This window comes from Jonquetella sp. BV3C21 (genome assembly GCF_000468895.1).
GTDB lineage: Bacteria > Synergistota > Synergistia > Synergistales > Dethiosulfovibrionaceae > Jonquetella > Jonquetella anthropi.
Map to the genome: position 1 here is coordinate 54,840 of NZ_AWWC01000006.1, position 115,343 is coordinate 170,182.

The window sequence follows — 115,343 nt, forward strand, 5'->3', positions numbered from 1 at the left end:
GGTTCTGTCGAAAGCGTTAAGGCGTTCAGCTCCACGCTGGGGCGGCGCATCGAAGCCGAAGACACAATCAGCGTCATCCTCAAGTTTCGCAGCGGCGCCATTGGCAACATCAACGTGTCCGTTTTGACGTACCCGAAAAACTATGAAGGTTCCATCACTGTCATGGGCGAAAAGGGCACCGTCAGAATTAGCGGTGTCGCCATGAACAAAATCGAGACGTGGAACTTTGCTGATCCCCACGGGATGGACAGTCGGATCTCTGAGGCGAGTTATGACCCCAAGAGCGTGTACGGTGGCGGCCATGCTGTGCTGTACAAAGAGCTTCCTAAAATCCTCGATGGCGACCGGACCAGCCGGGCGTACGTCACGGCCAGAGAAGGGCGCAAGACCGTCCAAATCCTCGTGAAAGCGTATCAGGACGCGAGAAAACTGTAGCGTTGTTCAAGGTGATAAGATCTAAATCTCCAATTGACAGCGGAGATGTGAAATAAACAACGGAAGAGATTGAAAGACTCAGCGGGCCAGAAGGAGCGGAAAGCTCTTTCTGGCCCGCTGAGTCTTAACGCATATGGTTCTTTAAAATAGTCGGATAACTCGTATGCAAATGCCTAGTGGCACTGCAATAACGCGCTGATTTTACAGCTTGCCTATATATGTTTGACGGCCGGGGCTGTTGGGGGGCGCAGTCTACTATTTAATTTAAAACATGGAACGGTGCTTCATGGTAGAAACGGAGCACGATTATTTCGCAACGACCTCGCGAAGGGGCAAAATGTATTCATTGCGTATCGGTTGAAGGAAGTTGTAAAGCATGCTAGGTCGGGGTGTCGTCCATCCGTGAAAAATCACCCCGCTGCGGCAGTTGCCGCAGCGGGGGACATCTCCACGAGTGCGGAGGTCAGCATTCGCTTAGAACACAAATAGGGGCCATCTTCACGAAGATGTAGTTATTTTAAGTATAGCCTCAAAAAAGGGAAAAGTCACTTTTGCTAAAAGCAGCCTATCTGTAATATTGACAAAAATATTCAGACGATGATAATATGGCTCATCTGAAATTTTCAGAGGAATTTAGTCCGGCAGAACGTGGGATCGAGAAGTTGGAGGGGTGCAGGATGAGCGAACGACGCGAATCGTTAGGAAGCCGTTTAGGATTCATTTTCCTTTCGGCTGGCTGTGCCATTGGGCTGGGAAACGTGTGGCGGTTCCCGTATGTCACCGGAAAGTACGGCGGCGCCGCGTTCGTGTTCTTCTATCTTCTAGCTTTGGCGTTTCTCGCGCTGCCGATTATGGTCATGGAGTTCTCGGTCGGCCGGGCATCCCGTCAAAGTGTCGTGGGATCCTTTCAAGTTCTCCAGCCGAAAGGAACCCATTGGGGCGTCTTTGGATATTTTGGCCTAGCGGGCAATTACATTCTGATGATGTTCTACACCGTCGTGACCGGTTGGATGCTGGCTTACAGTTGGTTCTCACTCTCCGGAGTTCTCGCAGGCCTCGGAACGGAGGCTTCCGCTGTCGGTGCTTATTTTGACGGGCTGTTGGCCAGTCCGGGAGCGCTGGCGTTCTGGATGGTTCTGACAGTGCTGATAGGCTCTCTTATCTGCATGATTGGCCTTCAGGCCGGGGTGGAGCGGGTAACTAAGCTGATGATGGCGGGTCTCTTAATCGTCATGCTGGCGTTGGCCGTCAGGTCGGTGACTCTTCCCGGAGCGGAGAAGGGCATAGCGTTTTATCTGAAACCTGACTTCTCCAACGTGATGAAGCAAGGTCTGTGGAGCACGATTTATTCGGCGGTTGGGCAGGCGTTCTTCACGCTCAGTCTCGGGATTGGCAGTATGGCTATCTTCGGCAGCTACATTTCTCGGGATCGGTCGCTGACCGGCGAGTCGGTGATTATCACGGGACTTGATACGCTGGTTGCTCTTGTGTCTGGGCTGATTATTTTCCCGGCGTGCTTCGCCTACGGCATTCAGCCAAATGCAGGACCGGGATTGATCTTTGTCACTTTGCCGGCCATGTTTAATCACATGCCGCAGGGGCAGGTCTGGAGCACTGCCTTTTTCCTCTTCATGTCGTTTGCCGCCATGACGACGGTGGTTGCCGTGTTTGAACATTTGATTGCCAGCTCGATGGAGCTGCTGGGCTGGTCTCGGCAGAAGGCGTCGGTGGCGAACTTCTTCATCGTGTCGATCCTCGCTTTGCCGTGCGTTTTGGGCTTTAACGTATGGTCCAACGTCGCACCGCTGGGCAAGGGAACCATCATCCTCGACTTGGAAGACTTTTTGGTGAGTAATAACCTGCTGCCGCTGGGGGCGCTGGTTTATTTGCTGTTCTGTGTTTCCCGCCGCGGCTGGGGGTGGGAGAATTTCTTGGCTGAGGCAGACTGCGGCGAAGGGATGAAGTTCCCCAGTTGGCTCAGAGGGTATCTGTTGTACGTGGTCCCGCTGATCATTGGCGTGATTATCATTCTGGGCTACTACGAAAAGTTCTTCGTTTGATTGATCAACGGCCTTGCGTTCGCGCAAGGCCGTTGACTTTTTAAAAAATAATGATGTTATTGGAACATAAATAATTAATGAATGAATATGAGGTGCGACCATGAGACCATGGGCAAAATTCGACGAAAAAGATCCAAGCCGATGGCACAGCTTGTTAGGACACAGCGCCGACGTGGCGGCTGTTACTGAGGCGCTTCTCCATTTGCCCTTGTGGAGAAAACGAGTGGAGCATTTGTCTGGCGACTGGGGAAGCGGTGCCGAGGCCTTGATCCATCGGCTTTGCGCCTACGCGGCCTGGCATGATCTTTTGGGCAAGGCTTGCCCGAGTTTCCAGATTAAAAGAGAAAAGGACGCATATGGAAATTTTAAACGAGGTACGGGTCATGTCACAGCGGCCCGTGCGCTGGTAAAACTTCTTGCCGAGGCTCTAGCGCCGCAGGAAAACTTCCCAGAGCTGTTTCGGTGGGAGCAGTTAACAAGGCCGTTTCTTATCGCGATGTTGAGCCATCATGGCAGTACGACCTTTCCGGATGTGCCTGATAATGAAGCGTCAAGACTTTGGCCCCGAGTCGAACGAAATCAGGAGCTCTGGGACACGGTAAAAGACTTGCGGGATAAGGCTAAAGGATGGTTCCCTGAGGCGTGGAGAACTGACGAACAAATGCCTGATGAGCCTTTATTGGAACATTTTTTTGCGGGAACGCTCATGCTGGCCGATTGGATTGGATCAACAGAGCTCTTTTTCCCATACGAGGGAGAGCGAGGGCGCCCGCAAAGAGGCTGTGACCCCATGCCCTATGCCCGAAAGGCTGCTCAGAAGGCGTTAAAAGAGCTTGGACTTATCCGGCAGGGCATTATTTCCGACAAGACATTTAGTGAGCAGTTTGGATTCACGCCGAATAAACTGCAGGCGCTCATGGACCGACTGCCTCTTTCTGCCGACGGTGGGCTGTACGTCATTGAGGCTCCGACTGGGTGCGGTAAAACTGAGGCGGCTCTGCGGCTGTTCTCTCGCCTGTTTGACGAGGGACTTGTCGACGGGCTCTATTTTGCAAATCCCCGCCGGTTGGCTGCGACGCAATTGTATAACCGACTGCTTCGTTTCTCCTCGCTGGCATATGGTTCGGCTCTGCCGACGGTGCTCGCCGTTCCGGGGTATGCGGTTGCCGACGGCGTAGAAGGAACATTCTTGTCAGACTATCAGGTGTCTTGGCCTGACAGGCAAGAACGGGAAGAGGACAGCGGTCCGGGGCTTGGCCGACGCTGGGCCGCTGAGCGTCCTAAACGGTTTCTGGCTTCTCCGTTAGCCGTTGGGACGATCGACCAAGCGCTTCTGAGTACGGTCAGGGTTCGTCACTGTCATCTGCGAGCGGCGGCAATCCAGAGGTCTTTATTGGTGATTGATGAGGTTCACGCTTCTGACAGCTACATGACTCGGCTGACTAACAGTCTGCTGGAGATGTTCAGTCGCCTTGGGGGACAGGTGCTTTTGATGTCGGCGACGCTCACTGAAAAAGCTCGGGAAGAGTACTTTGCCCGCTGGAAGGCGAAGGCTCCAGAGCTGACGGGCAGGCTTAAGAAAAAGTATTTTATGGCTTCCAAATCGTCATCTGCTTACCCTCTCGTAAGCTACTGGGTAAATGAAAAAAGGCACAATGAGGACTTTCAGCTTGAGTCAGACGACAAGCGTGTTTCGTTTGAACTGTGGCCAGTTTTAAAAAAGAGTGACGTCGCCAATACTAACGAGACGTTTCTGGGCGCGGAGGATTGGGGAGACGCCGAAGTGGCTCGTCGCGTTGCCGAGATGTGGAAGGGCGCTTCTGAGGGGGACAAGCCTTGCATCCTTATTTTAAGAAATACCGTCAAGCGAGCCCAGCAGACAGGCAAAGAATTAGCCAATCTGCTGCCCCCAGAAGCTCTTTTTAATGTGGACGGCATTTTATCGGTTCATCACGGTCGATTCGCCTCGCCGGATCGAAAAGTTCTTGATGAAACTGTCGAACGGTACTTCGGCAAGGACACAGAAAAAGGCGCACCCGCTGAAAGCGACCGGCGCGATGGTGTTGTCCTCGTAGCGACCCAGACGGTTGAACAGTCCCTAGACGTGGATTTCGACTATCTCGTAGTAGATCTGTGCCCGGGTGACGTACTGCTTCAGCGGATCGGTCGGCTGTTCCGGCATCATCGCCCACGGCCTGCAGGGTTTTGTGAACCCCAATGCGTTCTCTTGGTCCCCTCGGACGAGCCAGACGCGGAGTGGCTATGCTCCTCAGCGGCTAAAAAGTATGGCATTGGAGAGAAGCGAGCGTATGAGAACATAGCTTCTGTGTACGCTACGTGGAGCCGAGTCAGGAGAGACGCACAGGCAGGAAGACCGTGGCTTCTACCGAGTCAGAATCGCGAAATTGTGGAAGAGACAGTTGGAGAAGGACTCGCAAAAATTATCAAAGAGAATCCGCGTTTTGAGGAATCAGAAAAAAGTCGACAGGGTTCGCGGCTCGCTGTCAGGGGGCAGGCGTCTTTTGCGGCGGTAAAGTGGTCAAAATCATTTATCGATTCGAAGAACGAGGTCGGCAAAGAGCCGGAGCTCGGAACAAGATTAGGAGCGAAGGACCTAGAATATGACCTTCCAGAACAGCCAATCAGTCCGTTCGGCTTGAAACTGCGCTCTGTTACTGTTCCGGAGTGGATGGGAAGGTACTTGGATGAGCCGAGAAACCGTTTAAAAAAGAGAACAGAAGAGAAAGTTTCGGAGGAGGCAGGCGGAAAAGAGAGAGCAAACAAAGAAATAGCAGTCGGTGCAGGCTTGGTGTACACCCAGTGGGGATTGGAAATAGCGAAAGATATTTGAGGAGGTGATCGTGTGACAGTTCTACACAATTTGCTGAATGAGCAACTTATTACAGTACAAGATCCGGACGGGCGAAAAACGCAGGCTTCCTTGCCAGATATTTTCGCCATGCTGGAGGAAAATCAAGTTGAAAGCTTCCCGCTGCTGCGTCCGCATCAATCGGCGCCTTGGACCTGTCTGCTGACCCAGTTGGCCGCTCTGGCGCTGGAGGAGTCCGGAGAAACTCTTCCGCCTTTGGACCCAGAAAAACCGTGGACAATGGCAGGGCGGCACGAGCCTGAGAAGTGGGCTCAGCTGCTTCGGGCCTTGACGCCCGGGTACACGGAAGACGAGCCGTGGTGTCTCGTCGTTTCAGACGTGACGAAGCCGGCGTTTTTGCAGTCGCCGTCTTCCACAGAAGCGAGCGCGGAAAAGTGCTTCGATAAGGTTGACCTGACACCCGACAACCTAGATTTGACCATTACGAGAAAAGCTCATGATCTGAAACCGGGACTCATTGCCGCGCCGAGAATCGAAGAATGGCTGTTTGCGATCGTCTCGCTTCAAACAAATGCAGGTTTTTTAGGAGCTGAAAATTACGGCATAGCAAGACAGAACGGCGGTCACGGGAAACGAATCTGTAGTTCTTTAGGATCTTCCCGAACAATTGGCGGTCGTTGGGGGCGCAACGTCCGGGTTATCCTTGATCACATAGACGACCTGTACAGTGAGCTGTATGAGGCTGAAAATCCCCTGCGGCTCCTGTGGCTGCTTCCCTGGGATGGAGAAAAGGGCAGTTCGATCTTCGTCGGTGATCTTCACCCGCTGTTCGTGGAGGTGGCTCGGCGGATCCGCTGTGTTGAAAAAGACGGCGGACTGTGCGTCACGCGAGGCGGCACAAAAGACTGGCGAGTGGCAGCGGAGGATTTTCACGGTGCCTTAAATGACCCTTGGACGCCGCTCATTGATGACGAGGGCGACGTCAAAGCGTACGGCGGTGACATGTCATACCGAGGGTTGCAGAAAGTCCTTTGTTTCTCTCACAAACCACTGCTTTTGCAGTGGCATCAGAAGTACGATGGATCTAAGAATCAACTCGTGCTTTTTGAGGGGCTGATGAAAGGTAAGGGAAAAACAGAGGGCGTGGCGTTTCGAGCCCTGCCAGTGTCATCCGCTGTCAGACGGCTGTTCAGCAGTCCTGATTTGACTAAGGAAAATGAAATTGCCTCGGCGATGCTCAATCTCGTCGAAACCGCGGAAAACAAGGTATTAAAAGTTGCCTTGGCGACGTCAGCTCAGGCTCGGCGTCCTAGTTTTAACGGCGCTATTGAGTGGAATGGCCCGGACGTAGACGATTGGATCCCAACCGTTATTCGTGAAATGGACAAAGAAGTTGACGACTTGTTCTTCCTTGCGCTATGGAACGAGCTGGAACGCGGTGCTGGGGCTCGCGACGACAGCGACAAAACGTGGACAGACCGCCTGAGGGAGTTGGTCGAAAAATATTTTGAGCTCGGCATGAAGACACTGTCGTTAGGCAGCGAAATGAATTTGAAAGGCATTGCGCAGGGACGAAACCGACTGTTCGGGCTCATGAAGAACTTACTGCCGGCGGCTCCCTGCCTGAAGGAGGGCGAAAACGAACATGGAGCATAGGGACCTTCTGAAAGAATCGGTGAATAAAATGCTCGATTGGATTAAAAGTGACGGCTGTTCACCCGGCGAACGGGCCGCGCTTCGCCGGATGGATTCACAGCGGACCGGGCGAGTCCTTCCCGGCGCGTTTTGGAAATTACTGGTGTCTCAAGAAATTTTCCCAGAGGGCGAAGGCGAAACCAGAGCGTGGGAAGCGATTCTTCAGGGAATGGCATTGTCGGCCGATGTGAGCTCTGGCGAGGCCCCCTCTTTTGCAAGGGCGCTGGGAACGGCAGACGCCGCGTTGGTAGGCACTACAAGTGAAGACAGACTGATTCGGATGCTACAGGCTCAGGGCGAGCGGTTTTACGACCTTCTACGCGGAATGGTTCGGTTTTGTGCGTCCAGAGGAATATCTTTCAGTTGGGGGGACCTAGCGCGCCTCTGTCTAGCTCAGAATTCGGAGCAACGGCGCAAAACGTGCGAGCACCTTGCCCAAGATTATTATCTTGCTCGTTTCCGCGCCCAAGCAGTAGCTGAAAAGCAGCAATCGCAAACCAACCATGAGGAGGAAAACATTGATGAATAACTTCCCGAGATTCGTTCAGATTTCTACGCTCACAACGTATTCCGCGTCGCTGCTGAACCGAGACGACTCCGGTTTGGCCAAGCGTATTCCCTTTGGCGACAGCGTACGCACCCGAATCAGCTCCCAGTGTCTCAAACGTCACTGGCGGAACGCCGGCGGACCTTACGGCCTTGACAAGGCTGGCGACGCGCTTAGCTTATCGGTTCGCTCTCGGTTCTCGTTTCCTGAGCTGATCGAAAAGCCGCTGGTAGCTGAAGGGTTAGAGCAGAAACTGGTTGTGAGCGGAAGTCAGAAACTCCAGCAGCTTTTGTATAACGGAGAAGAGAAAGGTGATACAAAAAAAGATAAAAAGAAGAAGATCGAGCTTGATGAGGACGGCTACAGCGCCAAGAGAAACGAATTGGTCGTCCTAGGTCGTCCAGAACTAGAATATCTAAAGCAGATTATCCGAGATGCAATTTCCAGTTCGTCCAATATCAAAGAAATAGATAATGCTGTTAAGGATTTCTACACAAAAAGGAAGAGCAACCTCCTTGCGCTTCGCGCCGGCTGCGGCGTCGACGCCGCCATGTTTGGCCGGTTCGTCTCCGGTGACGTGGACGCTAAAGTTACAGCGGCAGTGCACGTCGCTCACTCGTTCACCATTCACGGAGAACAGTCTGAGACGGACTACTTCACGGCAGTTGACGACTTGGTCGAACAGGGGACTGGTCACATCAACGCCGCAGAATTTAACACGGGGATTTACTACGGATACGTCGTCGTGGACGTTCCCCAACTGATTTCCAACCTATGCGGCTGCGATCCTAAAAACAGCGCGGACGCTGACCGTACGCTGGCAGCCCAAGTGACCAGCAACCTGATTCACCTGATGGCGACCGTAACGCCGGGAGCTAAGCTCAGCGGCACAGCACCGTATGCCGCCTCGTGGCTTGTTCTGGCCGAATGGGGCAACAGCCAGCCGAGAACGCTGGCCGATGCGTTCTTTGAAGGCTTGAAGCTGGGATCTGACGGCTCGGCTCGTTCGCTCGCCGTCCAATTGCTTGCCGAATACATTCAGAAGTACGACGCCATGTACACCCCGCAGCTGATCAGACGGTGCGCTTCCATTGAACCGTGCCAAATTCCCGGCGCCGAAAACGGCTCACTGGACGAACTGTGCGAGGCGGTTAAGCTGGCAATTGAGGGGGTATAGCCATGGACTTCTTGGTCCTGAGGTTTCGGGGGCCGATGATGTCATTCGGCGACGTAGCTGTGGACGAGCAGCGGCCTATCGACCGATTCCCCGGCGTATCCATGGTCACCGGTTTGGTGGCTAACGCGCTGGGCTGGGACTGGTCTGAAACGGAAAAACTGCAGGCCTTGCAGGATCGGCTCGTTTTGGCCGTTCGTGAAGATCTGGCCGGAGAAAGGCTGCGGGAGTACCAAACCGTTGCTCTGCCAGGAAAAGGTGGGCTTTTCGTCACTCATTCAATACCGTGCAGCCGCAACCTTGATAAGCCGATGACCGTACAAAAATACTTGTCCTACTGGGCAAACAGCCTCATCACGTGTTTTATCTCTTTAACCGGTCTTGGGACGCCGACACTCGATGAGGTTGCTTGTGCACTAAAAAAGCCGGCACGGCCGCTTTTTCTGGGGCGCAAAACGTGCTTACCGACTGAGCCGGTATTTCGAGGTGAGATCTTCGGCGCTGAATCGCCTGAAGAAGCCGTGCTGCGATCTTGCCAACTGGACAAAAGGCCGCTGAAGTTCGTCGAAAGTCCGCACAGCTGCGTCGTTGAATGGCCTTACGACGGAAGAACCGTGGTTTCTCAAAGCGAAATCTTTGAGCGGCGGGATCTGAAGCAGTGGAAAAACAACATTCACGGCGGCAGCCGGCTGGTTGTTCGGCGGATGGTTTCAGCAGATCGTTTTAAACGGAGGTAATACCATGACAACGTACATGGTGCGTTCCACCGTATCGTTGCCGCATTTGTTTCGCTGGGCAAAAAACGTGAGGATTCAGACAGGCGACATGGGATACACCATCCATGCAGCGACCCGGGCTTTGTGGGGTGAGATAGCCCCTCAGCCGTTTGTGTGGCAGGAGGAAAAAGGGCAGATTCTCGGGTATGCCGCCTCTGACGGAGAAACGCTTCGGGAAGTCCGAAACAGCTGCTCGCGAGAAGACGCCGAGCTACTGCGCAAAGCGTTTTGCCTGCCCGAATTCTGCACGAAAAAAATGCCGGAAGTTTTTCCTGCGGGGCAGAAGTTTAATTTTCAAGTTCTGTGCTGTCCTATTCGCCGTCAAACAAGCCCAACCAGCGGGGAAAAATGCCAAAGTGACGCTTGGCTCGGGGCAGTTTATAACTTATATCGAGGAAAGGGCGGAGCGGAAGGGACCGGCTGTCCGACGGTCATCAGTTTTTACAGACAGCATCCTGACGAATGCCCGTCACCCGAAACCGTTTATAAAGAATGGCTGACTGAACAATTCGCTCGCTCTGGTGGGGCTCGCGTTTTGTTCTCGAATATTAAGGGGAGCCGAACGATCAGAGTCGCGCGTCGGCCCGGTTCTGGCGCGCCGGTGCTTCAGGCGAAAAGGTCAACGCCGGAAGTTCTTTTTAGAGGCTGTCTGCAGGTAGAAAATCAGGATGCCTTCTCTCAAATCCTCGCTAGAGGCGTGGGGCGCCATCGTGCCTTCGGTTTTGGCATGCTGTTGTTGTCGACTATTTGCTGATTAACTCTCGGAAAGAAAATCTTCCAAATGCCGCACGGTACAAAGGAGGACGTTGATGTCATTTGCCCGGTTAGGACTTGAATCAGCGCAAATTCCTCATGTAGACCGCCATGGAATGCTGTGGCTGGAGCGCGGCAATCTGTTCGTTAAAGACGGCACATTAAGATTCGTAAGCGCCGGCGGTGGCTCCTTAGAAAAGGGAACCTACGATATACCATATCAGAACGTTTCCATGATCGTGCTTGAGCCGGGAACGACCATCACGCACGACGTCTTTCGCCTCATGGGGCAGCAAGGCACTGGGCTGATCGCAGTCGGTGACAAGGGGGTGCGCTGTTACACAGCGCCTCCCCTTGGACCTGACCGAAGTGCGCTCGCCCGACGGCAAGTTGAGCTTTGGGCAAATCCGCAGACGCGGCTTCAAGTTGCCTTGGCAATGTATGCCATCAGATTTGGCGAAGAACTGCCGACGCGAAAAATTGAAGACCTTCGGGGAATAGAAGGCGCAAGGCTGAGAAAAAGTTACAGTATTCTTGCCAAGTTCTACGGATTAACGTGGACGCTTCGGCGGTTTAATCGGAAACAGCCCAATAAAACAGATGACATTAACGCGGCAGTTAACCACGCTGCCTCTGCAATGTACGGGGCGGCAGATATTGCTGTCGCTGCAGTCTCTGCTATTCCGCAATTGGGCTTCGTTCACGCCAAATCATGCCGCGCGTTTGCTCTGGATATTGCCGACTTATACCGCACCGAGATCACTCTTCCGGCCGCTTTTCGGGGCTTGGCAAGCTACCTCGAAGAGCCAGGGATGGACTTGGAGCGGCACGTTCGAAAACTCATCGGACAGGAGCTGTACCGTCAGAAAGTCATTTCAAAAATGATTGACCAAATCAAAGAATTGATCCTGCACGGTCAATCTGACGAAGCACTGGAAGAAAAATCTCCATGCTGGTACTGATAACAAATCAGGTCCCAATGAGAGTTCGAGGCTTTCTTGCTGCCTGTTTATTAGAAGTCGCTCCGGGGGTGTACGTGCACCCGAGAATCAACGCTGGCGTCAGAGAGCGCATTTGGAAAATCATGACCGAATGGAGCGTAGAATTTTCGCAGGAAGCTTCTGTGCTCGCCCTTTGGCCGGCTCCGAAAAGCAGCGGCGGCATCAACATTCGGACGATCGGTATTCCTCAGAGGACGCTGATCGATTATGATGGACTCGTGTTAAGCAAACTAACGTCAGCAGACACAAAGGCATTAGAAAGCTAGGGGATAGTACAAATGGAAGACTGAGCTCCACGCAAGTGGAGATGTCCCCAGCGTAGACGCATGATCTGTGACTTTTTGTAACTGAGCTCCACGCAAGTGGAGATGTCCCCGGTACAGCGAAGTTAGAGAAGTCAGTTTCTCTCTGAGCTCCACGCAAGTGGAGATGTCCCCCAACATGGTTCTGTAAGAATCGAGGGAAACAACTGAGCTCCACGCAAGTGGAGATGTCCCCAGATACTTCAAAGGGTATGCGTTTTTCTCTGCCTGAGCTCCACGCAAGTGGAGATGTCCCCAAAAATCCCCTGTCCAAAAAGGACAGGGGATTCTGAGCTCCACGCAAGTGGAGATGTCCCTCAAAAATAGGACTTATCATTCAAGCGTGATGTCTGAGCTCCACGCAAGTGGAGATGTCCCCATAAGGACGTACTCAAAGCAATTAGGACGCTCCTGAGCTCCACGCAAGTGGAGATGTCCCCCAAGGAGAACCGCCGGAGCCAACGCGCAGCACCTGAGCTCCACGCAAGTGGAGATGTCCCCGCAACTTAGCTTTCTCTCAAAACGCTTTACCTCTGAGCTCCACGCAAGTGGAGATGTCCCCGCCCCCTTCAATAATGCCGTCGATGGAGCCGGCTGAGCTCCACGCAAGTGGAGATGTCCCCAACTGTAGTCACGGAAGAGCCGTCTTCGTCAACTGAGCTCCACGCAAGTGGAGATGTCCCTACACAAGGCATGGACTGGGGCCGTAGCGATGACTGAGCTCCACGCAAGTGGAGATGTCCCCCAAGGAGAAGTCAGTCGACAAGGAGAGCCAACCTGAGCTCCACGCAAGTGGAGATGTCCCCTACCTAAGGCCAAATCCCCGGTCGTTATCGCGCTGAGCTCCACGCAAGTGGAGATGTCCCTTACAACCGAATCATCATCGCCGGCAACATTACCTGAGCTCCACGCAAGTGGAGATGTCCCCAAAACCGATCAACTGCTCCACAGGCTTCAAACCTGAGCTCCACGCAAGTGGAGATGTCCCCATAAGGACGTACTCAAAGCAATTAGGACGCTCCTGAGCTCCACGCAAGTGGAGATGTCCCTTCAAAGATTCTTGGATCTTGGAACATGGAACACTGAGCTCCACGCAAGTGGAGATGTCCCCGAAGTTACCGTCGAACGACGGTATACTGAGTTCTGAGCTCCACGCAAGTGGAGATGTCCCTTCCCTGATAATCATCAGGGCGCACATATAGACCTGAGCTCCACGCAAGTGGAGATGTCCCCCACTCTAAGGCACTATAAAAGTCCATAATGCCCTGAGCTCCACGCAAGTGGAGATGTCCCCGATTTGACGAAACTAAAAAGCGGCGCCGAAGACTGAGCTCCACGCAAGTGGAGATGTCCCCTCTGCGCGATTGACGGTGACGGGCTGGCCGAGCTGAGCTCCACGCAAGTGGAGATGTCCCCAGCCAGGTTACACCGTTAGCTATGCTAACGGTCTGAGCTCCACGCAAGTGGAGATGTCCCCTTGACGCCCTCTCCGCGTACTGGAACGCCATCCTGAGCTCCACGCAAGTGGAGATGTCCCCGAGCTACAGCGTCATGTCATCTATCCTGTTGACTGAGCTTCACGCAAGTGGAGATGTCCCCTTTCGCGTGGCCTGCGGCGCATAAAAGCCTAGCTGAGCTCCACGCAAGTGGAGATGTCCCCCAGTGTTTGACGCTATCGGCGCAGTTGGCCGACTGAGCTCCACGCAAGTGGAGATGTCCCCAAGACCGCAATCGACAAGAACAAGACGGACATCTGAGCTCCACGCAAGTGGAGATGTCCCTTGATACCTTCTGTCTCTGACAACTTGATAGACCTGAGCTCCACGCAAGTGGAGATGTCCCCGCCACGGCTGCGGCTAGGCGGGCCGGGTTCAGCTGGTCTCCACTCAAGTGGAGATGTCTTCGCCTCAGCAGCGACCAGACGGGCAGGGTACAGCTGCCCTCCGGCGCGCGGAGGCGATCCTTGGCTCGGCTCCGCTTACGGCTTGTTCGACCAGTCATTCGTTCAGGGGCTGGAACGCGCCCCGGGCGGTTCTTACTTCCCGCGCCCTGATGGGCGCCGCCGCTCGGGGCTTTGTCTCGTCAGCGAAAAACGACTTCTGGACGCTCTCCGGACAGGCACTCATTAACAGCGCGACGTGGGCGCCCCGCCTTGGCTCGGCCGAGTACTTCTGGAAGAACTCGGCCGGCTCGCTCTACCAGTCGATGAGCGACCTCAAGGGACCGGACGGAAAGTACCTCGACCCCAAAGTGGCTCGGACCATGGCGACGGGCTTCGGCTCAATCGTCGCGGCCATCGAATACATGTCCCTTTACCGTATGGCCGGGTTGGTGATCCCGAGCGCCCTCAAGAACGCGCCGGGCATATCCCGCTTCCTATCGCTGCCCGAACAGCTGCGGAACGTCACAGAGAAGGCGTTTGCCAAAACGACGCTGGCCAAGCTCATGACGACCAAGACGTTCAGCGGGCTCCTGCTTCGTCAGGGGGCCAACTACGCCGAACAGGTTTTTTCAGAATCACTTGAAGAGGGCGAACAGCAGTTCGTCTCCGAGCTTTCCATGGACGTGGCCCGCTGGGTGGCCGGCACCCCGACGCGCACGATTGGCGAATCTATTCGCAACGCGCTGTCCGAAGGCGTTTCGACCACGGCTCAGAGCGTGCCGGTCTTCGCTACAGGCATGTTGCCCGGCGCAATGCTGGGCGTTGGCGTTGCGGCGGCAGAACACGCCGGTTACAGCCTTTCTCCGGCGGGCCGGCGCGCTAAGGCACTAGAAGCCATAGAAAAAGCCGCCGCGTCTCAAGAAGAGACGCAAGCGGCTGAAGAAGCGACGGCAGAGGGGAAGGCAGAAAGAAACAAAACGTCCGAAGGGCAAGTTCAGGAACAGGCGGAAACGCCCGTGTTCGCGCCCAAGGCGGCGTTGGAAGAGTTCTTCCAGTCGGCGCCTGAGGCCGCCGCCCTAGCGGAAGAAATGGGCATCTTGAAGCGCGCCGAAGTCAAGGGCACGGGCGAAGTGGTGATGACGTCCGAAGAGTTCAAGCGGCTGGCGGAAGCCGCGCCCGACCTGACGGCCAAGCTCGGCCAAGACCTGCGCTACGGCACGAGCGGGGAAACGGTACGGGAGCTACACGCCAAACTCCAGAAGCAGGACCGGCTTCACGACCCGCTCGAGCAGAACACGCCGGAAGCGAAAGCCGCCGTCACCCTGAGGGAAACCATGAGGAAGCAGTTCGTCGAGGCGGGGCAGAGCGACGAGTTAGCCGCCATGAACGCTGACCTCTATAGCCGCTACGTCTACCGCCGAGTACTGGACAAGCAGGCTTCAGGGCGGGAAGCGACCGTTGAGAGCGAGCATAAGCTCCAAGTGCGCAAGTGGGAGGAAGCGCAGTTAAAGGGCGACGCCGGAAGCCTGTATGGACAGGACCAGCAGCCTGCCATGTACGAACAGCGCTTGAACCAAGACGAGAAACAATGGTCTCAGGTCATAGACAATCTCGCGCAGACCGACGCCCGGGTTCAAACGCAAATGATGAGAACCCCGCTCGTATTTACGCTTGTCACAACTCGAGACGGAAGCAGCGTTTCGCCTTATCCTCTCTTTGTCTCGGCAGGGAAACTGCAGAAAATCCAGCGGGATCACCCGTACATGACCAACGACGTGCTGAAGCAGATCCCCAGAGCGCTGGCCGATCCTATTGCTATTTTCAGGTCTGCGGAGAACTCCAAAAATCCGAACGGTCTTGTGGCGATGCTCGAACTGCGCGTTCCAGTCAATGCGCAGGGAGAAAAGGACACGGTTATTGCGGCGTTACATTTGAATGCGAAAAAAAGTCATGCAGACGTTGACATCAATGTCCTTACTTCGGCCTATGCCAAAGCGAACGAGAGAGTTGATCCTGTTAAGCCGAACCCTAAATGGTTCACGTCTCAGGAAAAACTAAACAATCTCGTTTACGTAAACACAGAAAAAAGTTCCGCTTGGTCGCAGACGACGGGGGTTCAATTCCCCAGTGTGGCGACCAAACGGAACTTTCTGACAAACAGTATAAAGACTGAAGCCGACCTTGTCAAGGCTCGAAAAGAAGGTGGAAACCAGTTTTACCAAGGCGGAACCGAGGTCAAGCGGCAGGGCAAGCTGAAGCAGGACCGCGTCGAATGGGGGCGCGCCGTCGACAGATTTGTCGCCGGCGAAATGGGCGAGCTTGAAACCGTCAGAGTTATGGACATGCCGCTGGCTTTGCAACTGGCGGGGGCGCTGAAGAACGAAATTGTAGCAGGATACAAATTTTTCGAGCACACGCTCCAAGGGAAGCACTCGGAACAGATCTCCCCGGCTTTGATGAAAAAGCTGGTGACGTCTTTGGCTGACCCAATCATGGTGTTCGATTCGGACAGTCACCCGGGGACGTCTCTTGTGGCGATGCTGGAGCTGCAGGATAAGCAGGGGGCGACGGTCGTCGTCCCGGTTCGCCTGCAGATGAACCCCGGCGATCCTAATTCTCCGGCGATCCTGTCTTCGTTTTACGGCAAGGGGAACAGCAGCACAGGGGTTCCCAGCAACCGCTGGTTTGTCCACCAGATTGAAAAGGGCAATCTCAAGTACATCAACACAAAAAAAGCACCCGCTGGAGTAGTGCCTCAGGGCTCCAATTGCCCAAAGTCCTTGCTCCATCAGGTCCTTTTAAGGACAGTATAAAGACTGAAGCCGACCTTGTCAAGGCTCGAAAAGAAGGTGGAAACCAGTTTTACCAAAGCGGAACGCAGGGGCTAGGAGAGCCGCTAGTCCGTGAGGGCCTGACGAGAAAATCGGACGACGCGCAAGCTCAGGTCGTCCATATGGCAGAAAATGCTGTGCCTGAGTTTGACCGGACACGTGACTTCCGCAACTGGCTCAAGTCAATCCTGATGGCCGACGGCAATCCGCCTGTGAAAATTGTCTCGACGGGGGACGTGGCAGGATTTACAAAATCCAATATTGAGGCTTCTCTGAAACGCTCACGCTCGTCGGAGCATAGAAACGCGTACGCCACGCTGCGCCGGATGATCTCCCTTGCCGAATATGACCATTACGAACCCGCAGACGCTAAGCACCCGTATGTTCAGGGGCAGGATGTGTATTATTCGGCGCTCTCAGTTGGCGATAAGTTGTATTCCGTGAAACTTAAACTAGACGTGCTTCCCGAGGCGGGACGATCCAACGAAAACGTAACTTATAAGGACCATCGCTTGGCCGAAATAGAAATAGCGCCCGCCCTGTACCGCAGAGTACTCGGGGAAGCCCAAGGCTCTGCGCAGGAAGCGGACGCAATTTCTACCGTCAGTTTAGGCATTCTGCGCGGGGATGTCAAGCCGTCGGCGTACGACGGCGCGCATTTGTCGCAAGATTACCGCGGCTCTATTCAGTTCACTCAGGACGGCCGCTCGCTGGTGACGCTGTTTAAGAACGCCGACGCCAGCACGTTCGTCCACGAGATGGGACACATGCTCCTGAACGACCTCATCGCCGACGGGACGGCGTCCGACGCGTCAGAGCGGGCGAAAAGCGACTTGGCGCTGGTGGCCGACTATCTGGGACTGGACGAAAAGGTCTTCAAAGGCTCCGATAAAGAGAGGCTGCGCGTTGGACACGAGAAGTTCGCCCGGAGTTTTGAGGCCTACCTGCTCACAGGTCAAGCGCCGTCGATGGGGCTGAAGGGCGTGTTCGCCCGGTTCAGGAAGATGCTCTTGTCCATCTACGCCGACGTTCGGGCACTGGACGTCGAACTGTCGCCTGAGATCACTGAGCTGTTCGACCGGCTGCTTGCCACGCCCGAAGAGATGGACGCCCGAATGGCTGAAGAGACGACGGTGAACCAGTTGGCCGTCGAGGAAGAACTGGGTCGTCAGCGGCTGGAAGAGCTGGAACGGGAAATGGCGAACGCTCCGGAGCGGGAAGAAACGCCATCGATGTCGAACGACGGCGATCAGCTGATATCGAGGAAATTGGCCCAGCGGCAGAGCCGGATAGCCTACGAGGAAGGCCGGCGCGCCGAGCGGCAAAGGGGAACGGACCGAGCCAAAGAGGCCTACCAGCGCGGAAAGGCGATGGCTCGGGATCAGATACTGAGGAAGATCGAACGCCTCAAGGAAGCCAGAGAACGGCGTCAAGCCCTGCGGTCTGAGGTAAAGTCGATTCTGGCGGAGATCAAGAAAGCCGCCGCTGATAAGGAAATGAGCTGGGCGACGTCACGGGAGCTTCGAGAGTTGCTGGAGGACTACACGTTGCGCAAGCCACGGAAAGACACGCTCCAACGGGCCGCTGATTTGAAGGCGTATCTGGAAAGCAACCCTGAAGTCGACCTAGCAGATTTCAACAAGCAGGACATCAAACTGCTGCATATGCTCGAGACGACCACGCTGGGAGACATGACGATGGCAGACCTGCGCGGGCTCTCTTCCCGGGTACAAGAACTTCACCGTAAAGGGAAGTGGGAGTACGTTCAGTGGGAGGGCGAGCGGAAACAACGGCGGGACGACTGGTTGGGAAAACTCATGGACGACATCACGAAGATGCCGGCCAAAGAGAAGGAAGGCACGATCACCAGCTCTGATGACTTGCGCAAGCAGTATGAGGGCGTGACTGGGGCGCTCGCCAAGGTCAAGGACAGCGTACTGCCTTGGACGCTTGGAGCCAACAGACTGTTCGACTGGATTGGTGGGGGAAAGGGAACCTACCAGAGCAGCTTCACCAAGTTCTTCGTCGACCGGGTGAACGAGGCCCGCGACGGCATGCTGCGTCACGTGTTTGACCGACGCCAGCAGGTTGAAGCGGCCATGGCTGAGTTTGGGATTACCCCCGATCGACTGGCTACGCGGCGGCGCGTTGAGTTTGACGCGACGCTTTCCGGGCAGGCGGTCTTGTCCTTGCCAAATATGGCGGACGAGGATTGACCGAGCTTTTCGCCCCCCGGGCGGAAACGGGAGTATTCGGCAGGGGCTTCCTTTTTGTTGAAAGAACCAGCGATAATTGTTTTCTGACGACTAAAAAGCGATACGGTTTAATTAATCCATGATAGAATAATACGTCAAAGTAATTGGAATGTTACTGCGACGCGATCCTTGCGGCTGTTCCAGCTGATTTGCGGGCTGGGACGATTTGTGGGACAAAGGCGTTCCGTCCGTTTGGGCCGGGGCTTTTGTTGAGGCTGAAAGACGAAGGAGGAGGACGGTTATGAAGAGAGCTTTATGTGCGCTGGCGTTGGCTGGTCTGATGGCTTCTGGCGCTTGCGCCGCTGAGTTGGCTCAGAGCGGCAAGGGAATGACGATTTGGTTTGACGCCGGCGGTTCGGTGGGCGAGCCTTACGCGACGACGGTGGTCAACGGGGCGCTGCAGGCTGCGGCCGATACGGGCTGTGACCTGAAGGTCGTTTACAGCGACTGGGCGCCGGAGAAGATGCTGGAGAACTTCAAAAACGGTCTGGCCAACAAGGCGGACGGTTTTGTGGTGATGGGACATCCGGGCGACGAGGCGTTCGCGCCGTTGATCGATCAGGCGTTCGCTCAGGGCGCTTTAGTCACCTGCGTTGACACGGCTCTTCCGTCTCTTCAGGAGAAGTACGCGGCTCGGGGCTTTGGGTACATCGGCACGGACAACTGGCGTCAGGGCGAGGCGATGGCGAAAGAGCTTCTTCGCCGCACGAACCTGAAGGAAGGCGACCGGGTGTTCCTGTGGGGGATCAAGAGCTTAGAGCAACGCGGCCGCCGCGCCCGCGCGATGACTGAGGTGTTCGAGAAGGCGAAGCTGAAGGTCGATTTCCTTGAGATTTCACCGGAGATCAGCAAGGACGTTTCTCTGGGCGCCCCCGTGCTGGCCGGATACCTTTCTTCTCACCCGGACTGCAAGATGGTGGTAGTGGACCACGGCGCCCTGACTGGCCAGCTGGGCAACTTCCTGAAGGCGGCCGGCCTGGGGCCTGATGCGGTGTACGGCGCTGGCTTCAGCCTGACGCCCGCGACGGTAGCGGCGATTCAGAGCGGCTACGTGGATCTGGTCAGCGAGGCTCAGCCCTATCTGATGGGATATCTGTCGGTGATCGGTCTTGTGCAGACTCACAAGTACAGTTTTGCCGGGCTGAACGTGGATACCGGCGGCGGGTTCATTTCTGCCGACAACATCGAGCAGATTGCGCCGCTGGCGAACGCCGGGATGCGCTAATTATTGGGTCCCTTCGGGGACCCTTTTTTGTTTGAGGGAAAAAGATATGACCCCATTACTGACGATCAACGGCCTTAAAAAAAGTTTTGGCTCGGTGGCAGCCCTTCGGGATCTTTCGTTTGAGCTGTATCCCGGAGAGGTAGTGGCCCTGTTGGGCGACAACGGCGCCGGCAAGTCGACGGCGGTAAAGATCATTTCAGGCTTGTATCGGCCGGACAGTGGCCTGATGCGGCTGAACGGTCGGGATATTGACTGGCGGAAGTACGACGTGAGAGCGGCCCGACGGCTCGGCGTGGAGACGGTGTATCAAGAACGGTCTTTGGCGGAGCGTCAGCCGCTGTGGCGCAATTTTTTCTTGGGCCGCAACCTGAAAAACCGCTGGGGACTGATCGACGTGCCCCGGCAAAAGCGGGAAGCGATGAAGGTGCTGGGGGACTTCCTCGGTTTGAAGGGAGCTGGGCTGGACCCGGATGCCTGCGTGGCGTCACTGTCCGGCGGCGAGCGTCAGGGGCTGGCTATCGCCCGGGCGGTGTACTTTGAGTCCAGCGTGGTGCTCCTTGACGAGCCGACGACGGCTCTGGCTGTCGGAGAGGTGAACAAGGTGGCCGGTTTCGTCGACGGACTTCGCAGCCGCGGAACGGCATGTCTGTTGGTGTGTCATGACCTGTCCATTGTGGAGCGGCTCGCGGATCGGTATCTGTTGATGGAGCACGGGCGGCTGTCAGCCTGTTGGCGGCGCGGTGAAATTTCGATGGAGGGGCTGGCGCACAGGCTGGCTTTTGGAGAAAAATGGTGAGGCATTTAAAAAAATATCAGTCCCAGTGCATTGTCACGCTGGCGTTTGGGCTGCTGATCGGCGCGTTTTACATCGCTTCTCCGGTGACGTTTGGCGGTTCGGTGATTTACCGCTCGTTTTTGAGCACTCTGCCGCCGGTGACTCTGCTGGCCTTGGGCCTTACCTTTTTAATTATCATGGGGCAGATGGACCTGAGCTTCCCGTCGGTCAGCGCCCTTGGAGCGTGGATTTTTGCGGTTGGTCTCCGCGGCGGGCTGCCGCCGTGGTTCGCTGTGGGGCTGGCTTTGGCCGCCGGCGTGGGGGCGGGCTGGCTGAACGGCATCTTGGTGGCGTATCTCCGAATGCCTGGCATGATCGCGACGATCGGGACTCAGTTCGCCTGGCGTGGATTTTTGCTTCTGGCGTCCGATGGGTTGGCTCTTCCTTTGGCCTCGTTTTCCAGAACGGCGCCTTTTCAGGTCTTTGCCGGGCGAATTGGCTCGTGGATGCTGCCGGCGCAGGCACTGTGGGCTCTTGTGATCGCCGGAGGGTGCGCTGTGGCGCTGAACCGGACGCCTTTCGGCGAGGCGGCTCTTTTTGTGGGAGATAACCGGGGCGCGGCGGAGATGATGGGGATTAAACCTCGGCGGGTCATTATGAAGGGCTATCTGCTGATGGGCTTCCTAGCGGCTCTGGCCGGGCTGATCTCAACCGCCGAGCTGGCGAACTGGTGGCCAACTCAGGGCGACGGCTACATGCTTCTGGCCTTTGCGGCGGTTTTTGTCGGCGGGACGTCGGCCCAGGGCGGCGAGGGGACGGTTTACGGTACGGCCGTCGGGTCTTTGATCATCGGTATTATCGAGGGCGGGATCGTGGCAGCCGGTTTGACCGGGTTCTGGACGCGGTTGATTCACGGCTTGGTGATTATCACGTCGGTCTGTCTGTACTCGCTTTTATCCCGCCGGCGATAGGCTCGGCCGGCCGCTTTAAGTCGACTTTTTTATTTTATCGTGCTACGATAAGTCCATATTTTGTGAAAGGGGTAGAGCACGATGAAAAAGAAAAGTTCTCTGACGGCCCGCGTGATGGTTGGGCTCGTTGCGGGCATTTTGATTGGTCTGGCTGTGAACCGTATGGATCCCGGCTTTCTGCGGGATCAGCTGTTGGTCGGCGGCCTGTTCAATTTTATGGGGCAAATTTTCCTGCGGCTGATTATGATGTTGGTTCCGCCGCTGGTCGCTGTGAGCATTGCGAACGGCGTCGCGGGAATGAACGATATCGGCAAGCTGGGGCGGGTCGGCGCCAGAACGCTCGTCTACTACGCCCTGACGACTTTGGTGAGCTGTATGATCGGTCTGGCCTTAGGGCTCTTCTTTAAGCCCGGCGCGGGGCTTGATTTGGCGTCTCTGCAGGCGTCGGCGCCTCAGGTGGCGGCGAATACTTCGGCGGCTCGGAACGTGTGGGACACGCTGCTGCAGCTGGTGCCCACGAATCCGTTCAACGCGCTGTCGACGGGCAATATGCTTCAGATCATCGTCTTCTCGCTGTTTATCGGCGTCGGCATCGCCGTTTTGGGAGAGAAAACGCGCCGGCTGGCCGGGGCTTTGAACGAGCTGAACGACGTGCTGATGCACCTGATCGGGGTCGTGATGGAACTGGCGCCGTACGGCGTTTTCGGTTTCATGGCCCGTACGATGGGCAGTCTGGGCTTTAATGCTTTGCTGCCGTTGGCCCGCTATGTGGGAGTGTTCTACTTGGGGTTGGCTCTGTGGGGAGTTTTCGTCGCCGGCGGGCTGTTGGCGAGCCATGGGCTGAGCCCGTTCACGTATCTCCGAAAGTTCGGCAAGGTGATGGCTCTGTCGTTCTCGACGGCGTCAAGTAACGCCACCTTGCCGCTGAACATGGCTGTGACGACCGAACAGCTTGGCGCGTCGGGCCGGATTGCCGCGTTCACTCTGCCGTTGGGGGCGACGGTGAACATGAACGGCACGGCGCTGATGCAGGGCGTGGCGGCGCTGTTTGTCGCTCAGATTTACGGCGTGACGCTTCTGCCGTCTCAGCTGTTTTTTGTGGTGCTGACGGCCACGCTGTCGGCAGTCGGAACGGCCGGTGTCCCCGGTGCCGGAACCGTGATGCTCAGCATGGTTCTGGCAAGCGTCGGCTTGCCGCTTGAGGGCGTTGGGCTCGTCTTTGCCGTTGACCGCATTATCGACATGGGACGCACGACGGCCAACATTACCGGCGACAGCATCTGCACGCTGCTGATCTGCAAGGCGGAAGGCGAGTTCAACAAGGAAGTGTTCCTGAGCGCTGAAAAGCCGCTGGAGTAACTTTTCGGCGGAAGAAATTTGTTCGGTACGGGCGCGTACGGTGAGGGCGGCATCTGTTTGAGGGAACAGTTGTCCTTGAGCGGGAGGGTAGTGTCAAAGACGGAGGTTCTCTCATGCGGTTGAAGTTATCCTTTCTGTCTGCCGTCGCGTTGGCGATGGCTGCGTCGCCGTCGTTTGCCGGCGGGGCTGTGGAGACGCGGGACGACGATGTCATTGCGGTGACGGATAGCGGGGCCCCGGCTGTCATGGCTGTTGGGTCGGAAATTCACCTGCCGAATCTGAAAAAAGTGACTACGTCGGGCGAGTCGAGCACCGCGCTGATGGCGTTGCGTGGCGGAAGCATCGTCACCGCCGGGCCGAAGGTCGAGACGACAGGGCCGGCGTCCTTTGCGGTGAACGCTGCCGGCGGGGAGATTACGTTCACCGACCGCGCGGAAGTTCACACGTCCGGCTTCCTCGGCATGGGCGTGTGGGCGATGAACGGCGGCGGGATTTCGTTTCAGAAGGGCGTTTCCGTGACGACCGAGGCGGAACTTGGCGGCGGCGTCGCGGCCCGGGGTGGTTCCATTGAGGTGGAAGGCCCGTTTTCTGTGCTGACGAAAGGCCCGGCGGCGATGGCGATTCATGCGGCGCAGGGCGGCTCGGTAAGCGTTTCGGGTCCGGCGGACGTGACGGTCGAGTCGGAGTACAGCACGGCAGTCGACGCGTTCAGCGGTTCGATCACGCTGGATCGCGTGACGCGGCTGAACGGAAACGTCCGTTGCGAGACGTCTGCTGATATGACCGACTCGCCGGGCCGAGTGAACTTGACGTTTGCTCCCGGCAGTCGGTGGGAGGGCGGCGCGTTGGTCTGCGACCGACTGATCGACCCGGACGGCGACGGCAAGCCGACCGATATTCCCGACACGGTCAGCCAGCTGAACGTCACCTTGGCCGGGACGTGGCGGCCCAAGGACGTCCAGATTTATGACTACAATCATGACACGGGGGAGTACGACCCGATCGGTTCGCCTTACGGCAGCCGGGTCTCCACGCTGGCGCTTCGCGGGGGAACGGTCGACCTGACGGGAGAGAGCGGGCGTACCGTCACGGCCCAGCGGCTTGAGGGGAACGGCAAGTTCCTGATGGCTGCTGACCTGCAGGCCGGGACTTCCTCGCAGATTATCGTTACTCAGGCGGCCAGCGGCCGCTTTGCGTTGGACGTGACCGACAAGAGCCGCGCGGCGACGTACAAGCCCACGGCTCTGGTGACCGGGGTGCAGAGCCGCTCTTTTGTGCTGGACGCCTTTCACGGCAGGCGGTCGATGTATCAGGACGACCTCGTTTTCGGGTCGGAACTGGGCCTGCCGGAGGGAATGTATCTGGTTCGCCGCGACGGATTAAACGGCAATCCCCCGCGCCGTCTCTATGAGGGACTTGAAGAGACTGCGGCCGGGCTGGCGTCGGGCCTGTGGCTTGACGATCCTCTCATCGGCGAGCCGGGCGCCGACGCGTCGGTTTGGCGCGGCCGGGGAACGGTGGAAAGCGACGACGGCCTCGTCTGCCACGACTTCGACGAGGACGGCTGGAACACCTTCTGGGGAAAAGAAGCGGCGGGTAACGCCGCTTGGGGGCTCGCTCTGTCGGGCGTCAAAAGGGATTTTGACAGCGTCTCATCTCGGTCTTTTGCCGCCGGCCTGTGGGGCAGCGTCCACCTGGGCGGCGTGAAACTGTCGGCAGCCGTGAGCCGCGAGAGGATCAAGACGTCCGGCGGTCAGCTGGAAGGGGCGATGATCCGCCGCGGCTGGGCCGGAAAACTGCAGGTCGAAAAGGCCTTCCAGATCAGCGGCTTTGAGATAACGCCATGGGCCTCGGTCACGTCCCGGCGCGTCGGCTCCGCTCAAGGTCGGTTGGACGGCGACGCGCTGAGCGTCGACGCCACGACCGTCTGGCGCGGCGAGACCGGGGTTCGTGCCGCCCGAAGCTGGGCCAACGGGACCGGCTCACTCTGGCTGGCCGTCGGCCGGAACTTTCAGGGCGACGAGACCCTGTCCTGGGTCGGCTCTCGGCTGTCCGAGAGCTACGAAGGGAACTATTGGCGCGCCGGCGGGAGCGTGAAGGTCAACCTGTCGCCGTGGAGCCGGCTGGAGCTGTGGGGACAGCGATGGGGCGGCGACGGCGCGGCCCGGCGCTGGAACGCCGGCCTGCAGGTCAAGTTCTTGTTCTGATGGGGAAAACGGCGCCTGCCGAAAAGGCGGGCGCCGTTGTTTATTTGACCGGGTATAATATGAATGCTTTGCGAGGCCATCATCGGCTCCTTTGTCGGCCATCGGCGGGGAGCAAAAGGGGAAGGTGAGACGATGAAAGGCAACAGTCTGCCGGAGTTTACTCGGGAAGAGCGGCGCGACGACGTGATGAGCGCCGTCACGCACGGGATTGGTTTTTTGATGGCCGGGGCGTTTCTCGGCCTGACGCTGTGGAAGTCCATTGCGGATCTCAGCGCCCGTCGAATCGTGGCGTTTTCGATTTACGGGGCGTGCCTGCTGTTTACATATCTCAGCTCGACGCTGTATCACAGCTTTCGTCAGGGACGGACGAAGAACTTCTTTCGGCTGATGGACCACTCGTCGATTTTCCTTTGCATCGCCGGGGCCTACACGCCGATTATTCTGGTGCCGTACCACGGCGCGCTGATGGTCTCCCTGCTGTCGGTCATATGGAGTCTGGCGCTCGTTGGTATTCTGTTGAAGGCGGTCAGCTTCTGTTGGGGCGGGCTGAACAGGACCGAGATCATTTCCGTGACGCTGTATTTGGTCATGGGGTGGATGTCCTTGGCCTTGGCGCCGTCACTCGTCATGCGGGTGGGCTGGGGCTTCCTGCTGTTTATCTTGGGCGGAGGGCTGGCGTACAGCGCCGGCGTGTATTTCTACGCCAAGGAGAGCATGAGGTACAACCACACGGTTTGGCACCTGTTCATCCTGCTGGCGTCATCGCTTCAGTTCACCGGCTTCTTCGTTTACCTCACGTAAGGTCTTAGGCGGCGCCTTTGGGCGCCGCTTTTTCGTTCGGCCGGCTGCTGTGCTACAATCGAAAAAAGACGAACTCTACAGGTGGGAAGGTTATGACTCAAAACGTTACCGATGTAATCCGCAGCCGGTACGGAAAGCTGACGAAAAAACAGCGGCTCACCGCCGACATCATGCTGGCCGACCCGGAGTCCATGGCGTTCATGACTCTGAGGGATCTGGCGGCGGCCGCAGGCGTCAGCGAGATGACCGTGCTTCACACGTGCGCGGCGCTGGGGTTTGAGAACTACAACCAGCTGAAGTACGAGTTCCGCCGGTATTTGACCCTCAAGGCGAAGGTGGACATACAGGAGCAGTGCGGCTACCCGAACATGGAGGTCCCGTCGTACGAGCTGAGCGAGCCGGCCAAGCTGATGGCCCAGATCTGCGACGAGGAAGCCCAAGTGTCGCGAGGCTTTTTCGAGAGCGTCGGCCCGGTGTCCCTGCTCCATGCCGCCGAGATGATCGTCGAATCGCGGGTTACCCTCATGGCTGCCCGGGGCGTGTCGATGCAGGTCGCCGATTTCCTGTCCATGCGGCTGGCAATTATGGGCTTGCCGGCGGTGGTGATGAATACGGAACAGAACGACAGCCTGCACGCCGCCCTGCCGTTGCTTGGCAAGGGCGTCGCCCTGATTGCCATATCCATGCCCGACTATTACATTATGACCACCAAGGTCTGCGAGTTCGCCCGCCGTCAGGGCGCGTCGATTCTCGGCTTGACCGATCACCTGAAGGCGCCGATAGCCCAGTACTGTGACCTCTTGCTGACCGCTCCGACGGCGACCCGGCTGTTCATCAACACCATCGGCCCGATGCTCTCGTTGGCCAACCTGCTGAGCGCGGCGGTGAACATCCTCAAAAGCCGTCACGCCGGCAAGAAGTTTGACGCGCCGGTTCAGTTTTCCAAGCTGTTTTCCGGGGACGCGGAATAGGGCCGAGCGGGAGGCACCGGCGGAGGAAAGCTGGTGGGCGCCGCAGAACGTTGACAGTTTATTTAGGCTAACTTATAATTTAACGGTGAACTCCAGCGGAGGACTGGTGGCTCCAGCGGCCTTCAGGCAGCAGGAGCCATTTTTGTACTTGAACGGTGAAGAGGGGCGAGACGGGTGGAACAGGGAGAAACGCTTCTGCAGCGCCAGTATCGGCAGTACCTTGCCAGAAAGGTGTCGTTCATCGTCCTGCTGGCCGTCGGGCTGGCTGTTATCGCGGTCGTTTCGCTCAACATCGGCTCGTCGGGCATGACGGTCCGGGAGAGCCTGAATGCCCTGCTGAACTTCGGCCCGCCGGTGGAAAAGCACGCCCGAATCGTGTTTGACATCCGTATGCCGCGGATTATCGGCGGCTTCTTCGTCGGGGTGAGCATCGCCTTGTCGGGGCTGATCATCCAGTCGGTGCTCAACAACCCGTTGGCTTCGCCGTCAACGCTTGGGATATCGTCCGCGTCGGCCTTCGGGGCGAACGTGGCGATCATCGTCTTTGCCCGGCTGGGACTGGAAACGAGCTCGCTCGTCACGAGCGGCGTGTCGTTCCTGTCGGCCATCTGCTGCATGGTCTTTGTGCTGGCCCTTTCGAGCCTCAAGCGTTCCGATCGGACGACGGTTCTCCTGGGCGGCGTGGCGGTCAACGCGCTGTTCGGCGCCATGATTGTGGTCGTCCAGTTCTTGGCCGACGACACCGAGCTGGCCTCGGCCGTGTCGTGGACCTTCGGCGATTTAGGGCGGATCAATTACTCGGAAATCCGAATCATCATGACAGTCACGCTCCTGTCGGTTCTGGCCGTGCACCGTCTCAGGTGGCAGTTCAACGCCATGGACATGGGCGAGCGGACCGCCCACTCGCTGGGGGTCAACACAAAGGCGATTCGGAACCTGTCAATCGCCTTGGCGGCTCTGAATACCGGGGTGAGCGTCGCCTTTGCGGGCATTATCGGCTTCGTGGGGATCCTCGCGCCGGCGATGGTCAAGCGGGTCATCGGCGAGGACAAACGGTTCATGATCCCCGCGTCCCTGCTGACCGGGGCGCTGATCGTGCTGGCCGGCGACGCGGTCGCCCGGACGGCCGTGTCGCCGCTGGTCCTTCCAGTCGGCGCGGTGACGTCGCTTCTCGGCGCGCCGGTTTTCGTGTACCTGCTGATGACGGAGCGCTGAGATGAGCCTCGTCAAAACCGAAAACCTGTCGTTCAAGTACGACCGGTACATTCTGCGGGATATCGGCTTTGAAGTGGAGCGGGGCACGTTCATTTCAATTCTGGGAATTAACGGCGCCGGCAAGTCGACGCTGCTGAAAAACCTGAATAAAACGCTCCGTCCGTCCGCCGGAGCCGTCTACGTGAACGGCCAAAGCTTGGAGCGGACGGGCCGCCGCGAGCTGGCCCGAATGATGGCCTGCGTGAGCCAGCAGAACGAGCCGATCCGAAGCACCGTCTTTGACCTGATCCTGACCGGCCGCGTGCCCTACATGAACGGCCGGGCCCTGCCGCAGGACTACCGCAAGGTCGAAGAGATCATCGGCCGGCTTCATTTGGAGGACTTTGCGCTCCGGGACGCGGGAAAGCTCAGCGGCGGGGAGTTTCAGAAAGTCGTCTTGGCCCGGGCCCTCGCCCAGGAGCCGGAGATTATCCTGCTGGACGAGCCAACCAGCAGCTTGGACATCAAAAACCAAGTGGAAGTCATGCGCCTGTTGAAGGAGTACTGCGCGGAAAAGGGCATCGCGGCGCTGCTCAGCATTCACGACGTCAACTTGGCTCTGCAGTTTTCGGACAAGTTCCTCCTGCTGAAAGAGGGGCGAATCTTCGCCTACGGCGGCGAGGAAGTGATCACTCAGGAGGCCATCCAGCAGGTCTATCATCTGGATGTAACCGTAGAGCGTTTCGGCAGTCGAAAAATTATCATTTTGAACTGAGGAGGATGTCCTGTGAAAAAAACAGCTCTGTTTTTCGCCGCCTCGGCCCTGTTGGCCGCCCTTTGTGTCTCGTCGTACGCTGACGAGCCCTACACCGTGACGGACGTTACGGGTCGGCAGGTGACCTTTCAGTCCGTGCCGAAGAAGGCCCTGTCTCTGGGACACGGGGTGCTGCAGCTTTTCGTCTACGTCTGCGGCCCGGACCGGCTGGCAGGAATTGAAAAGGCGGCCGCCGGCGGGCACTCGCTCACCGGTCAGACCGTTCTCCTCGCGTTCCCCGAACTGCGGAACCTGCCGGTTGTGGGCAAGGGCGGCCCGAAGTTCGCGCCCGACTACGAGCAGATGGCCTATCAGGCGCCGGATGTCATTTTTATGGCCTATGGAAACACAAAAGACGAGCTTGACGAGTTCCAGAAAAAGGTGAACGTGCCGGTCGTCGGGCTGGCTTTGGTCAAGGGCGCGTCGATCTTCAGCGAGGACGCGAACCGGTCTTTTGAGATCATCGGCGAGACGATGGGAGAGAGCCGCCGTGCGGCCGAGATCGTTGACTTCATCAAGACAGCACGGGCCGACTTGACCGGGCGGGTCGCGTCCGTTCCCAAAGACGGACAGCGGGTCTACTTGGGCGGGTGCAGCTTCCGGGGCGAGCAGGGGATTTTGTCCACAAAGTCTCACGCCGACCTGCTGACCACCGTTCGGGCGAACAACGTCATGGACAGCCTGACGGATCAGGCGAGCGTGATGATCGACCGGGAAAAGCTGCTGGACCTTGATCCGGACTTTATCATCGTCGACCTGAGCGGCAGAAATACGATCCGCGAGGACATGAAGTCCGACCCGGATTTTTACAAGTCGCTGAAGGCGTTCCAGACAAAGAACACCTTCGCGATTCTGCCTTACTTCACCTACGGCATGAACTATGACACGGCGATTCTCGACCTGTACGCCATCGGGAAGGCGGTTCACCCGGAAGTTTTTCAGGACGTGGACTTGGAGAAGAAGGCGGGGGAAATTTACAACGTCTTCGTGGGAAAGAACGTCTATGCCGACCTGCTGAAAACCTACCCGGAGAGCTTCCAGCCGGTGACGGTTCATGAATAGCCTGTCTGCCCTGCGGGATCTGTGCGTCGGCCAGCTGACAAAGCCCGCGCAGGACATGGTTCAGTCCAACGAGATGTGGAACCGGCGGGTCAAAGAGTTTCGGCTGGGAACGGCGGGGGCTTCTGACGGCTGCCTCGCTTTTCTGTCGTCTCACGCCGAGCTGAAAGGCCGGACCGTTCTCGACGTGGGCTGCGGCTCCGGGCGGTACCTGAAACAGCTGCTGGACGCCGGGGCGCTGGCCGAAGGGTTGGAGCCTTCGACCGAGATGGTCAAAGAGGCGAAAGACTTTACCGCCCGCCCCAACGGCGCGCCGGTCGTCATTCACAACGCGGCGTTTCAGGACTTTGAGTCGGCGGAAGGGTACGACTACCTGTTCATCGCTCACAGCCCGGTCATCTCCTACTACGAGAACTACCCCAAGATCCTTCGGCTTGCCCGTCGGGGGCTGTTCGTCGCCTCGTGGCTGAAGAACGAGGACCGCTTTTTAGAAGACGTGGCGAAAATGATTTCCCGGGAGCCTCATACCCACGGCGGGTACGACTCCCTGTTCCTGATGAACCTCCTGATGGCTGACGGCTACTTCCCGGATTTCCGAACCGATGTGGTTCACCGGTCCGGCCGGACGTCTCCTGAGACGCTGTACCTGCGGTACACGAGCTGGCTCTTCGGCCAAAGTTTTACCGAGCAGGACCTCAAGATTGTCAAGGCCGCGGTCGACTCGTTCGCGGACGGGGACGGCACCGTTCCCGTCGCTCGGACGCAGGTTCAGTCAATGATGTACTGTGACCTCATCAGATCATAAAGCTTGACGACGAAACGCCCTCCACACGAAGGAGGGCGTTTCTCGTTTTTGAGGAAATCAATTGATCGTTCGGCTCTTTGCACGGCCGGATAAAGGGCGTCAATCGGCTGACTATCTGCTGTCTGGCTGGAAGGCGCGTCGGCTTCTCTTTAATCCTGTACAGAGAAGACGCGAAAACCGACGGGAAAACGGTCCGCAAAATTCTAAGAAGTGCTTTATTATTTTGACACGAACTTAAGTGAACGATATAATTTCGGCGTAGGGGCACCTCAAGGACTAAATAAGGAGTGTGAGCGTACGTGTCTATGACTCGCGGTTTGGCTTCAACTCTGGGGATCCTTGTTTTGGCGGCTGGCGCGGCTTTTGCGGCTCCGGCGCCTGCGGGCGTGAAAATGGACGAGAACATGTACCTGAACTTAAACTTAGGAGCTGACCCGACGACGCTTGACGTGAGCCGTCGGTCTGACGCGTACAGCTCAAATATTGAGATGGACTGCATGGAAGGGCTCGTTCGGCTGATCGACGAGAACGGCCAATACAAGATGCAGCCGATGGAGGCTTCAAGCTGGGACGTGAGCGAAGACGGCAAGGTCTACACGTTCCACCTCCGCGACGGCCTCAAGTGGTGCGACGGCGAGCCTGTGACAGCCGAGCAGTACGTGTACGGCATCCGCCGCAGCGCGGATCCCAAAGTGGGCTGCCCGAACTCGTTCTTCCTTGAGCCGCTGGCTAACTACGGCCCGGTGAGCCGCGGCGAGATGCCGGTAGAGAAGCTGGGCGTCTCGGCGCCGGACAGCAAGACGGTTGTGTTCACCCTGTCGGAGCCCACGCCGATTTTCCTCAACATGATCAACCAGACGGTGTATTACCCTCAGCGCGAGGACAAGGTGAAGGAGTGGGGCGACAAGTTCGGCACCGAGGCGAAGTACTGGATCAGCAACGGCGCGTTCAAGGTGACCGAGTGGGTTCACAACAACAAGCTGGTGACGGTCAAAAACGAGAACTACTTTGATGCCAAGAACGTTCACCTTCAGCGCGTGACTTGGCTGATCAGCGGCGACGCGGCAGCGACGTACAACCAGTTCTTGGCCGGTCAGATCGACGGGTTCAACGCCAGCAAGAAGGAGCAGGTTCAGGAGCTCGAGAACCGGAACGACCTGCAGTACAACAAGATCGTCAGCAACACGGTCGCTTTTGCCATGTTCAACACCCGCGACAAGATCTTCAAGAACGCGAAGATTCGTCGGGCGTTCTCCCTGACCTTTGACCGGGAGATGATGAACGACATGGTCTACGGCGGGCTTCGCGCCCCGGCGAACGGCTGGGTTCTGGACGCTTCCGCCATCGGGACGGAAAACTTCCGCGCCCACAGCGGCAAGTTGTTTGACGAGCAGTACGCCGAGCTGGAGAAAGAGGGCAAGACGCCGAGAGACCTGCTACTGGAAGGCATGAAGGAAGAGGGCCTGGGCGACGATCCGGCGGCTCTGAAGGTCGTGTTCTCGCTGGGCGGCACTGACGCATTCATGCGCAACATGGGCGACTTCTTCCAGCAGGTCTGCGCCGAGACGCTTGGCGTTCGGCTTGAAATCGACTTCAAAGAGTGGGGCGTTTTCTCCAGCAACTTGGAAAAGCACAACTATCAGATCGGCTTCATGGCGTGGGGCGCGTACTACAGCGATCCGTACGATCTGCTGAGCATCTTGGTGAGCGACAGCGACATGATTCGGACCGGCTGGAAGAACGAGAAGTTTGACAGCCTGATGAAGGCCGCGGCTCACGAGATGGACGACGCCAAGCGCCTTGACGAGCTGGTTCAGGCCGAGCACATCGCCGTCGTGGACGACTGCGTCGTGGCGCCGGTCGTCCAGTCAGTCGTGCATAACTTTATCCCCAAGTTCGTGAAGAACGTCTCCGTTTTGGGATTCAACTCGGAAGGGAATCTGTACACTTATACCGACGGCCGGAAGTAGCTGCCGTTTTTTCGGCCCCGCGGAAACCGCGGGGCCTTTTTCATGGCAGTTCTCGTGCTCAGGGAGAGGGGCTTTATGGCGAAATACGTTCTGAAACGACTGGGGTACATGTTTTTTACGCTGTTCGTGGTGGTTACCGCCACGTTTTTTCTCATGAGGGCCATTCCCGGCGATCCGCTGAGTAGCATGGCGCGCAATCTGCCGGAACAGACGAAGGCCAACTTTTACGCCCGCTATGGGCTGGACAAGCCGCTCGTCGAGCAGTACGGCATTTACATGAAGAACCTGTTGCGGGGAGATTTGGGCGAAAGCGTCGTCTTCCCCGGCCGTTCTGTGGCTCAGACGATTGCCCAAACGTCTCCGGTCAGCGCGGCCGTCGGCGGCTTGGCTTTGGTCATCGGCCTCGTCGTCGGCGTGGCGCTGGGCGTCCTAGCGGCGCTTTTTAAAAACCGCTGGCCCGATTACGTTGTGATGTTCATCGCTATTTTGGGCATCACGATTCCGGTGTTCGTGCTTGGGTCGCTCTTTCAGTACGTATTCGCCGTCAAGCTGCACTGGCTTCCGGCCAGCGGCTGGGGGCTCAAGAAGAACTTCGTGCTGCCGGTGTTGGTGATGTGCTTCGGGACCATTGCGACCTACGCCCGCTACATCAAGTCGTCCATGCTGGACGTTTTGGGGCAGGACTACGTGCTGACGGCCCGGGCGAAAGGGCTCAGCGAGTTTCAGGTGGTGACCCGGCACGTGATGAGAAACGCCATGCTGCCGTCCATTACGCTTTTGGCCAGCCAGATCGTCGGCATTTTCTGCGGCGCGTTCATCACCGAGACGATGTTTTCCATTCCCGGCATCGGGTTCTATTACGTGTCGTCGATCAACAACAACGACTATTGGATGACCATGGGCACGACGATTTTCTTCGCCGGTCTGTTCGTGGTTATGCAGCTGGCGGTCGATTTCGCCTACATGCTCGTGGATCCGCGGATCCGCCTGACGGACGACTAGGAGGCTCGCGATGGACGACGAACTTTTTCAGCCCCTTGGACCGGCGGATCAAACCCATCAGACGCTGGCGCGCCCTCGGGTGAGCTACGCTCAGGACGCGTGGCGCCGGTTCAAACAGAACAAGCTGGCGTTGGCGGCACTGGTCGTGCTGTTGATTTTGTGCTTCCTCGTGATCTTTGGGCCCGCCCTGAGCGGGTACAAGTTCTCGGCGATCAGCCGGTCCCGCAACTTGGCGCCGAGCCTGCAGCACCTGTTCGGAACCGACCAGCTGGGCCGGGACACGTTCGCTCGGGTCTGGGTCGGCGGCCGGGTGTCGCTGATTATCGGGCTGGCCGGCGCCCTGATTTCCTCGGTCGTCGGGACGATTTACGGCGGCGTGTCGGGGTACTTCGGCGGCCGGGTCGACGACCTGATGATGCGGTTTCTGGAGATCTGCATTTCTATTCCTTATCTGGTCGTCGTGATCTTGCTGAGCGTGGTGCTGCAAAGCAAGGGGATCGGGACGCTGCTTTTAGCCATGACGATTACCGGCTGGTGCGGCGACGCCCGGCTCGTGCGCGGACAGGTGCTCCAGATCAAACGGCAGGAGTTCGTGCTGGCCGCTCAGGCCATGGGCGTTTCCAGCTGGAAGATCATCTGGCGTCACCTGCTGCCCAACGTGCTGAGCGTGGTGCTGGTCTCCATTTCGTTTGAAATTCCCGGCTACATTTTCGGCGAGGCGTTTTTGAGCTACGTCGGATTGGGCATTCAGCCGCCGAATACCAGTTGGGGCGCGCTGGCGGCTCTGGCTCAGACGAACTTCACCTTCTACCCGGAACAGCTGTTCTTCCCCGCGCTGATGATCGCTATCACCATGCTCTGCTTCACCATGCTGGGCGACGGACTGCGCGACGCGCTGGATCCGCGGCTTCGGAAGTAGGCGCGGCCATGACGGACAAAATGAATCAGCCACTTCTGCAGGTTCGAGACCTGCGGGTCAGTTTTCACACCTACGCCGGGGAAGTGCGGGCCGTGCGGGGCGTGTCGTTTGACCTGAACCGGGGCGAGACTTTGGCGTTTGTGGGCGAGTCGGGCTGCGGCAAAACGGTGACGGCTAAGGCCGTCATGCGGCTGCTGCCTAAGGGGTTCGCCCAAATTGAGCCGGGTAGCAAAGTGATTTACGACGGACAGGACGTCCTGGCGATGAACAAGCGCCAGCTCATGGCCTACCGGGGCGAGCAGGTGGGAATGATCTTTCAGGATCCGATGACCAGCCTGAACCCCACCATGACCTGTGGCAAGCAGATCATGGAAACGCTGCTGCTTCACCGCAATTTGTCCAAGCGTCAGGCGTACGGCGAGGCGCTGGAAATGCTTCGGAAGGTGAAGATTCCAGACCCGGAGTTGCGGATGAAAAACTACCCGCATCAGATGTCCGGCGGTATGCGGCAGCGGGTGATGATCGCCATCGCCTTGGCCTGCAGCCCGTCGGTGCTCTTGGCCGACGAGCCGACGACGGCGCTCGACGTGACGATTCAGGCCCAAATTCTTGACCTGCTTCAGGAGCTTCAGCAGCAGATGGGAACGGCGATTGTGATGGTGACCCACGACTTGGGAGTGGTGGCCAACTTCGCCCACCGGGTGCAGGTCATGTACGCCGGTCAGGTGATCGAGCGCGGCACGGTGGACGATATTTTCCACAACCCCCAGCACCCGTACACGCAGGCTCTGCTCCAGTCGGTGCCACGCCCGTCGGAGGGCAGCAAGCGGGAACTGTACGCGCTGGGCGGCACGCCGCCTGACCTGATTTTGCCGCTGAACCATTGTCCCTTCGCGGCCCGGTGCAAGTACCGCATGAGCATTTGCGAACAGTCCCACCCGGACGAGACCGTCCTGAGCCCAACGCACCGCGCGAACTGCTGGCTGATGGACCCGCGCGCCCCCCGGGTCTTTGACGGTCAGGGGAGGTGTGCCGGATGACGCCCTTGGTGAGCGTAAAGAACCTCTGCACGTGGTTTCCCGCCGGTAAAGGGCGGACCGTCAAGGCCGTGGACAACGTGACCTTTGACATCCGAGAGGGCGAGACCCTCGGGTTGGTGGGCGAGTCGGGCTGCGGCAAAACGACCTGCGGCCGAACCGTCCTGCGGCTCTATCACCCCACGAGCGGAACCGTGACGTTTGACGGCGTCGACGTGGCGTCTTTGAGCGGCAAAAAGCTTTTGGCGTTCAAGAAGGACGTCCAGATGATTTTTCAGGATCCGTATTCGTCGCTGGATCCTCGAATGACCATCGCCGAGCTGATCCGCGAGGGAATGGACGTCCATTACCGCCTGACCGGGCCGGATCGGATCCGGCGCGTTAACGACCTGCTCCAAAAGGTCGGGCTGCCTCAGGATTTCGCCAACCGGTTCCCTCACGAGCTGAGCGGCGGCCAGCGCCAGCGCGTCGGCATCGCCCGCGCCTTGGCGCTTGAGCCTCGGTTCATCGTTTGCGACGAGCCGATTTCCGCGCTGGACGTGTCCATTCAGGCTCAGATCGTCAACCTGCTGATCAAGCTCCAGCGGGAAGAGAAGCTCACCTACCTGTTTATCAGCCACGACCTGTCGATGGTCCGCCATATCAGCGACCGGGTGGGCATTATGTATCTTGGAAAACTGGTCGAGCTCGGTCCCTGCGACCGGGTCTTTGAGGAAGCCCTTCACCCCTACACGAAGGCGCTCATCTCGGCTATTCCGTTGGCCGAGCCGGGAAGCGGCGGCGAGCGGGTCAAGCTGGAAGGCGAAGTCCCCAGCCCGATCAACCCGCCGTCAGGCTGCGCGTTCCGCACTCGGTGCCGGTTTGCCAAGCCGCGGTGCGCCGAGGTAATGCCTCAGCTGGAGCCGGCGCCGGGGAACCGGACGGTCGCCTGTCACTTCTGGAGGAAAATCAACGGGCTGGAGAATTGGAAAGGTGATGAAAAGCGTGACTGAGAAAAACGAAAACGGGACTGACAAGACGAGGAACGTCGCGCCAACCGACGGGAAGCCGACGCCGGAAATCGTAAAAGACACGGTGACGACCCGCGGCGACGAGGAGATTAACGATATCCTTTTGGCCCACCTGCCTAAAAAATTCACCTGGGTCGCGTACGCGGTCAATCAGGGCGGAAATCTTCTCGCGTCCGGCGCGGTGAGCGGCAAATCGAACCAGCCGGCCAGCCTGATCGGCACCAACAACGTGGCGTCGGTTTCCAAAATTTTCTGCGCCGTCAGCGTCATGAAGCTCGTCGAAAAGGGGCTCGTCAGCCTCGACGAGCCGGTTGTGCGCTACCTGCCGGCGTTTCACACCCTCGACAAGCGGAGCGACCATATCACCCTGCGCCACTGCCTGAACCACTCCAGCGGCCTGCCAGGGACGATGTGGCGCGGTTTTGCCGTGAGCCGCTGGACGCCAGGCTATTACGACGACGTCCTCGACTACTTCAGTCGCTGCACTCTCAAGGCCGACCCTGGCGCGTACAGCGTGTACTGCAACGACGGCTTCACGTTGGCTGAAATGGTTGTCGCCGCCGTCACTGGGGAGGATTACGGGACGTGGTGCATAGAAAACATCACCGGTCTGCTCGGCATGGAAAGCACCCGGCTGAGCAGCTGCGAGAACGCCAGTTACCCGGTCATCGCCGAGGGCGACCACCCGGCCGAGCGAATGCAGATCGGCGGGGCTGCCGGGTTTACCACCACTATGGAAGACCTGTGCCGGTTCGGCCGAATCTTTTTGGCCGACTCCCCAGTCCTGAGCCGATCGTCCGTCGCTGAAATGGCAAAGCGCCAAGGCCGGACCTTCTGCCGGTCCGACTGTGAAAGCGAGCTGTACGGCCTGGGCTGGGATAACGTGTCGCTGAAGCACCCTGACTTTGACTGGGGCGAAGGCGTCTGCGCCAAAGGCGGCAACAGCTTCCAGTACACCACCGCGTTTTGGGTCTGCCCGCGCTATGACCTTGTCGTGGCGCTGAGCCACACTCACGACTGCGGCTTTCAGCCCGAGACGTTCTTCATCTCCATGCGCGCGGCTGAAAAGGCCCTGAGCCGTCAGGGAATCAACGTGACGCGCGGCGCCCAGCTGATGACCGAAGAGGACAAAAAGCTCTTCGCCGGCCCGTGGCTTGCTCCCAGCGAGACGCTTGGGATGTCCGGCGGCAGCGCGTGGGCTGACTTCTACTGCTGCGGCGAGGAGCGCAAAAACCGGGCGTTCACCGACTACAAATTCGACGGGGAAAAGCTCGTCACCCCGCTGAAGGACGAGACCCGATGGGTCGAGGAGAGCGACGGCCATCAGTTCCTATGCTTCAGCGACCGGGTCAGGCGCTTTCCCGAGCTCGAGCGGGCCGAAAGTCAGCCGCTCGAGCCGGCCGCGTGGGAAGCCCGCCTTGGGACCAAATGGATCGCCTGCGACTTGGACTCGTACGACTTAGTGATTCACGAAGTTCTCACAACCTTTACCGTCGACAAGCTGCCGGACTATCGAGGCGTGTACCTGCTTCGGTTCACCGGGCTGGACTCATCAGGCGTGTACGAGTCGTTCGACGCGCCAGTCCGAGCGCTGGACGACCGGCAGGGCGAAGGGTTCCTTCACACGCCGCGCAACGGCGGGCGGGACGCGCTTCATCCGCTGTTCGAGCCGTCGCCGGACCACCCGGGAGAGGAAATCTGCCACGTGGGCAGCTACGCCTATCGTTCGCTGGACCATCTGCCGGCCTTCGACGCCGAGACGTTCGTCTGGCCGTCCAAGCGGCGGGAAAACGGCGTCTACCGGCTCGATAAAAAATTGGAAGCCCTGCCGGCCCTCGAGGACGGCCACCGGATTTTGGTCCTCGACGACCAGCGGCGAGTGGCCTACGACAGCCTGTACCCCAAGTCGGAGTACAAGCCGATCGAAAACGGCTATCTGATTTTCGTCTAGTTTCTGCCCCGGACGCCTCCGCGTCCGGGGCTTTTTCGTGCGTTCCCCCCGCCCGTCGGGCTATAATAAAAACACTTGCCGAAAAAAGCGCGGCAGCTGAAGGAGGCCGGCATGGAAACAAGTTACGGGACCGGAGATTTAGGAAAACTCTTTTTTGAACAGGTGTTCGACCCTATCGCTGTGTACCGGGTGAACCCGGGGCCGTTTGACCTGGACAAAGTGATGTATCTGGACGTGAATAAAGCCTATGAAAAGGTCATGAAGGTCAAGCGAGAGCAGGTCATCGGCCGGTCCTTCGCTCAGGTGTGGCCGAACGGCGAAGCGCGCTGGTCCGACCTGATACGGGCATCCGTGACCCGCCGCCGGGCCGCGCGGAGCGAAGGACACAGTCCCTCGACCGGCACGTACTTGGAAGCGATGGCGTTCTACCTGCCGCCCGACCGGGTCGCGGTGATTTTTTTCGACCAGACCAAGTGGAAGGCCGCGGCGAGCGCGCTTCAGGATTCACAGGAAAAGCTGCGCAACCTCGCGGCCCGGCTGACCTTGTCGGAAGAGCAGACCCGGCGGGAAATCGCCGCGGACATTCACGATCGGGTCGGGTACTCGCTGGTATCCCTGTTGCACTTAGTCCGAGAGCTTGAAGCTCGTTCGTCGGACGACGAGAGCCGGGAGCTGAGCCGCCGGTGCCAAAAAGAAATTGAAGGGCTGGTCGAGGAGACCCGGACGCTGATCTTTAAGCTGTCGCCGCCGGTCTTGAAAGACCTCGGGCTGAACTTCGCCCTAGAGACGCTGGCCGAAAACATCTTCACGCCGTTGGGGATCGTTTGGACGTTCCAAGGCGACGACGACGCGGTGACCGCTCTGCCGGTGGACGACGAAATATGCGTCTTGCTGTACCGAATGACCCGGGAGCTTTTAATCAACATCACAAAACACTCCAAGGCGAAGCACGCGGCCATACGGGTTCGGCGCGGGCAGGGGAAAATTCAGGTCATCGTGGAGGACGACGGCGTGGGGTTTGTTCCGCCGTCCCTTCGGACCGAAGGGAACGCCCGAACGGGATACGGGCTGTTCAGCATACGGGAACGGCTGCTGACCATAGACGGACAGCTGAACGTCCTCAGCGAGCCGGGAAAGGGGACCACGGTCGTCATGACGGCTCCCCGGATGTTGGGGAGGTCAGACGAATGATTCGGCTTGTCCTGATTGACGACCACAGAATGTTCATCGCCGGGCTGATGGAAATTTTTGCGAGCCGCCCGGACCTTCAGGTCGTCGGTTCGGCGCCCGACGGCGAGAGCGGCTTAGCGGTCGTCCGCGAGCAGCGCCCCGACGTGGCGGTGCTTGATATGACTATGCCAAGCATCGGCGGCGTGGAGTGCGCCCGGCGCCTTGTGGAAAGCTTCCCGGAGACGAAGATTCTCGCCCTTTCCATGCACAACGACTTGCGGTTCATCAGCGAGCTGCTGCGCATCGGTGCCAAGGGCTACCTGCTGAAGGACTGCGCCACTGACGAACTGCTGACGGCCGTTCGGACGGTTGCCGAAGGGCGATTGTACCTCGCCGGCGGCGTCGTTCAGCTCCTTGTGGAGGACTACCTGAGGCTCAAACGGGCCGTTCACGACGGCCCTGCCCGTTCGATGGTCCTGTCCGAGCGCGAAAAGTCGGTGCTGGCTCTGATGGCCCAAGGCCTGACGAGCAAGGCGATCGGCGACGAGCTGGGCATCTCAAAGAACACGGTGGATACCCACCGGCGGCGAATGATGGATAAGCTGGGCTGCAACAGCGTTGCCGAGCTGCTGCGCCACGCGTACCGGGAAGAACTTCTCGACCTGTCATAGCCGACGCTTTCCCCCGCCCCTCTCGAACCTGAGAGGGGCGGTATTATTTTGAATCTACTTTAGTTGACTAAACTCGTATGCCGGTACAATTGCGGCGCGAAAGTTCCTGAAGCCTATCGGGCTGTCGGCGGAAAAAAAGGCGTAAGCTGTGTCGTCGACGAAAAGGGGCCCGTCTTATCGCCTGATATCGGAAATTTTGGGTAAAGTGTAAAAGCGTTCGGGCTTGTGGTGTTGCTGCGGCGTTTGGCGGTGAGCTGGTTTGTAGGGGGGAAATAACATGGAATTTTTTGTGCGTCATCGGACTCGTTTGTCTCAGCTGTGGGGGCTGGCCTTCATCGCGCTGTACGTGCTGTCGAACAAGATTTTGGCCGTGCGGTCGCCGGTGAGCGAGGAAGCCCTTTCCGCCGTGGCCTGCGTCCTTTTAGGGCTGGCGACGGTCGGCCGGTTGTGGTGCGCCCAGTACATCGCCGGGTACAAGTTGGATCGGCTGGTGACCGAAGGGCCGTACTCGATATGCCGCCATCCGCTGTACCTGTTCAGCTTCCTTGGCGCCGTCGGCGTCGGCTGCTGCACCAAGTCGATCGTTCTGACCCTGCTGGTGGCCCTATCCTTCGCGGTCGTCTATCCGGGCGTCATGGCCTCAGAGGAACGGGACTTGATCGCCAAGTTCGGCGACGAGTACCGGCAGTACATGAAGGAAGTGCCGGCGTTTTTCCCCAAGTTCTCCCACTACAGCGAGCCGAAAGAGTACGTCGTCGTTCCGCGGGTTTTCCGCCGGGAAGTCTTCGACGCGGCGTGGTTTATCTGGGTTGCCGGAATCTTTGAGCTGGTGGAGATCACCGAGCTGACCCACGTCTGCCCAAAGCTGTTCGGCCTGTATTGATCGACTTAGAGGGGGCGCGGCCGTGACTCCACCTGAAACGGAGGCTGCCAGCAGCCGGAGGCTTCGCCGGTCGGCTCTGGCCTTCATCGTCCTGATGGGCGTCGTGAGCATGTTCTCGGACATGACTCACGAGGGCGGCAAAAGCATTCTGGGCGCGTACTTAACTTTGACCGGCGCGTCGGCGGCGGCGGTCGGCTTCATTTCCGGCTTTGGCGAGCTGGCAGGGTACTCGCTTCGGTACCTGACAGGACGTCTGGCCGATAGGACAAAATGGTACTGGACCCTGACGATCCTCGGGTACGCGATAGACCTGTTCGCCGTCCCGGCTCTGGCGCTGGTGCCCGAAAACGGTTGGCTTTGGGCGGCAGCCCTGCTGATCGTCGAGCGGGGCGGCAAGGCGCTTAAAAAGCCGGCGAAGGATACCCTGCTGTCGTTTGTGGCTTCTCAAAACGGCGTCGGAAAAAGCTTCGCCCTGCAGGAGTTCCTCGACCAGCTGGGGGCGTTCCTCGGCCCGGTGATCCTCTTTGCCGTCATGGCCCGTTCGTCTGCCGTGAGCCTTGCCGCGTACCGCCGGTGCTTTGCCCTGCTGATCTTTCCGGCTTTGGTCACGCTGGCCCTTCTGTTCGTCGCCCGGTACCTTTTCCCGACGCCGGAGAACTTCGAGCCCGAAAGCCGGGCGGAGAACTTTTCCCGCTTCGGCTGGGGACGGCGGTTTACGCTGTACATCGCCGGGATCAGCCTGTTTTCGTTAGGGTTCATGGATTTTCCGCTGATTACCATGCACGCGGCGAAAACGAACCTGCTGACGCCGGGCGAACTGCCGCTTCTGTACGCCGGCGCCATGGCGGTTGACGCCTTCGCGGCGCTGTTCTTCGGCTGGCTGTACGACCGCTGGGATACCAAGGCGCTGGTGATTTCAACGCTGCTGACGGCACCGTTCGGGTTCTTCGTCTTTCTGGCGCCCGGGCAGTGGGCGCTCTGGGTCGGCGCGTCGCTCTGGGGAATTGGCATGGGCGCTCAGGAGTCGGTGCTCAAGGCGGCGGTCGCCCGTCTGGTGCCGAAGGCTCGGCGCAGCTCGGGCTACGGCACGTTCCAGACCGCGTTCGGCGTCTGCCTATTTCTGGGCAGCTGGTTCATGGGCTGGCTGTACGAGCGGTCGCTTTGGGAGATGGTCCTGTTTTCGGTCGCCGCTCAGGTTTTGGCCGCGATTCTGTTCCTTCTTTCCGGCCGAACGTCAACCGGTCGGCTGAGTGCGGAGGAACAATAGGGAGTTTTTCGACGTTAGAGTTGATTCGGCGGCCCGGCAGGGCCGAAGGAATGAGCGAATGCTGAGAGGAACTGGCGGGGGAGCCTTTGGCTCCCTCGCTTTTTATTCATTTTGAATATAAATACCATAACGATGCCCCCGTCTGACGACGGGGGCGTCACATTTTGCGTGACGGACAGGTTCTGGTTTTTCGTCATAGATAAACGACGTAAAAAACAGATAATGAAACGTAAAGTTTCATTAAATCTGCATGAAACATGATAAGGAGTGATGAACGTGCGATTGGAAATCGGCAATTTTCCTGTCAAGTCCATGGTTTTCGGGGGTGAGACGTCATACCGGGACGGTGTGTTGACCCTGAACCGGGAAGAGCTTCTGGCAGTAGTGCGGGAGGACGAGCACATCACAGAAGCGGATCTTCGGATCGTCTACCCGGGCGACAAGGTTCGCCTATGCCCGGTCAAGGAGAGCGTTCAGATGCGGTGCAAGGTGTCCGGCGGAGAGGGGATTTTCCCCGGCGTCACCTCGCCGATGAACTTGGCCGGCGAAGGGCGGACCCACTGTCTGACCGACTGCTCGCTTTTGGTCGTGGGTCGTCACTGGGGCGGCTTCCAGGACGGACTGATCGACATGGCTGGCCCGTACCAGCACTACACGATCTGGGGCGATATGCCCAATCTGGTGCTCGTGGCGGACACCGACGAGCTGTTCGAGCAGCGGGAACAGCAGAAGAAAAACCACGCCCTTCGTTGGGCCGGCATGAGGCTGGCCGAGCATATAGGACAGTGCGTGAAAGACCTGAAGCCGGAAAGCGTCGACGTCTTTGACCTGCCGCCGCTTGACGCCCGGGACGAGAAGACCCGCGCCCTGCCCGGCGTCGTCTGCGTGCTTCAGCCCCAGACCCAGATGGAAGCTAAGGGCTACAACACGCTGATCTACGGCTGGGACGGCCATGACATCCTGCCCACGTTCATGCACCCGAACGAACTGCTGGACGGCTGCTTAGTCAGCGGCAGCTTCATGCCCACCAGCTCGAAGATCTCCACCTACGAGTATCAGGTGAACCCGATGATCCGCCGCCTGTACGCCGAGCACGGCAAGACGATTAACTTCCTCGGCGTCGTCATGTCCACGCTGAACCCGAAGATGGACGAGAAGTTCCGCTGCGTCAAGATGGCCGGACAAATTGCCGTCGCGGTCGGCGCCAAAGGGGCTGTCGTCATAGAAGAGGGATACGGCAACCCTGACGTGGACTACACCGCCATGCTCGTTGAGCTGGAGCGGCTCGGCATTAAGACGATCGGCCTGAGCGATGAGTGCGTCGGCCGGGACGGCGCGTCTCAGCCGCTGGTTTCCTTGAACCCGGCAACGAACGCGCTGGTGACGACCGGCAACGTGAGCCAGATGTACAATCTGGAGCCGATGGAAGTCATCGGCGAGCTGGAAGCTCTCGCCCGGGACGGCAACAGCGGCGGCTGGGAAGGCTGCGTGAACCCGGACGGCTCGGCGGTCATGGAGAACAACGGCATGTTCTGCGCCAATCACATCAGCGGCTTCTCGATGAGAACCTGCGCGGAATTTTAAGGAGGCCCCACGATGAAAGCGATTCATTACATCAACCAGTTCTTTGGACAGGTCGGCGGCGAGACCGCGGCCGACGCGGCGCCGTCCTTCCCGGAAAAACTTATCGGCTGCAGCCTGATGCTGAACGGCATGATGCCGGACGTTGAGGTTACCCACACCATCATCTGCGGCGACAACTACGTCACCAATCACACCGACGAGGCGCTGAAGGAGATCTTCGCGTTTCTCGACGGGCAGGAGTTCGATATTTTCTTCGCCGGTCCGGCGTTCATGGCCGGTCGGTACGGCGTAGGCTGCGGCCTCGTCTGCAAGGCCGTCGCGGAGAAGTACGGCGTGCCGGTCATCACGTCCATGAACGAGGAAAACCCGGGCGTCAGCGAGTACCGGGGCAGCGCGTACATTTTCAAGGGCGGACGCAAGGCCACGTACATGAAAGACGACCTGACCGCCATGGCGCGCTTTGCCGAGAAAATCGCCCGCGGCGAGCCGCTTCTTCCGGCCGCTGAAGAAGGGTACTTCGGCCGGGGAATCCGGGCCGAAATCCCGGCGGCCGTACGGGCCGACGACCGGGTGATCGACATGCTGCTCAAGAAGCTGGCCGGTCAGCCGTTCCAGACCGAGCTGGTCATTCCTAAGAGCGACGTCATTCCGCCGGCCCGTCCCGTGGTCGACCTGAGCAAGGCCACAGTGGCGCTGGTCAGCTCCAGCGGCGTCGTCCCGTCGGACAACCCGGACCGGATTCAGAGCGCGTCGGCCCAGAAGTGGGGCAGCTACGAGATCGACGGCAAGGACTGCCTGCCCGCCGGCGAGTTTAAGACCATTCACGCGGGCTTTGACCCGGCGGCCATGTGCGCCGTGCCGGATCGGGGCGTGCCGGTTGACGCGATGAGATATTTTGAAAAGCAGGGCAAACTGGGCAAGCTCTTCCACAAGTACTACGTGACCGTCGGCACCGGCACGACTCAGGCGTTCGCCGCCAAGTTCGGCCGCGAAATTGCCAAAGAGCTGCTCGAAGCCAAAGTCGACGCGGTGATTCTCACCTCAACCTGAGGAACCTGCACTCGTTGCGGTGCAACGATGGCAAAAGAAATTGAACGGGCCGGAATCCCGGTCTGCGTGATGTGCAACCTGATCGATGTCGCCAAAACCGTGGGCAGCAACCGAATGGTTCAGACCGTCTCGGTGCCGTACCCGCTGGGCGACCCGGGACTGAGCAAGGAAGCGGAATGGAAACTGCGCACGAGCCGCGTTGAAGCGGCGCTCGATTCGCTGACGGTCGCGCTCGACGGGCCGAAGGTGTTCCCCAGCAAATTCTAAGACGACGGGCATTCCGCCCTTCGGGGCGGAATGCCCATGAAAGGACGATACGATGACAGAACAGCGATCTTCCCGACGGGACAACACGGTCTATTACGTCTCCGTAGGGCTGACCCTCGCCGTCGTCGCGTGGGGGCTTCTGGCTCCTCAGCACTTCGGCCGCTTTGCGTCCGGGCTTTTCAACAGCCTGACCGACGGATTCGGTTGGGGCTATCTGCTTTGCATGAACGCGTTTGTCGCGTTCTGCATCTACGTTGGAATGAGCAAATGGGGTTCTGTGAGGCTTGGCCCGGCCGACAGCCGGCCAGAGTTCAGCACGCTCAGCTGGTTTGCTATGCTCTTTTCCGCCGGCATGGGCGTCGGGCTCGTGTTTTACGGCGCCGCCGAACCTCTGACCTACCTGATGAACCCGCCGTTTGGCGCCGCGCCGGGAAGCGCCGAGGCGGCACGGCAGGCCATGCAGACGGCGTTCTTCCACTGGGGGCTTCACCCGTGGGCCGGGTACGCGGTCATCGCCATGCCGCTGGGGTACCTGCAGTTTAGGTACAACGCGCCGGGTCTCATCAGCTCCATCTTTATCCCGCTGGTGGGCGAAAAGGCCGTCCGCGGGGCGTTCGGAAAAATCGTCGACATCTTGGCGATCTTCGCCACGCTTGCCGGCATCACCACGTCGCTGGGACTTGGAACGCTCCAGCTGAACAGCGGCATGGCGGGGCTTTGGGGGCTGTCGAAGAGCACCTTCGTTCAGATCTTCATCATCGCCGTGCTCGGACTGTTTTACACCGGCAGCGCCGCGCTCGGCATTGACAAAGGCATCAAGCGGGTAGCCGACTTCAACTTGGCGTGCTGCGCCTTCCTGATGATCGTCCTGCTTGTTCTTGGCCCGACGATCACCATTTTGAACACGCTGGTTACGGGAGTTGGCGACTACCTGTCCCACCTGATTTCTCAGAGTTTCGACATCAACTCGTACGACGGAAAGTACATGACCCATCTCAAGAACTGGACGCTGTACTATTGGGCGTGGTGGATAGCTTGGGCGCCCTTCGTCGGCTCGTTCATCGCCCGGATTTCGCGGGGCCGGACGCTTCGTCAGTTCGTCGGCGGCGTACTGGTTATCCCCGCGCTGGGAAGCTTCACGTGGTTCGCCATTTTCGGCGGTGCGGCGCTTCACCTGCAGATCGTGCAGGGAATCGACATCGCCGGCGAAACCCTGAAAGACATCTCGGTGGGCGCGTTCGCGCTGTTCAGGTATTACCCGATGGGCATGGTGCTTTCATGCGTCATGCTGGTGCTGATCACCACGTTCTTTGTCACCAGCGCCAACTCGGGCACCTACGTGCTTTCCATGTACAGCACCCACGGCGATCTGACGCCGCCCAAATCGCGCATGGTCGTCTGGGGCGCCGCCATGGCGGTTCTCGCGATCGTGCTGCTCATGACCGGCGGTCTGCAGAACCTGCAGACAGTTTCTTTGACCGCCGCGCCGCCTTTTGCGGTGATCATGGTCTTTGCCTGCATCTCGCTGATGAAAAAACTCTCGGCCGACCAAAAGGCCGGAAAGCTGTAGCGCATGGGGCGGGCCAATCGGTCCGCCTCTTGCCGCCGGAAGAAAGGAGCGAAGAAATGAGCGAAGCCGCCGAGACGCTGCTGTTGGCTTTCACCGCCGAGTCGTGCGTCCACGATGCCGAAACGCTGTCGCTGAGCGGAGAAGAAGACGCCCAAAACCGGCTGGACGAAGCGGCCTCGCTCGGCTTCGTTCGCCCTCACGGGCTGGGGTGGGTCTTGACCGACATGGGGCGGCGAAAGCGCGGAGAGCTGGCCTCTGAGCTCGGACTGCCGCCGGAGCGGTCCGGAAATTTCTGCGACCCCGGACGGCTGGAAGGGCTGAGGATCGGCCTGCTTCTCGGCAGGGCAACCCAAAAGTGGCAGGCCCTCTACGAGTTCAAAGCGCCGGCCGAACTGCCCCTTGCCGCCCTCGTGACGCCGGGATACTCGGCGAAGGGCGGAAAATACCGGGTCGCTTGGCCTTCCAGCCTCCCTTGGCGCCGGATCGCCGAGCTTTGTCCCCGCTGGGACGGACAGGGCAAGCCGCCCGTCGCGTCCCGATGGAACAGAGTCGGCGCTCCCGCCGGAACGATGAGGCTGGACGCGCTCGGGCTCTTTTATTCGGACCACCGCCACTACTCCGACAGGCCTCACGCCCGAAGCGACAAACTGGGAATGATCAACGCCGAACGGATCTTCGCCTTCGCGGACATTCGCTCAGCCGAAGACGTCTACTCCCGGCTGGGCCTGCTCGGACAGGCGCTCGCGACGCAGCGGCTCGTCGAAAACCCCGTGTACTTTGACTTTGACGAGGACTTTTACGAGCCGTGGAACATCGCCCTGTTCGTGACGAGCCGGGACGAAGGGGCACGGGACTTGGCGCGGATCCTTCAGCCCCAAGCGTCCCGCCTCGCCGAAGGCCTGTCGCCGATCATGGTCTCTCTCGTCTCGCTCGAAACCCTCCGGCGGTACGACCGGACCTTCCCGAGCCACTACGACCTGTGGGGCGAAGGGCTGATTCACGTGACCGACTATGACACCCCCACGAACTGACGGCAAAAAGAGCGGATTCAATCGGGCTGGCAGACGCCAGCCCGATTAACTTTCTTTGGCCTCGAAAAACGGCGGACTTTCATCAGCGGTTGCCCAGGCAACCGCGCGGGAAAGCAGAGCAAGGTAGACTGATTTTGAAAAAGGAGGGCTGACTCATGCTGAAAATAGCCGAAAACCAAAAAATCAGTTGCGCCGCCCTGCTCCCTTCCGGCCCCGGACGGGTCATCAGCCAGAGCCTGTGGGACGGGGAAAGCGCCCGGATCGCGGTCTACGCCCTCGGCGCGGGCGAAACGATCGGGTCGGAACGCCACTTCGCCGTTCACCTGATCGTTCCCTTGACCGGCTCGGTCCAAGTCGCCGGGGAGACAGGTGAAGCGAGCCTTCGGCCCGGAGACCTCTGGGCCGTCCCGGACGGCACGGCCTACCAAATCGGAAGCGAAGCCGGCGCGACCGTACTCGTCGCCGCCTTAAAGGAGGAAAAAGAAGATGCTCATTAAAAACGTCCCGCACAATCAGGTTCTCGACATGGCGAAGGTGCTGACCGCCGGCAAAGGGCAGGTGTCCAACCTCACGCTCGTCGCCCGGCCCGACCTGACATTGTGCTTCATGACCGTCGCCGCCGGGGAGAAAATCAGCGCCCACAGCGCACCCGGCGACGCGCTGGCTCATATCCTCTCCGGCGAAGCAGAAATCACCGTCGGGGAGACCGTCCACCGCCTCAAGGCCGGACAGGCCATCGTCATGCCCCAAGGCGTCCCGCACAGCCTCTCGACGCAGGGGGGCTTCTCGATGATCCTGACCCTCGTCAAGGAGCCGGCATGACCGGGCCGGTCAAAGAAGTCGGGCACGTCTTTCTGGCCCGGCTGGGCAAAAAACGCCTTCGCCCTGGCGGCAAAACGGCCACCAACTGGCTGATGGCAAAGGCCGCACCGAAAGCCGGCGAAGACGTCTTGGAAGTGGCGTGCAATCAGGGAACGACCCTGCTCGAGCTGGCGCGGCTCGGCTGTCGGACGACCGGCTTGGACATGGACGCCTCCGCCCTAGAGAAAGCGCGGGCCAACCTAGCCGCCGCCGGCTTTGAAAAAAGCGTCACCCTCGTGAAGGGCGACGCCCGCCGCCTGCCGTTTCCCGACGGATCGTTTGACCTGATCGTCAACGAAGCCATGCTCACCATGCTGGGCCCGACGAGCCGGAAAGAGGCTCTGAAAGAATATTTCCGGGTTCTGCGTCCCGGCGGCCGGCTGGCGACCCACGACGTCGCGCTGCTGGAACCCGACAGACAGATAGGGCCTGAACTGGGCCGAGCCATCAACGCCTGCGTCTACCCCGAAACGGCCGAAGAGTGGAAACGGCAGATGGAAGAAGCCGGCTTTGAGACGGTTGAGACCGAGCTGTTCGAGTTCTCCCTCATGACGCCGCTAGGTATGCTCCGGGACGAAGGACTGTTTGGAACTCTGAAAATACGGCTTCGCGCCGCCCACCCGGAGAATCGGGAATTTTTCACCCAGATGAAAACGTACTTTGACTCTAACAAAGAGATGTTGAGGGCCATCGCCGTCGTCAGCCGCAAATAATGAAGCGGTCCGGAAGGGATATTCCCTTCCGGACCGCTTCATTGTCGCTCTCGTTGAGCCGCCGTGCGCTGCTGCCTTGCTGTCGGCGATAAAAAGCAATTTCTCAGCAAAGAGGATCAAACTCATAACCAAGATCGTTCGTCACAACTCAAGTGGCGAAAGGCCTTTCAAAGGGGCGGCCATAAAAGATAACGGCGTGGACGTCTTCGCTGGATCAGATTCTTTGTGCGCTGTCCTAAAACATAGCGCCAATTAGGCCGCCGATGGTGTAAAGAATGATTGAAAGGCTGGGTTCGAGAAGCGCGGTTTGTCTCACGCTCGGTCAAAGACTAAAAGAAGTTATTCGATGGCTTGAGGCCGGTCGTCTGTACGGAGCCGCTAAAAAGCCTCGGTCCGTAACCGGCGGATCATCGCGCCCTGCTCATTTTCGCAAAAAGCAAAAACGCTTCGGCAGAGCTTGTTTTTTCTCGAACTTGACAAAAGCAAATTTTAATTTAATATTAAATTACTATTCATTTTAGGGAGGGGACGGCGCAGGGGACGATGGCTCAAGTTTTGAAAGATGAGGTTCGGAGCAGGATACTGACCGCGGCCGAAGCGGTCTTTTACGAGAAAGACTACAGAAGCGCGAAGCTGACTGAAATTGCGGACAGAGCGGAGGTCCCGGTGGCGCTTATATACACCTACTTTAAGAACAAAGAAGACCTGTTTGACACGATCGTTGATTCGGTGTACGTCAATTTTGAGTCCGCCCTCAGCGAAGAGGAGGCGTTAAAGGACGGGGCCGCGTCAGAGCGATTCAACCAAGTTGGAGAAAGGTATATTCACGAGCTCATTCGGGAACGAAAGAAACTGATCATTCTCATGGATAACAGCTCGGGCACAAAGCACGAGAAAGCCAAAAGCGAGCTGATTCAACAAATTCAAAAGCATATTGAGCTGGGTCTCAGGAGACAGTCCAAAGAGGAATATGATCCGATGCTCGCTCACATCTTAGCAAGCAACTTCACAGAAGGGCTGCTTGAAATCGCTCGGCACTACCAAAGCGAACGATGGGCCGGAAACATGCTGAGGACCTTGGCGAAGTGTTACTACAAAGGGGTCGAATCGCTCTAGGGCTTTAAAGGCTTTGCCGTTAGGGCAAAGCCTCCTTTTAACCCCTTATATTGAATTATCATTCAATATTATTTTGTTTTTGAGAGGAGTGCGCCGATGGGTGAAAAAGAGTTAAGAAGCAAAACAGTTGGGGATCAGCGGCTTTCTAATGTCCTGCTCACGTTAAAAATAACAGCCGATCTCATACCGCAGCTGGTAGTCGTGTATTTGATTACTGGACTGATAGAGAATAGCGCGTTGGTCAAGGTCGGAGATGTTTTGAGGGTTATTTTGACGTCGTATTGCTTCAAGACGGTCTTTTTTTATTTGTCGACGCGGATTGCTCACCAAAATGCATATGAAAAACTGACCGAACTGAGAATCGCGGCCGTTGACCATTTAAAAAAGCTTAACCTTGGTTTTTTCAAGGAACACACGGTTGGTGAACTGACAAACATTATTCAGCACGACGTTGAGCAAGTAGAAATTTATCTGGCGCACGGCCTGCCGGAAATCATGTCTGCGACGCTTTTGCCTGCGTTCATTTTTATTGCCATGCTTTTTGTAAACTATCGCCTCGCCTTCGGCATGATCATCGGCGTGCCGCTCATGTACTTGGTCAAGGTGTCCTCTCAAGAGGTGATGAAGAAAAATTTCAGCGTCTATTTCGAACACGAAAGCCGAATGAGAGAAGAGCTGATGGAGTATGTGAAAAATATCGCCGTCATCAAGGCTTTCGCCAAAGAGGAAGCGATCAGCGCGCGGACGTTAAAGACAGCGGATGAATATATTTATTGGGTTAAAAAGAGCATGAAGACCGTGACGATACCGATGGGACTGGTTGATATATTCATGGAAATCGGCGTCGTGGTCGTGATGATTTGGGGAAGCGTCATGCTGCGCCTAGGAGAAATCTCGACGGCGCGTTTTATTCTGGCAATTATTCTGTCCGGGGCTTTCACAGCGTCGATTAGTAAAACCGCGACGCTCCATCACTTTTCTATTGTCTTCAACGAAGCGCTGAAAGGGATTGGCAAAGTGCTGTCGGCGAAAGTATCAGAGAAAAAGAAGGCATCGGGCCTTGAATTTGGGGATATAGAATTCAAAAACGTGAATTTTACATACGGCAGCAAGGACTTTGAGCTTCGGGATATCAATCTGCGTTTCAGGAAAAACAGCGTGAACGCGTTTGTAGGAGCCAGCGGCTGCGGCAAGACGACGGTTTCAAATCTGCTCATGGGCTTTTGGGACGTCGATTCGGGGAGCATAAAAATTGGCGGTAAAGATATAAGCCAATACAGCCAGGAGAGCATTTCAGAGCTGATAGGGAGCGTACAGCAGGACGTCGTCCTCTTCGACCTGACGCTCTTTGAAAATATTGCGATCGGGAAAGAGGGAGCCACAAAAGAGGAGGTCGTCGAAGCCGCCAAGAAAGCCAAGTGCCACGAGTTTATTGCCAACTTGCCCAATGGTTATGACACAAAGATAGGAGAAATGGGCGTCAAACTGTCCGGCGGCCAGAAACAGCGAATTTCGATTGCGAGAATGATACTGAAAAACGCTCCTATTTTGATTCTGGATGAAGCGATGGCCGCAGTAGACAGCCAAAACGAGAAACTGATCAGCGAGGCGATCGCCGAACTCAGCAAAGGTAAAACTGTCATCACGATAGCGCATCATTTAAACACGATAAGGGCTTCCGATCAGATCATCGTCATGGACAAAGGGAAAGTCGTTGCATCAGGAACTCATGATGGACTGTTGAGCACTTGCCGCACCTATCGGAAAATGGACGAAGCGCAGAACAAAGTTGACCGCTGGAACTTGAGGGATACGGAGGGGCAGAAATGTTTCGGGAAATATTGAACCTGCTCACAAGAGAGGGCAGAAAGGACCTTTTCTTGGCCAGCCTGTTCTTTACTTTTTACGGACTATGTTCTATTGGCATGGTTGTGGCCGTATTTGCCCTGCTTTTTAAAATAATGAACGGCGCTGGTATTCGGGAGCTTTATCCGTTCTTTTTTGCTATCGGCTTTCTGGTATTGTGTAAAGGCTGCTTCAACATGGCCGCTGATCTGAAAAAACACTGTGCAGGGTTTGACATTGTTCAGCAGATTCGAGCTCGGATGATCGTCAAGCTTAAAAAATTCAGCCTTGGTTTCTACACGAATGAAAGGCTCGGCGAGGTCAACACGATTCTGCACAAGGACGTCGACAACATGTCCCTTGTCGTGGGGCACATGTGGTCTAGGATGTTTGGCGACTTCTTCATCGGTGCCATCAGTTTCGCTGTGCTTGCTTGTCTCAATTTGAAACAGGCGGCGATTATGGCAGCTCCTGTCCCGGTCGCTCTTGTTTTCCTGTACGCGTCGATTCAACAGTCGAAAGCGGCAGAAAACGAAAACAACGCGGCGCTCCTTGATATGGTCAGCTTGTTTGTGGAATATGTGAGGGGAATCCAAGTATTAAAAAGTTTTTCCAACAACAAGAGCCTAGAAAATGACTTGGCCTGCAAGACAAAACGATTCGGAGAAACGAGCAAAAAGGCCAGTCGGACAAAGGCGAGACAGTTGGCGGTTTTCTGCTTCCTTCTCGATATGGCCTACCTTCTTTTGATTGCCTCGGGAGCGCTGTTTGTACTTCGCGGCGAGATGAGCGCTTTTGATTTTATTATTTTTGCCGTCGTTTCAAGAGAGTTTTATAAGCCGTTTTCCTCTATGGAAGGGTACTATATGTACTACATTTCCGCAGCTGACAGTTACCAGCGGTTGGGGAAATTTCTCTGCGCGGGGGTGATTCCCGATCGGGCTGACGGACCGATCCCAAAGCGTAACGACATTGTATTTAATAATATTGAGTTCTCGTATGGCCAAGAAGAATTCAAAATACAGAACTTGAGCTTTACCATCCCTGAGAAGTCGATGACAGCCCTCGTTGGAGAGTCGGGAAGCGGTAAGACGACCGTCACAAACTTGCTTCTGAGATTTTATGACGTAACGAAAGGGAGCATTGCACTTGGCGGAATAGATATTAGAGAGATACCGTATGATGAGCTTTTGGATCGAATGAGCATCGTCATGCAGAACGTTCAGCTTTTTGACGGCACGATTGAAGAGAATATCCGAATCGGTAAGAAAAACGCGCCGTTGGAAGGGATCGTGGAAGCCTGTAAAAAGGCGAGGATACATGACTTTATCATGCAGCTGCCGCAGGGATACCAAACGCCTATCGGCGAGAACGGCGGCTTGCTCTCAGGCGGACAGCGTCAGCGCTTGTCAATAGCCAGAGCGTTTTTAAAAGACGCTCCAATCTTGATTCTGGATGAGATGACGAGCAACGTTGACCCAATTAACGAGTCAATGATCCAAGATGCCATCGCCCGCCTTGCAGAAAATCGGACAGTCCTCGTTATAGCTCATCATCTGAAAACGATCCGTCATGCCGACCAGATCATGGTATTTAAGAAAGGTGAGCTTCTCGAACAAGGCGTCCATGAGAACCTCTTGAAAAACTCTTCTTACTATGCAAAGTTGTGGTCAGCCCAGTTCGACGCATAACGCTCATATCGTTTGCGCGGTCAAACAGACGCGGTACGAACGGTGAATGACGTTCAAGAAGGGGCAGGGATCCAACGGTTGAGTTCGAACGCCCTGCACAACGAAGAGGGTTCTTTTTTGAGCTGGTCTGCTGCCGTTTAGCTGTTGCGCAAAGAGTTCAAAGCGGTCCGGAAGGGGATACACCCTTCCGGACCGCTTTATCGGGCGGCTTGCGTATGGCGGCGGTTTCAAACAGCCTGTTCGGCCCGAAGGCCAACGGCAGAATCGGTGAAGAATCGGCGTGAGAATTGGCGAGGCCACAAGAAAGGCGTGTCCACTGTACAGTGGACACGCCTGTTGTTTGCTGGTGCCAGAGGCGGGACTCGAACCCGCACACCGTCGCCGGCGGAGGATTTTGAGTCCTCTGCGTCTACCATTCCGCCACTCTGGCGCGACGTGCGCCGCAAAGGGCGCGAACCTTCATGAGCGGTATTTTATCATGTTTCCTTTTAGAAAGCCACAAATTAGTGAAAGCTTTTCTAAGGACTTTTGTGATATATTACCGGCGAAAGGTGGAGAAAATCATGGTGAAGATTTTAGAGGAACTGCGTCGGAGTTTTTCCACGTTGTCCCGATCACAGAAGAAAATCGCGACGTATATTTTAGAAAATCCAACAACCGTTGCATTTATGACCGCCCAGCAGTTAGCAGAACAATCTGGCACAAGTGAAGCAACGGTTGTTCGTTTTGCACGAGCCGTCGGTCTAGAAGGGTTCCCCAATCTAAAAAGTAAGCTCCAATCATGCGTTGAAGATCGACTTACAGCGGCTGAACGGCTGGAAAGCTACCGCACAATCGGTAAAAAGGCAAACTTGGTGCAAAATGTAATAAGTCAAGATCTTGATAAAGAAACGCTTCCTTATATTAACATTGAAGATTCTTCAATCGTCGCTTTGTCCAAAGTTATCTGTTCTGCCCCACAAGTTTATCTTATTGGGTTACGAAGCGCGAGAGCCTTAATAGAATATCTTGTGGCGTACCTGTCATGGTTTTTGCCGAATATCGTACCATTAGCGGGGGATAGCTTTACTGAATCGTTAGGGTTGGCAGATAAATCGAGCTTAGTTCTGGGGATTAGCTTCCCGCGTTACACGCAACTCACCATTGATTGCTTGTCTTTTGCGCATGATCAGGGATTTCTCACCGCTTCTATCACGGACTCTGAAAAAAGTCCCTTGGCAAAAGTATCAGACTATCATCTTTTTGTCCCATGCAGTCATCTAGCATTTATTGATTCGCTAGTGCTGCCAATGTGTGCCATTAACGCGTTGCTTTTACAGATCGTTGAGTGCTTGGGCGGAGAGGCTCAAGAACGTCTGTTGCACTTAGAGGCTCTTTGGAAGCGCGCAGGAACGTATCATTAAGTTGTTGATAATGTCGGCCTGTTGAGGCCGACATTTTTCGTCTATGCCAATTTAGCGGGGTAAAAAAACTAGCGCTTGACAGACCAAGCGCTTTATTTAAAATAAGATATGAAGGAAATATTTCATTTAGTATTCGACTAAAGGGCATTTCACGAGAAAAAGTGCGTAATTTGAACTATAAAACACACTATTTAAACTAAAAAGAAATATTTAATTCAAATATAGTGAAGGAGGAGATAAGAATGGTAGGGCAGCTGTTTCCACGGAGTTTTAAGACAGAGTATTTAACGGCTGTTAGGGGTGAGGGAGTCTATATTTACGACTCTGATGGGCGAAAGTATTTAGACGGGTGCAGCGGGGCGCTGATTTGTAATCTTGGTCACTGTGTTCCAGAAATTTTTCAGGCCATTGTGGATCAGCTGCACAAGATCGAATTTGCCCATACCTCGAGGTGGCGTTCAGAGAGCATAGCTGAAGCTGCCAAAGAGATGGCAAGTTTGGCTCCTGAGGGTATGGACTATGTCTGGTTCACTTGCGGCGGGAGCGAGTCGGTGGAGGCAGCCTTGAAGCTTACAAGGCAATTCTTCGTCGAAAGAGACGGTGGAGAGTCAACAAAACGAATAATTATTTCAAGGTGGAACTCGTATCACGGCAGCACGATAGGAACTATGGGGGTCGGCGGATCTGTTCCGCGCCGTAGGATCTATGCGCCTCTATTCTATTTGGCGTATTCAGGAATGGTAGACTTTGTAAACGCTATATTTTATAGCGGGTCTTTTGCAGGTGTTGTCATGTCTATTATGCCCATTTTTATTTTGAAAAAGGCACGATTGACTGGTGACAGGGAACCGGAGTGGACCTGTGGCGGTTATTACCATCCTGTAATTCAGCTGGCGATATGTGTTCTGTTTTTAGGCGCCGCATTTTATGCGGTTTTTCAGACTTTGGGTCTTTTGCCAGCAGGTTGGTAGAAATAGGCAAGAGTCGGCCGAACAGGCCGACTCTTGCAATAATTTGTCTATTGTCATGTGCGAGGAAGTGACAAAATGTGCTATATGATCCTTGCGGGTAAAAAAGCATGTGAAGGCTCTGCAATTTTCGCCGGTCATAACAACGATTTACAGGGAAACCAAGGAAGCTTATACGAGTTATTGCCAGAAGGGCGCGAGGAACAGAAAATATCGTTGCCTTCAGGCGCAAGTATTGTATTGCCTCCCAATACCTTAGCTTGTCTCATTTTAAAAACATGGCGGGGATATATGGAGGGAGACGCCGTGGCAATAAATCAGGATCTAGTAGCTATAGCCGGCGGCGTAGATTTAGGCGTAGACCGAAATAGACAAGCGGAGTTGGCAGATCCGTTAATAAGTGATGGGGTCTCTGGTGCTGTCAGATATATTGCTCTTGAACAGGCGCATACTGCTCGGGAGTGCGTTCAATTAATTGGAAATTATTATAACCAATATGGTATTTCATATCCATCTGGCGTCGGGGTCGTTGACGCCAATGAAGCGTGGTATATGGAAGCTGGCGGCGGTTCCTGCTGGGCGGCAGTTCGTGTGCCAGATGAATGCTATATGGTGCAAGCAAACGGTTTCCGTATAGGAGAAGTTGACCCAGATGATAAGGAGCATTTTTTATGCTCTCCTGATTTGTTAAAGTTTGCAGAGCAGAAAAAACTGTGGTCCCCAAAAGAAGGGCCATTTAATTTTTCTGTAGCGTTTGGCGGAAAAATGCTTCGGCAGGCTCATACGATGCGGTTTAATCCGCGAAGAGTATGGGGCTGTATGCGGCATTTAAATCCTTCGTTACATTTAGATCCTCAGGCAGAACGGCATCCATTGTTTCTTGAGCCGGAAAGAAAGATATCGGTCTCTGTTTTAAAGGCTCTGCTAAGAGATCAATTTGACGATACAGAATATCAAGCCTTTCCAAAGAGCGGCGGTTATGGAGCAGATCGGCCAGTATGTGTGCCAAGTTGTGTTCATTCAGCAATTATTGAACTTAATAGTCACCTGCCGGTTGGTGCAGGAGGAATAATATGGGGAAGCTTGGCTTCGCCCTCAACGTCTCCTTATGTACCGTGTTATTTAGGGGTGCAGGATCTGCCAGAAGAATTTAAAGTCAGCAGTCCAACATATGACGCGGGGTCTGCCTTTTGGCATTTTAGGAGCCTTTCTAATCTATCTATGGTTAACCCGCAGGAGCTAGTTCCAGTCATTCAAGCTCAGTGGAAATTATTCGAGGATAGGATTCAGCGGGAGCATTTTGATTTACTCAAAAAAATAGAGCCCCTCCAACAAGATAACGGACATGAGCGACTTAGGATGCTATCAAGCTCAACGCAGAATTTTTTTGATGAGTCACTTGTAAAGTGCAAAGAAATTGAGGGATTTTTGCAGACAGAAATTGCAAAGGATATTCACAGAATATTTTCTGTCAGTGAACTGTCATGGTAGTCATTATAACGATTCTTCTAGCCATATTTATCTTGTCACTCTTCCACTGTCAGGCTCAGGCTTGTACAACGATCTTGATTGGAGCAAATTTAACTGAAGATAATGTTATTATGCACGGACACATTGAAGACATGGGAATAAATGCGGAAGGAGAGATCTGGCATACAGAAGAAACAAATTGGGAGAGTGGAAAGGAAATTGCGGTGCCCTATGTGAAAATAAGTCAGCCGGAAAAGACTATTGCATACTGGGCGTCCGGTAACAGTTTAGGAACTTCTGGATTAGGCATAGACAACAGTTTAGAATCTTATAACTCAGTTTTAGTGGGAGTTAATCAGTGCGGCGTTTGTGTCTCTTGTAACTGGTGCTATTCCCGCGAACAGGTTTGCGAAAGACAAGGCATTAGAAGATATGCTTTGCGCCAACTCATTTTAGAAAGGGCGCACTCAGCATATCAAGGAGTATTGTTGTTGGGCGAGTTTATGAATCAATGGGGCCAGGCGGATTGGAATGGGTTGTTGTTTGCAATCTCTGATGCTCGAGAAGGGTGGATAGTCGAAATTACAACGAAACACTGGGTAGCTCGAAGAGTTCGTGATGATGAAATTTTTGTCGCAGCTAATCGGTTTACGATTGGAAGAGACTTCGACCTAGGGTCTTGCGATATTGAAAACTTCTCTATCCAGCAGCAATGGCGTAACGAAGGTGACTTCAGTTTTTGTGCAAGTTATACTTTGCCTGAGAGAGCAGAATCCCCATATGATGTGTTGCGCGAAGAACGGATAAAAGATTATTTAAAGATTCACAAAGGTCGCATTTGTGTCAATCACATTTTGGAAATTTTCCAAGATCGATACGAGGGAACCAAATATTTTCGATTCCCTCGAGAAGATGTCGAACTTTGGGAAAAGACCTGTGAAGAACACAATTTGCCTCGGCCAATCTGTACGAATTTAGCCCAGTCCTTCTTTGTTACAAAAAACGCTCCCGCTGGTAATATTTGTTTTATTGGCTTGGGGACCCCAGGGTATAGTGGCGTTGTTCCTCTTTTACCGAACTCAAAGACTTTGCCGAAAGAGTTTTCGCAGTCAGGAAAAGATAGCGCGTGGTCGGTTTTCAGGAATTTGGGGCTGTTGGCGGATCGTCAGTATTCAGTTCGATCCAGCTATTTAAAAAATGAGTGGCGAAGGATGAATGACTGGACTCAAAAGCAGGCCGCTCAGGCAATAAAAGCTGACGCACGAGAGCAATCAGCACTAACTTTTCAAATAGGAGAAACAGTTCTTGCGACAGCTCAAAAGCTTTTAATGCGTTGGACAGACTAAAATGCTCCGGCTTCACAAAATGTGAAGCCGGAGCATAACTATTATTTTCTCCTATTCGCCTCTCAGGAACCCTTCAGTCCGGCGGGCTTCCCGGTCCAGCTCCAACTGGATCAGCGCCCACTTCTGTTCTTCGGGGCTGAGTTTCCTGAATTCGGCCCACTCGTCGTCAACGATTGGCTCGTCTTCTGCCGGCGGAAGAGGCTCGTCGCGAAGGATCGCCTCTTCATCGTTGGTGCGGTTCCACTGGTCGACGTCTTTCATAGAAAGAACCTCCTTTCGGCTGCAAAGCGTTCCTTTTGGGGCGGCGGGAAGAAAAGCGGCTCTTCTTCCCGCTTTCATTGTAGCGGAGAGAAGAGCCTCTTTCAAGCGCCGTCCGAAGAGGAGGGGGCGTCAGCAGAAGAGGGGCACGAACTCCTGTCGGTCCACGTCGATCATGCCTCGGTCGGAAATTTTTCCGTGGGGTATGACCGGCAGGGCCAGCGACGTGATTCGCATGACCGGGTTTTTGGTGTTCAGCCCCAGACTGCGAAGGACTTCCTTTTGATGCTCAACGGTTGGAATGAGTTTTTCACAGGGCAGCGGCGACAGCAGGCCGAAGATCGGCAGCGGCACGAGTCCGATCAGCTCACCGTCTTTGACGGCGGCATGTCCGCCGCCGCTTTTCATCAGGGCTTCGACGGCGACGAGGGCGTTTTCCGGCCGGTCGTAGACGACGGCCAAGTTGTGGCTGTCGTGGGTGACCGTCGAGGCGACGGCGCCTTCGCGGATGCCGAAGTCCTTGACGACGGCGGTGAACTTCGTCCCCGCGCCGTGCCGGTTGAAGACGGCGGCGAATTTCAGGTCAGGCCGTCCCGACAGATCAACGTATCCGTCGGTCACTTGGACGGTCTCTTCCGTGAGGTCGGTGAGCGACGTGTCAGGCGATTGGTAGCGCAGAACGCGCATTCGGACCTGTTCCCCGGCTCCGGCAGGGGCTGGAATTTTAAAGTTGTCCAAGCTGGGAGCGGTCAGCCGAACGGTGTTCCGCCCTTCGGCTGGGAAGGTTCGGCGCTGGATCGGCTGGGTCAGGCGTCCGTTTTCGGCGACAATTCGGCCGTCGACGATCACAAGGCTTGGCCGGGGGTGGGAGATGTCTTCAACTAGCTGGCAGTCCGCGGCCCAGCCAGGAGCTACGGCCCCTAGGTTGACGAAGCCCAGTTCTCTGGCCGGGTTGAGGGTCGCGCTCCTGATCGCTTGGACAGGCGACAGTCCAGCCTTCACGGCTCGGGCGACGACGTAGTTCATGTGTCCTTGAACGATGAGGTCGTGAGGCTCCCGGTCGTCGGTGCATAAGCTCAGGTCGTCAAGGAACGGGAAATCCTTGACGGCTTCGACAACGGCTGTCACGTTGGTGGACACCGAGCCTTCTCGGGCGTCGACGTGCATGCCCAGCCGGAGTTTTTCGCGGGCTTCCGCGCCGGTGCGCGACTCGTGGTCACTTTGAATGCCCGCGGTCAGGTAGGCGTTGAGCCGTCGACCCGATAAGAACGGCGCGTGTCCCTGAAGGAAGACGCCCCGGCGAAGTCCCGCGTCCAGAATAGCTTCAATTCGCTCGGATCGGTTGATGACGCCGGCGCAGTCCATGACCTCGGCAATGCCTAAGACCCGTTCCATGGAGAGAATAGCTTCTATCTCTTCGGCGCCGAAGCTGGCTCCTGCCCCTTCTAGCTCTGGAACGGCGGGCACGCAGGACGGGGCCATGATGTACTGTCGCTGCGGCAAGTCCCGGCTCGCTTCTACCATGTAAGCGACAGCCTCAAGCCCGCCCACGTTCGCCACTTCGTGCGGGTCGGTGACCAGCGACGTGGTGCCCAGCGGCAAGGTCGTTTCCGCCATGGTGGGCGGGGTGACCATGCTGCTTTCGATGTGCAGGTGGCTGTCGATGAAGCCGGGGATAAGGTACTGGCCCTGGCCGTCGATGACGCGTTTCCCTTCGATGGGGAAAGACGTTCCCAGCCTGTCAGGGTCGGCGCTGACGGCGGCGAAAAAACCGTCCAAGATGCCGACGTCGGCCGGGTAAATCTCTCCGGTTAAGCAGTTGACCAGCTGCACGTGAGCTATAACTAAGTCACAGGGAATGATTCCTCTAGCGGCCTCGGAAAGACGTCGCCTACTTGGCGGTTCAATTCGCATAGAAAGTCCTCCTTACAGGTTGACGAAGTAGATCACCAGCGGGACGCACAGCACGTACGTGCCCCAATGCACGTCCTTGGGGCGGCCGGCCAGAACTTTCGTGACCGCGTAGAGCAGAACGCCGGCGCTGATGCCGTTAGCCAAGCTGGCGGTGTAGGCGCTGGTCAGAATGGTCATGAAGGCGGGGAACGCCTCGGTGAAGTCGTCAAATTCGATGTGTCTCATGCCCGACATCATCAGCAGGCCGATGATGATGAGCGTGGGCGCCGTGGCTTGGGTGGGAATGCACGTGGCCAGCGGGACGAGGAAGATGGACAGCAGGAAGCATGCCGATGTAGTCAAAGCGGTCAGCCCGGTTCGGCCGCCCGCCTGGACGCCAGCGGCCGACTCGATGAACGTGGTGATCGTGGTGGAGCCGAACAGGGCTCCCACGACGGTGCCCAGCGAGTCAACCATGAAGGGCCGGAAAATTCCCGGCAGGTTGCCGTTTTCGTCCAGCAGGCCGGCCTTCTGGGACACGCCGATGACCGTGCCCAGGGTGGAGAAGAAGTCGCCGACGAAGAAAGTAAAGATGAACGGGATATAGGCGATCTTCATGGCGCCTAAAATATCGAGCTTGAAGGCGATCGGCTCAATCGAAGCCGGCGCAGAAAGCAGCGACGAGGGCAGTTTCGTCAGGCCCATCGGAATCCCGATGATGGTCGTGATGAGAATGCCCAACAGAATGCCGCCAGGCAGCTTGCGGGCCAAGCAGAAGCTGGTGACGCCAAGGCCGATGACGGCCAGTAACGCCTGCGGGTTGTGAAGCGAGCCCAGCTTCAGGCCGTTGGCGGTGAAGGTCATGAGCCCAGCGTCCCTCAGTCCCAGATAGGCGACGAAAAAACCAACGCCGGCGCCGATGGCGAACTTGATGGAGCGGGGGACCATCTTGACGACCAGTTCCCGGATGCCGAAGATTGAGAGCAGGACGAACACGACGCCGGAAATGAAGACCATTCCCATGCCCACCTGCCACGTGACGATGCCGCCTTTAACCAACGTAAAGGCGAAAAACGCATTGCCGCCCATGCCCGGGCCGAGGGAGAACGGCAGGTTGGCGTAAACGCCCATCAGAGCCGAGAAAATGCAGGCCATCAGCGCGGTGACGACAACGGACGCGCCCTTGTCCATGCCGGCGGCGGCCATCCACGCCGGGTTGACAATCAAAATGTAGGCCATGGTCATGAAGGTGGCGAGCCCTGCCACGACTTCCCGCCGTCCAGTGCTGCCCCGTTCAGTGATTTTGAAATACCCGTCAACTGCCTGCCACATAATTTATCCCCCTTGGAGTGCTTATTATGGATAATATTTTCTTACTGTCGTTTAATTAAGTCAATATATGAGCGGCGGATAACAAAAGGCGAAGGCCGCAGATTTGCGGCCTTCGCCTCATGCTGGTTCAAAATGAAGGTGTTCGGTTATTGTTTTTTCTGGCGCTCGACGGGACCGAAGCCGATCTGTTTGTTCCACCAGTCCGGGTACGGGGCTTTTTTCATGTGGGTGGTGCCCAGCGCGTAGGTGCTAAACAGCCGGTCGCCCAAGGCAAGCCACGTCGCGTGCCAGTCAAGGGCCTGCGCGCAGCCGAAATCGGTGATGACGTCGAGCGCTCCGTCGACATCGCCTTTTTTAATCAGGTCGGCGGCTACCTGCTGCACGGCCGGGACGAGGTGATACAGCGCGGCGAGCTTAGGATCCCGGACGGCGTGAATTTCCTTCCGCGCGTCCTGATAGCGCATTTCGGCGATGTGCTGAAGCCGAATGGCCGCCCACCACGCCGAGTCGGAGCTGTAGTCGGAGTACCGGGTCGAGCCCTTGACCGGGTTCATGATATCCGGCAGGCTCTTCATGGAGGCCCAGAGCGGCGTCAGGTACGCCGTGTCGGGCGCGCCGTAGCCGAACCACGCAACGCCCTTGATCTGCTCGGGCAGGTCGGCCTTCACTTGGCAGACGTGCACGTACGTGCAGCGGTGCATGTTAATGCTCCGTTCCCACGTCGCTTTCGGGTCCGATTCGCTGCTGTTGGCGTAGCGGAGCGGGTCGCCCCACGGGCCGGCCGCCGGGCCTTTGCTCAGGTCGTACGGCGTGCCCTCGTACCAGTCGGAGCTGATGCGCAGGACGTCGGCGACGGAAATTTTATGATCCGGCTTGACGGACATGGGCTGAACTTCGTCGTCGGCGCCGCCTTTGTAGGTCTGAGGCGCCAGAAGCGACAGGGCGCGCCATTCTCGCCTCATGGAGTAGAGGCCGATGTTGGGGGCGAATACGTCAGCCGGGCTGAAATCCTTTTCGTTCGCGTCTTTCTTGGAGATAAAGCCCTGCTCAACCGCGTAGCTGATGATATCGGGCGCGGCCATGACGTTGTCCTTGTCGGTCAGGTCCAAGTGGCGCAGCCGGGCGCGGTTGGCCGCGACGAACACCTGGTCGTCCGGGAGCCGCCATGCGGCCCACATCTTGTTGCCGTAGAACTCGATGATCCAAACTTCGTTCCCGTCGGTGATCGGCATGGTCTCGCCGGAGTCGCCCCAGCCGTACTGGCTGACGAGATCTCCCATGACCTTAACTGCCTCGCGGGCGGTCGCGCATCGCTCCAAGGCGACGTCTTGGACCACAAAGGCGTCCATCGGGCCGAACGTGTTGGTGTTCATCACGGCGCAGACTTTTTTGCTCCGCTCGTCGGTCTCGTCGGGCCAGAAGGTGGACTCGCTCATGGCTAATCCTTTTTCGTTGATGAACGAGTAGTTGGCGGCCAAATAGCGGAACGTGTGAGGAACCTGCGGGATCCTGAACACCGGCTGAGCGCCCGGCGTGCCGTGGCGGCCCATGATGACGTCCCGCTGAGAGTCCTTCGGCCAGTCGGCTGCCGGCACGATGTAGGTCGCAAACGTGTCGCCGTACGAGTCGCAGGTGTGGCTGACCATCGCGCTGCCGTCAACGGAGGCGTTTTTGCCCACGCCCAGCACGGTGCACCCGAAGGCGCTGGCTGTCATGGCTGTCAGAAGTATTCCTGCTGCAAGGAATTTCTTCATAAACGAATCTCTCCCTTCGTGAAATATGTCCGATTTGCCTCTCGGACCATCCAATTTATTATCCTCTTCTCAGTAAAAAAGCAAAGAGGCTCAATATTGGCGAATTATTTAGTCTTTATGAGGCAGAAACGAAAAACTCCGGCTTCTGAGTTAGGTCAGAAGCCGGAGTTTTTTGAAGGGCTCAGTTCTTTTCGGTCCGTAGCGTCAGCTCGTCGCCTGAGGCGTCCACCACCAGAGCGGCGTTCTCCGCCGGGCCGTTGGCGATCAGGTAGCGGGCCACGAGGGTTTCCAAGTTGTGGCTGATGTACCGTTTCAGCGGCCGAGCGCCATACGACGGCTCGTAGCTCTGCCGAATGATCAGGTCGAGAGCCTCATCGGTGACCCGCAGGACGGTCGATTGGCCTGCCAGCCGGTCGGTGAGCCCCCGAAGGAGCAGAACCGCGATCTGGCGCAAGTTCCCCCGGCTGAGCGGCGAGAAGATGACCGTGTCGTCGACCCGGTTCAAGAACTCGGGCCGGAAGTGCCCCTTGAGCTGGGCCATGACTTGGTCGCGGACCGGCTGGGGAATTTCCCCGCCGTCGGTGACGCCGTCGAGAAGCATTTGGCTGCCGATGTTGCTCGTCATGATGATGACGGTGTTTTTAAAGTCCACCGTCCGGCCGTGGCTGTCGGTGACCCTCCCGTCGTCCAGAATCTGCAGCAGCACGTTGAACACGTCCGGGTGAGCCTTTTCGATTTCGTCAAACAGCAGGACGCAGTAGGGCTTGCGGCGAATCGCCTCGGTGAGCTGGCCGCCCTCGTCGTAGCCCACGTATCCGGGAGGCGCTCCCAACAGCCGGGAGACCGAATACTTTTCCATGTACTCGGACATGTCGATCCGCACCATGTTGTTCTCCGAGTCGAACAGCGTGCGGGCCAACACGCGGGCCAGTTCGGTTTTGCCGACGCCCGTGGGGCCGAGGAAGATGAACGAGCCGATCGGCCGCTTGGGATCCCGAATGCCCGCCCGGGCGCGCAGGACCGCGTCGGCGACCAGCTGGACGGCCTGATCCTGGCCGATGACGCCTTTGTGCAGTTCGTCGTCTAGGTGGAGCAGCTTGTCCCGCTCGCTCTGAACCAGTTTAGTCACGGGAATGCCGGTCCAGTCGCTGACGATTCGGGCGATTTCGTCCTCGGTGACCGACTCGCGCAGCAGCGACTCGCCGCCGGAGGCCTCCTTGAGGGCCTTTTCCTTTTTCGCCAGCTCTTCCGTCAGCTTGGGCAGCTCGCCGTGGCGCAGTTCGGCCATGCGTTCCAAGTCGTAAGCCCGCTCGGCTTTTTCCAGTTCGACCTTGGCGGCTTCGATTCGCTCGCGCAGGGCCTGCACGTCGGTCAGCCGCGATTTCTCCGACTCGTAGCGGGCGGTCAGCTCGTTCTGCTGTTCCCGCGCGTCGGCCAGTTCCTTTTGGAGCTCGGCCAAGCGTCTGGCGCTCGCGTCGTCGCGCTCTTTCTTGAGGGCTGCCTCTTCGATTTCCAGTCGGACGACCCGCCGGGAGACCGCGTCGAGCTCGGACGGTCGGGAGTTGATTTCCGTCTTGACCATGGCGCAGGCCTCGTCTACCAAGTCGATGGCCTTGTCGGGCAGGAACCGATCGGAGATGTACCGGTCGGACAGGGTGACCGCCGCCACGATGGCGCTGTCGGCGATTCGCACGCCGTGAAAGACTTGGAACCGGTCTTTCAGGCCCCGAAGAATGGAGATGGCGTCCTCAGGCGTCGGCGGCTCAACGCGCACCGGCTGGAACCGGCGCTCCAGCGCCGCGTCCTTTTCGATGTGGAGCCGGTACTCGTCCAGCGTGGTGGCTCCAATGCAGTGAAGCTCGCCCCGGGCCAGCATCGGCTTGAGCAGGTTGCCCGCGTCCATCGAGCCTTCGGTCTTGCCGGCTCCGACGATGGTGTGCAGCTCGTCGATGAAGAGGATAATCTGCCCTTCTGCCGCCTTGACTTCGCTGATGACCGCCTTGAGCCGCTCTTCAAACTCGCCCCGGTACTTGGCTCCGGCGATTAACGACCCCATGTCGAGCGCGAAGATCGTCCGGTTTTTCAGCCCTTCCGGCACGTCGCCCCGGACGATTCGGGCGGCCAGCCCTTCGACGATGGCCGTCTTGCCGACGCCCGGTTCGCCGATCAGCACCGGGTTGTTCTTCGACTTGCGGCTCAGAATTTGAATGACCCGCAGGATTTCCGCGTCCCGGCCGATCACCGGGTCCAGCTTGCCGTCCCGGGCAGCGGCGACTAAGTCGGTGCCGTATTTCTTCAGCGCTTCGTAGGTCTCTTCCGGGTTAGCGCTCTGGACGCGCGTCGCGCCCCGAACGCCCGTGAGGGCCTTGAGGAACCCTTCCTTTGTCAGCCCGGCGGCGGCTAACGCCTGGCCGGTCGGGGACGTGGGGAAGTCGAACAGCGCCAAAAACAGGTGTTCAACCGAGACGTACTCGTCCTTCATCGACTGGGCGCACTTTTCAGCGTTCAGCAGAAGCTGGGACAGGTCAGTGCTCAGGTAAATTTTTTCGATGTCGTAGCCGCCCGTTATCTTGGGCCGCTTGGCCAGGAGCTCTTCCAGCCGCGCCGGCAGCGCGCGGACGTCCGCCCCGCACTTGTCCAGCAGGCTTGGAATCAGGCCGTCTTTGGCGCCGACCAGCGCCAGCGCCAAGTGCTCCAGCCCTACTTGCTGGTGCCCGTGGGTGACGGCGATGTTCTGCGCCTCCGCCAAGGCCTCCTGCGATTTTTGTGTCAGTTTGTTCAGATCCATAGCTCACGCCTCCTTGTGGCGCTCATTTCTCTTGCCTGACCGAATTATATAAGGTCAGTATTAGTCAGTCAATGAGGATTTTGCTTTTTGGGCAATTTTGACGAGCCGAGGCCACAAAAAAGCGGAGCCTCGCTGTCGAGGCTCCACCGAAGGGGCGCGTTAGATTTTCCGTTTCCACTTGGTGCCCTGCGGGGTGTCTTCGAGGACGATGCCGCGGGCGGCCAGCTCGTCGCGGAGCCGGTCACTTTCGGCAAAGTTCTTGGCCTTTCGGGCGGCGTTGCGCTGTTCGACCAGCGCGTCGATTTCCGCGTCGCCGCCGGTCTCATGCGATAGGCCGAGCAGGCCCATGACCTCTTCGATGTCCCGGAAGAACTTTTCGGCGTCGTCAAGCCCTTTGCCGGAGAGGGCGCCGGAGGATTTGAGGTGCGTGTTGACCGCCTTGACGACCTCGAAGACGGCGCCCAGCGCGCCGGCGGTGTTGAAGTCGTCGTCCATGGCCTCTTCAAAGTCCTCCCGGCCCTGACGGACTGCTTCGCTCAGGCTGGCGTCGTCGTACGAAAGGTCTCGGCGGCTCTTGGCAAACTGAAGGTCTGACCAGCAGTTGCGGAGCCGTTCGACCATCGCGCCGGCCTGTTCGAGCCCTTCGGGCGAGAAGTTGACCGGCGAGCGGTAGTGAGCGCTCAGCATGAACGCGCGGATAGCCAGCGGCGAATAGTGTTTGCGGGCTTCGCGGGCCGTGAGGAAGTTGCCCAGCGACTTGGACATTTTCTCCTTGTCGATGAGAATGTACTCGTTATGAAGCCAGAAGTTGACGAACGGCTTGCCGGTCGCCGCTTCGGCTTGGGCGATTTCGTTCTCGTGGTGGGGGAAGGTCAGGTCGACGCCGCCGGAGTGAATATCGATGGTATCGCCCAACAGGGCGGTTGACATGACGCTGCACTCGATGTGCCAGCCCGGCCGGCCCTTTCCCCACGGGCTGTCCCACGCGGGCTCGCCGGGCTTTTGGGGCTTCCACAGGACGAAGTCCAGAGGGCACTTTTTCTCGTCGTCAACCTCAATGCGGGCGCCCGCCAAAAGCTCGTCCATGTTCTGTTTGGAAAGCCGGCCGTACTGGGGGAAGCTCTTCACGTCAAAGTAAACGGTGCCGCCCACCGCGTAGGCGTGTCCCCGGTCTATCAGCTTTTGAACGAGCTGGATGATTTGTGGCATGTACTCGGTCGCGCGGGGGTTGTAGCTCGCCCGTTTGATGCCCAACGCGTCGGCGTCCTCGTAGTAGTCGGCGATGGTCTTCTCGGCCAGTTGGGCGACGGTAATGCCGTCCCGGTTGGCCCGGTCGATCATCTTGTCGTCGATGTCGGTGAAGTTCTGGACGAAGGTCACCTGATATCCCTTGTACTCGAGATACCGGCGAAGCACGTCAAACACGATGAACGGACGGGCGTTGCCAATGTGAAAGTAGTCGTACACCGTTGGGCCGCAGCTGTAGAAGCTGACTTTTCCGTCGGCCAGCGGCACGAACAGCTCTTTTTTGCGGGTCAGGTCGTTGTACAATGAAAGGGCCATTTGAGCATCCTCCGTTCTTTCTGCTTTGAAGCGTTCAGGTTATTATACTATCATCATATTCGCCGATTCGCCTCTTTGAACTCGGCGAGGGAGATTTTCATGGAACGAATGGAACGGATCCGCGGCCTGCTCAAGAAACTGCCGAACCGCCCGGGCGTGTACCTGATGCACGACGAGGGCGGGAAGATTATCTACGTCGGCAAGGCGAAAAACTTGAAGCGCCGGGTCTCGTCGTACTTCAACCACAAGGACTTTGCCATTCCGCGGCTGCGAAAGCTGGTGGCCACAGTCTGCGACATCACCACGATTCGGACGGCCAGCGACGCGGAGGCTTACATCGTCGAAAGCCGGCTGATTAAGGCGTATCAGCCGTTTTTCAACGTGGAACTCAAAATGGGAACCCGCTACCCGTGGGCCGTGGTGACCGACGAGCCGTTCCCCCGGCTCGTGGTGACCCGGCGGCGGGACATCAAGGGCCGGTACTTCGGCCCGTTCATCTCCGCCGGAGCGCTGAAAGACGTGCTTCATATCATCGAGAAGGCGTTCCCGCTTCGCAGCTGCAAGTACGACCTGACGCGGACGAAACTTTCCCGGCCCTGTCTGGACTACGGCATAGGCAAGTGTGACGCGCCGTGCGTCGGGCTCTGTACCGCCAGAGAGTACGGCGAGCGGGTGGACGACGTGATCCTTCTGCTGAGCGGACAGACCGCTGACCTGATCGCTCGCCTGCGGGCCCGCATGGAAGAATGCGCTTCTCGGCTGGAGTTTGAGGCCGCCGGGGTGGCCCGTGACGCCATTCGAAGCCTGTGGCGCATGACCCGGTCGCAAGTCACCGGCACTCTGTCGGACGACTTGGACGAAGACAGCTGGACGGCCATGAAGGCCCTTCAGGAGCTCGTCGGTCTGCCGACCGTGCCGTGGCGTATCGACGGGTTTGACATCTCCCACCACGCCGGGTACGAAACGTACGGCGTCTCGGTCGTCTTTGAGCAGGGATACCCCAACCCGTCGCTGTACCGGCGGTTCAAGATCCGAACCGTCGACTGGATCGACGACTTCAGATCAATTGAAGAGACTGTGACCCGCAAGTACCGAATGGCGCTCCGGGCAGAAGCGCCGCTGCCCCAGTTGGCCATGATCGACGGCGGCCCGCAGCAGCTCGCCTTTGCCCGAAAGGCTCTGGCCGATCTGGAACTGAACCTGCCGACCGTCGCCTTGGCGGAAGAAGAGGAACTGATCTACACCGCGCCGGACGCCGCGCCGATTCGTCTGCCTCGGAACGATCCGGCGCTTCGGCTGCTTCAGCGGGTTCGGGACGAGGCGCACCGGTTCGCCATCACGTCGCACCGGCGGGCCAGCACGGCCCGGTTTAGCCGGTCGGCGCTGGAGGATATCCCGGGCATTGGAAAACACACTTCCGCGCTGCTGCTGTCGGCGTTCGGCAGCGTGAGGCGCGTCGCCGGACTGAGCGAGGAAGAACTGTCGTCCGTCAAAGGCATTGGGCCGGTCACGGCCCGGCGGATTAAAGAAGCCCTGTGCGGTTCGCCCGCACAAGAAAGCGAGCATGAACATGACGCCCAGAGGACAGAGAAGAATTGACGAGCGGTACATGAGGATGGCTCTGAGCTTGGCCGCCCGCGGAGCCGGAACGACGAGCCCCAACCCGATGGTCGGCTGTGTGATTGTCCGGGACGGCCACGTCATCGCGACCGGCTGGCACCGCGCCCCTAGGGCCCCTCACGCCGAAGCCGCCGCCCTTGCGGCCGCCGGGGAGCGGGCGGAGGGCGCGACGGTTTACGTCAACTTAGAGCCGTGCGCCCATCAGGGGCGCACGCCGCCCTGCGCGCCGGCCCTCGTCTCGGCCAAGGTCGTCCGAGTCGTCGCCGGGCTGGTTGACCCGTTCCCCCAAGTGGCTGGAAAGGGAATCGGAATACTGCGTGAGGCGGGAATAGAGGTCGATTGCCCCGTACTGGCAGAAGAGTCCGCGTGGCTGAACCGGGGCTTCTTGTCCGCCGTGAAGCGGAAACGGCCATGGGTGACCCTCAAAATTGCCTCGTCGCTTGACGGGATCACCGCGCTTCCCGACGGCACGAGCCAATGGATCACCGGACCGACGGCCCGCAAGCTGGGGCACCTGCTTAGAAGCGAGAACGACGCGGTCATGGTCGGCGGCACGACAGCCCGGCGCGATAAGCCCCGATTGGACGTGCGGGACGTTGACGGCCCGTCGCCCCGGCCGGTCGTGGTGAGCCGGGACTTCTCGGCCGCCATGCTTCTGCCGCGAAGCGGCGACGCTCTGGCCTACGCCGCGGACGGCTGTCCGATTCCCGATAAGCTTAAGGGCCGGGCCGCGACCGTCCCAACTGGCCCGGGGGGCTTGGACTTGAGCGCCGTATTGGCCGACCTGTGCCGAAGAGGAGTCAACAGGCTGCTCGTCGAAGGCGGCGGTACCTTGGCCTCGTCTCTTCTGCAGGAAGGCCTTGTGGATCAGCTGTCGGTCTTTCAAGCACCCTGCGTCTTAGGAAAGGGAACCGGTATGGCTCAGGAACTTTTGACCGAGAGCCTGCTGGCGCGCTGGAACTTCGTTCGTACCGCCGAACGCCGGGTTGACGACGATCTGTGGATTGAAGGAGTGAGCCCATGTTCACAGGACTGGTTGAGTGCACTGGCCGGGTCGTCGGTCTGACGCCCGAAGGCGGCTGTCAAGCGGTTACCGTCTCCTGCCCCTTTGCCGCCGAGCTGGCAATCGGCCAGTCGGTAGCCGTTGACGGTGCTTGTCTGACCGTCTCCGCTCTTGCCGACGGGGCGTTCCGCGTCCTAATGACCGCCGAAACGGTCTCCCGCGGCGGCTCGTCCCTGCAGGTCGGCAAGCGGGTGAACCTTGAGCGGGCCCTGAAGCTAGGCGGTCGGCTCGACGGCCATCTCGTGCTGGGCCACGTGGACGGGACGGCGCGCGTCGTGAGCCTGCGCCGGAGCGGCAGCTCGGCCCTGCTGACCGTCCTGATACCAAATGAGCTTCGCCGGTACGTGGCGGTTAAAGGCTCGGTCGCGCTTGACGGCGTCAGCCTGACGGTCGCCTCATTTGAGGGCGGCGCGGCCTCCGTCGCCGTTATCCCTCAAACGCTTGACGACACGACGCTGGGCGAACGCCGTTCCGGCGACCTGATCAATCTGGAAGTGGACGTGATCGCCCGCTACTTGGAGCGCCTGGTGTCAAACGATACGGGCGGAGAGAACCTGACAATGGCCAAACTGGCCGAAATGGGGTGGTGACGGTGAACAACCAACGAACCGGCGGCGAAAGCGCCGAAATAACTCGGGCCCGGGACGCGCTGCGCTCCGGCGGCGCGGTGCTGGTGACTGAAGGATCCGGCGAGGGCGACACGGGCGCGTTTGTCCTGCCGGCCGGAACTCTGACGGCTGAGAAACTGATCGCCGCCTCCTCCTTTGGGTTCAGCGACCCGTTCTTCGTCCTCAGCGAACCGACGGCGTCTCGGCTTGGGTTGGCAGTCGTCAAGGCCAGCAAGGGCGGCGCGTGGTTCGCCGAGTCGTTTGACCTCGCCCTCGCGCCGGAGATGCCGACCCGCCAGTACGAAACCGACGTGGCCCACGTCTTGGCCGACGAGTCGACGCCGGCGGGTGCGCTGCTTCGTCCCGGCCGCGTCAGGCCGCTGGTCGCCCGTCCGGGCGGCGTCGTCCGTCGGGCGTCGTTTGCCGAGGCGGCAAGCGACCTCGCCGAACTGGCCGGGTTTGGCGCGGGCGTCTTCGTCCCGGTCCGTACCCGTTCCGGCTCACCGGCGCCGCTGGCCGAAGCCGAAGAAGCGGCAAAGCAGTTGGGCGCGCCGGTCCTCGAGCTGAGCAGGCTGATCGCGTGGCGGGTGGCCCGCACAAAGCTCATCGAGCGAGTCGCGTCGGTTCACCTCCCGTCCGCGTGGGGTGACTTTGCCGCCATCGCGTACAGAAGCCAGCTCGAAGCGGATCCGGACCGGGTTCACATTGCCCTCGTCAAGGGAGACCTGTCGAAGGAAGACGCGCCGTTGGTCCGCGTTCACTCCGAGTGCATGACCGGCGACGTCTTCGGCTCGCTGCGGTGCGACTGCGGCCCTCAGCTTCACGCGGCCATGTCCATGGTGGAGCGCGCCGGCTACGGCGTTGTGCTCTACATGCGGCAGGAAGGGCGCGGCATCGGCTTGGTGGAAAAACTGCGCGCCTATGAGCTTCAGGAAAAAGGACTGGACACGGTAGACGCCAACTTGGCGCTGGGCCACAAGCCCGACCTGCGGGACTACGGCGTCGGCGCCCAGATCCTCAAAGACTTAGGAATCACTAAGCTGAGGCTTTTGACCAACAACCCGGCGAAAATCGTCGGCTTGCAGGGCCACGGCTTGGAAGTGGTCGAGCGGGTGCCCCTCGAAATTGAGCCGAACCGCTATAATAAAAAATATATGACGACCAAAGAAGACAGGATGGGTCACCTGCTTCACCTGTCCGACGGCGAAAAGGAGAGAGACCAATGAGAGTGTTTCAGGGCAACCTCACAGGAAGCGACGAGCGGTACGCCATCGTGGTGTCCCGGTTTAACGAGCTCATCGGCAGCAAGCTGCTTGAAGGGGCCAAGGACGCCCTGTCGCGTCACGGCGTCAACCTGAGAGGCGTGGACGTGTACTGGGTTCCGGGCGCGTGGGAACTGCCGCTGGTGGTGGAGGAAATCGCCCTGCGCGGCACCTATGACGCCATCATTGCCTTGGGCGCGGTCATTCGGGGCGACACGCCGCACTTTGAATACGTGTCCGCCGAAATGTCAAAAGGCTTGGCCGGCGTGGGGCTCAAACAGCGCGTTCCCGTCACCTTGGGCGTGCTGACGACCGAAAACCTCGAACAGGCCCTTCTTCGCTCGGGCAGCAAGGCAGGCAACAAGGGAAGCGAAGCCGCCGTCGCGGCCATTGAAATGGTGTCGCTGCTGCGTCAGATCCGCAGCGATCGGGAGGTGGAAAAGCAATGCTAGACCTGAAAGTCATCAGAGAGCAGACCGACCAAGTTCGGGCGTGGCTCAAAGCCCGGCACAGCACCGTTGACTTGGACGCCATCTTGGCGCTGGACGGCCAGCGTCGGGACATACTGGGGCAGTCTGAAGAGCTCAAAGCCCGCCGGAACGAAGGTTCCAAAGCCGTCGCCATGGCCAAAAAGAGCGGCGCCGACGCGGCCGCCCTGATGGAAAAGATGAAAGAGCTGGGCGAGCAGGTCAAAGAGCTGGACGACAAATTGGCCGACGTGGACACCGAAATCGGCCGCAAACTCTTAGAGATCCCCAACAAGCTCCACGAAACGGTTCCGCTTGGCGCCGACGAGCGGGAAAACGTCGAAGTCCGCCGCTGGGGCGAGCCTAAAAAGTTCAGCTTCGAGCCCAAAGCGCACTGGGACATCGGCGAGCTCACCGGTACCATCGACAGCGAGCGGGGCGTCAAGCTGGCCGGCAGCCGGTTTACCGTCCTCAGCGGGCTGGGCGCTCGGCTGGAACGCGCCATGGCCAACTACATGCTGGACTTGCACTGCCTGAAGCAGGGCTACACCGAGTATAACGTTCCCCTTATGGTGTCCACAGAGACCATGACCGGCACAGGGCAGCTGCCAAAGTTCGCCGAAGACCTCTACAAAATCGGCGGCGACGACGACGTACCGCTGTGGCTCATTCCCACGGCAGAAGTCCCGCTCACCAACCTGCACAGCGGCGAAACCCTTTCAGAAGACGACCTGCCGATGTACATGACCGCCTACACGCCCTGCTTCCGCCGCGAGGCCGGCAGCTACGGCAAGGACGTTCGGGGCATCATGCGGCTTCACCAGTTTGACAAAGTCGAAATGGTTAAGCTCTGCACCCCGGAGACCAGCTATGACGAACTGGAAAAGCTCACGGCCGACGCCGAATCGGTCCTTCAGGGGCTCGGGTTGCCGTATCGGGTCATCGTCCTCTGCTCGGGTGACATCGGGTTCGGCTCCGCCAAGACCTACGACGTGGAAGTGTGGCTCCCGTCCCAGAACTGCTACCGCGAGATCAGCTCCTGCAGCAACTGCGAGGACTTCCAGACCCGCCGGATGAACTGCCGCTACCGGCCCGCCGGCGGCGGAAAGCTTCGCTATCCGCACAGCCTCAACGGCAGCGGGCTGGCCATCGGCCGGGCGGTCCTTGCGGTCATCGAAAACTACCAGCAGGAAGACGGCTCGGTCGTCATCCCCGACGCGCTCGTTCCCTATATGGGCGGCGTCAAAGTCATTCCCCCAGTCGGAAAGTAACCGCAAAAAAACAGGGCTCTCGGGCATATGATATGCTCGGGAGCCCTTGCTTTTTGTCAGTTATGCCAGCGTCGCGGCCGCCATAGGCCGGCTCGTATCGTATCCCAGCTCGTAATAGTGCTGGTTGTTGAAGTCGAACGGCTTGATGATCTCAAGACCCAGCTTGCGGGTATGAGCCGCCAGCGACCGAGGGTTCACCTGATTGATGAACGTAATCAGCACGGGAAAGCGCTTCGCCATCTCGCGGCGGGAGAACTCGAAAATATTCGGCAAAACGTCTGTCCCGCGGTAAGGAGCGTCAACGCACACCGGCCCGTACTGGTACGAGTTCTTCGTGTCCAGCTGTCGGCCCAGATAAGTCACCGACGGCAGATCGGCGATCATGTGGGCGAACAGCGGCCAGACCTTCCAATAATCCCACGATGCCGCCATCGCGTAGGCCACGACCCGCCGGCCGTCCACAGCCACCGACAGCCCGTGCTCTTGGCTCATCAGCGACTTGAACTGATCCTCCGAAAACAGAGTGGTCACAAAACCGTTCGGCTTATCCTCCGGTGAAATGGTGCTCACGTGATACTTCTTCTGCAGTTCCGCAACGCCCGGCAGGTCTTCCGGGCGGGCCAACCGATACTCCATGTTTCTCCCCTCCAGTCGAAAAGTTGTGAAACGCCCTTGATCAGCATAGGAAAGTGGGGCCGGAATATCAAGAGGGAGAAACGACGTTCTGGCTCTTTTCGGAGCTCGGAAGAAAAGCCGCAAAACCGCCGCAGGAAATGAAGATCCACCTGTCACAGCCAGCCCAGTCAGGATATAATAAAAACATCTTTCGGTCGGAGAACTCCGGCTCTGGAGGGAAGTGTTCGTCTCATGGAAAACATCGTCATCATCGACTGCGGCTCCCAGTTCACCCAGCTCATCGCGCGAAGAATACGGGAAATGCACGTGCACAGTGAAATCATACCGGCCGGCTGCACCTTAGACGAAGTCAAAAGCCGCCAGCCCAAAGGGCTCATCATCTCCGGCGGCCCCAAAAGCGTCCTTGACCAAGGCTCGCCTCGGGTTCCCGACGGCTTCTTCTACCTCGGCGTCCCGATCCTCGGCGTCTGCTACGGCATGCAGCTCATGGCGCGCCTGTTCGGCGGCGTCGTCCGCCGCTCAAAAGCCCGCGAGTACGGCAGAGGACATGTCAGCATTCAGGACAAATCGTGCGCCATCTTCGCCGGCCTGCCCGACTCGTTCCAAGTGTGGATGAGCCACGGCGACGACGTGGAAAAAATTCCGCCAGACTTTGTCCTCACCGCCCAATCGGACGACGGCGTCGTCGCCGGTTTCCGCAGCAAAGACGGCCGCTTCAACGCCCTGCAGTACCACCCTGAAGTGGCTCACACCCAGGGCGGCGAAAAAATGCTTCACAACTTCATCTACGACATCTGCGGCTGCAAAGGCGACTGGCAGCTCGGCGACTGGATCAGCATCGCTCAGGCCGACATCGACGCTAAAGTCGGGAATGATAAAGTCATCTGCGGCCTCTCCGGCGGCGTCGACTCGTCCGTTGCCGCCGCGCTTGTCAGCCGCGCCATCGGCGATCGGCTCGAGTGCATCTTTGTCAACAACGGACTCCTGCGCCAGAACGAAGCTGAAGAAGTGCTGGAAAGCTACAAGCAGATGAAGCTGAACGTCCACTACGTCGACGCGTCGGAGCAGTTCCTCTCAGCCCTCACCGGCGTCATCGAGCCGGAGCGGAAGCGCAAAATCATCGGCGAAACCTTCATCAGGGTTTTTGAAGAGCAGGCGCGGAAAATCAAAGGCGCCCGCTGGCTCCTGCAGGGCACCCTGTACCCGGACGTTATCGAAAGCGGGGCCCGCAAAGGCGCCGACGTCATCAAGAGTCACCACAACGTCGGCGGTCTGCCGCAGGACATGAACATGAACCTGCTCGAGCCGCTCCGCGACTTGTTTAAAGATGAAGTCCGCGCCCTCGGCCGTCTGCTCGGCCTGCCGGAAAACATCGTCCGCCGTCACCCGTTCCCCGGCCCCGGCCTCGCCGTCCGCTGCTTGGGCGACATCACCAAAGAAAAGCTGAACGTCCTTCGTCAGGCCGACCACATCTTCCTTGAAGAAATCCGCGCCGCCGGGCTGTACGACCAAATCTGGCAGGCCTTCGCCGTCCTGCTGCCGGTTTTCACCGTCGGCGTCATGGGCGACGAGCGGACCTATGCCCGAGTCTGCGCCCTGCGGGCCATCACCTCCAGCGACGGCATGACCGCCGAATGGTACCCAATGTCTCACAGCGTTCTTGACCGGGTCTCCACCAGAATATGCAACGAAGTGCGGGGGATTAACCGAGTAGTCTACGACTGCACCAGCAAGCCACCAGCAACCGTGGAGTGGGAATAAAATAAAAATGACAGATAATGAAAACAGGGCTTCAAGCCCTGTTTTCATTGTATCCTTGGGAAGCTGGCGTGAAAACAAGCGGAAGCGGGCGTCGATTGGTTCAACTGAAAAAGGCACGGCGCGCGCTTCCGAAGAGTGTAAGATTTAAAAGTTACTTTATCAAATATGAAAGGGGTGCCTTGCAAACGAAAAAAATACATATTGAAAAGGACAGCGTGCAGGAGACGTTGATTATCCCGTTATACGGCAGAAAGATGTGTGCGGAAAAATTCCCTACTCTCTATACGGACACCACGGCACAGACGCTCTGTGAGAGCTTGGACTATGACTTCTCCCCGCTGGAAGCGAAAAAGGACACCCTTTTCCACGAGTTCGGAGCGCTGGAAGCGGCGATGCGTCAGCTTGATATGGCTTGGGAAATTAACGATTACCTCAAACTGCACCCGAAAGCCGTTATCGTCAATCTTGGGTGTGGACTGGATAACACAGGAAGAGCTTGTGACAACGGTACGTGTAAAATTGTGAACGTTGATCTTCCAGATGTGATAGCGGTTCGGGAGCGCCTGATGCCCGCTGAAGAAAGAGAAAAGAACATCACTGCCGACATAAAAGATTGTGAGTGGATGAACGAAGTCGACGGAACAAACGGGGTCATATTTTTTGCGGCGGGAGTCTTTCATTATTTTGAGACCGAGAAAGTAAAGGACTTAGTCTTGAGGTTATCAAAACGATATCCCGGCGGGCGTCTAATTTTCGACGCGGTGGGAAAACGCGGCCTCAAAATGATGAAGCGGACAGTCCTCAAGAACATGGGGATGAAGGATATCGATGTGCTCTTTTGTGTGAACGACCCAGAGCAAGACTTGAATTGGTCCGACAAGATCACCGTCACAAGCAAAGGGTACATGCTCGGCTATTATGACATGAAGACAAAGGGCATTCGTTGGACGCATCGTCTCCTCGCAAAAATGGGAGATCGATGGCTCAAAATGACCGTCTATCGGATGGATTTTTAATTTTAAAAACGATAAGAAAGACATCGAGGGAAAACTCAGCGCCGCAGCCGTTTGTTTGTGTCGTCATGTTGAGGACAACTATTCGCGCCGCGGCGAACGGTCGAAGGGGAAATGACCTGCCGAAGCGGGCGCTGTTTTTGGGCAGTAAGATTTTAAAATGGCGTTGGCGCGGAAGAGCTCCAAATACAACGGTCCGCGCCCCCTTGAGGGCGACCAGTTCCGCGCGGGGCTGACCGTCCCGGCGGTCGCTTGAATGATTTGAATGAGAAGTCTGGCCCGGCTTCAGCCGAGCATATAAAAGCAACCGAGGTCATCAAGTCCAAAGGCTTGATGACCTCGGTTATTTGTTTTAAGAGTCCTTGCCGGGCATCTCCACGTCAAAACCGCCGTCCAATATAAATTTACGAAGCGTCACGTCGATCTTCGTCGAAATTTTTAGCGGAATAATTTTTTCCCCTGTGAGGGCTTCAAAATATTCCGTTGCCTTCGCCCTGTCCACCGTCTTTTTCAGCGCGGCGAACCGGCCGTACTTGTTGATGTTGTCCTCAGTCACCTTCTGTGCCATCAGGTCTCGCAGCTTTCCCTCGTCCAGCCCAAAGAGGGCAGCGAACCGATGAATCTGAGCGTCCTTCGCTTTTGTCATGTACTCGGTAATATAGTCTCTCAGCGTTTTGCCGTCCTCGGGGACGACGTCGCCCCGCTGAATGTCGCGAAGGAAAATCCCAGCGAACTTTTGTTCTTCCTGCGAAAGCTCGGCAAAGGTTTTGTGAAGTTCCTCTTCCGCCTGTTTCAGCAGGTCTGCGCTCGCTTCCTTCTGATGAAACAGCTTCAGGTACTTTGTAAAGCGCGAGTTCATGTAATCGGTATTGATCGTCGCCGTGTCAATCGTCGTCAAGTGGCCGTCAAGCTCATACGGAAGGTCTTCGCCGTTCTCGACGTCACCGCCGCCGCTGAAAAGCTCCTTGTATCGGATGACTAAAACCATATAGGTCCGCTCGTCAATCAGGACGTCGACCCAGCGATCTTCGCCCGTATCGGGGTCTGTGAAGCCGCACGACAAAACGTTCCACTGGAAACCCTGAACTTTTGCCGCCTCTAGGTAATGATTGAACAATTTGAAAAGGTTCGCGAACTTCTTGCGCTCGGCCGTCTCCTCGGGAAGCCGCTCGAAGTTGGCGATTCCAGAGCTTTCAAACAGGTTCTTGATCTGGGTAAAAATAGAGTTCATGTGTTCAAGGTTCTGGTTCAGCCGGTCCGCGAAAAGCCCCAGCGGCTTGTCGCCTGAATACAGCTTTACCGCCGCCGCGATCAGCCGTTCCATCGTGTGAGGCCTTCTGTAATAGCGAATCGTGCCGAACGGCTTTTCAGGCCCGAACAGCCGGTTCGTCCGAGAAAACGCCTGAATGATGTTCTCGTATTTCAGAACCTTGTCCATGTACAACGTATTAATCCACTTGGAATCGAACCCGGTCAGCATCTGGTCAACCACGATCAGCAGGTCAAGCCGTTTCTCCGGCGCCAGCTCACCCCGCTCGTACGGGGCTTTATGCGCCAGCCGGGCGGCAATATCCTTCTTCATCTTGCTAAACGTCGGAATCGTAAAATTCTGCCCGTACCGCTCGTTATAGTCGGTGATGATCTCAACGAGTCCGTCTTCCTTGTCCAAACCGTCACCGTTGTTATCGATCGTCGAATCAAAAAGAGCCGTGGTCTTCAGCTTCGGCTCGACCGCCTTCAGACGGCGATAATACTGAATTGCCTCGGCAATGCTTCCGGTCGCCAAGATGGCATGAAACTTGCCGTTTCGGCTCAGCGTGGCCCAGTTCTCCAAAATATCCTGAACCACCATCGACTGATGAGCCTCGCAGGTGTACTGACTGTCGGGCAAAAAGTCCTCGATTCCCTTGACGTAGTTCCCTTTCTCGTCGAACGAACCGGCCATCGGAAGGTTCATGTACTTGTAAAAAACCGCGCTCTTCTTGGGATCGGCGTTCGCTTCCTCAACCGTTCGGGCCTTCGCCTTTTCCAGTGCAACAGCTTTCCGAAGGTCTGTGTCCTTATAGGTTAGAACCTTGTACGGGTCAAACCCCAGCACGTTTTTATCCCGAATCCCGTCGGCAATGCTGTACCGGTGCAGCTCGTTGCCGAATACCGTCGCCGTCGTGTTCATCTTCTTCTGGTTCTCATCCTGAATCGGCGTGCCGGTAAAGCCGAAGAACAACGCGTTGGGGAAAGAATTCTTAATCGTCACCAGCATATCCCCAAACGTCGAGCGGTGACACTCGTCCACGATAAAGACGATATGCTTGGAGCGCATCAGCTCCAAATCGGCCGCATTCAAGCCCCCGTCGTCCTCGTCCTTGATGTTGCTCATCTTTTGGATCGACGTCACAATCAGCGTGTCCGATGGGTTATCGCTCTTGAGCTTTGTCACCAGCGCGCCCGTGTTCTCCGTTGCCTGAACCTCTTCGCTCTCGCCAGCAAAGCCGCGGTATTCCTTTAAGCTCTGTGTCCCCAGCTCGATTCGGTCCATCAGGAAAATCACCTTGTCCGCGTCCTTTGACGAGGCGATCAGCTGAGCGGACTTAAACGACGTCATTGTCTTGCCCGACCCGGTCGTGTGCCAAATATAGCCGCCGCGCTGCTGCCCGCCGTCCCAGCGGTTTCCCGTCACCTTGTCGGAAATGGCATTCGCCGCGAAGTACTGATAACTGCGCATCACCTTGAGAACGCCGTCCGAATTGTCCGCCACCGTGTAAAAGCCGATCAGCTGGTGAGCCATCGGGATCGAAAGCAGAGAAGACGCGACGTTCTTCCAATCGTTCATCGGCTCGTTATCGAAGTCCGCCCAGTGAAAATAAAAGTCTGGGTTGAACTTGCCGTCTGGCCCGGGATTGGCAAAGTAAACCGTTTCTTCCGGGGTCATCGCCACAAAAACCTGCACGAGCGAGAAAAGCCCCGAAAAAATGCCCTCGCCGGAGTACTTTTCAATTTGATTCCACGCCTGACTGACCGGCACTCCGCTTTTTTTGAGCTCAATATGGATTACCGGCATGCCGTTGATTAAAAGCGTCAAGTCACCCCGCCGGTCGTTCAACATCTTCGAGTGGCTCAAGAAGTGGGGCTGTCGGGCGATCTGATAACGGCTCAGTCCCTTGGCAATCTCCCGCCGGTCGTAGATTTTCAGCGACCGCTCCTTGCGGTATCCCTCCCGGTCGTCCTTGTTGTCCCGAATAATGGTGACGCTGCCGCCGTTGATGAAGCCGTTCAGCTTGAGCGGCGTCCTCAGCCCGCCGATCTGCTCCAGGATCTGCCGCATTTCACCGTCGGTTAACGGACAGTTGTTCAGCCGGTCGCGGCCCCGGTTGTTTTCAAAAAGGATATTCGCCCAGTTCTGAATGAGCTCTTGTTCTGTCCGGTGCGTTAAAACGTCCTTTTCCCAACCGTGCTTGGACAGGGTTTGAATCAGCGCTTCTTCAAAATCGGACTCTTGGTTGAATGACATGGCGAGCTCCTTTCTCGGTTAGGCGAACATCTTTTCGAGGCACGACTTTTTGACGTTCTGCAGCCGCTCCAGCTCCTGACGGTGAAGGGCGATGAGATGGTCGAGTTTGGAAAAAGTGCGGCTGATTTTGTCTTGCTCGGCTCTATCTGGGTATCGAACGGTTACTTCTTGAATATCTGAATTGTGGATATGAACAATGGATTTCCCCTGCGCTTTTCGCGCCAACTCTTTTTGGGGGGGGCCATTTGATATTACCAAAGCAACGAACGAAGGATTCATAAAAGTAAATGGATGAAGTATGTTAAGGTCGCCACCAAGTAGAATGCCTGATTTTAAAATAGCCGCAGCTCTTGCGATGTCTTCTGCTGTTTCGCCAGAAGCGGGAACAATAACTTCATTACCTTTGCTGAACACGGCACCGCTCCGGATGTCGGCGAATGTGTCTACCCCTTCAATCTCAAACTGATACTTTGTATAGAGCCTTCCGTAAAGAATGATGGGAGTCCCTGAGCCTTTTAAATCCCCTTTAGAATAGCCGTTGCCTTTAGAGAAGTTTGCGACGTCGTTAATCTTCCGTTCTTCCCATTCATCTGAAAACCCGGCGAAGCGGAGGGCCGGTACTTTGGCACCGTCTTTGGGGAACATCTTCTCCAGCATGAACTTCTTCACGTTCATCAGCTTTGAATATTTTCGCTCGTGAAGGGCGATGAGGCGGTTAAGGATAGCAAAATGTTCGCCAATCTTCCATTGTTCGTTCAAATAAGGTATTGGAATTTTAATTTCCATCACCTTATTTTTTGATATGTTATAGCGAGAAATACCCTGTGCTAAGAAAACTATTTTTTTTCTAATTTTGGGCGATCTTAGCGTATAAGCTAGAAAATTATTATCGAATTTAACTGCTGGCCGATATCCAAAACAAAAACTGTTTAGATAAGTTTTTGCGCTATTTTCTTGTAATACACTAGACATTCCGACCTCTTCGGGGGTCTCAGAAGATGTTGTAAAGAATACGTCCCCTTTTTGAACGGTATGTTGTTTATCATCAATTTCGACTGCCTCAACCATTTTGGGGCTAGTAATCGGATTGGAAAATACATTCATATAGGTGATATATTTTGCCTCCCCGTGCCCAAAGTCTGAGCTAGTTTTTCCAGACAAACCAGTATACGTTGACCCTATATCCCCCAGCTTCCTCTCTTCCCATTCGTCCGAAAACCCGGCGAAGCGGAGGGCCGGTTTCTTGGTGGTCTCTGGCATGCTATTCACCTTTGAGCAGCGCTTTCAGCTCGGCAATGCCTTTCATGTCGTACTCGCTCCCCCGCAGCTCGTCCAGCATGCCGGCCAAGGCCGTTTCGGTCTCGCGGATTTCCCTTTCAACCGACGCCAAGGTCGTTTCGTACTTGGCGCACAGGGCTTCCAGACTGGCGATCAGCTTCCGAATCTCCGCGTTGGGGAGTTCGGTCAGGCGCTTGACGAGCGGGTCGATCCACTTTCGCTTCAAAAGCTTGCGGGCTTCGTCGTCGCTCAGCCCTTCAATCGTCTTTTTTGTCCTCAGGTGCAGGGCGGCACTTTCGTCTTTAACCTGCTTTTTTAACGCCTTTTCTTTTGTCGCCAGCGCGTCGGCTTTTTTCAGCACCGCGAGCGTTTCGGGGTTGTCGACGTTGTCTTTGAGCGCTTTTTTCACTTCTGCCGGGACGAAGGCGTCTTTTGCTTCGTTGACGAACGGCCGTTCTTTTTCCTCTTCGCTCAGTTCGTCAAGCAGGGCTTCGTATTCGGCGGCCAGTTCGCTCAGCTGGCTTTCTTTTGCCTTGAGGGCGGCCAGTTCGTCCGCCAGTACGGTTTCTTGGACGAGGTCGAACGGGAGAATATGGCCGGTCCAGCCGTCCTGTATTTCTTCGTCTTTGCCGTTCTTTTTCCTGACGATCATCTTGGGGTCAACCCCTTTGATGGCGGCAAGGCCTTCGGTCTGGATGATTTCAATGTCAACGGCGATGCCTTTCCAGTCGTCGTGGAGGAGCTGATACGCGGCGTATTTGTCGACGAGTGGGAACCCGCTCAGCAGGCTGAAGATTTGATCGCTGACGGCGGCTTCCGCGCTGGAGGTGTTGAGCGTTTCCATTTTGTCGATCAGTTGGGCGGTTAGGTACGTTTCAAGGTCTTTGAAGGCGGCCTGATACCGGGTGATGAACGCGCCGACTGACGGGTGGTTCATGACCGCTTCTTTGACGTTCGGGACGTTGACGTGGCAGTACGCGTCGTTATCCGGGCAGAAGAGCGCTTCTTTCAAGCCCGGGAGGGCGGTCCAGTAGTCCTGAAGGGCACGGAGTTCGCTTTCCGGCACGCCGCCGAACATGGAGGCGTAGATGTCCCAGCTTTCAGCTGGCTCGGACGAGTCGACGTAGCGGGGTATGTTGAGGTTGTAGTCGTTGGCGCGGATTTCTTCCAAGCTGACGACGCGGGAGAACTTGGGGACGGACGTTCGGGACGTGACGACGTCGACGATTTTTTTGATGTCGCAGGCGCGCAGGACGTTGTTCTTGCCTGCTTTTTCAAAGCCTTTGGACGCGTCGACGATCAGGACGTCGGTGTAGTCGGCTCGCCCGTGCGGCTGTTTTAAGACCATGATGATGGTAGGAATGCCGGTGCCGAAGAAGATGTTGGCGGGCAGTCCGATGACGGCGTCAATGTAGTTCCCCTCGATGAGGTTTCTACGTATGGTTCCCTCTTCGCCGCCGCGGAAGAGGACGCCGTGCGGCAGAACGATAGTCATGATGCCGTCGGGTTTGACGTGGAAAAGGTCGTGGAGCAGGAAGGCGTAATCGGCCTTTCCTTTGGGCGCTATGCCAAAGTTGGAATAACGGGGATCGTTTTCTTTGCCCACTGGGTTCCACGCCTGTGAGTACGGCGGATTGGAGACGACGGCGTCGACGTACAGTGGGTTATAGGTGCGGGTCGGGTCGTCGTCGTCAAAATAGGGCCAGTCGTCTTCGAGGGTGTCGGCGTTCCGCGTGGTGATGTTGTCGGGGATGATGCCTCTCATGACGAGGTTCATGCGTGTGAGATTGTAGGTGTTCTCTTTGAGTTCCTGCGCGTAGTACAGGATGTTATCTTCGCTGCCGATGTACCGGGCGGCGCACTTGCCGATGTTGATGAGCAGAGAGCCGGAGCCGCTCGTCGGGTCGTAAATTTTGATTTCCTGCCGGTCTTTGAGGTGATGGGCGACGATTTCGGACATGAGCAGTGAGACTTCATGGGGCGTGTAGAATTCACCGGCCTTCTTGCCGGCGTTGGCCGCGAAGTTGCTGATTAAATACTCGTAGATGAAGCCAAGGACGTCGTAATCCTGTTTGCCGTCCATGGGAATGTCTTTGATGAGGTAGAGCAGGTCGCGAATCGCTTTGGTTCGCGCGCCGGACGTTTCGCCGAGTTTGGACAGGCCGGTTTCCAGTGTTTTGAAGATCCCGCTGAAGACTTTTTTGTGCGACTTGTTGATGAGCCGGTTGAAGGCTGGCAGGGCGGTTGTCACGTCGTCGGCGGAGAAGTCTTTTCCTTTGGCGATCCACGTTGAAAAAAGGTTTTCGTAAGCGATGAAGTAGCCGATGTCCTTTTGGACTGTTCCGACCGTCTCGGCGTCGTCTTCGGTGAGGCTCGGGATGTATTCGTCGGTCCAAGCGGCGTCTTTCAGGTATTTGACTTCCTTATCGGAAAGAAATTTGTAGAAGATGAAGCCCAAGATGTAGTCTTTATACTCGTTCGCTTCAATCTTTGAACGCATTTTGTTTGCCGATTCCCAAATTTTGGAGGCAAGCTGTTGTTTATTCATGGCCGTTATCCTTTCTATTGGTTGGGTGATTTGCCGCGAGTGCGCGACTGTCGTTTGCCCAAAAGGGCGGAATCATCTCTCGATTGGGATGGCCTCGCAGATGTCCCCAATGTTGCAGCCAAGATAGGCGCAGATGCGCAGAAGGACGGACAGCGAGACTTCTTCGCCTTTGTTCAGCTTGCTCATGGTCCCGGCAGACAGGCCGGTTGCTTTGCGCAGATCGACTTTCGTTATATCGCGCTCGATCAGCATGACCCATAATTTCTTGTAACTGATTTTCATCGTCGGCACCTCTTTTGAGTGATAATGTGAGCGATGCAATCAATTATAAGGCTTAAAGCTCGTCTTTTCGATAGTAGTTTCTAAGTTTTAATTATATAGCTCGACTTTTCGTGACCCATAAACCAGACCGAAACGCCTCAAGGCAAGATGTTCAATTTGATCATGCCACTTCAATAACATCATTTCGGCGATTTTTGATCAAATTGTCCCTTGACGCGATATTTTGATCAGGAACATAATAACGACATCAAAGTTTGAGAAAATGATCAAATTAAGGGGCGAGGTATGAATGCGGGAGTACACCTATCAAGATAAATGTGAGAGCTTGTTTACCTCTCAGATTGTCAAGTACATCACAATCATTTATGAAAATAAAGGCAAGCAGGAACTAGTGGCTTCCCGGCACGCAGATGTCCTGCAGGGTTTAGTTGATATCGCTAAAATCCAGAGTACAGAGAGCTCGAACAAGATTGAAGGCGTCTTCACGTCTGAAGAACGGCTGAGAAAAATAGTCATGGAGAAAACGACACCTCGCACCCGGAACGAGAAGGAGATTGCCGGGTATCGGGATGTCCTGAGGACGATTCATGAGAGCTTTGAGCATATTCCGATTAAGCCGGCTGTTTTCCTTCAGCTTCATCGGGATCTGTTTAAGTTTGAGGACGCGCGGTTCTGCGGGACGTGGAAGACTTCAGACAACCGAATCGAAGAAGTGGAAACGAATGGCACGAGAAAATTGCGGTTTCAGCCGGTCGCGGCATGTCAGACGCCTGAAGCGGTCGAAAAACTTTGTGCCGCGTATCAGGAAAGCCTCTCTGGTTCGGAAGCTGAACCGCTCTTGGTCATTTCGATGTTTATTCTTGATTTCTTGTGCATCCATCCGTTTGCCGATGGAAACGGCCGCATGAGCCGTCTGCTGACGATTCTTTTGCTATATCAGAATGGTTATATTGTCGGAAAGTATATTAGTATTGAAAAGCTGATCGAGACGTCAAAGGAAAAATATTATGACGCTTTATTTGCCAGCTCAGTCGGGTGGCATGAAGGGAAAAACGATTACCGGCCGTTTGTCACCTACATGCTGGGTGTGATCGTGGCGGCCTACCGCGAATTTATTGACCGGACGGCATTAGTAGCGGAACGGAAGGTTTCCAAAGCGGATCGTATTGTGGATATGGTGCGGAGTAAACTTGGAACCTTCACGAAAGCTGAAATACAGGATACTTTACCCGATATAGCACAGGCGACGATTCAGAGAACACTTGCTCAATTGCTGCGGGAAAATAAGATCATCAAAATTGGTGGAGGGCGATATACCAAATACCGCTGGAACTGAGGCTGGAATGGCGAATCGCAAGAAGACTGACAAGAAGTTGTTTGGCGCGAGTTGGAGAATACAATTGACAGTTTTTTGACGGTTGTTGTGGCGTGGCGATCCGAGTGACTTTTACGGGCGGCCGAGTATTGGCGGCGCTCACTTTGCTCAGTTGATAATCATAAGAAGTTCCCGGCTTTATGCCGGGGGCTTCTTATGTTCTTCTTTGAGCAGAGCGTGAATTGAAAAGGTCATGGGTTTTGCTGGCAGAGTGCCAGCGGCAGCTAAAACGAGATGGCTCAATTTGATCATTGCCGCTTCAATAACGTCATTCTGACGCGGTGTGATCAAATTGAGGCGAATGGTTCAACAAAGGGCCGATCGCGCAGCCCGTTTCCGTCTGGTTTTGTTCTAATGTTCGCCAGTTTCCTGTCGGTCTCCTGTTTTTCATCGATTTGGCATAACTGAATAATACATGGTCATTTTTTTATGCTTGAGCGTGAAACATTCCCTTTCAACTGTTATAATCGGCTCATGTTGATACGGCTTGCGAGCTCACAAACACAGGAGGTCTCCCTGGATAAGTTTTTAATTTCGTCCACCGGCGTTTCGATGAACTACATGCCCCATTACATGGCGAAGGAGCTGGGATATTTTGCCGACGTCAATTTGGACGTGGAGTCCTACGTCCCCGGTCCGTGGACCAAGGTCCTAGCCGATATTGATTCAGGGCAGGCTCACGCGGTCGAGGGCGGTATCTGGGTGCCGCTCATCTATATGGATCGGATCAAGAACTATAAGGCGTTCGCCAAGGTGGCGTCCCGCTGTCCGTTCGCCGTTGCCTCGCGGAAAGAGCTTTCATCGTTCAGTTGGAAGTGCCTTGAAGACAAGACGGTCCTAGTTCCCGGCGGCAACGGCGCCAGCGCTTCGGTGTTCGTGCAGGGGTGCCTGAGCGAGTCGGATGCGGACGTGAGCCGAGTTCAGTTCGTTCACGACTTCACCGCCAAGATGTTGGTGGAGCTGTTCAACGGCGGTCTGGGGGACTTCATCATTCTTCAGCCCGATCTGGCGGCTCAGATCGCGGCTTCCGGCGCCGGGTTTGTGGTCGCCGATTTGACCGTTCACGGCGGGCCAGTGCCGTGGAGCGTCTACTACGGGACGCCTGAGTTTTTGGACGATTCGAAGAACTTGGCGGGCCGGTTTGCCTTGGCTCTCCAGCGAGCGACGACGTGGATTTTAGAGCATGACGGCGCGGACTGCGCGGGCGTGATCCGTAAAAAATGGCCAAAGGTGGATGTTGAGGCAGGCGTTCGGGTGATTAACCATTTTCGGTCGAAGGGAATGTGGACGCCCAGCGCGGCGGTTGATGCGGAGTCGCTGAACCGCTGGCAGAAGTTCTGGATCGACGGGAATATGATCGACCAGTTGATTCCTTACGATCGGGTTGTGGATTTCCGCCCGATGGCGTTTGCCGAGGAGCGCCTTCGCTCCTGCAGGTAAAAGAGTTGCAAAAAGCCAGCGCCCTGAGGGCGCTGGCTTTTTCTGTGGGCCGCCGGGAGGCGGCCTGTGTTCTTCGTGCTGTGCCTAGTTGCTGCGCTTGGGGTTAGAAGTACTCGGCGAGCGGCTGAGGCGGATTGGCGAACTTGCGTTTTTTGCTGTGGCACAGGCCGGTTTCAACCATCATTTCGGCCATTTTTACCGTGACCGTGACCGGGTCGATGACCGGCAGGCCGACGAGCTTCTGGAGTTCTTCGTCGTACCCGCAGAGCCCGCCGCAGCCGAGAATGACGACTTCGGCGCCGTCCTCTTCGACGATCTTGGTGATTTCTTCTTTAAGCCGCTGAAGAACTTTGTCTTTTTCGGTGACGCACTTTTCGACGTTGATATCGATGGCGCGAATTGAGGCGCATTTGCCTTCCAGCCGAAAGAGCCGGACGAGGTCTTCTTGAAGGGGGATGTTCTGCTTCATGGCCGTCAGAACGGTGTACTTGTGGCCCATCAGGCAGGCGATCGTCTGGCTCGTCTCGGAGATGCTGAGCACGGGAATGCTGAGAGCCTCTTTCAGGGCGAAGATCCCCACGTTTCCGAATCCGGCCAGCACGACGGCGTCAACTTTTTCCTCTTCAACCTTCTGCAGAATTTCGCGGATCAGCGACCAGCTTGACTGATAGTCTGCGAAGCCGCAATCGATGTTTTCCGTTCCCCGGGAGTTGTTCATCGGGATGATCTGGGTGTTCGGGTTGATGATTTTCCGCTTGGCGGAACGGGCGATGACTTCGGTGGCGATTGTCGAGCTGTTGGGGTTGGCGACGAGAATTTTCATTTGTGAGCTCCTTTTCAGCTATTGGCCTTGCTGGCCTGCTCGGCGGTGATTTTGCCGTCAAAAACGTCGCGGTTAAATTCGCCTTCGTCCTTGGCGAGGATGAGCGAGACTAGCGCGTCGCCGTCCACGTTGGGAATCGTGGTGATCATGCCGCGGAACCAGTCGACGCCGGCAATGATGGCGATGCCTTCCAGCGGCAGGCCGAGGGACGGCATGAGCCCGGCAGAATGACCAGCGCGCCGCCGGGGACGGCGAGGGTTCCCATGCAGGCGAGAGTGGCCAGCATGACGACCTGAATCATCTGGGGCAGCGGCATGTCAATGTGAAAGAACTGGGCGATGAGCACGGCCGCGAGCGACAAGAACATGGCCTGTCCGGTGCTGTTCAGCACCATGCCCAGCGGGTTGACGAGGCCGGAAATCCTTTCGCTGACGCCCAGCTTGTTGACGCTGTCGTTCATCTTGGTGGGCAGCGAAATGGCCGAAGATGTGGTCGTCGCGGCGACGACGGTCATGTTGGCGAGTTTTGCGGCCAGCTTGAGCGGGTTCACTTGAACGTACGCTGCGGTGAACAGGATCATGACAACCATGATGATGGCGACGCCAAGCAGCATGCCGCCCAGGTATTTGGCCAGCGGGACGATGATCTGGAAGCCGAGGGATCCGGCAACCCATGCCATGAGCGCGCCGACGCCGAGAGGAGCCGTCTTCATGACGATTTTGATGATCCGCAGCACGGCGACGTTCAGCGCTTTGACGAAGTCCAGAATTTTCGTGTCGCCAGTCTCGGCGGAGATGAGGCTGATGGCGACGCCGAGCATCATGGCGAAGACGATGACCTGAATCATTGAGCCCTTGGCCATCGAGTCGATGATGTTGGTGGGGAAGAAGTTGGTGATGATGGTGGTAATGCTCTGCGTGTAGGGCTGAACGGTCTGTTCCAGCTGCATGGCCGGCAGGCCGACGCCGGGCTGAATAATGTAGCCGATGGCGAGCCTGAGAGCCGCGGCAATGAGGGTGGGAATCAGGAACCAGAGCGCGATTTTAAATCCGAGCTTGCCCAAGTCCTTGGGGTTGATTGACCCCACGGCTTCTGTGACTGCGCCGAGAATGATGATCGGCACGGACATTTGGATGAGCCGCAGGAAGATATCCCCGACGACTTTAATCGGCGCGATCGCCGGGCCGATAAAGTGCCCGAGGACCAATCCAAGAACGGTGGCAATCAAGATCTGGTTGGTGAGAGATACCTTCGGTTTCTTCGCGAAGGGGTTCATGATAGGGCCTCCTCGTGAGTTTAATTGTCAGTTTTAGACAATTTTATGTCAGAATAACATGTTTTTTAACAAACTGTCAATTAATAATTGACAAATAATCTGGCATTTATTGTTTAAGAATAAGATAAGTCGGACTTGGCCTCGGCAGGGCGTTTTCGGTCTGGCGCGGGGCAGTCATCCCGTTGACCGGAGGTTTGGCCGCTTATCGCCGAGCCGTCGGCACGACAAAACGAGCCCCACAGGCCGGGACCTTCCGGCTCTGTGGGGCTCGTGGCGGGGCAGAATTTTTCTCTTCGGGTGCCGCGGCGGGTGTTACGGCTTAACGCCTGAGATATTTGCCTGTGACGCTGTGTTCGTTTTGGGCGATTTCTTCGGGGGTACCGCAGGCGACGATTTGGCCGCCGTCATCGCCGCCGCCCGGGCCCATGTCGATCACCCAGTCGGCGTTCCAGATCATGTCTAGGTCGTGTTCAATCACGATGACTGTGGCGCCGGAGTCAAGAAGCCGCTGGAAGACGCTCAGGAGCCGGGCCACGTCGAGCGGGTGAAGGCCGATGGTCGGCTCGTCGAAGACGAAGACGGTCCCTTCCTGCGGGTGGCCCATCTCTGCGGCCAGCTTGAGCCGCTGGGCTTCGCCGCCCGAAAGGGTCGGCGTGGCCTCGCCTAGGGTGAGGTATCCAAGCCCCACGTCGGAGAGGACTTTTAACCGGGCCTTCGCTTTTTTCACGTCCCGAAGCAGGTCGATTGCCTGGTCAACCGTCAGGCTCATCAGTTCGGGCAAGGAGACGCTCCGGTCGGTTTCGCTCTTCGGGCTGTAGCGTATCGCGTCGGCCTCCTTGCCGTAGCGGGATCCGCCGCAGTCCGGGCAGAGGATTTCCACGTCGGGCAGGAACTGCACGTCCAGCGTGATTTGGCCTGTCCCGTCGCAGCCGGGACAGCGCAGAGAGCCGGTGTTGTAGGAAAAATCGTTCATCCTGAGGTTTCGGGCTTTGGCTTCCGGGAGCGACGCGTAAAGGCGTCTCAGGTCGTCGAGCGCGCCGCTGTACGTCGCCACTGTAGAGCGGACGTTGATGCCGACGGGATTGGCGTCGATCAGGTGCACCCCCGAGATTCCCGGCGCGGTGACACTTTTGACATGGTCGGGGAGCCTGCCGCCGCCTATGGACGCCTGCAGGGCCGGAATGAGGCTTTCGAGGACGAGCGTGGTTTTGCCGGAACCTGAAACGCCGGTGACGGCCACGAGCCGGCCTTTGGGTATTTCCAAATCGAGGGCGCGGACCGTGTGAAGCGGTAGAGTGGAAAGGCTGATTCGCCCGCGCTCGAAGGCGGCTTTGCGTCCGACCCGTTGACGGAGGAGCGTTTGGGCCTTCTCGGAGAGGAACGGGGCGATGATCGAGTTGGGATTGGCTTCGATTTCCTCAACAGTTCCCTGAGCCAGAACTCTCCCGCCCTGAGCGCCGGCTCCCGGCCCCAGCTCGACCAGCCAGTCGGAAGCGGCCAGCACCCGCGCGTCGTGGTCGACCAAGACGACCGAGTTGCCGCGGGATGTCAGGTCACTGATGACAGCCAACAGGCCGTCGATGTTGGACGGGTGAAGGCCGATCGACGGTTCGTCCAGCACGTAGAGGACGCCGGTTGTTCGGTTGCGTACCGCCCGGGCCAGCTGGACGCGCTGGCGCTCGCCAGTGGAGAGGGTCGTCCCGTCCCGGTCGAGAGACAAATATCCGAGGCCGAGGTCGATCAGCCGCCCGGCGGTGTGCTGAAACTGTCCGCAAATGCTCGACGCCATGTCGCGAAGCGCTGGGGGCATCAGGTCAGGCACGGAGGATACCCACGTCAGAAGCTCCCGGAGGGGGAGCGCGGACGCCTGATCCAGCGTCTTGCCGCAGAGCTGGGTCGTGCGGGCTCGGGGCGCCAAGCGCGAGCCGCCGCAGTCCGGGCAGAGCTCCACTTTTAAAAACTTTTCGACCCGTCCCATTCCCTTGTCGTCTTTGACCTTTGCGAGGGCGTTTTCCACCGTGTAAACCGCGTTGTAGTAGGTGAAGTCGAGTTCGCCCGCTTGGTTGGTTGACTTGGCTTTGTAGAAGATGTGCTTCTTTTCCGCCGGGCCGTGAAACACGATTTCCCGCTCCCGCGCGGTCAGCTGGGAGAACGGGACGTCGGTGCGCACGCCCATCGCGCGGCACACGTCGGTCATCAGGGACCACATCAGCGAGTTCCACGGCGCGACGGCGCCCTCGTCGATGGAAAGGGACTCGTCCGGCACGAGTGTGCTCTCGTCAACCGTCCGCACAACGCCGGTTCCGCCGCAGGTCGGGCAGGCGCCTGTGCTGTTGAACGAAAAGTCCTCGGCGCTCGGGCCGTTGAAGCTCGCGCCGCAGACCGGGCAGACGAGCGGTTTTTCTGCGGCCACGTTGACCGACGGCTCGAGCCGATGCCCGTTCGGGCAGACGTGGCTTCCGAGCCGGGAGAACATGAGCCGCAGGGGATTCAAAAGCTCTGTCGACGTGCCGAAGGTACTTCGCACGCCCGGAACTGCCGGCCGCTGATGAAGGGCCAGCGCGGCTGGAACGTACTCGATGCTTTCGAGCTTGGCTTCCGCCGCTTGAGTCATTCGCCGGCGCGTGTAGGCCGAAAGGGCTTCCAAGTAGCGGCGGCTTCCCTCGGCGTAGAGGACGCCAAGAGCCAGCGACGACTTGCCGGAACCGGACACGCCGGCGATGCCGACCAGCTTCCCCAGCGGGATATCCAAGTCGATGTTTTTTAAGTTGTGAACCCGCGCCCCGCGGATCTCGATATGGTTCGGGGCCATGGCGGTTCTTCGCTTTCTGTTCATCGCGTGCCGCTCCTTTCCGATGGTGTGTTCGAGCTTGCTTCGCTCGGGCGTTTTGTTGAACGGTGTTTTTTTAAATCTATCACACCGCTGAGGGCCTGAGGGGCGGTCAGGTGGCGGAATTTGGTTTGATGAAGGCCGCTCTGCAGAACGCAGGGCGGCCTTTTGCGCTTGGACAAGAGCTCTTTTTTATCTTGACTGAATTTGCTGCGGCCGGGCGCAGACGCGAAGGCTGTTTTTAGCATGATGCCATATGAAGAGCTTCAGCCATGCTTTTTTTGAATGGAGTTGACCTGTTGGAAGCTCCTTTAAACGTGATAAGAATAATATGCATAAAAAACATATACATATTTTATATGTCAGCGATTAATAAATACAAATAGATGACTAACATCTTGGAGACGCAGGGAGTTAAACGGCAGTGCTACTGGAGTCATCAAAAACAACAATAAAATCGATGCTTGTAACGTTAAATATTAGAGTCCTTACAGTATACAGGTTATAAAAACTATGATAAAAATAAATAAATTCCTATTAGGGGGAATTGAATATGTATAAGGACGAAATGACGCCTAAGGAAAGGATGACCGCCTTTGCCAAGGGCGAACCGATGGACAGGCTTCCTTGCGTTCTGAACGCGGGCGTAACGATGTCCTCGATCATCGGCGCGACGTGCAAGCAGTACGTGTTCGATCCGGATGTGATGGTGGAAACGGAAACGGCGATGTTTAACCGGTACCGTCACGACAGCGTGGGCATTTCCATTACCTTGCGGGGAATGGCCGAGGCAATGGGCAGCGTGATGAACTATCCGGAAGACAATATCTCGCTGTTGGAAAAGCCGGTCGTCGAAAAGCCGGAGGACGTGGACAACCTGACGATTGTCGACGCTCACAAGGACGGAAAGATGCCGTTGGTGCTCGATGCCCTGCAGAGGCTGAGAGATCGGATCGGCAAGGAAGGCAACGTGGGCGCCGGGATGGCCGGCCCGTTCAGCGTGGCCGCTTCGGTTGTCGGCACCGAAAACCTGCTGAGGTGGATGGTGAAGAAGCCCGAAGTGGTGCACAAGGTCATGGATATGGTGACGCTGTGCAACGAGCAGTATATCAAGGCGGTGGGCGAACTGGGATTTAAGGGCGTGAGCTTCAGCGATCCGGTTTCTTCCACGTCGCTTCTCAAGGTGAAACAGTTTAAGGAATTTTCGCTGCCGTACCTGACGCGCAACATCGCTCACGTCAAGCAGTACTGCGGCTCCAAGCCGATGGTTCATATCTGCGGCACGTCGAAGGCGCTCTGGCGCGACTGCGTTGAAGCGGGCATCGGTACCTTCTCGCTGGACAACATTGAGGACTTGGCCGAAGCCAAGGAAATCATGGGCAAAGACGTGGTGATCACCGGCAACGTGCCGCCGGTTGACGTGATGCTTTACGGCGACCGGGAGATGATCAGAAAATCGGTGCGGGAGTGTATCAGAAAGGCGTGGGACTCTCCCAAAGGCTATATTCTCTCCACCGGGTGTCAGATCCCGAAGGGAACGAGCTTGGAAAATCTTGAGTACTTTATGGAAGCCGGACGCGAATACGGGCACTTCCCTCTCGATTTTGACAAGCTCAATGAAGATTAGAGACTATCAATGCGCCCCGCAGGCCGCCACGACGGAGGAAAAACTAGCGGGGCATGAAGTCGTGTTTCCCGACGCGTACTACGAGGCCGGGAAGTACGCCGAGCTGGTCAGGCTGATGAGCCGCGATTTCAGCTTTTTTGTGGTTCCATTTGACAACACCGCAGAGGCGGAAAACGTCGGCGCGATCGTGGAATCCGGAGATATGAAGAGCGTGCCGAGGGTGAGAGAACTGGTCTTTCAGGAGTACAGGCAGCTTTTGACGCTCCCTGACTACGACCTTGAGAAAGAGAGGCTTGCGGCAGCCCTTGGCGCCCTGCCGCTGCTGCGGGGAAAACCGGTCATGTTTGAACTGGCCGGCCCGTACACGTTTATGTCGGCGTTTGTCGACAGCACCGACGTGCTGAAGGCGTCGCGCAAGGACGTAGAAACTGAAACGGCCGTTTTTCAATACTTGCTTAGAAATCAACTCAGGCTTGCAAAAGCCGCTTCGGAGCGGGGCGCCGCGATTTTCTCGCTGGCGGATCCCGCATCGGGTGTGTCAATAGTGGGACCCAAAATATTCCAGCGGGTCATCGAGCTGTACGCGCTGCCGCTGATATCAGGCATATTGAGCGAGACGGATGCCTGCTTGTTTCTGTGCCCAAAACTCACATTCGCGCTCTGGGATTTGGGGCTTGCCGAAAAAATATTCGTTCGGCTCGAGACGCCGGCAAAGCATCACGAGGCGGTCGCTGGGCTGATGGGCAAGTACAGAATTTTCGGCGACAGGTGCTACAAGCTGAACAATTTGACGAGACAGATTCCTGTCATCGAGATGAAGAGGCCGTCATGAATAAAAAAGAACGATTAGTCGCCACCCTGTCAGGGGGAAAAACTGACAGGCCGCCGGTGATCTGTCCCGGCGGAATGATGAACATGGTTGTAACCGAGCTGATGAAGAAATACGACATCCATTGGCCTGACGCCCATTACGACGGAGAGCAGATGGCCGGTCTGGCCAAGGCGGTCGTGGAGGAAGGGCTGTTCGACAACTACGGCGTTCCGTTCTGCATGAGCGTCGAGGCCGAGAGCATGGGAGCCGAAGCGGATATGGGCTGCGACAGCTGCGAGCCTCATATCAAGAAGTGCCCGATGAAGAGCGTGGACGATCTGGCGGCGCTCCGACCGATGAATTTCAACGAAGGCCGGGCCAAAGCGGTGATCGACGCGGTGAAACTTCTGAAAAACGACGAGATTCCAGTGGTTGGCAACGTGCCGGGCCCCGTCTCGATTGCCACGAGCCTGATGGATCCTTCCCGGTTTTACGTGGCGTTGAAGCGCAGTCCGGAGGCGGCGCACCGGCTTTTGACGTTCGTGACCGAGCAGGCGGGACGCTTTGCGCTGGAGCAGGTGCGGGCAGGGGCCGATATCATCACCATCGCCGACCCGAGCGGGACGGGCGAGATCCTCGGCCCGGCGTACTTCAAAGAGTACATGGTCAAGTACCTCAACATGATGATTGGCATGATTCGAACGGATAGGAACGTGCCGGTGATCGTGCACATCTGCGGCCAGATGAACATGGTTTTTGACGAGCTGAAGGAGGTAAACGCGTCGGCGTTTTCGTTCGACGCGGTCGTCTCGCTGAAGGCGGCAAAAGAACACATCGGCAAGCCGATGATGGGCAACATCAGCACGTACGCGATCGAGCTGTCAAGTCCGTCGAGAGTCAGGAGCATGGCCAAGACGAGCGCCCTGTTGGGGTCGGACATCATCGCTCCGGCATGTGGCTTGGGACTGGCTTCGCCGCTCGAAAACATCCGAGGGATCATGGAAGGGATCGAAGATGCCGAAGCTGCTCGTCCACAGGGCGAATGAACAGCGGTCAATAGAATACGCGCCGGGCGAAAGCCTCCTGCATATCCTGCTGGCTCATGAGGTCTACATCGAGAACCCGTGCAACGGCAGGGGAAGCTGCGGCAAGTGCGGGGTGATCATTCGAGGCGCCGAGTACGAACGAAGCGCCGACGAGAAGCGCTTTGACACGGGCAGCAAGAGACTTGCCTGCATGATTTACCCCAAGGACGACTTGGAAGTTTTTCTCGACGGGGAAACCGAAAAGTCCAGCGGTTTCGTGAACGCGAAAGAGTTGCCTGACGTGCCGTACGTCCCGTTTGTCTCGCTCAAAACGTGCCCGGTTGAGCCGCCGGGCCTTCGGGAGCGGACGAGCTGGAAGGAGATGCTTGAAGCGGCATTCGGCCCGTTCGGGCACGAACTCCTCTACGGCCTTGAGCTTCGCGGCGGCGACTATACGGCCGTCTATGCGGGGGATCGGGCCATCGCCATTCGGCCGGGCCGGCACGAGGAAAACTACTCTGTGGCGGTCGATATCGGCACGACAACGGTACAGCTGATCTTGGTGGACACGGCGCGAAAAAGAATCGCTGCCTCCCGAGCGTTTGTGAACCCGCAAAAGGACTTCGGCTTGGACGTCATCACGCGGATCAGCTACATCTCGGAGCACCCTGACGGGATTGACAGGCTGTCGTCGGCGATCAGGAAGAGCATTTCAAAGGCCGTGGCTGAAATGGCCGCCGAGGCAAAAGTCGACCTCGACGATATTTATGAAATCGTCGTCTCTGCCAACACGGCCATGGAGCATATTTTCATGGCCGTGCCGCCCGATAGCATCGGACGCGCGCCGTACGCGCCTGTTTTTAAGGACGAAATATTGCAGGCCGCCTCGTTCGCGGGCCTGCAGGCCGGAAAGTTTACTCGGCTGTACGTCCTGCCCTCAGTTTCGGCCTACATCGGGGCTGATATCGTTTCGGGTGCCTTGGCGACGGATATCGACGAGCGGCCGGGCAACGTCCTGTTCATTGACATCGGCACGAACGGGGAAATTATCCTGAAGCAGGGTGCCGGCATGATCGCTACATCATGCGCGGCCGGTCCAGCACTTGAGGGAATGAACATCAGCTGCGGCATGCGCGCGCAGGAAGGAGCCGTTCAGGACGTGGTCCTGAACGAGGCAACGGGAGAATTTTCGCTGGACGTGATCGGCGGGGGAGAACCCAAAGGAATCTGCGGATCCGGGCTGTTGGGCGCGATCGCTGAGATGCTGCGGGTCGGGTTGGTGGACAAAAACGGCCGGATGGTCAAGGAGTCGGCAATGGCGCCCGACGACGTGCGGCGCGGATGGCTGGGCGAGCGGGGCGGCAAAGCGGCCCTCTGCCTTGGCGACGCGGCTTTTGTGACCAAGTCGGATATTCGAAGCGTCCAGCTGTCGAAGACCGCCATTTTGTCGGGCGTGGTCGCGCTCCTTGAGAACGCAGGGCTGACCGCAGGCGAGGTCGGCGAGTACATCGTGGCCGGCCAGTTCGGGAAGCACCTGACGGAAGACATGCTCGTCCGAACAGGGCTTCTGCCGCAGGAAGCGCGCGGGAGAATCACCTACGCGGGCAACACGTCGATGAAAGGCGCGCTCAAGGTCATTTTGAACGGGCCGATGAGAAAAAAGCTGAGCGAGCTGTCAAAGGAAATCGAGTTTTTAGAGCTCTCCACAGTTGAAGGGTATGACAAGCTCTTTGTGAGAACCTCATATTTTCCGAGCGAGGAGTGAAACCATGGAAAAGGAAGAGTACTTGAAGAAACTGTCCGACGACGTTTTCGAATTTGAAGACGAGGAAATAAAAAAAGACGCACAAGACTACATTGAAGCTGGTTATCCGGCGCTGGACGGCATCATGGGCGGTCTTGTCGACGGGATGACCCGGGCGGGCAAAATGTACGAGGAAGAAGAGTACTTCGTCACCGACCTTCTGCTTTGCTCCGACGCCATGTACGCCGGCATGGACGTTTTGAATCCTTGGCTGCCGAAGGACGAGGGCGGCACGAAAAAGAAATGCGTCATCGGGGTCATTGAGGGCGACACGCACGACATCGGCAAGAACCTCGTGAAGACTATGCTCGAAGCCGCCGGGTTTGAGATGTATGACCTAGGGCGGGACGTGAAGGTTGAGGACTTCGTGCGCAAGGCTAAAGAAGTGGGCGCTGATATCATCGCCATGTCAACTCTGATGACGACGACCATGCCTGGCATGAAGCGCGTGGTCGAGCTGCTGAAGCAGGAGAACATGCGGGACAAAGTCAAGGTTCTCATCGGCGGCGGCCCTCTGTCTCAGGCTTATTCGGACAAAATCGGCGCCGACGGCTATTCGGGCAGCGCGCTGGATGCCGTGCGGCTGGCAAAAAAAGTTGTCAATATGTAAGAATAAAAATCCGGACCAGCTGGAGCTGGCCCGGATTTTTGCATTCCCGCGGCGTTGTTCCCCGGCGCGGGGTGGAAATTGAAAGATGGACGCTCCGCCACCTGACGGTCGGTCAGGCCCGGCGGGGCTTTTATTGCGGGAAGTTAAGGACGGCTCTGAAGTACTGATCCAGCTCTTCCGGCGACTGTTTCATGCCGCCGCGGAGCCACCAGAGGACCATTTCAACAAAACTTCCGGAGACGTGGTTGATTAAAAAATCCCTCGGAATTTTTGGAAATTGGTCCTGATAGGAGTTGAGACATTGGGTCTGAACCAGCTCGTTCAGACTGTCTTTAAAGTACCGAAGAAAAAGATCGCTGTTCTCGCAGGAGAGTAGGCCCAGAATGTTATGGTCGTTTTCTCGCAGGTGACAGAGCAGGTGACAGAAGACTGACCGCGGCTCTCCGGCCGCTTCGGCTCCGTGAGTGTGAGAGCAGTCCAGCGCGCTGAAAAGAATATGCCCGAAAAGCTCCCCGCAGAGCGCCTTGAGCAGGTCGTCTTTTGTCTCAAAGTGCGAGTAAAACGTGGTCCGCCCGATGTTCGCCCCGTCGATGATCTCCTGCACCGTGATCTTGTTGTAGCTTTTCTTCGACAAAAGCGCGCCGAAGGCCTTGAATATCGCCGCCCGTGTTTTCTGCTGCCGCCGGTCCATTTCATGTTCCTCCCGTACAGTTCAGCCCGGGTGTTCGATACCAAACGGATATCGAAAGTTAACCGTGGTAATCTTTCCCGCCGCCCGTAAAATAAAAGAACAGCTTGTTCAGTATCTAATTTATTGTACGGGAGCGTTTCCGGGGCTGTCAAGGGCTCAGGCGGAACGGCCGGGATAGGGGGAAACGAACGATGCTTGAAAAACTTGACGCGCTGCTGTCCAGCATACCGGCGACGGCCGTCAGCGGAGTCTTTCTGCTGATGAGCTTTATTCTGCCGCGGGCCGGCGTCGTTTTGCCGGTCGATCCGGCGTGGGGGGCTGTCCTCATCAGCGGCCTGCCGCTGGTCTATTTGGCGGTTTGGCGGGTCGTTCACAACCGAGGAATCAGCAAGATTTCGTCGGCTCTGCTGATCACCATGGCGATGCTGGCGGCGATTGCGGTGGGCGATTTGTTCGCCGCCGGCGAAGTGGTCTTCATCATGGCGCTGGGCGAGATTTTGGAGAACATGGCGACGGCGCGGGCTCAGCGAGGGCTGAAAAAGTTGATCGAACTCCGGCCGAGCCGCGGACGGCGGGTTCGGGACGGCGAAGAGGAGCTGATTCCTGCGGAGGAAATTCGCTCCGGCGACGTGCTTCGGGTCAAGCCCGGCGAGATGATCCCGACCGACGGCGTGGTTCTGTCGGGCGAAACGTCGGTCGACCAGTCGGTGATGACCGGCGAGTCGCTGCCGGTTGACAAGGGCGTCGGGGATCAGGTGTTCTGCGGCACGGTGAACCAGTTCGGTTCGGTCGACATGAAGGCGACAAAGGTCGGCGCCGACAGCTCGCTGGCCCAGTTGATTCGGCTGGTGGAGACCGCAGGAGAAAAGGAGGCGCGGACTCAGCGGCTCGCCGACCTGTGGGCAAGCTGGCTTGTCCCGGCGATCCTGATCGTCGCCTTGGCGACTTGGGCATTTACCGGCGAGATGGTGCGGGCCGTGACCGTTTTGGTGGTCTTCTGTCCCTGCGCCCTCGTATTGGCGACGCCGACGGCGATGGTAGCAGCTATCGGACACGCGGCCAAGCATGGCGTGATCGTCAAGTCCGGCGAGGCGCTCGAGAAAATGGGCCGCGTGACGACGATCGCTTTTGACAAGACTGGGACTCTGACGTACGGGCGCTTGGCCGTCCGGGCCGTGACGCCCCGCGCCGGGACGGGCGAGCAGGAGCTTCTGACCTTGGCGGCCGGAGCGGAGCTGAGAAGCGAGCACCCGCTGGCGCGGGCCGTCGTCAGCGAGGCAAAAAGCCGGGGAATTGCCGTCCCGGAGCCTTCGTCCTTTCAGATGGACGCGGGCCGAGGAGTTCGCGCAGAGGTCGACGGTCAGGCCGTTCTCTGCGGCAGTGAAAAATACCTGTTGGAAAAAGGCGTTGCCGTCGAAAGTCAGTTGAGCTCCGCGCTGGAGGACGCCCGGGCGCGCGGCGAAGCGACACTTTTGGTCGCCTCCGGCGGACTGTGCGTCGGCGTCATCACCCTGTCCGACATCTTAAACCCAGCGGCAAAAGAAACGGTGAGCCGGTTGGCGGCGATGAATATCCGAACGGTCCTGCTGACTGGCGATCACCGGAAGGCGGCGGAACACTTCGCCCGCGAAACGGGGATCAGCGAAGCGTACGCCGAACTTTTGCCGGCAGAGAAGGTAGAAAAGATCGAGCGCTTGCAGGACGAAGGCGGAAAAGTCTGTATGGTCGGCGACGGCGTGAACGACGCGCCGGCTTTGAAGGCGGCGAGCGTCGGCCTCGCGATGGGAAAGGGCGGAAGCGCCTTGGCGGTCGAAGCGGCGGACATCGCGCTGATGACCGACGATATCTCAAAAATACCGTACCTGAAAAACTTGGCCGTCGCGGCGGTACGGACGATTCAGTTCGGCATCGGCCTGTCGATGAGCATTAATTTTGCCGCGGTCGTCCTTTCGATTCTGGGCAAGCTGACGCCCACGACGGGGGCTTTGGTGCATAACGCCGGATCGTGCCTTGTGGTGCTGATCGCGGCTCTGCTGTACGACCGCAAAATCGATTAGGGACGAGCGCCGGTGCTTTTTGGGGGAACCGGAGCGACAGTAAATTGGGGAGAGGACGCGGGGCGGCTGAATTTCCAGCCGTCCCGCGTCCTCTCCTTATTCTCAACCAAGAGAAAAGGCGGCGGGAACTTCCTTCGGCAGAAGAAAACGCCGCAGGGGCGCGCGTTGGAAAGAAGTGACCGGTCGTCTTGCCGTCCCGTCTGATAGGTGGTAGGTTATTTGTTAGATGGACGAAATTTGGCCTTCTTCGGTTGGGGCGCAGGAGTCCCGGCGAGGTATGCCGGGCGGTATTAGGAGAGGAGAGAAACGGGATGAAAAAGATTCTTTTTGCTGTTTTTCTGTGCGGCCTTCTTATGACCGGGAGCGCGTGGGCTAAAACCGGTAGCCCAGCGGGAAAGTCCCTCTCGTTCCCGGAGCTGTGCGAAAAAGGATCGATTGAACAGGTGGAAGCGGCGCTGAAAGAGAAAAAACCGACGCCGGAGGAACTGATTGAAGGTTTGTACAACGCTATAGAAGAGGAGCAGAATTCTAGAATCGTAGAGTTAATTTTGGACAGCGGAGTGGACCCGAACGGGTACTGTGAAGTTGAAAGGCAAAGGACAGATGTCGTAACAGGTGAGAAAGTTTCTAGCAAGGTGAAACATTGTCCGTTCTTTTCAGCCTGTACGAAAAGAGACTGGAGTTATGTTGACACATTTTTGAAACATGGCGCAGATCCGAATTTGGAGCTGTCGCAAGTTTATGCCGGTAGTTATTTTTTTAACTGTGAAAGTACGCCATTCCTTGTAATAGCTTGGACAGAAGCGACACAACATGATGATGCGATTGTTGCTAGGTTGATCGATGCAGGTGCTAACATAAACAAGGTAGTGGGGCCTTATAAAATGACAGCCTTTGCAACTGCACTTCAATATTGTAGAACAAACGTGATCTGCACGTTCTTGGCTGCTGGCGCAGATGTAGCGCAGGTAATTGACGGAACTCCAGTTACACTTTTCTTGACAACAAATAGGCATGTCCCAGATGGCGAAAAAATTGCGCTTCTCCAGCAAATCACCCTGATGCAGATCCTTGCTCAGCTGAAAAAATAGCCCTCGGCGAGCGCCTTGGGCGGAGAGAATAACGAGTCAGCCCTGCCGAAACCGGCAGGGCTGACTTTATTACGGTTAGTTGGCAGCAGGTTTTTCAAACGGCCTCATCATTTCGGCCATCTCGCTCATGTACGAGGGAATACCAAAGCTCTGAGGACAGTGGGCTGTGCAGGAGCCGCAGCCCACGCAGGCGCTCGGCCGTTTGTCTGCCGGCAGGTCCATCAGCTTGCGCAGCCGCCAAGCGCCGCCAATTTTCGCCTCGTTGTACGACCGAATTAGGGCAGGAATATCCAGCTCAGCCGGGCAGTTGGGGCAGCAGTACCGACATTCGGTACAGGCGACGGTCAGCTCGTCCCGCTCTATTTTTGCGGCCTGTTCGGTCAGGCGGCGTTCCTCGTCCGTCAGCGGGGCGCACTCGTCAAACGTCTTCAGGTTTTCCTCGACTTGACTCAAGTCGCCCATGCCGCTGAGGACGGTTTGGACGTTATCCAGCCTGAGAACCCAACGCATGGCCCAAGACGCGAGGCTTCGCCCCGGCCCAGCGGCTTGAAATAGTACACCGGAGTGGCGAAGGCGATGGCGTCGGCGTTTTTCATCTTTTCGGCGATCGGGTTCGCGTCGTCGGGAATGACGCACCGCCCCGCTTTTCGGCAGGCTAAACAGCCGTTGCAGAACGCGATCTGCTTGTCCCGGAGCGAGACGATCTCGACGTGGCAGCCCGCCTCACGAGCCCCCTCGGCAAACGATTCTGCCAGCGCGTCGGTGTTGCTGTTTTTTCTCAGGCTTGTCGATATGACGAGAATATTCTTCCTCATCGCTGGTTCCCCCCTCAGCGGAACGACTCCTTGAGTATGTCAATGATTTCCCCGCGCGTCAGCGTTTTGTATCCTCCGTCCAGAATAAACGCGCCCTTGGCGATGCCCTCAAACATTTCCTCGGTGACGCCCAGATCCCGGAGGTTCATGACCAGTCCTAGCTCGTTCATCCACGCTTCCATGCGGTTCAGGCCCTCGGTGGCAACATCTTCGTCGGTCTTGCCTGCCGGGTCAACTCCCCAGACGTTGACGGCGAACCGGCGGAACTTCGGCAGGCCGAACGGGCAGATGTGCCGGTAGTACGCCATCGAAACGGCGGCAAGCGTCATGCCGTGGGTGGCGTCGGTGTACGCGCCGACCGACTGGCCGATCATATGAACCATCCAATCGGTCGTTTTGCCCTGAGCGACGAGCGTGTTCAGGGCCCAGGTGGCCGTCCACATGATGTTGCTTCGGGCTTCGTAGTCGGTCGGATCCTTCACGGCCTGACGGCTGCTGTGAATCAGCGACTTCATCAGCCCTTCCATCAGGTAGTCGGACGTGCAGTCGTCGGTGCCGGAGAAGTACTGTTCGGTGATGTGGTTCATGATGTCGTAGAACCCAGCGACCATTTGACGGCGGGGCAGGGTGAGCGTGAGCTTGGGGTTCATGATGGAGAACCGAGGGAAAACGCCCTCGCCGAACACGTGGCCGATTTTGAGCTTCTGCGCTGGGTTGGTGATGACTGAGCCGCCGTTCATTTCCGAGCCGGTTCCCACCATGGTCAGCACGCAGCCCACCGGGATGATTCGGTTCTCCGGCTCTTCCATTCGCAGGAAAAATTTCTCCCACGGGTCTTCGCCGCACCAAGCGGAAACCGATACGGCCTTCGCGTAGTCGCAGACCGATCCGCCGCCGACGGCCAAGATGAGGTTCACGTCGTTCTCTTTTGCGACCCTGCAGCCCTCGTACAGCTTTTCAACCGTCGGGTTGGGCATGACGCCCGGCACCTCGAAGACTTCTTTCTTTCGGTCTTTCAGGATCGCCAAGATCTGATCGTACAGGCCAGATTTTTTGGCCGAGCTACTGCCGTAGGTCAGCAGGATCCTTGGGCCGTACTTATCGAGCTCTCCGCCCAAGTTGCTCAGGGCGTCCTCGCCGAAGTACAGGCGCGTGGGGTTGCAGTAGGTGAAGTTTCCTAACATCGATATCTCCCTCCTGATATCGTCTTTCTGCCGTCACCTTCCGGCCGCCCTCTTTCGGCCGGTGCCTTCCCGACGGCGAAGACGCTGTTGAAACCATTGCATGCCGATCTGGCGTAATCAGACGCGCCAGCCTGTCGGAGAGGCTGGGCCAGCCCTCTTTTTCAGCCCGTCGGGCTGAAAAAGTCATGGGCCGTTGGCATCTGAACGTCTCGAAGTATCTCGATTGTACGCGGGGGAGTTTTTATATCAAATGCCTATAGTTAATCGGATGATATGCTCTGTAAGCATAGAAACGGCGAGCGGACAAGGGGTGCCCAAACCATGGAAACGCGGATTCTTCCGTATTTCTTAGCCGAGGCGAAGGCGGTGCACTACGCGGCGAAAAAGTTCCTCGTCCTGATCCGTCAAGCCTGCGGCAATTGGGTTCCCAGTTAAATGATTGTTGTTTCGGGCCGCACTGTAAGGGCGGCCTTTTTCATCTGCGGGGTCTCACTAACTGACATGAAACGTTGACAAACAAGCGATTCTGTGTATGATACATAATAAGTTAGTATATACTAACTAGAGAGGACTGATATTGATGAAGGCTTTGAAGAGATTGAGCGCGGTCGCTTTTGCCGCCTGTGCGCTGGTATTGTCGGCGAATTTGGCCACCTTCGCGGGGGCCGCTTCAGACGGAAAGCTGAAGGTCACTGTGACGACCACGTTTTTACAGGATATGGTGAAGGTGCTAGCCCCGGAGGCAACGGAAGTCCAGCTGATTATCCCCGCCGGGGAAGACCCTCATACCTACGAGGCTAAGCCGGAGGACAACGTCAAGTTGGCCGGAGCCGATCTGATCCTCTATCACGGGCTTCACTTTGAAGGGAAGATGATCGACCTGCTGAAGGCGGTGCACGGCGTGGCTGTCTCCCAAAACTTTGACCCCAAGTCAGTTCGGACCATGACGGATAACGGCATGGAAGTCGTCGACCCGCACTTTTGGTTCGACACCGACCTGTACAAGCTGGCCGTCAAAGAGGCGGCTGCGGCGCTGATCGACAAGCTGCCCGGCGAGAAGGAAAAGATCGAAGCGAATTTGGCCGCGTACCTCGTTCAGCTGGACGACTTGGACAAGTACGTTCGGGACGAGATTCAGTCGATTCCAGAAGGACGGCGGATCCTCGTGACGCCTCACGACGCGTTCAACTATTTTTCGCGCCGGTACGGCATCGAAGTTCGGGCCCCTCAGGGCGTGAGCACCGACGCCGAACTTTCCAACCGCGACATGGCCGAGACGGCGGACTTCATCGTCTCCCATCAGGTCAAGGCGATATTCGCCGAGTCGACGACCGATCCGGCCCGTATGGAAAAGCTGAAAGAGTCGTGCGCGGCCCGCGGCTTTACCGTGAAGGTTGTTCGGGGCGAAGGGCAGGAGCTGTTCAGCGACTCGCTGGCGCCGGCCGGACAGAAGGGCGACACCTACATCGAAATGGTGAAGGCCAACGCTGACCTGATCGCTTCCAACCTCAGGTAAGCCGCAAAAAAATGAACATTATCCATGTGGAGGACTTGACCGCATCATACGGCGACAAGCCGGTTCTCTGGGACGTGGATGTGGACGTTGAGCGCAATTCGGTCACCGCGATTGTCGGGCCGAACGGGGCGGGGAAGTCGACGCTGATGAAATGCATCTTGGGCTTTGTGCGGCCGCTGGCAGGGAAGATCCTCATCGACGGGAAGACCCTGCCGGAGGTTCGCCGCCGTATCGCCTACGTGCCGCAGAAGTCGAGCGTCAACTGGGATTTCCCGATTACCGTGCAGGACGTCATCCTGATGGGGCGGTATCCTCACCTTGGGTGGATCAGGCGTCCTCGGGCCATCGACCGACAGGCCGCCTACGACGCGATGGAAGAAATGGAAATGACCGCCTACCGGGACAGACAGATCTCTCAACTGTCCGGCGGCCAGAAACAGCGCGTCTTTATCGCCCGAGCGCTCTGCCAAGACGCCGATCTGCTCATGATGGACGAGCCGCTGGCGGGCGTGGACCAGACCAGCGAGAAAATCATCATGAAGAAGGTTCGGCAGCTTCAGGACGAGGGAAAGACGATCGTCTGTATTCACCACGATTTGAACACGCTTCGGGAGTACTTTGACCACATCGTTCTGATTAACCGTCACGTGATCGCTCAAGGGCCGATTGCCCAAGCCCTGACGGAAAGGTCGCTGAATCAGACCTATCAGGAAGCGAACTACAATGCTTGAGCTGCTTTGTTCCTACGACTTTTTGGTCGTGGCGGCCGGGACGATGATCCTCGCCGCGACGTCCGCCGTGGCCGGCTGCCTGTGCGTCTACAAAGGGCAGAGCCTGCTCGGCGATGCGATTGGACATTCGTCCTACCCGGGAATTGTCCTAGCGTTTATCTGCTTTGCGACCCGGAACCCACTCCTTCTCACCGTCGGAGCGGCGTTGGCCGGCGCGGTCGCTTACAAGATAATTCAAGTGCTAGCTCGGTACGGGCACGTTGGGCTGGACGCGTCTCTGGCCATCGTCCTGACCGGCTTTTTCGGGCTGGGAATGGCGCTGAAAACGTACGTTCAGGGGAATCCAGCCTATGCGAAAGCGTCGCAGGCCGGCCTGAAAAACTACATTTTCGGGTCCGCCGCGTTCATGATGAAAGAGGACGTCGTCGTCATCGCTGTCTTCTCTCTGCTGGCAATTGTTTTGTTTGAACTGTTCCGCAAGGAGCTGGTGACCGGCATTTTCGACCCGTCGTTCGCCGGCGCGATCAGCCTTCGGGCCGGGCTTCTCGACGGGATTCTCCTCGTGATCATGATCTCCCTGATCGCCTTGGGGCTGAAGTGCGTCGGCGCCGTCCTGATCTCGTCGCTGTTGGTTATCCCCTGCATCTGCGCGAATCAGCACAGCCGGAAGCTCGACGTCATTTTAAAAATTGCCGCCGCGACAGGGGCGCTCAGCGCCTTCGTCGGGACCTTAGTCAGTACGGCCGTCCGAGGAGTATCGACCGGGCCGGCGATAATCATCTGCATGGGGCTGGCGGCCTTCGTCTCCATGGTCTTCGGACGCTGGGGACTGTTGCGCCGCTGGCGGCAGAAAGCGGAGCTTCGATCATGCTTGAAGTCCTCTGGACGCTGATGGCGACGGCGGCGGCCTGTAGCGTGCTGGGGCCGTTCCTCGTCCTTCGGGGGCTTTCGATGACCGCGGACGCCCTCTCTCACTCGGTTCTGCTGGGCATCGTGGTCGCCTTCATGTTCGTAGGCGATCTCGAATCGGTCTGGCTGATCATCGGCGCCGCCGCGTTCGGGCTTCTCACCGTCCTGTTGGTGGAGCTGCTTTCTGAAAAACGGCTGGTCAAGCGGGACGACGCGCTGGGGATCGTCTTCCCGATGTTTTTTGCCGCCGCTGTGATCCTGATCACCAAACTGTTCCGAAACGTCCACCTGGACGTGGACATCGTCCTGATGGGCAACCCGCTGTTCGCGCCGTTTATTCGGCTCTGGGGACTTCCCAAGTCGATGGTTCTCATGCTGATCATGCTGGCCGTCAACGGGGCGTTCATCGCCTGCAATTATCGGGCGCTGAAGTACGTCGCCTTTGACCCGGAGTTCTCGGTCATGCAGGGCATACCGGCTAAATGGCTGTATCGGGCGTTCATGGCCCTCACGTCGATTACCTGCGTGCTGGCGTTTGACAGCGTGGGCGCCATTCTGGTCGTCTCGCTGTTCGTCGCGCCCGCGGCAGCGGCCTGCGCGCTCACCAAAGACTTGAAGTCCACCCTGTTGGTCAGCGTCCTGTTCGGAATCGTGAACAGCGCGCTCGGGTACTTTATGGGCGTTCGGTGGAACGTGTCCATCTCGGGCATGAGCAACGTGTTTGGCCTGCTGACCTGCCTGCTGGTCGTCCTGCTACAGAAACGCGGCGCCGTTCGGAGTCTGTTGGAGCGGGCACGAAACCGCCGGCAGTTCTCCGAAGATCTGATATTGATTCACATTCACCACCACAAGCGCAACCGAATCGAGCTCGGTTTTTCGTCCATCCACCAGCACTTGAACTGGTCAGACGCGGTGGCGGACCGAAGGATTCAGAAACTGATCGGCCTCGGGCTCGTCTGCCGGGACGAGGGGCGAGGCCTCTACGCCCTGACGGCTCAGGGGCTCGCTCGGGTCCGGAGTCTCTTGAGCAGCCGGCCGACGGAGTAAAACTGCGTTAAAAAGCCTTCTGGGCCTGTAGGGGCTCAGAAGGCTTTTTCGTTTCACGCGGTCCGATTCGTCAGACGCAGTTCGTCGGTGGACAGGGCCAACCGGCGCGTCGGGCTGGAGTGAGTGCGCGAGGGGGCAGGGCGAACGCGGCAGAGCGTTTTTCACCGACTGGGAGCCGGCGGGCCGTGCAGTTTCCCTTTGTCTGGGGTATGATTTACTCAAGCGGCCGGCGGGCCGAAACAGACGTGAGCGAAGGGGGCAGACCAACCTTGCAGGAAAAGTGGACGCTCGAGCGGGAGAAAAAGGGAAGTCAGCCGGTTCTTGCCATCTGCTACGACTTTGACAAAACGTTGTCGCCTGACAACATGCAGGCTCAGGGGTACATTCAGTCGGTCGGTTTTGACTTGGCCGAACGGTTTTGGCAGGAGTCCAATAGGACGGCGCAGGAAAACGACATGGACACCAACTTGGCGTACATGTACAAGATGCAGCGGGAGGCGCGCGGCAAGGTGCTGTTCACCCGGGAGAAGCTGATCGAGTACGGCCGAAAGGTGAAGTTTTTCCGCGGCGTTCCCAGCTGGTTTGGCCGAATCAACGCGTACGGCAGTAAACGCGGCGTCTGCGTGGAGCACTACATCATCTCTTCGGGACTGAAGGAGATGATCGAGGGGACGAAGATCGCCAGGGACGGCGTCTTCAAGAAGATTTACGCCAGCTCGTTCATGTACGACGATGAGGGCGTGGCCCTGTGGCCCGCTCAGGCGGTCAACTACACCAATAAAACCCAGTTCCTCTTCCGAATTTCCAAAGGCGTGCTGGACGTGAACGATCCGGGCGTGAACGACCATTTCGCCGCCGAGGACCTGCGGGTTCCCTTTCGGAATATCGCCTACATCGGCGACAGCGACACGGATATTCCCTGCATGAAGCTGGTCAACTCCTACGGCGGTCACGCGATTGGGGTGTACCCGCCCGACGCTGGGCCGTCGAAGGTCTACGGCCTGATGAACGACGACCGGATCCGGTATTTTGCGCCGGCTGACTACAGCGAGGGCAAAAAGATAGACCGAATCGTGAAGGCTATCATCGACAAAACAGCCGCGTTCGAGGTTTTAGAGGCCCTGCACGTTTCAGACGCCCAGGCGGCCGCCGTTCAGCCCCGAGCGGACTGACTTCGGGCGCGAAAACGAATCACGAAAGGCGGCGAGTTCAAATGCCTTTGACGAACGAGGGGATCCGGGAGGCGGTCCGGTCGTTTTATCGGGGACTGGCCGAAAACCGGCTGACGATTGAGGGGGATCCGCTCGCCCTCGCCCTTTCTCTTGGGTACAACGAGGACGAGCTTCGCCAGCTGCCGGAGGGGACGAACATCGGACTTTCCTGTGGCAACCCGCTTGAAAAGGTGACGCTGGCTCCGGGGGAGACGCTGCTCGACTTGGGGTCTGGAACCGGTGTGGACTGCTTCTTAGCCCGGCTGCGCTTTCCCAAGGCCGGGACGATTTACGGGCTGGATCAGGACGACGTGATGATCCGGCGGGCCTCTCAGGCGGCGGCGAAAAAAGGCTTTCAGGGCGTCGAGTTTCGGCAGGGCGACTTGACGGCGTTCCCGTTCCCCGACGGGTCGATCGACAAGATCATCTCCAACTGCGTCATCAATCTGGTGCCTGAAAAAGACTTGGTCTACCGGGAAATCTTTCGGGTTCTCCGGCCCGGCGGGAGCGCCTTCATTTCCGATATCTCGCTGAAACGGCCGCTGCCGGCCTCGATGTCCGATAATCCGCGGCTGCACGGCACGTGAGTGGGCGGCGCGATCCTCGTGGAGGATCTTCAAGAAATTATCCGCCAAGCGGGCTTCCGCGATTTCAGCGTCCTGACGGCCGAGGTGACCGACCAGTACGCGGACAAGTGGGGATTCGGCATGACGATCAAGGAGTGGATCCAGTCAACCATCATCCTTGGCCGCAAGCCGATGGAAAAAGCCTGAGCCGATGAAGCAGCATGAGCCCCAGCCCAAGCGGGCTGGGGCTCATGTTGAATCGTGAAGGCCGTTTAAAGGCTCTGCCTTGACAGGTTTGATATAGTGAAACTGGCGGCGTCGGGCTGGGCGGCGCTCATACTCCCGAAGGGAGCGACTGGGGATGTTCAACTGGTACGCGTTTTGGGTTTACGTGATCGTCACGGCGGTTTCTCCGGGGCCCAATAACCTGCTGTCCATGTCCAACGGCAGTCAGAAAGGGCTGGTCCGCGCCCTGCCGTTTAACTTCGGCATTGGGGCCGGGCTGACCGTCGTGATGATCGGCTGCGCCGTCTTCTGCAGCGTCCTCACGTCGGTACTTCCAAAAATCCAACTGGTTATGCGGTTCATCGGCGCGGCGTATATGCTGTACCTCGCTTGGACGACTTTTGTCGGCGACGGGAAAATGGACGCGGAGGGCGCTGCGGGCGGCTTCCTGTCCGGCCTACTTCTCCAGTTCGTGAATCCCAAAATCTTCGTCTACGGGATCGTGTCGCTGCAGGTCTACATTCTGCCGACCTATGCCGGCCGGCCTTGGGCGCTTTTGGGCTTCGCGGCCCTGCTTTCGGCCGTCGGGTTCGCGTTTACCGTCCTGTGGGCGGCGTTCGGCTCGGCGTTCAGGCGGCTTTTTGCCGCTCACGCCAAGGCGGTCAACGCCGTGATGTCCCTTCTCATGATCTACTGCGCCGTTTCTCTGTTCTTTTAAAATCTCTTGGCACGAAAAAACCGGCAAGGCGGGCGCTCTTTTGAGCGTTCGCTTTGCCGGTTTTTCGTTTACGCCTGCGCCGTTTCGGCCGGCAGGAGAGAGCGCCGGCAGTTGATGAAGTAGTACGCGCTGAAGACGGCTGACGCTAAGAGCCACGAGGCCGGGTAGACGGTTAGGATAACGTCGATGTTGTTGAACCTCTGAATGACGAAGAACACCCAAAGGAGCCGGAAACAACAGGTGCAGAGCAGGGAGATGATCATGGGCCGGAACGTGTCGCCGGTCCCGCGGATCATGCCGGAAATCAGCTCTCCGATCGAGTAGATGAAATAAAACGGGGTCATGAAGACCCGAACGAAGTACTGGGCCAAGGAGAGAACGTTCTGGTCGGGAAGGAACAGCCCTCCGAGAGGCTTGGCGAAGGTGAACAGGGCTGCGCTTAACGGCGCGAGCATGCCAAACGAGATGAAGACGCCGACTCGAAGCCCCTTGCGGATTCGGTCGAACGCGCCGGCCCCGTAGTTCTGGGCCGTGAAGGTGGAGATCGAAGCGGCTAAGGCGTCGACGGCCATCCAGATGATGAAGTCGATTTTTCCGCTGACGCTCCACGCCGCGACGACGTCGGTGCCGAAGCTGTTGACGGCGCTCTGAAGGAAGATGTTCGTTATCGGGTACGAGAGGGACTGACAGGCCAACGGGATCCCAGTGCGGGCGATGAGCCGCAGGATCTTCCCGTGAATCCGAAGTCGGGAGAGCCTGAGCTGCCACCGGCTGTCGAGGCGCGTCAGGGCCCGAAGCACCCAGACCGACGTGAGGGCTTGGGATATAACCGTCGCTAGGGCGGCGCCGAAGACCCCGAGCCCCAATCCTGCCACGAACGCTAAGTCGAGCACGATGTTGATCAGGCAGCTAGCGACCAAGTAGTAGAACGGCCGTCGGGAGTCGCCTAAGGCGCGGAGCACTCCGTTGCCTACGTTGTAGGTGAACGAGAAGATGAGTCCGCAGAACGTCGTTCGAACGTACGACAGGGCGTGAGGCTGCATCTCAAGCGGGACATTCATCGCCCGGATCATCGTCGGGGTCAGCAGGTAGGCGATCGCCGACAGGATGACGCTCATGATCAGCGAAGCGGCAAGCGTGGAGTGAATGGCTTGGGACAGCCGCCCATACCGGCTGGCTCCGAACGCTTGGGCGATGACGATGCCGCCGCCGGCCGACAGGCCGAGGAACAGGATGATCGGCAGCCGAGTGAAGCTGGCCGTGGCGTCCAGCGCGCCAAAAGCGACCTTGCCGGCGAACTGTCCCACGATGACCGCGTCGGTCATTTGGTACAGCTGCTGAAAGAACGCGCCGCAGAAAATTGGAAGGAAAAATCGGAACAGGTGACGGCTGATGCTTCCTTGGGTCATCGCCGTCTCGTACGATTTCGCGTTGGATGTCACAGGCGGTCCTTCTTTCTCAAGCTCCGAGGGGACTTCGCCGCCGGGGAAATTATTTTTCAGGGCGATAATGTTTTATTGTAGCATAATTTAAAAATTCTCTGCCGATTCTGGCGTAAAACGGCTCCGCGGCAGATGGAATCGAGGGATGAGCGGTTGGGTCTGTTCTTGTCAGAGAGCGCGCTCTCCACTATAATGACGTTACTCAGCGCCGCTTCGCGGCCGAGGGGCAATCACCCGCGCTGCGGTGGCGCGACCATTTTGAGGAGGTCTCCGTTATGTGGCTCATCTTGTTGGTCATTTTCGTCATCGGTCTGTTGGCCTTGTGGTACGCCTACAGAACGTACGGTTGGGTTATGGCATTTCAGGTTGATAACCCGCGAGTGAAGGATCTTTCCGAGATTATCCATAAGGGCGCTATGGCGTTTCTGGATAGGGAGTACCGCTGGCTGGCGCCGTTCGTGCTCGTCGTGGCAATCCTTTTGATCTGGAAACTGACCCTAGCGACGGCCCTTTCGTTCGTCTTGGGCGCTATTTGCAGCGCTGCCTCCGGCTACTTCGGTATGCAGGTGGCGACCCGCGCCAACGGGCGCACGTCCTTTGCGGCGACTCAGGGGATGAATCAGGCCCTGCAGGTGGCCTTCAAGGGGGGCTCGGTCATGGGCATGACCGTCGTGGGCGTCGGCGTGCTGGGCGTTGTGCTCTGCTACGTCATCTTCCCCGACCCGGCAATCATTACCGGCTTCGGTTTCGGCGCGAGCTCCATCGCCCTGTTCGCCCGTGTGGGCGGAGGCATCTACACGAAGGCTGCCGACGTGGGCGCTGACTTGGTGGGTAAGGTTGAAGCGGGCATTCCTGAGGACGACCCGCGCAACCCGGCGACCATCGCTGACAACGTCGGCGACAACGTTGGCGATATTGCCGGTATGGGCGCTGACCTGTTCGAGAGCTATGTCAACTCGATTATCGCCGCGATGGCTGTGGGCGCTGTGTTCCATGGTCAGGCTGGACTTCTATTCCCGCTCGTTCTAGCCGCGCTGGGCATCGTGGCGGCCATCATCGGCACGCTGGTTGTTCGGGTCCGCGAGGGTGGCAATCCT

At 57.4% G+C, this 115,343-nt stretch carries 91 protein-coding genes, 1 tRNA gene, 1 pseudogene and 1 CRISPR repeat array (2 of these 94 cut by a window edge); of the genes and pseudogenes, 72 read left to right on the forward strand and 21 right to left on the reverse strand.

The features are described 5' to 3' along the window. The 43 genes from HMPREF1249_RS01270 to HMPREF1249_RS01480 all read left to right on the forward strand — a co-directional run. Positions 1–435: the end of a Gfo/Idh/MocA family protein gene (locus tag HMPREF1249_RS01270; RefSeq protein WP_021775750.1), read on the forward strand. It extends 579 nt beyond the left edge of the window; only the last 435 of its 1,014 coding nucleotides appear in the window; its start codon lies beyond the left edge, outside the window; its stop codon occupies positions 433–435. A gap of 677 nt (positions 436–1,112) precedes the next feature. Continuing rightward, complete coding sequence (locus HMPREF1249_RS01275; RefSeq protein WP_021775704.1) at positions 1,113–2,495, forward strand: sodium-dependent transporter; 1,383 nt, start codon at positions 1,113–1,115, stop codon at positions 2,493–2,495. Positions 2,496–2,595: 100 nt separating this feature from the next. Continuing rightward, a complete protein-coding gene (locus tag HMPREF1249_RS01280) occupies positions 2,596–5,346 on the forward strand; it encodes a CRISPR-associated helicase/endonuclease Cas3 (protein ID WP_021775702.1) in 2,751 nt (916 codons plus the stop codon). A 90-nt stretch (positions 5,347–5,436) separates the two neighbouring features. After that, positions 5,437–6,981, forward strand: coding sequence for a CRISPR-associated protein Cse1 (locus tag HMPREF1249_RS01285; protein WP_231366863.1), 1,545 nt, complete (start codon positions 5,437–5,439; stop codon positions 6,979–6,981). After that, complete coding sequence (gene casB / locus HMPREF1249_RS01290) at positions 6,971–7,549, forward strand: type I-E CRISPR-associated protein Cse2/CasB (protein WP_008522043.1); 579 nt, start codon at positions 6,971–6,973, stop codon at positions 7,547–7,549. The genes HMPREF1249_RS01285 and casB overlap by 11 nt, the downstream gene beginning before the upstream one ends. After that, positions 7,542–8,744, forward strand: a complete 1,203-nt coding sequence (gene cas7e, locus HMPREF1249_RS01295; protein WP_021775743.1) for a type I-E CRISPR-associated protein Cas7/Cse4/CasC — start codon at positions 7,542–7,544, stop codon at positions 8,742–8,744. The genes casB and cas7e overlap by 8 nt, the downstream gene beginning before the upstream one ends. Before the next feature lie 2 nt (positions 8,745–8,746). After that, positions 8,747–9,478 carry a type I-E CRISPR-associated protein Cas5/CasD gene (gene cas5e / locus HMPREF1249_RS01300; protein WP_008522377.1) on the forward strand — a complete coding sequence of 244 codons (732 nt, stop codon included), beginning with the start codon at positions 8,747–8,749 and terminating at the stop codon, positions 9,476–9,478. A 4-nt stretch (positions 9,479–9,482) separates the two neighbouring features. Beyond that, positions 9,483–10,271, forward strand: coding sequence for a type I-E CRISPR-associated protein Cas6/Cse3/CasE (locus tag HMPREF1249_RS01305; RefSeq protein ID WP_008522378.1), 789 nt, complete (start codon positions 9,483–9,485; stop codon positions 10,269–10,271). Between the two features lie 55 nt (positions 10,272–10,326). Continuing rightward, complete coding sequence (gene cas1e, locus HMPREF1249_RS01310) at positions 10,327–11,232, forward strand: type I-E CRISPR-associated endonuclease Cas1e (protein WP_008522380.1); 906 nt, start codon at positions 10,327–10,329, stop codon at positions 11,230–11,232. Positions 11,233–11,249: 17 nt separating this feature from the next. Then, positions 11,250–11,537, forward strand: coding sequence for a type I-E CRISPR-associated endoribonuclease Cas2e (gene cas2e / locus HMPREF1249_RS01315; protein WP_231286772.1), 288 nt, complete (start codon positions 11,250–11,252; stop codon positions 11,535–11,537). Between the two features lie 20 nt (positions 11,538–11,557). Beyond that, positions 11,558–13,477: a CRISPR direct-repeat array (repeat unit 29 nt; unit sequence CTGAGCTCCACGCAAGTGGAGATGTCCCC). Between the two features lie 148 nt (positions 13,478–13,625). Then, a complete protein-coding gene (locus HMPREF1249_RS08065) occupies positions 13,626–16,268 on the forward strand; it encodes a MuF-C-terminal domain-containing protein (protein WP_021775694.1) in 2,643 nt (880 codons plus the stop codon). Positions 16,269–16,408: 140 nt separating this feature from the next. Continuing rightward, entirely contained in the window at positions 16,409–18,502 is a 2,094-nt protein-coding gene (locus tag HMPREF1249_RS08070) for an LPD3 domain-containing protein (RefSeq protein WP_231366865.1), read from the forward strand. A 280-nt stretch (positions 18,503–18,782) separates the two neighbouring features. Beyond that, positions 18,783–19,766 (forward strand): sugar ABC transporter substrate-binding protein, encoded by a 984-nt coding sequence (locus HMPREF1249_RS01325; protein WP_021775723.1) that lies wholly within the window; start codon positions 18,783–18,785, stop codon positions 19,764–19,766. A gap of 46 nt (positions 19,767–19,812) precedes the next feature. Beyond that, positions 19,813–20,562, forward strand: coding sequence for an ATP-binding cassette domain-containing protein (locus HMPREF1249_RS01330; protein WP_021775687.1), 750 nt, complete (start codon positions 19,813–19,815; stop codon positions 20,560–20,562). After that, the gene (locus tag HMPREF1249_RS01335; protein ID WP_423786927.1) at positions 20,559–21,512 is read left to right on the forward strand and encodes an ABC transporter permease; all 954 of its coding nucleotides are present in this window, start codon (positions 20,559–20,561) and stop codon (positions 21,510–21,512) included. Before HMPREF1249_RS01330 ends, HMPREF1249_RS01335 begins: the two co-directional genes overlap by 4 nt. Before the next feature lie 81 nt (positions 21,513–21,593). Then, positions 21,594–22,871, forward strand: a complete 1,278-nt coding sequence (locus tag HMPREF1249_RS01340) for a dicarboxylate/amino acid:cation symporter (RefSeq protein WP_008522402.1) — start codon at positions 21,594–21,596, stop codon at positions 22,869–22,871. 113 nt (positions 22,872–22,984) lie between these two features. Next, the gene (locus HMPREF1249_RS01345) at positions 22,985–25,078 is read left to right on the forward strand and encodes a pertactin-like passenger domain-containing protein (protein WP_008522064.1); all 2,094 of its coding nucleotides are present in this window, start codon (positions 22,985–22,987) and stop codon (positions 25,076–25,078) included. 132 nt (positions 25,079–25,210) lie between these two features. Then, a complete protein-coding gene (gene trhA / locus HMPREF1249_RS01350; protein WP_196792679.1) occupies positions 25,211–25,879 on the forward strand; it encodes a PAQR family membrane homeostasis protein TrhA in 669 nt (222 codons plus the stop codon). Between the two features lie 92 nt (positions 25,880–25,971). After that, positions 25,972–26,850 (forward strand): MurR/RpiR family transcriptional regulator, encoded by an 879-nt coding sequence (locus HMPREF1249_RS01355; protein ID WP_008522067.1) that lies wholly within the window; start codon positions 25,972–25,974, stop codon positions 26,848–26,850. A gap of 174 nt (positions 26,851–27,024) precedes the next feature. Continuing rightward, complete coding sequence (locus HMPREF1249_RS01360) at positions 27,025–28,065, forward strand: FecCD family ABC transporter permease (protein WP_008522404.1); 1,041 nt, start codon at positions 27,025–27,027, stop codon at positions 28,063–28,065. Between the two features lies 1 nt (position 28,066). Next, entirely contained in the window at positions 28,067–28,819 is a 753-nt protein-coding gene (locus HMPREF1249_RS01365) for an ABC transporter ATP-binding protein (RefSeq protein WP_008522071.1), read from the forward strand. Between the two features lie 12 nt (positions 28,820–28,831). After that, positions 28,832–29,920, forward strand: coding sequence for an ABC transporter substrate-binding protein (locus HMPREF1249_RS01370; RefSeq protein ID WP_008522405.1), 1,089 nt, complete (start codon positions 28,832–28,834; stop codon positions 29,918–29,920). Then, the gene (locus HMPREF1249_RS01375; RefSeq protein WP_021775683.1) at positions 29,913–30,722 is read left to right on the forward strand and encodes a class I SAM-dependent methyltransferase; all 810 of its coding nucleotides are present in this window, start codon (positions 29,913–29,915) and stop codon (positions 30,720–30,722) included. The genes HMPREF1249_RS01370 and HMPREF1249_RS01375 overlap by 8 nt, the downstream gene beginning before the upstream one ends. Positions 30,723–31,027: 305 nt before the next feature. Continuing rightward, positions 31,028–32,692, forward strand: coding sequence for a peptide ABC transporter substrate-binding protein (locus HMPREF1249_RS01380; protein WP_008522075.1), 1,665 nt, complete (start codon positions 31,028–31,030; stop codon positions 32,690–32,692). A 75-nt stretch (positions 32,693–32,767) separates the two neighbouring features. Continuing rightward, entirely contained in the window at positions 32,768–33,694 is a 927-nt protein-coding gene (locus HMPREF1249_RS01385) for an ABC transporter permease (protein ID WP_021775727.1), read from the forward strand. 10 nt (positions 33,695–33,704) lie between these two features. Next, entirely contained in the window at positions 33,705–34,613 is a 909-nt protein-coding gene (locus HMPREF1249_RS01390; protein ID WP_008522077.1) for an ABC transporter permease, read from the forward strand. Positions 34,614–34,621: 8 nt separating this feature from the next. Next, on the forward strand, positions 34,622–35,653 hold the full coding sequence (locus HMPREF1249_RS01395) for an ABC transporter ATP-binding protein (protein ID WP_008522078.1): 1,032 nt from the start codon (positions 34,622–34,624) through the stop codon (positions 35,651–35,653). Continuing rightward, positions 35,650–36,642, forward strand: coding sequence for an ABC transporter ATP-binding protein (locus HMPREF1249_RS01400; protein WP_021775686.1), 993 nt, complete (start codon positions 35,650–35,652; stop codon positions 36,640–36,642). Before HMPREF1249_RS01395 ends, HMPREF1249_RS01400 begins: the two co-directional genes overlap by 4 nt. Beyond that, positions 36,626–38,611, forward strand: a complete 1,986-nt coding sequence (locus HMPREF1249_RS01405) for a serine hydrolase domain-containing protein (RefSeq protein WP_035786660.1) — start codon at positions 36,626–36,628, stop codon at positions 38,609–38,611. Before HMPREF1249_RS01400 ends, HMPREF1249_RS01405 begins: the two co-directional genes overlap by 17 nt. 111 nt (positions 38,612–38,722) lie before the next feature. After that, entirely contained in the window at positions 38,723–39,802 is a 1,080-nt protein-coding gene (locus HMPREF1249_RS01410; protein WP_021775752.1) for a PAS domain-containing sensor histidine kinase, read from the forward strand. Continuing rightward, positions 39,799–40,452, forward strand: coding sequence for a response regulator (locus HMPREF1249_RS01415; protein ID WP_008522086.1), 654 nt, complete (start codon positions 39,799–39,801; stop codon positions 40,450–40,452). Before HMPREF1249_RS01410 ends, HMPREF1249_RS01415 begins: the two co-directional genes overlap by 4 nt. Before the next feature lie 277 nt (positions 40,453–40,729). Then, complete coding sequence (locus HMPREF1249_RS01420) at positions 40,730–41,335, forward strand: methyltransferase family protein (RefSeq protein WP_021775677.1); 606 nt, start codon at positions 40,730–40,732, stop codon at positions 41,333–41,335. Between the two features lie 22 nt (positions 41,336–41,357). Further along, positions 41,358–42,602, forward strand: a complete 1,245-nt coding sequence (locus HMPREF1249_RS01425) for an MFS transporter (RefSeq protein WP_008522417.1) — start codon at positions 41,358–41,360, stop codon at positions 42,600–42,602. Between the two features lie 276 nt (positions 42,603–42,878). Continuing rightward, the gene (locus HMPREF1249_RS01430; protein WP_021775691.1) at positions 42,879–44,186 is read left to right on the forward strand and encodes a glycine/sarcosine/betaine reductase component B subunit; all 1,308 of its coding nucleotides are present in this window, start codon (positions 42,879–42,881) and stop codon (positions 44,184–44,186) included. Between the two features lie 12 nt (positions 44,187–44,198). After that, the gene (locus HMPREF1249_RS01435) at positions 44,199–45,503 is read left to right on the forward strand and encodes a glycine/betaine/sarcosine/D-proline family reductase selenoprotein B (protein ID WP_021775701.1); all 1,305 of its coding nucleotides are present in this window, start codon (positions 44,199–44,201) and stop codon (positions 45,501–45,503) included. A gap of 52 nt (positions 45,504–45,555) precedes the next feature. Continuing rightward, positions 45,556–47,073, forward strand: a complete 1,518-nt coding sequence (locus HMPREF1249_RS01445) for a BCCT family transporter (RefSeq protein WP_008522100.1) — start codon at positions 45,556–45,558, stop codon at positions 47,071–47,073. 56 nt (positions 47,074–47,129) lie between these two features. Continuing rightward, positions 47,130–48,104: a hypothetical protein gene (locus tag HMPREF1249_RS01450; RefSeq protein WP_021775734.1), complete on the forward strand. Its 975-nt coding sequence runs from the start codon at positions 47,130–47,132 to the stop codon at positions 48,102–48,104. Positions 48,105–48,259: 155 nt separating this feature from the next. After that, positions 48,260–48,601 carry a hypothetical protein gene (locus HMPREF1249_RS01455; RefSeq protein WP_021775676.1) on the forward strand — a complete coding sequence of 114 codons (342 nt, stop codon included), beginning with the start codon at positions 48,260–48,262 and terminating at the stop codon, positions 48,599–48,601. After that, entirely contained in the window at positions 48,591–48,926 is a 336-nt protein-coding gene (locus HMPREF1249_RS01460) for a cupin domain-containing protein (RefSeq protein WP_008522103.1), read from the forward strand. Before HMPREF1249_RS01455 ends, HMPREF1249_RS01460 begins: the two co-directional genes overlap by 11 nt. Next, on the forward strand, positions 48,923–49,678 hold the full coding sequence (locus HMPREF1249_RS01465; protein ID WP_008522104.1) for a class I SAM-dependent methyltransferase: 756 nt from the start codon (positions 48,923–48,925) through the stop codon (positions 49,676–49,678). The genes HMPREF1249_RS01460 and HMPREF1249_RS01465 overlap by 4 nt, the downstream gene beginning before the upstream one ends. A gap of 543 nt (positions 49,679–50,221) precedes the next feature. Then, the gene (locus HMPREF1249_RS01470) at positions 50,222–50,794 is read left to right on the forward strand and encodes a TetR/AcrR family transcriptional regulator (protein ID WP_008522106.1); all 573 of its coding nucleotides are present in this window, start codon (positions 50,222–50,224) and stop codon (positions 50,792–50,794) included. A 96-nt stretch (positions 50,795–50,890) separates the two neighbouring features. Next, positions 50,891–52,639, forward strand: a complete 1,749-nt coding sequence (locus tag HMPREF1249_RS01475) for an ABC transporter ATP-binding protein (protein WP_021775742.1) — start codon at positions 50,891–50,893, stop codon at positions 52,637–52,639. Continuing rightward, entirely contained in the window at positions 52,621–54,330 is a 1,710-nt protein-coding gene (locus HMPREF1249_RS01480) for an ABC transporter ATP-binding protein (RefSeq protein WP_021775733.1), read from the forward strand. The genes HMPREF1249_RS01475 and HMPREF1249_RS01480 overlap by 19 nt, the downstream gene beginning before the upstream one ends. Positions 54,331–54,674: 344 nt before the next feature. On the opposite strand, the gene HMPREF1249_RS01485 is transcribed toward HMPREF1249_RS01480, so the two are convergent. After that, positions 54,675–54,760, reverse strand: a tRNA-Leu gene (locus HMPREF1249_RS01485). Positions 54,761–54,893: 133 nt separating this feature from the next. Between HMPREF1249_RS01485 and HMPREF1249_RS01490 the strand changes: the two genes are divergently transcribed. From HMPREF1249_RS01490 to HMPREF1249_RS07810, 4 genes are all read left to right on the forward strand, one after another. Further along, a complete protein-coding gene (locus HMPREF1249_RS01490; protein ID WP_008522423.1) occupies positions 54,894–55,733 on the forward strand; it encodes a MurR/RpiR family transcriptional regulator in 840 nt (279 codons plus the stop codon). A 242-nt stretch (positions 55,734–55,975) separates the two neighbouring features. After that, entirely contained in the window at positions 55,976–56,704 is a 729-nt protein-coding gene (locus tag HMPREF1249_RS01495) for an aminotransferase class III-fold pyridoxal phosphate-dependent enzyme (protein WP_081686650.1), read from the forward strand. Positions 56,705–56,779: 75 nt separating this feature from the next. After that, complete coding sequence (locus HMPREF1249_RS07805; RefSeq protein ID WP_021775746.1) at positions 56,780–58,192, forward strand: dipeptidase; 1,413 nt, start codon at positions 56,780–56,782, stop codon at positions 58,190–58,192. After that, positions 58,186–59,517 (forward strand): C69 family dipeptidase, encoded by a 1,332-nt coding sequence (locus HMPREF1249_RS07810; RefSeq protein WP_008522119.1) that lies wholly within the window; start codon positions 58,186–58,188, stop codon positions 59,515–59,517. Before HMPREF1249_RS07805 ends, HMPREF1249_RS07810 begins: the two co-directional genes overlap by 7 nt. Positions 59,518–59,568: 51 nt before the next feature. On the opposite strand, the gene HMPREF1249_RS01505 is transcribed toward HMPREF1249_RS07810, so the two are convergent. From HMPREF1249_RS01505 to cysS, 6 genes are all read right to left on the reverse strand, one after another. Continuing rightward, a complete protein-coding gene (locus tag HMPREF1249_RS01505; protein ID WP_008522120.1) occupies positions 59,569–59,778 on the reverse strand; it encodes a hypothetical protein in 210 nt (69 codons plus the stop codon). A 129-nt stretch (positions 59,779–59,907) separates the two neighbouring features. Continuing rightward, positions 59,908–61,689: an adenine deaminase gene (locus tag HMPREF1249_RS01510; protein ID WP_008522435.1), complete on the reverse strand. Its 1,782-nt coding sequence runs from the start codon at positions 61,687–61,689 to the stop codon at positions 59,908–59,910. Positions 61,690–61,701: 12 nt separating this feature from the next. After that, positions 61,702–63,000, reverse strand: coding sequence for an NCS2 family permease (locus HMPREF1249_RS01515; protein ID WP_008522122.1), 1,299 nt, complete (start codon positions 62,998–63,000; stop codon positions 61,702–61,704). A gap of 146 nt (positions 63,001–63,146) precedes the next feature. Further along, positions 63,147–64,754 carry a dipeptidase gene (locus HMPREF1249_RS01520; RefSeq protein ID WP_021775697.1) on the reverse strand — a complete coding sequence of 536 codons (1,608 nt, stop codon included), beginning with the start codon at positions 64,752–64,754 and terminating at the stop codon, positions 63,147–63,149. 181 nt (positions 64,755–64,935) lie between these two features. Then, positions 64,936–67,542 carry an ATP-dependent chaperone ClpB gene (gene clpB, locus HMPREF1249_RS01525; RefSeq protein ID WP_021775741.1) on the reverse strand — a complete coding sequence of 869 codons (2,607 nt, stop codon included), beginning with the start codon at positions 67,540–67,542 and terminating at the stop codon, positions 64,936–64,938. 159 nt (positions 67,543–67,701) lie between these two features. Further along, the gene (gene cysS / locus HMPREF1249_RS01530) at positions 67,702–69,105 is read right to left on the reverse strand and encodes a cysteine--tRNA ligase (RefSeq protein ID WP_021775693.1); all 1,404 of its coding nucleotides are present in this window, start codon (positions 69,103–69,105) and stop codon (positions 67,702–67,704) included. Positions 69,106–69,204: 99 nt separating this feature from the next. Between cysS and HMPREF1249_RS01535 the strand changes: the two genes are divergently transcribed. From HMPREF1249_RS01535 to serS, 6 genes are read left to right on the forward strand one after another with little or no spacing between them, the layout of a single operon-like run. Then, complete coding sequence (locus tag HMPREF1249_RS01535) at positions 69,205–70,704, forward strand: excinuclease ABC subunit UvrC (protein ID WP_021775689.1); 1,500 nt, start codon at positions 69,205–69,207, stop codon at positions 70,702–70,704. Further along, positions 70,676–71,791 (forward strand): bifunctional diaminohydroxyphosphoribosylaminopyrimidine deaminase/5-amino-6-(5-phosphoribosylamino)uracil reductase RibD, encoded by a 1,116-nt coding sequence (ribD, locus tag HMPREF1249_RS01540; protein WP_008522439.1) that lies wholly within the window; start codon positions 70,676–70,678, stop codon positions 71,789–71,791. The genes HMPREF1249_RS01535 and ribD overlap by 29 nt, the downstream gene beginning before the upstream one ends. Further along, positions 71,746–72,378: a riboflavin synthase gene (locus HMPREF1249_RS01545; RefSeq protein ID WP_008522128.1), complete on the forward strand. Its 633-nt coding sequence runs from the start codon at positions 71,746–71,748 to the stop codon at positions 72,376–72,378. The genes ribD and HMPREF1249_RS01545 overlap by 46 nt, the downstream gene beginning before the upstream one ends. A 2-nt stretch (positions 72,379–72,380) precedes the next feature. After that, positions 72,381–73,622 (forward strand): GTP cyclohydrolase II, encoded by a 1,242-nt coding sequence (gene ribA / locus HMPREF1249_RS01550; protein WP_008522440.1) that lies wholly within the window; start codon positions 72,381–72,383, stop codon positions 73,620–73,622. Continuing rightward, complete coding sequence (gene ribH / locus HMPREF1249_RS01555) at positions 73,619–74,110, forward strand: 6,7-dimethyl-8-ribityllumazine synthase (protein ID WP_008522131.1); 492 nt, start codon at positions 73,619–73,621, stop codon at positions 74,108–74,110. The genes ribA and ribH overlap by 4 nt, the downstream gene beginning before the upstream one ends. Beyond that, positions 74,104–75,396 (forward strand): serine--tRNA ligase, encoded by a 1,293-nt coding sequence (serS, locus tag HMPREF1249_RS01560; RefSeq protein ID WP_008522133.1) that lies wholly within the window; start codon positions 74,104–74,106, stop codon positions 75,394–75,396. Before ribH ends, serS begins: the two co-directional genes overlap by 7 nt. 60 nt (positions 75,397–75,456) lie before the next feature. Here serS and HMPREF1249_RS01565 read toward each other — a convergent pair whose 3' ends face one another. After that, complete coding sequence (locus tag HMPREF1249_RS01565; RefSeq protein WP_008522135.1) at positions 75,457–76,032, reverse strand: hypothetical protein; 576 nt, start codon at positions 76,030–76,032, stop codon at positions 75,457–75,459. Positions 76,033–76,263: 231 nt separating this feature from the next. Here HMPREF1249_RS01565 and guaA point away from each other — a divergent pair, with 231 nt between their 5' ends. Both guaA and HMPREF1249_RS01575 read left to right on the forward strand, forming a co-directional pair. After that, positions 76,264–77,793: a glutamine-hydrolyzing GMP synthase gene (gene guaA, locus HMPREF1249_RS01570; RefSeq protein ID WP_021775724.1), complete on the forward strand. Its 1,530-nt coding sequence runs from the start codon at positions 76,264–76,266 to the stop codon at positions 77,791–77,793. A gap of 95 nt (positions 77,794–77,888) precedes the next feature. Beyond that, positions 77,889–78,809, forward strand: a complete 921-nt coding sequence (locus tag HMPREF1249_RS01575; protein ID WP_231366866.1) for a class I SAM-dependent methyltransferase — start codon at positions 77,889–77,891, stop codon at positions 78,807–78,809. Between the two features lie 349 nt (positions 78,810–79,158). Here the strand turns inward: HMPREF1249_RS01575 and HMPREF1249_RS01580 are convergent, their stop codons facing one another. The 4 genes from HMPREF1249_RS01580 to HMPREF1249_RS01595 form a co-directional block, all read right to left on the reverse strand. After that, positions 79,159–82,314, reverse strand: a complete 3,156-nt coding sequence (locus HMPREF1249_RS01580) for a type I restriction endonuclease subunit R (protein WP_021775717.1) — start codon at positions 82,312–82,314, stop codon at positions 79,159–79,161. An 18-nt stretch (positions 82,315–82,332) separates the two neighbouring features. Next, positions 82,333–83,574 (reverse strand): restriction endonuclease subunit S, encoded by a 1,242-nt coding sequence (locus tag HMPREF1249_RS08015; RefSeq protein ID WP_021775745.1) that lies wholly within the window; start codon positions 83,572–83,574, stop codon positions 82,333–82,335. Position 83,575: 1 nt separating this feature from the next. After that, complete coding sequence (locus HMPREF1249_RS01590) at positions 83,576–86,140, reverse strand: type I restriction-modification system subunit M (protein ID WP_021775728.1); 2,565 nt, start codon at positions 86,138–86,140, stop codon at positions 83,576–83,578. Between the two features lie 72 nt (positions 86,141–86,212). Further along, entirely contained in the window at positions 86,213–86,422 is a 210-nt protein-coding gene (locus HMPREF1249_RS01595; protein WP_008522153.1) for a helix-turn-helix domain-containing protein, read from the reverse strand. A 289-nt stretch (positions 86,423–86,711) separates the two neighbouring features. Here HMPREF1249_RS01595 and HMPREF1249_RS01600 point away from each other — a divergent pair, with 289 nt between their 5' ends. Together HMPREF1249_RS01600 and HMPREF1249_RS01605 are read left to right on the forward strand one after the other, a co-directional pair. After that, positions 86,712–87,758, forward strand: coding sequence for a Fic family protein (locus HMPREF1249_RS01600; protein WP_021775720.1), 1,047 nt, complete (start codon positions 86,712–86,714; stop codon positions 87,756–87,758). A gap of 591 nt (positions 87,759–88,349) precedes the next feature. After that, positions 88,350–89,237, forward strand: coding sequence for an ABC transporter substrate-binding protein (locus HMPREF1249_RS01605; RefSeq protein WP_196799695.1), 888 nt, complete (start codon positions 88,350–88,352; stop codon positions 89,235–89,237). Positions 89,238–89,340: 103 nt separating this feature from the next. Here the strand turns inward: HMPREF1249_RS01605 and HMPREF1249_RS01610 are convergent, their stop codons facing one another. The 4 genes from HMPREF1249_RS01610 to HMPREF1249_RS01620 all read right to left on the reverse strand — a co-directional run bounded on the left by HMPREF1249_RS01610 (position 89,341) and on the right by HMPREF1249_RS01620 (position 94,172). Beyond that, positions 89,341–90,060, reverse strand: a complete 720-nt coding sequence (locus HMPREF1249_RS01610; protein ID WP_021775713.1) for an aspartate/glutamate racemase family protein — start codon at positions 90,058–90,060, stop codon at positions 89,341–89,343. Between the two features lie 14 nt (positions 90,061–90,074). Then, on the reverse strand, positions 90,075–90,275 hold the full coding sequence (locus tag HMPREF1249_RS08145; RefSeq protein ID WP_196792681.1) for a cation:dicarboxylate symporter family transporter: 201 nt from the start codon (positions 90,273–90,275) through the stop codon (positions 90,075–90,077). Continuing rightward, positions 90,206–91,336: a dicarboxylate/amino acid:cation symporter gene (locus HMPREF1249_RS01615; protein WP_021775716.1), complete on the reverse strand. Its 1,131-nt coding sequence runs from the start codon at positions 91,334–91,336 to the stop codon at positions 90,206–90,208. The genes HMPREF1249_RS08145 and HMPREF1249_RS01615 overlap by 70 nt, the downstream gene beginning before the upstream one ends. 319 nt (positions 91,337–91,655) lie before the next feature. After that, positions 91,656–94,172: an excinuclease ABC subunit A gene (locus tag HMPREF1249_RS01620; protein WP_008522452.1), complete on the reverse strand. Its 2,517-nt coding sequence runs from the start codon at positions 94,170–94,172 to the stop codon at positions 91,656–91,658. A gap of 547 nt (positions 94,173–94,719) precedes the next feature. Between HMPREF1249_RS01620 and HMPREF1249_RS01625 the strand changes: the two genes are divergently transcribed. From HMPREF1249_RS01625 to HMPREF1249_RS01645, 5 genes are read left to right on the forward strand one after another with little or no spacing between them, the layout of a single operon-like run. Next, a complete protein-coding gene (locus HMPREF1249_RS01625; protein WP_008522455.1) occupies positions 94,720–95,793 on the forward strand; it encodes a methylcobamide--CoM methyltransferase in 1,074 nt (357 codons plus the stop codon). Further along, on the forward strand, positions 95,783–96,625 hold the full coding sequence (locus HMPREF1249_RS01630) for a uroporphyrinogen decarboxylase family protein (RefSeq protein ID WP_008522457.1): 843 nt from the start codon (positions 95,783–95,785) through the stop codon (positions 96,623–96,625). The genes HMPREF1249_RS01625 and HMPREF1249_RS01630 overlap by 11 nt, the downstream gene beginning before the upstream one ends. Next, positions 96,622–97,650, forward strand: coding sequence for a methylcobamide--CoM methyltransferase (locus tag HMPREF1249_RS01635; RefSeq protein ID WP_008522459.1), 1,029 nt, complete (start codon positions 96,622–96,624; stop codon positions 97,648–97,650). The genes HMPREF1249_RS01630 and HMPREF1249_RS01635 overlap by 4 nt, the downstream gene beginning before the upstream one ends. Continuing rightward, complete coding sequence (locus tag HMPREF1249_RS01640) at positions 97,619–99,394, forward strand: ASKHA domain-containing protein (protein WP_008522461.1); 1,776 nt, start codon at positions 97,619–97,621, stop codon at positions 99,392–99,394. The genes HMPREF1249_RS01635 and HMPREF1249_RS01640 overlap by 32 nt, the downstream gene beginning before the upstream one ends. Before the next feature lie 4 nt (positions 99,395–99,398). Beyond that, a complete protein-coding gene (locus HMPREF1249_RS01645; RefSeq protein ID WP_008522175.1) occupies positions 99,399–100,043 on the forward strand; it encodes a corrinoid protein in 645 nt (214 codons plus the stop codon). Between the two features lie 130 nt (positions 100,044–100,173). On the opposite strand, the gene HMPREF1249_RS01650 is transcribed toward HMPREF1249_RS01645, so the two are convergent. After that, positions 100,174–100,734, reverse strand: coding sequence for a TetR/AcrR family transcriptional regulator (locus HMPREF1249_RS01650; protein WP_008522177.1), 561 nt, complete (start codon positions 100,732–100,734; stop codon positions 100,174–100,176). A gap of 191 nt (positions 100,735–100,925) precedes the next feature. Here HMPREF1249_RS01650 and HMPREF1249_RS01655 point away from each other — a divergent pair, with 191 nt between their 5' ends. Further along, complete coding sequence (locus HMPREF1249_RS01655) at positions 100,926–102,791, forward strand: heavy metal translocating P-type ATPase (protein ID WP_008522179.1); 1,866 nt, start codon at positions 100,926–100,928, stop codon at positions 102,789–102,791. A gap of 311 nt (positions 102,792–103,102) precedes the next feature. Further along, a complete protein-coding gene (locus HMPREF1249_RS01660; protein WP_039873061.1) occupies positions 103,103–103,882 on the forward strand; it encodes an ankyrin repeat domain-containing protein in 780 nt (259 codons plus the stop codon). Between the two features lie 75 nt (positions 103,883–103,957). Here the strand turns inward: HMPREF1249_RS01660 and HMPREF1249_RS01665 are convergent, their stop codons facing one another. The 3 genes and pseudogenes from HMPREF1249_RS01665 to HMPREF1249_RS01675 form a co-directional block, all read right to left on the reverse strand. After that, positions 103,958–104,518 (reverse strand): aldo/keto reductase, encoded by a 561-nt coding sequence (locus tag HMPREF1249_RS01665; RefSeq protein WP_231366868.1) that lies wholly within the window; start codon positions 104,516–104,518, stop codon positions 103,958–103,960. Next, positions 104,491–104,697 (reverse strand): annotated as a pseudogene (locus HMPREF1249_RS01670) (flavodoxin family protein); the annotation flags it as partial. The gene HMPREF1249_RS01665 and the pseudogene HMPREF1249_RS01670, both read right to left, overlap by 28 nt. A 14-nt stretch (positions 104,698–104,711) precedes the next feature. After that, positions 104,712–105,881, reverse strand: a complete 1,170-nt coding sequence (locus HMPREF1249_RS01675; RefSeq protein ID WP_008522185.1) for an iron-containing alcohol dehydrogenase — start codon at positions 105,879–105,881, stop codon at positions 104,712–104,714. Positions 105,882–106,461: 580 nt separating this feature from the next. Here HMPREF1249_RS01675 and HMPREF1249_RS01680 point away from each other — a divergent pair. The 7 genes from HMPREF1249_RS01680 (at position 106,462) to HMPREF1249_RS01715 (ending at position 112,804) form a co-directional block, all read left to right on the forward strand. Next, positions 106,462–107,397, forward strand: coding sequence for a metal ABC transporter solute-binding protein, Zn/Mn family (locus HMPREF1249_RS01680; protein ID WP_021775692.1), 936 nt, complete (start codon positions 106,462–106,464; stop codon positions 107,395–107,397). An 11-nt stretch (positions 107,398–107,408) separates the two neighbouring features. Then, the gene (locus HMPREF1249_RS01685; RefSeq protein ID WP_021775698.1) at positions 107,409–108,128 is read left to right on the forward strand and encodes a metal ABC transporter ATP-binding protein; all 720 of its coding nucleotides are present in this window, start codon (positions 107,409–107,411) and stop codon (positions 108,126–108,128) included. Then, positions 108,121–109,020: a metal ABC transporter permease gene (locus HMPREF1249_RS01690; RefSeq protein WP_008522191.1), complete on the forward strand. Its 900-nt coding sequence runs from the start codon at positions 108,121–108,123 to the stop codon at positions 109,018–109,020. Before HMPREF1249_RS01685 ends, HMPREF1249_RS01690 begins: the two co-directional genes overlap by 8 nt. Then, positions 108,996–110,084 carry a metal ABC transporter permease gene (locus tag HMPREF1249_RS01695; RefSeq protein WP_008522469.1) on the forward strand — a complete coding sequence of 363 codons (1,089 nt, stop codon included), beginning with the start codon at positions 108,996–108,998 and terminating at the stop codon, positions 110,082–110,084. Before HMPREF1249_RS01690 ends, HMPREF1249_RS01695 begins: the two co-directional genes overlap by 25 nt. Before the next feature lie 269 nt (positions 110,085–110,353). After that, positions 110,354–111,256, forward strand: coding sequence for an HAD family hydrolase (locus HMPREF1249_RS01700; protein ID WP_021775738.1), 903 nt, complete (start codon positions 110,354–110,356; stop codon positions 111,254–111,256). A 41-nt stretch (positions 111,257–111,297) separates the two neighbouring features. Beyond that, complete coding sequence (locus HMPREF1249_RS01705; protein ID WP_008522473.1) at positions 111,298–112,068, forward strand: methyltransferase domain-containing protein; 771 nt, start codon at positions 111,298–111,300, stop codon at positions 112,066–112,068. A 154-nt stretch (positions 112,069–112,222) separates the two neighbouring features. Continuing rightward, positions 112,223–112,804, forward strand: coding sequence for a LysE family transporter (locus HMPREF1249_RS01715; protein ID WP_008522475.1), 582 nt, complete (start codon positions 112,223–112,225; stop codon positions 112,802–112,804). Positions 112,805–112,872: 68 nt separating this feature from the next. On the opposite strand, the gene HMPREF1249_RS01720 is transcribed toward HMPREF1249_RS01715, so the two are convergent. Continuing rightward, positions 112,873–114,246 (reverse strand): MATE family efflux transporter, encoded by a 1,374-nt coding sequence (locus HMPREF1249_RS01720; RefSeq protein WP_008522477.1) that lies wholly within the window; start codon positions 114,244–114,246, stop codon positions 112,873–112,875. Between the two features lie 275 nt (positions 114,247–114,521). Between HMPREF1249_RS01720 and HMPREF1249_RS01725 the strand changes: the two genes are divergently transcribed. Then, on the forward strand, positions 114,522–115,343 hold the start of the coding sequence (locus tag HMPREF1249_RS01725) for a sodium-translocating pyrophosphatase (protein ID WP_008522478.1). Its footprint extends 1,137 nt past the window's final position; the window shows 822 of its 1,959 coding nt (coding positions 1–822); its start codon is at positions 114,522–114,524; the stop codon falls past the right edge of the window.

Bases quoted from the DNA above. Each gene is read 5' to 3' on its own strand.
- HMPREF1249_RS01275 (WP_021775704.1), top strand. From the start codon at position 1,113: ATGAGCGAACGACGCGAATCGTTAGGAAGCCGTTTAGGATTCATTTTC.
- HMPREF1249_RS01280 (WP_021775702.1), top strand. From the start codon at position 2,596: ATGAGACCATGGGCAAAATTCGACGAAAAAGATCCAAGCCGATGGCAC.
- casB (WP_008522043.1), top strand. From the start codon at position 6,971: ATGGAGCATAGGGACCTTCTGAAAGAATCGGTGAATAAAATGCTCGAT.
- cas7e (WP_021775743.1), top strand. From the start codon at position 7,542: ATGAATAACTTCCCGAGATTCGTTCAGATTTCTACGCTCACAACGTAT.
- cas5e (WP_008522377.1), top strand. From the start codon at position 8,747: ATGGACTTCTTGGTCCTGAGGTTTCGGGGGCCGATGATGTCATTCGGC.
- HMPREF1249_RS01305 (WP_008522378.1), top strand. From the start codon at position 9,483: ATGACAACGTACATGGTGCGTTCCACCGTATCGTTGCCGCATTTGTTT.
- cas1e (WP_008522380.1), top strand. From the start codon at position 10,327: ATGTCATTTGCCCGGTTAGGACTTGAATCAGCGCAAATTCCTCATGTA.
- cas2e (WP_231286772.1), top strand. From the start codon at position 11,250: ATGAGAGTTCGAGGCTTTCTTGCTGCCTGTTTATTAGAAGTCGCTCCG.
- HMPREF1249_RS08065 (WP_021775694.1), top strand. From the start codon at position 13,626: ATGGGCGCCGCCGCTCGGGGCTTTGTCTCGTCAGCGAAAAACGACTTC.
- HMPREF1249_RS08070 (WP_231366865.1), top strand. From the start codon at position 16,409: ATGGCAGAAAATGCTGTGCCTGAGTTTGACCGGACACGTGACTTCCGC.
- HMPREF1249_RS01325 (WP_021775723.1), top strand. From the start codon at position 18,783: ATGAAGAGAGCTTTATGTGCGCTGGCGTTGGCTGGTCTGATGGCTTCT.
- HMPREF1249_RS01330 (WP_021775687.1), top strand. From the start codon at position 19,813: ATGACCCCATTACTGACGATCAACGGCCTTAAAAAAAGTTTTGGCTCG.
- HMPREF1249_RS01340 (WP_008522402.1), top strand. From the start codon at position 21,594: ATGAAAAAGAAAAGTTCTCTGACGGCCCGCGTGATGGTTGGGCTCGTT.
- HMPREF1249_RS01345 (WP_008522064.1), top strand. From the start codon at position 22,985: ATGCGGTTGAAGTTATCCTTTCTGTCTGCCGTCGCGTTGGCGATGGCT.
- trhA (WP_196792679.1), top strand. From the start codon at position 25,211: ATGAAAGGCAACAGTCTGCCGGAGTTTACTCGGGAAGAGCGGCGCGAC.
- HMPREF1249_RS01355 (WP_008522067.1), top strand. From the start codon at position 25,972: ATGACTCAAAACGTTACCGATGTAATCCGCAGCCGGTACGGAAAGCTG.
- HMPREF1249_RS01365 (WP_008522071.1), top strand. From the start codon at position 28,067: ATGAGCCTCGTCAAAACCGAAAACCTGTCGTTCAAGTACGACCGGTAC.
- HMPREF1249_RS01375 (WP_021775683.1), top strand. From the start codon at position 29,913: ATGAATAGCCTGTCTGCCCTGCGGGATCTGTGCGTCGGCCAGCTGACA.
- HMPREF1249_RS01380 (WP_008522075.1), top strand. From the start codon at position 31,028: ATGACTCGCGGTTTGGCTTCAACTCTGGGGATCCTTGTTTTGGCGGCT.
- HMPREF1249_RS01385 (WP_021775727.1), top strand. From the start codon at position 32,768: ATGGCGAAATACGTTCTGAAACGACTGGGGTACATGTTTTTTACGCTG.
- HMPREF1249_RS01390 (WP_008522077.1), top strand. From the start codon at position 33,705: ATGGACGACGAACTTTTTCAGCCCCTTGGACCGGCGGATCAAACCCAT.
- HMPREF1249_RS01395 (WP_008522078.1), top strand. From the start codon at position 34,622: ATGACGGACAAAATGAATCAGCCACTTCTGCAGGTTCGAGACCTGCGG.
- HMPREF1249_RS01400 (WP_021775686.1), top strand. From the start codon at position 35,650: ATGACGCCCTTGGTGAGCGTAAAGAACCTCTGCACGTGGTTTCCCGCC.
- HMPREF1249_RS01405 (WP_035786660.1), top strand. From the start codon at position 36,626: ATGAAAAGCGTGACTGAGAAAAACGAAAACGGGACTGACAAGACGAGG.
- HMPREF1249_RS01410 (WP_021775752.1), top strand. From the start codon at position 38,723: ATGGAAACAAGTTACGGGACCGGAGATTTAGGAAAACTCTTTTTTGAA.
- HMPREF1249_RS01415 (WP_008522086.1), top strand. From the start codon at position 39,799: ATGATTCGGCTTGTCCTGATTGACGACCACAGAATGTTCATCGCCGGG.
- HMPREF1249_RS01420 (WP_021775677.1), top strand. From the start codon at position 40,730: ATGGAATTTTTTGTGCGTCATCGGACTCGTTTGTCTCAGCTGTGGGGG.
- HMPREF1249_RS01445 (WP_008522100.1), top strand. From the start codon at position 45,556: ATGACAGAACAGCGATCTTCCCGACGGGACAACACGGTCTATTACGTC.
- HMPREF1249_RS01450 (WP_021775734.1), top strand. From the start codon at position 47,130: ATGAGCGAAGCCGCCGAGACGCTGCTGTTGGCTTTCACCGCCGAGTCG.
- HMPREF1249_RS01455 (WP_021775676.1), top strand. From the start codon at position 48,260: ATGCTGAAAATAGCCGAAAACCAAAAAATCAGTTGCGCCGCCCTGCTC.
- HMPREF1249_RS01460 (WP_008522103.1), top strand. From the start codon at position 48,591: ATGCTCATTAAAAACGTCCCGCACAATCAGGTTCTCGACATGGCGAAG.
- HMPREF1249_RS01465 (WP_008522104.1), top strand. From the start codon at position 48,923: ATGACCGGGCCGGTCAAAGAAGTCGGGCACGTCTTTCTGGCCCGGCTG.
- HMPREF1249_RS01470 (WP_008522106.1), top strand. From the start codon at position 50,222: ATGGCTCAAGTTTTGAAAGATGAGGTTCGGAGCAGGATACTGACCGCG.
- HMPREF1249_RS01475 (WP_021775742.1), top strand. From the start codon at position 50,891: ATGGGTGAAAAAGAGTTAAGAAGCAAAACAGTTGGGGATCAGCGGCTT.
- HMPREF1249_RS01480 (WP_021775733.1), top strand. From the start codon at position 52,621: ATGTTTCGGGAAATATTGAACCTGCTCACAAGAGAGGGCAGAAAGGAC.
- HMPREF1249_RS01490 (WP_008522423.1), top strand. From the start codon at position 54,894: ATGGTGAAGATTTTAGAGGAACTGCGTCGGAGTTTTTCCACGTTGTCC.
- HMPREF1249_RS01495 (WP_081686650.1), top strand. From the start codon at position 55,976: ATGGTAGGGCAGCTGTTTCCACGGAGTTTTAAGACAGAGTATTTAACG.
- HMPREF1249_RS07805 (WP_021775746.1), top strand. From the start codon at position 56,780: ATGTGCTATATGATCCTTGCGGGTAAAAAAGCATGTGAAGGCTCTGCA.
- HMPREF1249_RS07810 (WP_008522119.1), top strand. From the start codon at position 58,186: ATGGTAGTCATTATAACGATTCTTCTAGCCATATTTATCTTGTCACTC.
- HMPREF1249_RS01505 (WP_008522120.1), bottom strand. From the start codon at position 59,778: ATGAAAGACGTCGACCAGTGGAACCGCACCAACGATGAAGAGGCGATC.
- HMPREF1249_RS01510 (WP_008522435.1), bottom strand. From the start codon at position 61,689: ATGCGAATTGAACCGCCAAGTAGGCGACGTCTTTCCGAGGCCGCTAGA.
- HMPREF1249_RS01515 (WP_008522122.1), bottom strand. From the start codon at position 63,000: ATGTGGCAGGCAGTTGACGGGTATTTCAAAATCACTGAACGGGGCAGC.
- HMPREF1249_RS01520 (WP_021775697.1), bottom strand. From the start codon at position 64,754: ATGAAGAAATTCCTTGCAGCAGGAATACTTCTGACAGCCATGACAGCC.
- clpB (WP_021775741.1), bottom strand. From the start codon at position 67,542: ATGGATCTGAACAAACTGACACAAAAATCGCAGGAGGCCTTGGCGGAG.
- cysS (WP_021775693.1), bottom strand. From the start codon at position 69,105: ATGGCCCTTTCATTGTACAACGACCTGACCCGCAAAAAAGAGCTGTTC.
- HMPREF1249_RS01535 (WP_021775689.1), top strand. From the start codon at position 69,205: ATGGAACGAATGGAACGGATCCGCGGCCTGCTCAAGAAACTGCCGAAC.
- ribD (WP_008522439.1), top strand. From the start codon at position 70,676: ATGACGCCCAGAGGACAGAGAAGAATTGACGAGCGGTACATGAGGATG.
- HMPREF1249_RS01545 (WP_008522128.1), top strand. From the start codon at position 71,746: ATGTTCACAGGACTGGTTGAGTGCACTGGCCGGGTCGTCGGTCTGACG.
- ribH (WP_008522131.1), top strand. From the start codon at position 73,619: ATGAGAGTGTTTCAGGGCAACCTCACAGGAAGCGACGAGCGGTACGCC.
- serS (WP_008522133.1), top strand. From the start codon at position 74,104: ATGCTAGACCTGAAAGTCATCAGAGAGCAGACCGACCAAGTTCGGGCG.
- HMPREF1249_RS01565 (WP_008522135.1), bottom strand. From the start codon at position 76,032: ATGGAGTATCGGTTGGCCCGCCCGGAAGACCTGCCGGGCGTTGCGGAA.
- guaA (WP_021775724.1), top strand. From the start codon at position 76,264: ATGGAAAACATCGTCATCATCGACTGCGGCTCCCAGTTCACCCAGCTC.
- HMPREF1249_RS01580 (WP_021775717.1), bottom strand. From the start codon at position 82,314: ATGTCATTCAACCAAGAGTCCGATTTTGAAGAAGCGCTGATTCAAACC.
- HMPREF1249_RS08015 (WP_021775745.1), bottom strand. From the start codon at position 83,574: ATGCCAGAGACCACCAAGAAACCGGCCCTCCGCTTCGCCGGGTTTTCG.
- HMPREF1249_RS01590 (WP_021775728.1), bottom strand. From the start codon at position 86,140: ATGAATAAACAACAGCTTGCCTCCAAAATTTGGGAATCGGCAAACAAA.
- HMPREF1249_RS01595 (WP_008522153.1), bottom strand. From the start codon at position 86,422: ATGAAAATCAGTTACAAGAAATTATGGGTCATGCTGATCGAGCGCGAT.
- HMPREF1249_RS01600 (WP_021775720.1), top strand. From the start codon at position 86,712: ATGCGGGAGTACACCTATCAAGATAAATGTGAGAGCTTGTTTACCTCT.
- HMPREF1249_RS01605 (WP_196799695.1), top strand. From the start codon at position 88,350: ATGAACTACATGCCCCATTACATGGCGAAGGAGCTGGGATATTTTGCC.
- HMPREF1249_RS01610 (WP_021775713.1), bottom strand. From the start codon at position 90,060: ATGAAAATTCTCGTCGCCAACCCCAACAGCTCGACAATCGCCACCGAA.
- HMPREF1249_RS08145 (WP_196792681.1), bottom strand. From the start codon at position 90,275: ATGCCGTCCCTCGGCCTGCCGCTGGAAGGCATCGCCATCATTGCCGGC.
- HMPREF1249_RS01615 (WP_021775716.1), bottom strand. From the start codon at position 91,336: ATGAACCCCTTCGCGAAGAAACCGAAGGTATCTCTCACCAACCAGATC.
- HMPREF1249_RS01620 (WP_008522452.1), bottom strand. From the start codon at position 94,172: ATGAACAGAAAGCGAAGAACCGCCATGGCCCCGAACCATATCGAGATC.
- HMPREF1249_RS01625 (WP_008522455.1), top strand. From the start codon at position 94,720: ATGTATAAGGACGAAATGACGCCTAAGGAAAGGATGACCGCCTTTGCC.
- HMPREF1249_RS01630 (WP_008522457.1), top strand. From the start codon at position 95,783: ATGAAGATTAGAGACTATCAATGCGCCCCGCAGGCCGCCACGACGGAG.
- HMPREF1249_RS01635 (WP_008522459.1), top strand. From the start codon at position 96,622: ATGAATAAAAAAGAACGATTAGTCGCCACCCTGTCAGGGGGAAAAACT.
- HMPREF1249_RS01640 (WP_008522461.1), top strand. From the start codon at position 97,619: ATGCCGAAGCTGCTCGTCCACAGGGCGAATGAACAGCGGTCAATAGAA.
- HMPREF1249_RS01645 (WP_008522175.1), top strand. From the start codon at position 99,399: ATGGAAAAGGAAGAGTACTTGAAGAAACTGTCCGACGACGTTTTCGAA.
- HMPREF1249_RS01650 (WP_008522177.1), bottom strand. From the start codon at position 100,734: ATGGACCGGCGGCAGCAGAAAACACGGGCGGCGATATTCAAGGCCTTC.
- HMPREF1249_RS01655 (WP_008522179.1), top strand. From the start codon at position 100,926: ATGCTTGAAAAACTTGACGCGCTGCTGTCCAGCATACCGGCGACGGCC.
- HMPREF1249_RS01660 (WP_039873061.1), top strand. From the start codon at position 103,103: ATGAAAAAGATTCTTTTTGCTGTTTTTCTGTGCGGCCTTCTTATGACC.
- HMPREF1249_RS01675 (WP_008522185.1), bottom strand. From the start codon at position 105,881: ATGTTAGGAAACTTCACCTACTGCAACCCCACGCGCCTGTACTTCGGC.
- HMPREF1249_RS01680 (WP_021775692.1), top strand. From the start codon at position 106,462: ATGAAGGCTTTGAAGAGATTGAGCGCGGTCGCTTTTGCCGCCTGTGCG.
- HMPREF1249_RS01685 (WP_021775698.1), top strand. From the start codon at position 107,409: ATGAACATTATCCATGTGGAGGACTTGACCGCATCATACGGCGACAAG.
- HMPREF1249_RS01690 (WP_008522191.1), top strand. From the start codon at position 108,121: ATGCTTGAGCTGCTTTGTTCCTACGACTTTTTGGTCGTGGCGGCCGGG.
- HMPREF1249_RS01695 (WP_008522469.1), top strand. From the start codon at position 108,996: ATGCTTGAAGTCCTCTGGACGCTGATGGCGACGGCGGCGGCCTGTAGC.
- HMPREF1249_RS01715 (WP_008522475.1), top strand. From the start codon at position 112,223: ATGTTCAACTGGTACGCGTTTTGGGTTTACGTGATCGTCACGGCGGTT.